The following is a 115,343-nucleotide window of genomic DNA, read 5'->3' as shown; positions in this document are numbered from 1 at the left end:
GGGTTGCGGGTTAACGCGCCCCATCCGTTACGATGACCATGAATCGGCAGCTGCGAGTGCTTGCGGATATGTTCAACGGCCGAATGGCCTACCCAGTTAAGATTCAGCATGATACAGGTGCCGCCTGCCTCTGCGAGAGCATCATGCCTGCGCAGCATCTCATCCACACTGCCGGAGATATTGATGGCATACATCGGCATACGGCCCAGGCGATCGGCATGTTTTTTTATGACAGGCATCACCGCATTCAGGCGGGCATCGAAGGTCGCGTAGTCAGGGCTGGCGGTTAACTCATCATCTTTAATGAAGTCGATACCGCCTGCGCAAAGCTCATCCACGACCTGAGCGGTCTGCTCCGGCATCAGGCCAATGCTGGGCTTAATGATGGTGCCGATAATCGGCCGGTCATGAATATTGCAAAGCGTCCGTGTTCCTTCAATGCCAAACTGCGGCCCGGCAAACTTCGTCGCAAACTGCTCAGGCAGCGTGATATCCAGCAAACGCAGCCCGGTCACTTCACCGATTTCAAACAGGTTTCCCGCCACGGTTGTCAGTAAAGCAGGGATATTGACGCCAATGTTTTCGATGGGAAACGCAATTTCTACCTGTCCGCGGAAATAGTGTTCTGAGGCGTGTTTTCGCTTCAGAAACGCGCTGTGCAGCGAAGCCGCATTGGCCGGCGCCTGTTCGGTAATTGACACCACCCTGGCACGCGATCTCTCTTTAAGCTCAGCGGATTCCCCAGGCAGAGAGATAAACGTTCCGCTGGATTGTTCGCCGGCGATAATTTCACTGACTTTCTCAAGAGGGTAACTGCTTTCCACGAAAAACAGTGCGGTAAACTCTTCTCTTGCGGGTGAAGATGAAAGCATATTAATTCCTTATTTATTAATAATGTGCACAGGGTCTTAATACTGAAAATCAATTTTCAATATACATTGACGGCCTTTTTTGCCTATCGATATGATTTCCGCGGAAGAGGAGAAAAAGTCACAGCCAACCGGATCGGCGGTCATCAGCCTGTGCTGAAATATGGAGGAAAATCAGTATGTCCAGACCACTCAGGCCCTCGCTTAATGCACTCCGGGCGTTTGAAATGACCGCGAGAAAAGGGGGATTCACGGAAGCAGCAAATGCGCTTTCTGTGACGCATGGCGCAATCAGCCGGCATATCAGGGCGCTGGAAGAATTACTGGGCGTCACGCTGCTTATCCGCACGCCGCAGGGCACCACACTGACGGCGGAAGGGGCCAAACTGGCGGCCGGGCTGAGTAAAGCCTTCGGCATGATTCAGGAAAGCATTGATGACGTCCGGCCGCGGCCGCTTGAGTTGTCCTGTTCCGCGTCAATCATGATGTACTGGCTGTTGCCGAGAATGGGGCGGCTTCACAGCAGCTTCCCGGCTATGGAAGTCGGCTTACGCACCGGGCATGGCCCCATCGATTTCGCACTTGACGGCGTCAGCGTGGCCATCCGCCTGGCAAGCATTCCTGTGCCGTTCGGGATAACACCTGTGCCGTTAATCGATGAATGGGTCGGCGTCGTCTGTGCCCCGGATTACCTGGCGTCTTCCGGGGTGAAAGAGATTGCCGATCTTAAACATGCCCGTCTGCTGGCGACCCGGACACGGCCGGATGCCTGGGAAAGCTGGTATCGCGCGAACGATGCGGAATTCCCCGCCGGGAGTGAGCTGGAGTTTTATGAGCATTTTTATCTGATGATAAAAGCCGCCAACGTCGGCCTGGGGTTTGCCAACACCCCAAGGATGCTGGTGCGTGAAGAGCTCGAAAAAGGCAGCCTGATCGCGCCTTTCGGCTTCGTCAAAGGCCCTGAGAAGTTAGTGCTCTGGATCTCACCGAATGCTGAATCGCGGGAAGACACCACCCATCTGGTTGAATGGATCAGTGCAGAGATGGCAGGAAATTAAGGCTGGCTCCAGGGGTTAACGACGCGCCTGCCCTGGCAGACAGGCGCGGGATACCTTAAATATCGCCGGCCCCCCAGGCCAGGAAGCCCCCGTCAACCGGCAGGACAATCCCATTGACATAGGCGGCGGAATCGGAGGCCAGATAGCTGACGGCACCGGCAATCTCGGATGTCAGGCCATAGCGCCCGAGCGGGATGGCTTTGCTGTATGCCTGACGGAATGTGTCGCTATGCAGCTCTTTCGTCATCGGGGTGTCAACCGGGCCGGGAGCCACCGCATTCGCCGTAATCCCGTATTCACACAGCTCTACGGCCATCTGGCGGGTCAGGGCGATAACCGCCCCTTTGGATGTGCCATACGCAGTCCGCCCTTTTCCCACTGCCCTCAGCCCGGCGACAGAGGCAATATTAATAATCCGGCCTGCGTTATTTTTTTTCATCAGTCTGGCTGCTGACTGGCAGCAGAGGAAGGTGCCGGTGACGTTGATAGTCATTGTTTTAGTGAACACGTCAGCATCGAACTCCAGGAACGGCATCGTTTTGGCGATACCGGCTGAGTTCACCAGTACGTCGCAGCGGCCAAACTCTTTATCTATCCACGTAAAGGCCGCATCAATACTTTGTGGTGAGCTGACATCCATATGACAGGTTGAGGCTGCCAACCCTTTGGCGGTGAGTTCTTCGCAAAACGCGTTCGCGGCATCGGCGTTAATGTCACAGATAATGACGTGGAAATGTTCCGCAGCCAGTTTTGTTACTACTTCTGCGCCAATGCCCATCGCACCACCTGTTACAACGGCAACTTTCTTATGTGTAGTAGTCATAATGTCCTTGAGCGTAGTTGAGGTAAGCATGATCTTCTTTTGCACTCTATGAAGAGCCACTTCAGAGCGCAATGGATAAAAAATCACTGGCCGCTGACAAAAAATCACCCGGCCACCCTCGCTCTGTTTAAAAAAAACCGTTGGGACAGCCAGGCAGAAACAGGGGGAGTGCGCGCCCTGGATGTGAAAAAATGTTTACAGCGCGGATCGGTGCCGATTAACATTTACTCATACTAATCAGCGAAAACTATCGCAGTGATACGTAACGTGGGCGGGCGGGCTGCCGATAACTAGAGCTACCCTTACTTTATCCGGTGTATCTGATGCGATTGAGTTTCCTGAAAAAGTTCCCTTTCCTGAGCAGTTTGCGTTCAGCCGCGTCGTTCAACGCGCTTGGGCAAACCATGCCCGTTATCGAATTCAGCCCTGCTGGGATCATTCAGAAGGCCAGCCCGCTTTTTCTGGCAACGATGGGATACACGGCTGATGAAGTCCTGGGCCGCCACCATAGTCTGTTCTGCCCCCCTTCCCTGGTCAGTTCACCGGCATACCGCCGCTTCTGGCAACGCCTGGCGGCCGGGGAGACCTTCAGCGATAAATATCTGCGGCTGGCGAAGGGCGCGCGCCCGGTATGGCTGGAGGCGAGTTACATTCCGGTCACTGACTGGCGCGGCAGGGTATGCAAAATCATTAAAATCGCCGCTGACATCTCCGACCGTATGCAGTCAGTGCTTGAGCAGGAATCCGTCATCACCGCCATCAACCGCTCGATGGCGGTCATTTCCTTCGACCCGGCCGGCATCGTGCGCGATGTGAACGAAAACTTCCTGAAAACGACCGGATATCAGCGGGATGAGGTATTGGGGCAGCACCACAGGATGTTCTGTTCAGAAACGCTGCGCAACAGCGCGGAATACCGGCAGTTCTGGGAAAGGCTGAACCAGGGGGAGTTTTTCTCCGGCCAGTTCCCTCGCCTGAACCGCCGCGGTGAACCGCTCTGGCTGCGTGCGACCTATAACCCTGTTTTTAACAACGAAGGTCAGTTGTACAAAATTGTGAAGTTTGCGTCGGATGTCACGGAGCAGGTTCTGCGTAATCAGCGGGAACAAGAGGCGGCCGTTCATGCCTGGGATATGGCGGTGCAGACCCGCGGCAGTGCGCAGGCCGGAACCGAGGTGATTGAGAACAGCATCCGGATGGTGGAGAAAATTATGCAGGGGATGAACGTTGTCTCCGCTGATATAACGCGCCTCAACAGCCAGTCTGACAGCATTGACGGCATGGTGGAAACCATCCGCAGCTTTGCCACGCAGACACGGCTCATCGCCCTTAATGCCGCTATTGAGGCCGCCAGGGCGGGCACCTCCGGCAGAAGTTTTGCGGTTGTCGCGGCGGAAGTGCGTAACCTGGCAGCGAGTGTCAGTGATGCCACCGAAAAAATCGAACGGGTGGTGGCCAGCAATAACCAGCTGGCGAAAGACGTGCTTAAAGGCATTGAAAGCAGCCTTAAGAATACCTGTGAAGGCGGCACGCTCATGCGCGAAGCCGGTGAAGTCATCGCCAGCATCCAGAAAAATTCAGAAGGTCTGGAGAGTGCGGTTAAGGATGTGGCCCGCTCAGTGAAGGCGGGCTGACAGGGGGAAAGGCAGCGCGTGGGCACCCTGCCCCACGCGCCGTGGGTGATCAGTGCCGGGCACCCATTGGCTGCCCGGAATGTGGCCGGGCGTCAGGGCGGATCCGGAACCAGATCGCATACATCGCAGGCAGGAAAACGAGGGTAATGATCGTGCCCCCCAACGTGCCGCCAATCAGCGTATAGGCCAGCGTCCCCCAAAATACCGAATGTGTCAGGGGAATAAAGGCCAGAATCGCAGCCATTGCCGTCAGCAATACCGGCCTGGCCCGCTGTACCGTCGCCTCGACCACCGCATGGAACGGCGCGAGGCCCTCTTTCTCGTTATGATGGATTTGCCCAATCAGAATCAGCGTGTTGCGCATCAGGATGCCCGACAGCGCAATCAACCCGACCAGCGCATTGATGCCAAACGGCTGATTGAAAAGCAGCAGCGTCGGCACCACACCGATCAACCCCAGCGGTGCCGTAAGGAAGACCATCATCATCGCCGACATGGAGCGCACCTGAAGGATGATGATCAGCAACGTCATGGCCAGCATGATGGGGAACAGCGGTGCCATCGCCTTGGTGGCTTTGCCTGATTCTTCAATTGCGCCGGCCATTTCAATGCGGTACCCGGCCGGAAGCGCGTCAATAACCGGCTGCAACTGTTTCATCAGTGCGGTGGAGACGTCCGGTGGTTGCAGGTTTTCGGCAATATCCCCCCGCACGGTAATGGTGGGCGTACGGTCACGACGACGCAGCACCGGATCTTCCATCCTGACCTCGACATCCCCAATTTGTGACAGAGGAATACGCTGGCCCGCACTGCCGACTAACGTGAAGCCGGCAATTTTAGCCGGATCGAGACGGATATCGCCTGCGGCACGGCCGGTCACCTGTACCTGGCGTATATCTTCACGCACCGTGGTAATCGGCACGCCCGAGAGCAGGAACTGGAGCTGCTGGGCGACACCGGCGGACGTCAAGCCGCTCGCCTGGAGGCGATCCTGATTCAGGGTGAAGTGCAGCGCCGGCACCCGCGGCCCCCAGTCGGTGTTGACGGTTCTCATCATCGGGCTTGCCTGTAACACGGTTTTCACCTTGTCAGCAATGCCGCGCAATGTGGCGGGGTCCGGCCCCATCACGCGCCAGGCGACCGGGAACGGTGAATACGGGCCAAACACCAACTGGGTCACCCGCACACGTGCTTCAGGTACCAGCCCATCGGCAGCCGCTTCCCGGAGCCGGAACTTGAGCGCCTCGCGAGACGTCTGGCTGTCTGTCAGTACCACAATTTTGGCGAAGGAGGGATCGGGCAATTCAGGCGCCATCGCCAGATAAAAACGGGGCGACCCCTGCCCGATGTAGGCCGTGACGATCTTTGCCTCCGGCTGCTTTTTCAGCCAGCCTTCGATTTTCGCCGCGGCGGCGCTGGTCTGCTCTATCGAGGTGCCGTAAGGCATCTGGACTTCCACCAGCACTTCCGGCCGGTCAGAGGTGGGGAAAAATTGTTTTTTCACCAGCCCCATTCCCAGCACCGCCAGCATGAAGAGGACGACAACGGTTCCGGCCACGGCCCATTTCCGCGCGATAACGCGGGCCAGCACCCGGCGAAAGCGCTGATAGCGCGGGGTGTTATAGAGGGCGTCATGCCCGCCTTCCACCCTGGCAATCTCCGGCAGCATCCTGACGCCCAGATACGGCGTGAAAGCGACGGCCACCACCCAGGAGGCAATCAGGGCGATGCCCACAATCCAGAACATATTGCTGGTGTATTCACCCGCCGTGGACTGGGCAAAGCCATTGGGCATAAAGCCTACGGCCGTCACCAGCGTACCGGCCAGCATCGGCGCGGCGGTATGGCTCCAGGCATAAGCCGAGGCCTTGATTCTGTCGTAGCCCTCCTCCATTTTTACCACCATCATTTCGATGGCGATAATGGCATCATCAACCAGTAACCCCAGCGCCAGGATCAGCGAGCCGAGGGTAATCCGGTCAAAGTTTTTGCCCGTCGCCGCCATGACCACAAAAACCACCGCCAGCGTCAACGGCACTGCCGCCGCGACCACCACCCCGACGCGCCACCCCATGCTGACAAAGCACACCACCATCACGACGAGCAGGGCGACAAAGAATTTCACCATGAACTCATCCACCGCAGAGCGGATGTTCACGGACTGGTCGGTCACTTTCGTCAGGGTCATGCCCAGCGGCATGTTTTCATTGATTTTAGCCGTGGCGGCATCCAGCGCGTGACCCAAATCCAGGCCGTTCCAGCCTTCACGCATCACCACGCCCAGCAGCAGCGCCGGTTCATTCTGGTTGCGGATCAGGAAGGTGGCGGGATCCTCATAACCGCGTTCGACCGTGGCCACATCGGAGAGCTTGAGCGTTTTGCCCTGTGCGACAAGCGGCGTTTCGCGGATCTTCTGCAACTCATCAAAGGCCCCGTCAAGGCGGATAAAAATCTGCGCGCCGTGGGTCTCAATGGCCCCCGCCGGCGTCAGCGCGTTCTGGCTGTTTAACGCAGAGAAAATATCCTGTGGAGAGAGGCCCACCGTCGCCAGGCGATCATGCGAAAAGGCGACGTAAATCCGCTCGGCCTGTTCCCCGATAATATTCACTTTCTTCACACCGGGGACATGCAGCAACTGCTGGCGCAATGCTTCTGCATCACGCACCAGCCGCCGCTGGGGCTCTCCTTTCGCTTTCAGTGCAAACAGCGCAAAAGTGACATCGGCAAACTCGTCATTCATCATCGGCCCGCTCACACCGGCAGGGAGATTTCTGGCCTCATCGCCCAGTTTCTTGCGTGCCTGATAGAACGCCTCCTGAACCTGTGACGGCGGCGTTTTGTCTTGCAGGGAAAGCGTGGTAAATGCCATCCCCGGCCGGGTATACGTCTCCGCCCGGTCATACCATGTGAGTTCTTGCAGCCGTTTTTCCAGCGGCTCGGCCACCTGATCCTGCATTTCCTGCGCGGTCGCGCCGGGCCAGGCGGTGATGATGGTCATCTGCTTGACTGTAAAAGGGGGATCCTCAGCCCGCCCAAGCCCGAAGAACGATATGATGCCGGCGAGCGTGATGAGAAGAATCAGGAACAGCGTGATTGAACGCTCGCGTACCGCAAGCGCGGATAGATTGAACCCTCCGGCGCTCATGGCAGGCTCCCCACTGCGCCGGCGGCCTGTTCGCCCAGGCGCACCGCCTCCCCTTCATGCAGAAGGTGCGCGCCCAGCGCAACCACCTTTTCCCCCGGCATCACGCCGCCGGTGACACGCGCAGCCTCATCGCTCAGGCTGAGCACCCTGACGGGCTGCCACGACACCTTCGCCGGCTGGCCTGAAATCCGCCAGACACCAGACCCGTTGCCCGGATCGTAAAGCGACGCCAGGGGCACCTGCATAACCTGGCTGTCGCCCCGGTTTGTCGTGAGGTGAAGCGTGACGGTTGCCCCCAGCGGCGCGTTCGCCAGCGCCCCCGTCAGCACATACCGCGCCTCAAAAGTGCGGGTCACCGGGTCGGCGGCATCGGAGAGCAGCCGCAGATGGGCAGCCACAGGCTGCGTTTCGCTGCCGTAGAGGGCGGCCTGCGCCTCGCTTCCGACAGCGGGGCGCAGCGTCTCCGGCAAGTGCACCAGCGCCTCACGCTGCCCGGCCCTGGCCAGCCGGATGACCGCCTGCCCGGCGCTCACCACCTGGCCGGGTTCTGCCAGCGTCTCCATCACCACGCCGTCTGCATCGGCCGGCAGCACCGCATAACCCATTGCGTTTTGCGCCACCCCGGCCTGCGCCTGCGCGGCGCTGAGTTCAGCCCTGGCCGCATCAGCCGCCGCCTTGATCTGATCGAACTCAGACGCCGACACGGCCCCGGCAGCGACAAGCCCACGGTAACGCGCCTCATCATTACCGGCTTTTTTCGCCCGCGCCCTGGCGGCATCCACCGCCTGTTGCTGCGCCTGGGCCTGTAACCTGAGGTCAACCGGATCCAACTGCATCAGCGGCTGGCCGCGTTTAACGGTCTGGCCGGTATCCACAAGGCGTTCAAGAATTTTACCCTGCACCCGGAAGCCGAGGTCACTTTGCGTACGGGCGACCACCACGCCGGTGAAGGCGCGTGACGTATCGGCCGCACGCTCCACAGTCGCTGAGCGTACCCGCGGGGGCTGTGTGCGCGGATCGTGCGCGGGGGTGTTATCACCGCAGCCCACCAGGGCAAGCGGCAGGAGGCAAACCACCAGACGGGCTGAATAAAGCCTGAGCATGGGAACCCTGATTGGTTAATAGGAAGGTATCCGCATTCTCAGACCAGTGACCAATAAAGTCAATAGTCACTAATCAGGGTGACAGGCTTCTCAGGATGAGGGAGGAAAGCAGCACAGCCGCCGTCGGGGCGGTATCCAGGTTGTACTGTAACTGGACAGGACTGATGAAAGGACGCATCACGAGGTAAATCGCCTGGGTGGCTTCATCCAGCGGGGTTTTCCGCTCGAACTCCCCGGCCTGCCTGCCTTCGGCAATGATGCTTTCAATCAGCGACCGCAGACGCGCCTCATATTTCTCCGTTGAGGGCCACTTGTCGCGCGCTGCCACGGCGGCAATGTCATAGAGCTTACGATCGTGGAAAAACAGGTCGCTGCCGGCCTCGGTAAGCGCCCTGAACAGGCGGCGCAGCTTCTCACAGGCTGACGGGGCATCCGCGATGGCGGCGTGCACCACCGACATCATCATGTCGAGCCGGTTGGCGCAAATCACCTCGCCGATAGCCTGCTTGGACTCAAAAAACTTGTAGATATAGGCTTTTGAAAAACCTATCGATTTTGCCAGTTCTGAGACAGTGGTTTTTTCATAGCCATAGTGACCAAAATGCGCCGTGGCGGCGTCCACTATCTGATCCCGGACGTTGTGGTCAAGCGGACCACGTGATGAGGGTACGTTCACATGTTTCGTCATTTTTTTAGCTTAGCCCGAAGGCTCTGATTGACAATAAGTAACCATTTAGTAATTTAGTCACTCTTTAAGGCTGATTCAAGGTGCTGCCTGTTCCCCTGACGGACGCAGAGGCCTGGCTCGTCATCCGAACGCGGAGTATAACCGCTGCGGCAACAGCGACGAAACGGATCTCAACACCCGTGCAGCAGTCGCCCGGCAGGTGCTTGCACCTTCGCAGAACTGGCCTCAGTCACTCATCACTGTGCCGGCGGTTTTGGAGAGGAAAATGAAAAGAGTGGGAATTCTGGGGGTTGATCTACGGGCTGAAGGCGTCATCAAGGCACTGTTTAAGGCAGCCCCGGACGCGCAAGTGTTTCTTTCGCCCGGAAACAGCGAAGCGGCCCAAAGTGCGGCAAGGGAGTACCCCTGCTGGACACTGGATAATCATCAGGCGGTTGTTGATGAAGCAGACATCATTTTTATTAATACCGCCCCTGCCGCCTTGCACGCACTCGCCGGCAGTATTGCGCTGCGGCCTTCACACACACTGATTTCACTGGTGCCGGGGGTTCAAATAAGCGAACTCCGGCAGAGGTTTACGCATTTTGATTGCGCCAGGGCGTTGCTCGCCCCGGTCAATGATGCGGGCCATTCAGTGGTGATTTTGACGGCGGGCCGTCAGGACATAACGCCTCTGTCTGCGTTGTTCGGCTCAGTCAACCTGCTGAGCCGGGAGTCGGAGTTCAATGTGGCAGAAACGGCGCTGCGTTAAACCCACCGCTGTTTTCACTCGTCCCCAAAGGCCGGTTAGGGTATGCATCCGGCATGACGGCGAAACGCAACGGCCTGGTCAGGCAGGCAGGCGGAGGCCAAAAATCGTGTTCCCGCGCTCATGCCGGTAATACGCGCTGCCGCCGTGCAAGGTGGCTATCGCGCTGACCAGCGACAGCCCCAGCCCGCTTCCCGCCGTATGGCGGACATTATCGCCCCGCCAGAACCGTTCGAATACTTTATCCGGTTCGGCAAGCGCGTCACCGGCATTCGACACCTCAATCTCAATGACGTCACCGCGATCAACCGTGCTGACAGAGATCGTTCCTTTGCCGGGCGAATAACGGATGGCATTGGTCAGCAGGTTGGTCATCGCCCGCTGGAAAAGCATTTTGTCCGCGGTGAGGTCTCCTTCGGCATGAAGCTCAATGAACATCTCCCGCTCTTCCGCCAGGGGTTCAAGGAAATCGATCAGCATTTCCAGCGCATCATGGAGTGAGAATGTCTCTTTATTGAGTTTGATGTTGTGGTGCGTGGCGCGGGCAAGAAAGAGAATGTTCTCCGTCAGGCGCGACAGCCCCTCCAGTTCTTCAATGTTCCCTTCCAGCAGGGCCTGGTATTCCGCGGCTGAACGCTCATGGCCAAGCGCAACCTGATTCTGGCCGAGTAACACATTGATGGGGGTGCGTATCTCATGGGCCAGATCGTCGGCAAACTGGGTCAGCCGGATAAAGTCCGTTGATAAGCGCTGGCGCATATCATGCAGCGCCTCACCGAGCGGCAGCAGCTCCTTCGGTATCGCCTGGAGCGACACCGGGTGAGTGAGCCTGTCACTGCCGGTTTCTGCCATGATCTGGCTTAACCGGCCGATCGCGCGAAGCCCCCGGCGGATAAGGAGCGGGCTTACCGCGGCACACAGCAAAATGGCCGCCAGTGACACCAGAATGCTTTGCCGGCGATAACGTTCCAGCACCAGCGCCCGCTCCCGCGCGACGCGTGCCAGGGTAATCGTGACCGGCCCGGCCTGTGAGTTTGCCTGCAGGCTGAGCGCCGAGGCTTCCGTGTCGTCAGCATTGACCCAGCGGTGCAACTGTTTCTCATTGGGTGGGCTGCTGACCGGCGTCGGGGAGAGCGCGGGCAACGCAACACCGGTATGGTTGATACTGACGTTTTGCTCATGCGGCGACCGGATGCTGAGAATATCCTGGCGGATGTCGACCATACGGTTGAAATAGAGCGGCAGCGAGCCGGGCTGGGCACCATCTTCAAGCAACTGCCTTAATTGTGCAGCCCGGTTGATCAGCGTTTGATCGTCGCGCCACACCAGTTCGCTGCGTAATGCGTTATACAGTATCAGGCTGATGCCGCCGCAGGCCATCGCCATGATCAGCGTGAAAATCGCCGTCAGCCGGAGCGTGAGAGAGGGGCTATACACCGCCCGGCTCCTTTTCAGACAGGCAATAGCCCATGCCCCTCACCGTGGTAATGAGTTTTTTGGGAAAAGGATCATCCACTTTTCGGCGCAGGCGGCGGATGGCGACATCCACAATGTTGGTTTCACTGTCAAAATTCACCCCCCAGATTTCGCTGGCAAGCAGCGTCCGCGGCAGGATTTCTCCGTGACGGCTGGCGAGCAGCCACAAAAGCATAAACTCTTTGCGGGTGAGCGCCACAGGTATGCCGTCACGCGTGACCTGAAAACGAGCCGAATCCATCACCAGATCGGCCACGCGAAGCACCGAGCTGTGCGGCTGGTGCTGCCGGAGCTGATTCTTTACCCTGGCCAGAAGCTCAGCAAAGGAGAACGGTTTTACCAGATAATCATTCGCGCCAAGCTCCAGCCCCTTGACCCGGTCCTCCACGGAATCCCGGGCGGTGAGGCAAATAACGGGGGTGTTGCCGGCGGTACGCAGGGTTTTCAGCACCTGCCACCCATCCATACCCGGCAGCATAATATCCAGTATCACCAGGCTGTAGGGGTGCGACAGCGCCAGATGCAGGCCGTCCCGCCCGTCCGCTGCGTAATCCACAATATAGCCTGCCTCTTCAAGCCCTTTACGCACCCAGGCGCTGGCTTTCAGGTTATCTTCGATCAGTAACAGTTTCATCCGGGCAGTTTGCCACGAATTCTATGGCCGCCCCAGCGTTTCAGCGCCAGATGACAATATGGTCATCTTTCTGACAGGCAATGTGGAGACCCGCACGGGTATAACAGCACGGTGATTAACCCAGGGGAGTCAAACACAACGCGTTTCTGACATCCCGCTGCCATTCCAGTCAACGAACACGCCCTGTTGCGTCCCATTGTGGCTGAACCGGTACGGAGAGACCCCGTACCGGGGAAGCGCATTCAGAAGGAGAAGAAATGAAACGTTTTATGATTGCCATGATGCTTGCTGCGGCACCAGGCCTGGCCCTTTCTGCCGAACCGGCTGCCGTCTATGACATGACGCAGGAACTGAGCAGTAAACTGGCAACAGAGGCATTGGCTGTCTGCCACGGTATGAACCGTCAGGGCGTGGTGGCGGTGGTGGATCGGGGCGGGAACCTGGTGTCACTGATGAGGGATGACAACGTCGGGCCGCATAATACGCAGGCCGCCTGGCGTAAGGCTTTCACGGCACTCTCGACGAAGACGCCGACCAGACAGTTTGCCCGGCAGGCGCAGTCCTCCCCGGACACCGTTAACCTGAATACCGTGAATGAGTTACTGCTGCTTGGCGGCGGCGTACCGGTGAAATATCACGGCCAGGTGATTGGTGCCGTCGGCCTCGCCGGTACCGGCGGCGCAGAGTCTGATGACCACTGTGGGAGCGAAGCGATTAAGCGGGTACTCGGGGAGAGCGGGCAACAGAAATAACAGGGAAAGCGCGGGCAGTGTGTTTTCCCCTCTCGCCAGGGCGGGAAAGAAGCCTCTTCCCCGCCCTGGTTTGTTGCCGTTTTTTATTCACGCCTTACGCCCCAAATACCCGGCGCAGGTTATTGCGCCGGTGGGGTGTTTCCGGCGTTAAGGCTAAATTCCCTGAAGTAGTGCTCCATCATATTCCGCAGGGCTTTACCTATGGCGGCATATTCATATTCGTTAAGGTTGGCCAGAGAAATACGGCCGGCAGGTTGCTGGGTGCCGAAGCCTGAACCAGGCAACATCACAATGCCGGTTTCATCAGCAATCCGGAACAACAAGTCGGTGGGGTTAAGCGTTTGCTGCACCCAGCGGGCAAAATCGTCGCCATAAACCTGACGTGAGATCGCCTCCAGATCCAGCAGGGTATAATAATCGACTGCGTTATCATCTTCCTTGTGCGTAATCCCCAACTCCCGGTACAGCACCGCCTGACGGCGGCGGATAATTTCTGAGACTGCCGCCTTATAGCCGTTGTCACCATCCATGAGTGCAAACAGGCTGAACAGCACCATTTGTACCTGCTGCGGTGTGGAGAGCCCGGCGGTATGGTTAAGGGCCACGCTACGGCTGTCTGCAACGACGCGATCAAGGAAACGCAGGGCCGCGACGTCGGGGGTCAGCGAGGTATAACGCTCATGCAGACGGTTTTTTTCTTCCGCGCTGAGGTTGGCTATTTTGTCGTCCAGAATATTATTTTGATGCGTGGCAATAACGCCAAGCCGCCAGCCGGTGGCACCAAAATATTTCGAGAACGAGTACACCAGAATGGTATTTTGCGGGCAGGTGGCAAACAGAGATTTAAAATCTTTGGCAAAGGTGCCGTACACATCATCGGTGAGAATAATCAGGTCTGGCCGCTGTTCGACTATTTTGGCCATTTTTTCGAGGCTGCGATTATCCATCTTGACTGAGGCCGGATTACTCGGGTTGACGCAAAAGAAAATTTTCACCTCTGGGTCCAGCAGCTTGTCGAGTTCCTCATCCGGGTATTGCCAGTTCTGTTCAGGAGAGGCATTAATCATCACGCTCTCAAGCCGATAATCTTCCAGCTTAGGAATTTCAATATAAGGGGTAAAAATAGGCGCACCCATCGCGACCTTATCCCCGGCTTTCACCAGCCCGTTTGTACGCAAGGTATTAAAGAGATACGTCATGGCTGCGGTGCCGCCCTCAACGGCAAATAAATCGACATCCTCTGCCGAGATCAACCCGCCTATCATCTCTTTAACGATATATTCCCGGGTAATCTTCTCGCTGATTCTGAGCATCCGGGGCGGGACGGGATAATTAGCCCCCAGGATACCCTCGACCATTTCATGCAAAAAAGCCGACGCAGAAAGCCCAAGCTGGTCACGGACATAGCTGACCGCCCTGGAGAGGAACGCGACCCCCGGCTGCTGATGCTCACGTGACAGGAACGCATCGAAGCGGGCTTCAATCCCATCCAGGCGGGGCAACCCACCAATACCGTGCGGCAAATAAGAGTAGGAAAGCTCAGCCTCTTCCGTCGCAAACAAGCCAAGCCGCCAGAACCCACGCCGGGGAAGTGTGGCGAGGAAATTCGGATTGCCGCGGCCGGCGTTAAGCATCATCCGGTCGGTTTTACTGGACGCCAGATCAATCAGCGCATCTTTCAATTCAAACGGGCTGAGCGACGCATATTTCTCGTAAGGATTCGTCATGGTAAGCATCTCCTGATGACAACATGGTTAGGTAACGGGTTGTTCAGACAAGGGCGACAATCAACGGACCCAACAGGGTCAAAAACACATTGGCCAGTCCGTAGGTCACCGCAAAGGGTGCGGTAGGAATGGCATTGCCCGCTTTATCAAGAATTTCACCAAAGGCAGGATTTGCGCTGCGTGTTCCCGCCAACGCCCCGGCAAAAACAGCGGTGTTGTCATAGCGCAGGATGTAACGACCAATAAACAGGGTGATCATCAGAGGCACCACCGTCACGACGATGCCGATGAGAAATATGGAAATGCCGTTATGGCGTACGGTGTCGACGGCCTGCAAACCAGACTGTAACCCCACCACCGCAACGAAACCGGCCAGGCCCAGATCACGCAGCAAGCCGGACGCAGGCAGCGGCATATTGCCGGTCAGCGGTTTGCGGGCCTGGTACCAGCCAAACAGCAGCCCGGATAACAGCGCACCGCCGCCGCTGCCGAGTGTCAGAGGCACAGCGCCGATATGCACCACCAGCAGGCCGAATATCAGCCCCACAGAAAGGCCGAACCCATGGAACATCAAATCCGTTTTCGGGCTTTTAATCAGCGGCGGCCCGGCTAATGCCACCGCCCGTTGGATATCCTGCTCGCTGCCGTACAGGGTGACGACATCGTTATGCTGGATGACAGTATCGTCCCTGAACGGGAGCAGGGTATCACCACGCCGCAGTGTGGTGACAAACACCCCGTGGCGCGCTTCACGTGAAATCTGATGGCGCAACTGGCCAATCGATTTGCCGGTCAGCGCCGGATTCGTCAGCAGCACCTCAGAGGATTGCATAATCATTTCCGGCCCTTCATCGGCATCCAGTTCCCGGCCGAGCGAAGGTGCCAGCGAAATAATGCCTTTCCGGCGTCCGACTAACAGCAACACATCACTGTCGGTGAGCTGCATATCCGGTGTGACGGAAATGACTTTATCTTTGCGTTTAAGGCGCTCCAGCGTGACGGGAAAGAGAGGGTCAGCGGTGGCTTCAATTTGTGCCACCGTTTTGCCGCTGGCGGGGCCGGCAAGAAAGACGCGCCCCACCAGCCCCGGCAGCGCAGGCTGCTGGCCGGCGGCAAGCACCGGTGCGCCCTGCATCATCTCCAGTTCCGCTTTTATGGCATCTTCACGGATAGTGCGGCCCATGATTTTAGGCAGGATATTGACGCAAATGATAATGGCGCCAAGAGAGCCAAAGATGTACGTCACGGCATAGCCTACCGCCACGTTTCCCTGCATCTGTTGCAACTGCGCCGGATCAAGGCCCAGCTTGGAGATGGCTGCACTGGCAGTGCCGATAATGGCTGACTGGGTAAGCGCCCCGGCAGCAATGCCGGCGGCAATGCCTTTATCCAGCGCAAACATTTTGGCCATGACGACCACCGTGCCCAGCGACGTGATAACCAGGACCAACGCCAGGGCAATTTCACGCAGCGTGCGTCGCCCTAATGATGAGAAAAATTTAGGTCCGCTTTCAAAACCGACGGCATAAATAAAGACCGCAAACAAAACGTTCTTTATTCCGCTGTCAATGGTTACTCCAACCTGGCTAATCAATACGGCAATCAGCAACGCCCCTGCCACCCCACCGAGCTGGAATGCACCCAGTTTCAGCTTTCCAATCCATGTGCCTACAGCAAGTGAGAGAAATAAGGCAAGTTCCGGAGACAGACGAAAAACTTCATGAAGCAAGTTCATAGAAGAGTATCCTGCTATTCGGTTTGTAAGGCTCTGCCCGGGCAGTTTATCGCCGCGGAATAAGATGAATAAGAGAAATGAATGTTTTCCAACACTTGATAAAAGGTAGCTACGAATTTTCGCATGGCAACGTGAAGCCAGGGAAATTATCCCTAAAAAACATTAAACCCTGCACAGCCGCCACTTTTTGAGCTTTAGTCCCGCGTTAATTATTTAAATCAGCATAATAAACTTATAAAACCGTTTTAATTTGTTATTTAACGCGATTCGCTTTATTTTTAGCCACGCTGAATTAAAAATAAAAAAATACATTGAAGCAGACTGCGTTTTCTTTTTAAGGATAATTTTTTATTGTGGGGTTCCGATATTCCCAATTAAACGCAGCCGCCCCTTCCCGCTAAATTATGATAATGGCGTTATTTAAATAAAATAACCCCAGCCGTTTCACGTCTGGGTTATTCGCGTAATTAACTGGGCTGCTCAGCCGGTATTCTGTTGGCAAGGAAAAACCATCGCTGACTTTCAGGGCTGCAACCGCAGCCCTGTGCCGGGACAGGGTAAGCGTCAATCAGCCTCGCGGGCAGACAATACTTCCCCCACCACCGGCGCTGCAGAAAACGCATTGGGCCATCCTGCATAGAACGCTGCCTGCGCCACCACTTCCCCGGCCTCTTCCGCGGTTAAGCCATTATCCATCGCCCGGTTAAGATGATAACCAATTTGCGCACTCTGCCCTGATGCGATTAACGCGCTGACCGTCACCAGGCTTCTGTCGCGGGGCTTGAGCGCAGGCCGCTGCCAGAGGTCAAGAAAGAGCGGATCGGCGGTGAATTTCACCAGGCCGGGGGAAACAGGGCCGACATTTTTTTCTACCGTCTCTGAACGCTGCTTTTCTGCTTGCTGATTGAGCGGTAAAAGCGCCGGTGAGGCATCCGGGAGATCCGCCGCCGTGACGCCCCGCTGCTGAAAAATAGCGTGGGTGACGGTGACAGCCGACATAGCATTGGGCCAGCCCGAGTAAAAGGCCAGATGCGTGATGATCTCCGACACTTCGGCCGGGGTGACGCCTGCGTCAAGCGCGACCTCAACATAATGCTTCAGCTCGGCGGGCTGGTTTCTGGCAATCAGGATAGCCACCGTCACGATGCTGCGGTCACGCACAGACAGCTCACGGCGCTTCCAGAGATCCTCCGCGATGGCTTCGCGGCCAAACCGGGCCAGTGCCGGGGAGACAGCCTGGATATCGGCCTCAGAAAGGCTTGATGGTTCTGTTTTCAACATGACTTCACCTCTTTTTTCATCAGCATTCACGAAATCTGTAAGCACCAGCGACAGTGCCGCCGCCGCAATCACCCTTTTCATGTTCACTCCTCTTCCCTTATCTGCACGGCTACGCTGACCCGCTATTCCACCGGCCCTATCCCGCCTTTGTTTCGCAGGTATACCGGGGCGACCGGGATGGATTCTTTACTGACCGCCATCTGTGCCGTCTGCGCGATATAGTCCCGGAAATGCGGCGTCTGCCTGTGTTGCTGATAAGCAGCCTCACTGGCGTAAATTTCATAGAAATACCAGCGATGGGTATTGTCCACCCCGGTAGCGGCATACATGGCAAGCACCCCTTCCTCAACCTTGATGGACTCAGCCATTTCAGGGAGGACAACGTGTTTAAATGCCTCCTGGAATTCAGGCTTCACATCGACAATCACCAGGTTATTGATGGTTTGCGCATTTTGGACAATGTGCTTATCGCTGAGGAATTGCGGGGTCAGCTGTATTTGGTGCTTCCGGTTAATAAGCTCAGGCGCACGTGCGATGAATGCTTGGTAATGCGCGGACTGTAAATGCCGGTGGTAAGCCTCTTTATCTTCATAAATCTCCACCATGTAAGTTTGATGCGATGCATCTTTACGCTGGAGGGAATACATGGCAAGCGTACCTGTTTCCTGATCAATTGACGTGGAAATGGTCTGCCTGGCGAGCTCATCATATTGAGGGCGTTTATCAGGGTTGACGCTGATTTCAAAAATATTTATCACGGGCATATCCGGGGAGTTCGGGGCTTGCGCCAGGGTGGAGTGGCTCATCATCAGACTCAATAACATGACGATAATATTTTTCACGGCGAACCTACAGACAGCGGGAAACGAGTCACCAGTATAGGCAGGCTATGTTGATAAGATTAGGGCACGCTTGACTCAAAGATATTTAGCCTGTAGTTAATAATCGATGGTCGTTGATAATCACCCATAGTTAATAATACATATAGTGAATAGCCGGCTGTCGTGAATCGCCGGCAGGCAATTGCTTAGGGATGGCGCTATGAATAACGTGATGTATAACCAGCTACGCATTTTCCAGAGCATTGCCCGCGAGGGCAGTATTTCTGCCGCCGCCAGAAAGCTTGAAATCACCCCGCCGTCGGTCAGCAAGGCGCTGAGGGTGCTTGAGCAACACATCGGCCACCCCCTTTTTGTGCGTACTACACGGCGTATCGAACTCACTGACGTCGGGCAACAGTTGCTGGAGCAAACGTCAGCGGCAGTGGACTCCCTCGAGCAATCACTTGAAAGTATCCGCGATCAGCATCAGGAGCCGTCTGGCCTGATCCGGATAACGCTCTCCCGCTTCGCTTACCTGCTGGTGCTAAAACCGGTGATGGCAGCTTTTTGTCGGCACTATCCGGGCATCCAGCTTGAAGTGTCGGTGTACGACGGCACAGTAAATATTATTGATGAACGCTTCGATCTGGGGATCCGCTTTGGCGATGTGCTTGAAGGCGGTGTAGTGGCCCGCCAGTTGTTAAAGCCGTTCCGGGAAGGGTTGTATGCGTCATCCACCTATCTTAAAGAGTTCGGCACGCCCACGACGCCCGCCGATCTTTATCACCATAAGCTGATCGGTTATCGCTTTATCACCCATAACCGTATTCTCCCGCTGATCCTGGATGACAACGGCGAGCAATTAACCCTCGACATGCACAACCCATTAATCAGCAACGACATTGACGTGATGGCGGACGGAATAAGAAACGGGCTGGGTATCGGAAGGTTATTCGAGCCTGTTTACCGGCTTCAGCCAGACCGTGAGGCATTTATTCCCGTCATGGCGCGTTTCTGGAAAACCTATCCGCCGGTTTACCTCTACTACCTCAAAAGCGCCGGCAAGACCAACAGGGTGAAGGCACTGATTGATTTTCTTATCACACACACCCAGGGATAACCGCTTTTCGCGCAGGCAGCCGCTGCACCGGGGGGTCAGAGGCTGTCTGTCAGTTCTGCCTTATGCTCGTTCATCAGCCTGAGCAGTTCCCTCAGGTATTCATCCTCATTGCCTTTGCGCCAGGCCACACTGAGCTGGAGGCCTGCCAGCTGATCCGGAAACCTGAGCGGGATAAAGTGAATCCGGTCACTTTTCATCAGCCGGTAAGACGCAGGAACCACCGCCACGCCCAGACCGGCCGCGACCAGGCTGAGTATCGTTTGCTTCTCTTCCGCATACTGTGCGACATGGGGGCGCAGGCCGGCACTTTTGAACAGGCTCATCGTCAGGTCATGGCTGTGGGGGCGGGTACGGCGGTCAGGGATAATGATCGGTTCTGATTGAAAGTCGGTGATGGAGGCCTCTTTGATTCCGGATAAACGGTGATTGGCCGGTACGGCCAGAATAGATTTTTCCCGGGTGATAAAGCGCGTTGCCAATGCATCATCCATAACGTGAGGTTTACGGAAAAAGATAATATCCAGCCAGCCGGATTTTAATTTTGGGATAAGATTAACGGTTTTTTCTTCGATAATATGAATATCGGTTTCCGGGTGCAGGGGAACAAATAAATTCAGCAGGGCAGGAACGATGCCCTGCGCTGCGCTGTCAATCGCCCCAATCCGCAAGGTTTTACGTTTATCTTTTATTCCATTTTTGAAACGCAGTTCCAGTGCATCAAATTGCTCCATCAGCCTGCTCGCCTCTTCAAAGAATTTTATCCCCTCCAACGTTAAAGAGACATTACGGGTAGAGCGGTTCAAAAGGCGCACGCCCAGGTCATCCTCGAGCAACCGGATAAAGCGGGAAAGTGACGCAGGCATCATTTCCAGCTTTTGCGCCGCGCGGCCAAAGTGCAGTTCTTTTCCAACGGCAATGAAGCAACGTAATTGATTTATATCCATAATCTGCACCCCAACCCATTATTCAAATAATTTATATAATCCAACCCTGATGATTCGGCAAGTCAAAACTGCATACTGCAACTGATTACAAAAAAATAACATTCCCTACATTACATTAACCGGAGTACGTTCATATGCACTCTCACCTCGAAAAAACGGTGATGCGTAAAGTCACCTTGCGCATTATCCCCTTTATCATGCTGCTCTATTTCATTGCCTTTCTCGACCGCGTCAATATCGGGTTTGCAGCACTGACAATGAATCAGGATTTAGGTTTTTCACCCACCGTATTCGGGCTGGGGGCGGGTATTTTCTTTCTCGGTTATTTTTTATTTGAAGTCCCCTCCAACCTGATATTGCACAAAGTCGGCGCCCGCATCTGGATAGCGCGCGTCATGATCACCTGGGGGCTGGTCTCCGGCTGTATGGCCTTTGTCGAAGGCACCACCAGCTTTTACGTGCTGCGCTTTATGCTCGGTGTGGCTGAAGCCGGCTTCTTCCCCGGCATTATCCTCTACCTGAGCTATTGGTTCCCGGCCGCGAAACGGGCACAGGTGACGGCGATTTTTATGGCGGCCGCCCCGCTGTCAACCGCACTTGGCTCCCCCATATCGGCCGCGCTGCTTGAGATGCATGGCCTGCTGGGTTATGCCGGCTGGCAGTGGATGTTTATGCTCGAAGCCGTCCCGGCCGTGATTTTGGGGGTTGTGGTGCTGTTTTATCTGACCGACCGCCCTGAAAAAGCCAAATGGCTGACCGCGGAAGAGCGTACCTGGCTGCAAAATAGCCTGCGGACAGAAGAACAGGCGCGTGCCTCCGGCAACAGCCACACCAGCGCATGGCGTGGCCTGGCGGACAAACGGGTACTGGCCCTGGCACTGGTCTATTTCGGCACCTCTGCCGGGCTGTACACCCTGGGCATCTGGTCACCGCAAATTATCCACAGCTTTGGTGCCTCATCGCTGGAGATTGGCTTCCTGAATGCGTTCCCGGCGGTGATGGGGGTTATCGGCATGATCCTCTGGGCCCGCCATTCCGATCGTAAGAACGAGCGGAGCTGGCACGTCATTGGCGCCTGCCTGCTGGCAGCGGCCGGGCTGATTTATGCCGGTAATGTCAGCACCCTGCTGGCGGTCATCTTCGCCCTGACACTGGTTACGGTCGGCATCAGCGCCTCCAAACCGCCGCTGTGGAGTATGCCCACGCTGTTCCTGAGCGGCCCGGCCGCGGCGGCGGGCATCGCCACCATCAACTCTATCGGCAACCTGGGCGGCTTCGTCGGCCCGATGATGATTGGCGTCATTCGCCAGCAAACCGGCAGCTACACCTGGGGCCTCTATTTTGTTGCCGGGCTGCTGTGCATCTCAGCGCTCGTTGTTCTTATCCTGTCTGCCAGGGGCAATAAACCCCAGCCGGCCGGACTGACCCATCCTGACACTCACTGACATGAACCGGAGAAAAGAAATGCGTACTTATTCTATTGCTGCAATCCCTGCTGACGGCATCGGCCCGGAAGTGATTTCCGCCGGTATTGAGGTACTTCACGCACTGGAACGCCAGGATCCTCAGCTTAAATTTGACGTGGAAACCTTTGACTGGGGGTCAGACTATTACAAACAGCATGGCGTGATGATGCCGGAAGACGGGCTGCAGACACTGAAGAAGTTTGACGCCATCTATTTCGGGGCGGTAGGCGCGCCGGATGTGCCCGACCACATCACCCTCTGGGGCTTGCGGCTGCCTATCTGCCAGGGGTTTGACCAGTATGCCAATGTCCGCCCGACCAAAATTTTGCCGGGCGTCACCTCGCCGCTGCGTAACCGCGGGCCGGGCGATCTGGACTGGGTGATCGTGCGGGAAAACTCCGAGGGTGAATACTCCGGCAACGGCGGCCGCGCGCACCGGGGGCTGCCGGAAGAAGTAGGCACCGAAGTGGCCATCTTTACGCGGGTTGGGGTAACACGCATCATGCGCTACGCCTTTAAACTTGCCCAGTCCCGGCCGCGCAAACTGCTGACGGTAGTGACAAAATCCAACGCCCAGCGTCATGGCATGGTGATGTGGGATGAGATTGCTGCGGAAGTGGCGCAGGAATTCCCGGATGTGACCTGGGATAAAATGCTGGTGGATGCCATGACCCACCGCATGACCCTGCACCCGCAAAGCCTCGATACCATTGTCGCCACCAACCTGCATGCCGATATCCTGTCCGACCTGGCCGGGGCGCTGGCGGGAAGCCTGGGTGTTGCGCCTACCGCCAATATCGATCCGGAGCAGCGTTTCCCTTCCATGTTTGAACCTATCCACGGTTCAGCCTTTGATATCACCGGCAAAGGGATCGCCAACCCAATCGCCACGTTCTGGACGGCAGTGCAGATGCTGGAGCACCTGGGTGAGCGTGAGGCTGCGGCGCTGATCATGGACGCTATCGAATACGTGTGCGCCAATGGGATCCTGACGCCTGATGTGGGAGGCACGGCCAAAACGACGGAAGTGACGCGTGCGGTGGTGCAGTTTATTACGTCAAAATCGGCCATTGCTGAGACGGCCTGACGATGAACAATAAACAAGCCGCAAAGATATTGCAGGAGATCTTTCAGCAGGCAATTAACAGCGCCCGGCCAGGGCCTGTTATCCTTTCCGCCCTGCCGCCCAGGCCGGCAGGACGCTGCGTGGTTGTCGGGGCCGGTAAAGCCTCCGCCGCGATGGCTGCGGCAGTGGATGCAGCATGGCCGGACGTGGACGTCAGCGGTGTGGTGGTAACGCGTTATGGCCACGCCGTGCCGGCAGGCCGGATCCGCATCCTGGAGGCGGCCCACCCGGTGTCCGATGCCATGAGTGAAACAGCCGCGATGCTTATCGTCGAATCGCTGCGCGGGCTGACGCAGGATGATCTGGTGCTGGCCCTGATCTCCGGCGGCGGCTCGGCGCTGATGGCATTGCCTGTTGAAGGGCTGACCCTGGCGGATAAACAGGCCATCACCCGTGCCTTACTGCACAGCGGGGCGAACATCAAAGAGATGAACCTGGTTCGCCGCCATTTATCCGCCGTCAAAGGCGGAAAGCTGGCTGCACTGGCGCAACCCGCCAGGGTGGTATCTTTGATCATAAGCGATGTCCCCGGTGATAACCCGGCTGACGTGGCCTCCGGGCCTACCGTGGCGGATGACAGCTCACCTGCTGATGCCCTGAACGTCCTTGCGCGTTACGGCATTCAGGTGCCGGAACATGTGCGTTGTGTGCTGGAGCGGGCAATCCCCACCCCCAATAACGGGGCAGAAAGTGACGTCAGGATGATCGCCACACCGGCGATGATGCTGCAATCAGCCGCGGCGGCGGCGCGCCGTCTGGGGATTACACCGCTGATCCTGGGGGATGCCATAGAAGGGGAAAGCCGCGAAGTGGCAAAAGTCATGGCAGCGATGGCGAAATCCGTCAGGCAGTATGGTCAGCCGGTTGCTTCGCCCTCGCTATTGTTGTCGGGTGGTGAGACGACCGTCACAGTGAGCGGAGGAAAGGCAGGAAAAGGAGGCCGGAATACCGAGTTCCTGTTGGGCCTTGCCTGTGCCCTGGCTGGAGAACGTGGGATCTGGGCAGCAGCAGGTGACACCGACGGCATTGACGGCACCGAAGATGCCGCCGGGGCGCTGGTTTACCCGGATACACTGACGCGAGGCAGGGTAAAGGGGTTAAACGCTCAGGATTACCTGGAGGCGCATGACAGTTACAGCTACTTTCAGGCCACCGGTGATCTGATATTGACCGGCCCCACGCTGACGAATGTGAATGACTTCAGGGCCATCCTGGTTGCCTGAACCTGTGCTCTCCGGGTCAGGAGAGCATGTTACCCGAATGCCGCAGATTTTCCTGAGCAGAACGCCATCGCCTGATGGCGTCCTGCTCGCTCAGCAAGGTGGCCGCACACCTGCATTTATTGATGGAAAATGACACTTTCTTCGAGCGGGGCTTTCTCAATTCTGTACTGGTTGGCAGGATGCTCCCTGTCAGGGTAGCCCAGTGATATCCCAAACAGTAATTTCATCGCCGGAGAGATGCCCAGCATTTCCCGGATGGTGTCGGCATAAAAGCCAAGCATGGTTTGTGGAATGCCGCCCAGGCCGTGGGCAGTGAGGGAAAGCAGAAGGGTCTGCGCATACATACCGATGTCACCGGCAACACGCACGTTGTCCCCGGCTTCAGGCATAAAAAGCAGGGCGACATGGGGCGCGCCAAAAAATTCCAGGTTGCGCCGTGATGCATCGCGGCGCTGCTCATACGCCTCTCTTTTTACGCCGATGGCCTGATAATAAGCCGCCCCCTGAGCTTTGGCGCGATCATGGTAAATGCCTTGAAAATCATGGGTGTCAAAGCTGAAATCAGGGGTCAGCTGGCCTGCGTCATCGGCCGCGAGGATGGCCTTGCTCAGTGCGTCGCGCGTTGCGCCCGAGACAATATGGGTCTGCCAGGGCTGCGTATTACAGTTAGAGGGTGAGCGCTGCGCATCCTCTAATACCGAACGAAGAAGTGCTTCAGGAACCGGTTGAGGAAGGAAACTCCGGACAGAATGACGCTCACGCACCACGTCCCGGAACAGCATTGGCTCAGACATTTTGCACCTCTTTTCTCTGTTCTTGTCATCGTGCCGCGGCCCATCAGCCGCCGGCGTCTTTTCTTATAAGATACGGATTGAAAAATGGAATGGAACAGCCAAAAATAGGAAGATGTTTTCCAGATATGGAAAGAGCAATGGATTTTAACGCGACGAAATTGTTTATCGCTGTGGTAAAAGCAGGCAGTTTTTCTGCCGCCAGTGAGAAAATTGGCGTGCCGGTTTCAACCTTAAGCCGAAAAATAAATGAGCTTGAGCAGGCGTTGAGCGTACAGCTGCTGGAACGCTCCCGGCTGGGGGTGAAGCCAACGCATAAAGGACAACAGTTTTTTGAACAGGCCCGGCTGGGGTTGGAATTACTGGAAGAGGCGCAAAAAAACGTGCAGTCGATTCATAAACTGCAAGGAAAATTGCGTATCTCTGTGCCGCCCAATTTCCCCTTATGGTGGGATTTACTGGCTGACTTTCAGCAACACTATCCCGATATTAAAATATTCAGCCATTCAAGCGACAGGGTGGTTGATTTATTTGAGGATGGTATTGATGTTGCGCTGAGAATGGGTGATTTACATACTGAAGATGTGATTGCCAAACCTGTGATGACCGTCAACGGGGTATTTGTGGCAAGCCCTGAATTATTAGCACGCTGCGGCGCACCCAAGACGCTGGCTGACCTGGCGCGGTTTCCGGTTGTCGGCTGGGAAAATCTGAACCAGGGCTTTTTTGAATGGGTGTCCGGCGCAGAAAAGGTAAAATTCGAACCTTTCTTTTCAACCAATAATGTTCAGGGGCTATGTCATTATGCCGTAAAAGGCATGGGGGTCACCTTGTTGCTGGATTTTTTAGCGAAACCTTACCTCGAAAGCGGAGTACTGGTTGAGCTTTTACCTGACCTGCCTAAACACCCTGTGCCATTGCATCTGGTCTATGCCCGCCGTAAACACCCTTCAGCCATTATGATGGCTTATCTGGATTTTTGTTCTGCGTGGCTGGCAAAGCACGCATCGTGACGGGCGTATGAGGGATAAAGATTTTTACACTCAGTGCGCCGGCCGGCAGAGGCGAAACCGGATATCACGCCTGATTTCAATGGGTTAAACTCAACGTACCCTGAAGCCTCTGTCGCTTCATGCGCTTTTTATCTGCCGGGCAAGCCAGTTGGCTAAATTTTTCCTAAAATAATCGGTGTAATCATGCAATACGCAGATAACCGGGAAAACAACGGTTACTGATTTTAGTGACTTGTCTGACAACCTAAGGTTGTTGGTTGAATATAAGGGAAAATGATGCCATTGATATTTAGTGAGTTATCTGGCGCGCCATCATGGTTGGGTGCGGTATTGCTCGTCACGCTCTCCTTCGCAGTGGGTTTTCTGGCCCGGTATATCCTTCTCAGGTTTATCTGTTATTGGCAGGGGCGTGACAGAAAATTATTCAAATCACTTGAAAAGCACCTTCGTGGGTCGATATTTCTTTTCTTCCCCTTATTGTTAATCAATGTAGGGATTAATTATATCAATATTAATCCTGACGCCCTGAGCTTTATTACCACCACCCTCAATATATTTATTATAATATCATTTTGCTCCGTATTAATCCGGTTGATTAATGTGGCGCAGGATATGCTGTTCATACGCTACGACATTAATCTTTCAAATAACCTTCGCGCCCGTAAAATCCGCACGCAAATCATCTATGTTAAAAAGGTCGCTATCGTCCTCCTGGTGGCGTTGTGTGTTTCTCTGATCCTGCTCAATTTCCCCGGTGTCCGGAAATTCGGCACGACCATTCTGGCCGGTGCCGGGGTGGCAGGTATCATCATTGGGTTTGCCCTTCAGAAGTCATTGGTCAACTTGTTTGCCGGTATTCAGATCGCCTTTACGCAACCGATAAAAATTGACGATGCCGTGGTCGTGGAAAATGAATGGGGCTGGATTGAGGAGATCAACCTGACGTACGTGGTGGTGCGCATCTGGGACCTCCGCCGGCTGGTGCTGCCCATTACCTACTTTACAGAAAAGCCCTTCCAGAACTGGACGCGTAATAACGCGCAAATATTAGGGTCTGTTTTTCTTTACCTTGATTATTCCATGCCGTTAGAGCCGCTGCGTCAGCAATTTGAAAAAATCCTCAGCGAAACAAAACTCTGGGACCAACAAACCCAGGTGCTCCAGGTCAGCGATACCACGGATAAAACCATGACAATCCGGTTATTGATGACGGCACAGAACTCCCCCACCGCCTGGGATTTACGCTGCCACGTGCGGGAAAAAATGATTGAGTTTATTCAGCAAAATTATCCGCAGAGCCTCCCTCAGGTGAGGGCCACACTGACGGATTCCGGCGCCCGGGAGACTCACGGGTGACGGGTCAACCGCGCACTTTTTTCTGGAAAGAGAAGGGAATGTACAGAAGTAAACCGGCAGGCGCAGGGCGCGCTTGCCGGTTGTTGCACAGCCGGGAGACTCAGAGCAGCGGCACGTCCCGCAGTTCACCGCCCTCTTTTGCCAGACGCGCTAAGTAGTGTGACGCGTCCAGAATCTGGTAGGGGAAGTAGAGGCCAGGCGCGACCGGCGGCTTTCCATCCAGCCCGACCAACCGTTCAAGCAATAAGGCGATCCCCATCCCTGTCAGCGGGGCCGCGCCCCCCGGATGCACGACCGCATGCCGGGTGTGGTGGGGCATTCCCGCGACGTCCAGACCAGACATCTCCAGGATGATTTCCGTCGAGAACGCCCCGCCTTTGCGCCGGCTTGAACTGATGCCCATGCCCAGGTCAAACTGCACGCTGTGCGCCCCCGTGGCGGAGGCCAGCCCCACCACATCAATTGACGAAAAGCCCGTGGCGTCTATATGGGTGCCGTCCAGAGCGGGAAACACCGATTTTGCCTCCTCGCCCTCACGCCAGAGATAGACGCCATCCCGCCGCGTGAGCGCCGCGGGCAGCAGGTGATTCAGGTGTTCAAAATCCGCGGCAACTGCCGGGCCGCCGACATCTTCCTCATCCACCAGCGCCCCGATGCGGATTTCATGCACCTGGCTGAATGCGCGGGCCAGATGGAGCGCAGGCACGGTCGTGGCCCCGACCAGCCACTCATAGCCGAGCACAATCGCTGATGCCCCCGGTGCCTGCATGAAGTTTGCGATTTCCGGGGCGATTTCAAACACCCCCGAAGAGATGCTCAGATGCGGCACGCGGCGTGATTGCGCGAAGCGGAGGGCAGCGAGCGAATGGTCTTTGTAGAGCACCACCACGGCACTGATTTCCCGCTCGCGGAGGCCCAGATCGGCGGAGGTGGGGTCGATTTGCACGCCCTCCGCCCCCCCGATGTCAGCCGCTGCACGCTGCGCTTTGGTCACATCGCGGCCTCCTATCAACAGGGGCAGATCAGGGTACGTCGCGTGTAATGCACGGGCTGCCTGGTGACCAATCGCACCGGATCCGCCCAGTAGTAGTACGGGAGCAAAGGACATAGCTAAGGTTCCTTATTTGCGTGATAAGCTACTATTAGTAGGAAATGTAGCACCGACACCCACAGAAAGCTACTTTTAGTAGGTTAAATTGAGAGAGACATGGAAAGAGAAAACACAACGGTTTCTGGCTCCGCTGCGCGCAGGTTAAAAAAGGCGGAGCGACGTAAGCAGCTTCTTAACACGGCGCTCCAGATTGTGCAGGAGGAAAACGCCGATCAGCTGACGCTGGGGCACCTCGCCGTGCGCGCCGGCGTCTCCAAGCCTGTGGTCTATGATCACTTCCCTACCCGCTCGGCGTTGCTGATAGCCCTCTACCGGTGGATTGATATGGAACGGGTGAGGACTTTCACAGAGGCGATGACCACCACCCGCAGGGATACGCAGGAAACGATACAGATGCTGGCGAGCGCATATATCCATTGCGCAGCAGATAAAACAGACGCGTTTCACGCGGTAGGGGCGGCACTGGCAGGCAGCGAAGAGAAATCCGCGGTGTTTCAGGCGCTGCTGGAAAACTGCGTCGGGATGTTCGTCTCCGTCCTGACGCCGCATGTGACTAAGTCACCCAGGGCGTTGTTGCAGTGCTGCATTGGTCTGGTGGGGGCAGGAGAGGCACTTTCCGCTGCACTCGCCCGCGGGCAACTGAATCAGGATGAAGCCGTGGCGTCTTTCGCCTCGCTGATAAAAGGGGCGGTACAGGTGAACGAAAGCTGAAGGCAGGGGGCAGAATATGGGCCACTTCCCCCTGACCTGACGCGCCGGGCGCTGCCGGCCTTAAAGCGCTTTCGTCAGATAGTAGCGCTCATGGTGGCGCGGGTAGGCGTCCAGGGTCATCCGGCATTCATAGCCCAGCTTTTCGTAGAACGGGCGGGCCTGAAAGCTCAGGGTGTCTACCTGCGCAAAGCGGCAGCCGCGGCGGCGGGCTTCCTGTTCGGCGGCCAGCATCAGCCGCCGCCCTTCGCCCCGGCCGCGCAGCGCCTCACTGACCCACAGCACATCAATCCGCAACCAGTTTCCGGCGGTAGAACCGGATAGCCCGCCCAGTTTGTTCTCCTCGTCATCCAGGATAAACAGCGCCAGTGCCTCAATTTCAGAGGTGTCTGCAAACTGGGAAGAGTAATGCAGCACGCCCTGTTTCAGCTCATCAATATCGGCATAGCTGGGCTGGCTGGTGAGGTGTATTTTCATGAATGCTCCTTGAGTGAGTCGGCTGATGGCGTGTCAAATGTGACGTTACCACGGCAATGCGGTGCTGAAAAAGCAGCCGGAGGTTAACGCATCGCATTATCAGGATTCTGTCATCCCAGAATCCTGTAATCCTGTAATCCTGTAATCCTGTAATCCTGGGATTATGGGTCTGCGTTTTCGTCGGCGGCGTCCTGACGCAGGTATTTCACCAGCGTCAGGGTATTGCGGCCATCCTGGCTGTCGTAGCGCATCTCATCCACACTGGCGCGGATAAACATCAGCCCCATGCCGTTCTCCGGCCAGCTGTCCATGTCATCCGGGTTAATGTTCAGGCACTTATCCTGCTCAAGCAGCACCGGCGGGATCGGGCTGCCGCTGTCTGTCAGCACCACCTCCAGCGTGCGCTGGTCATGTTGGTAGCGGAATAACAGCTGTATCTGTTGTGAGGCGTCATAGCCGTAACCGTGCTTGATTACGTTGGTGAACGCCTCGCTAAGCGCCAGATCCAGCGGGAACAGCCCTTCTTCCCCCAGCGGCAATGGTTGGGCGAACGCCTCCAGGGCGCGGCTGGCAATGGCCAGACTGTCCGGGACAGCCGGCAGCGTAAGATCAACATCCTCGGGAACCCAGTCATGCATGGCTGCATACCTATCGGTTGTTCAGCTTGGTCAGCGCCTCATCCTGAGTCGGGAACGTCATGAAGATCCGGTCCATGCGCGTGAGTTTAAACAAGTTTTGCAGGTTGGCATTCATGCCGCTCAGTGCCAGCGTGCCTTTGCCGTTCAGCATTTTCAGCAGGGAAACCAGTGCGCCCAGGCTGCTGCTGTCGATGAAATCGACGCGGCTGAAATCGATCAGCAGTTCCGTTTCACCGCCGCGGATAATCTCCTGCACGCTCTCTTTGAATTTTTGTGACACCGACGCATCCAGCCGCCGGACCACCGGCGTGACGATGGTGATGTTGTTGTTTTTTGTGGTCTCAACATTCATGGTTGTTCCTCTTGACGCGTAAAGGGGGATGTCCGCTCAATCACCAGCAGCGAGACATCGTCATGCAGGTTGCTGTTGCCATATTTGACGCCGTTTTGTGGGTCAACCACCTCCAGCTGCACATTGCGCCACGCCAGCAAAGAGAGCTCGACCTGGAGAAAACGCTCCGCGCGCGGCAGCCGGTGGTGCTCCGCCAGCACGTTTTTCAGCCGGGATTCCCCATACTGTTCGCTCTCCTGGTTTTCGCACTCGCTGATGCCGTCGCTGTAGAGGTAGAGGCATTCGCCCTCCTCCAGCCTGAAGGTGCATTCGTCCCAGGTCAGCATCTCAAACAGCCCCACCGGCCCGCCCCCTTCGCCCACCGAGGTGGTGCTGCCGTCCGGGTGCACAATAAATGGCGTCGGGTGGCCCGCCTGGCAGAGGCTGCCTTCACCGGTCTGGGTATTGATCACGCCGTAAATCATGGTGAAGTAGCTGTGCACGTCGTCATTTTCATAACAGAAGCGCTGGTTCAGCAGGCTCACCACCTGGTGCGGCGGGGTAATGATCACCCCGCCATCCGGGCCGCTGCGGGCGAGGAAGTTCTCAACGGTGCGGCCATGCAGGAACTGGCGCGCCACCGCCAGCGAATGCATGGCCGCCGTCACCCCGTGCCCGGCCACGTCGATGCAGTAAAAGCCGATGTGGTGATCGGACAGGGCAAAGAAGTTAAACATATCGCCGGAGACATACGCGGACGGCACAAACAGCCAGTCGATGCTGAACCCCTGCAACGCGAAATTACGCGCCGGTAACAGCGAGTGCTGGAGGCGCGCCGCCGCCTGTAAATCTGCTTCCATCTGCTGCCAGGCCTGCGCCAGTTTGGCATTGCGCAGCGCCAGGTTGGCTTCGAGGTCAAGGATCCGCCGCCCGGCGTAGAGGCGCGCCTGTAACTCCGCCGCGTTCACCGGCTTGCTGAGGAAATCATCCGCGCCCGCCTCAATGCCGGTAGTGAGGTCTTCTACCGTGTGGCGCGCCGTGACCAGGATCAGGTAGATATAACGGGTGCTGGTGTTGCTGCGGATGGCCCGGCAGAGCGTCGGCCCGTCCATCACCGGCATTTCCCAGTCGCTGATCACCATGTTGATCGGCTGCTGTGCCATCAGCGCCAGTGCCGCTTCACCCTGTTCAGCCTCAAACACCCGGTAGCCCCATTTTTTTAACAGGCTGGAGAGCAAAAGCCGGTAACTGGAGGAGTCATCCACCACCAGAATGGTGGCTGGCTCGCGCTCCACGCTCAATGATTGCATAGCACGCTCCTCAAAACGTTCACGCCTTAAAACGGGATGTAATAGATCAGGCTGACGGTGCCTTCTCTGAAATTGGCATTGGAATCTTTACGTCCGGGATAACGGGTACCGCTGTAGTTGTTGTATTGAATCGAAAATGTGCCGGGTTTGTAGGTGGAATAGCCGAAACTGTAGGTATAGTCCGCATCCCACGGCTGTTGCTGGCTGCTGTCAGGATAGTAGAAGGCGGTAAAACGGATGAAGTAGTGCTGCACAAAACTGTAACCGCAGCCGCCCAGCACCACATGTTTATTGGTGAGGCGATCGTTCGCGTCCAGCGAGTAGAACCGCGGCACCCAGGTAGTGCCGACCTGGCAGGTCATCGCATCCCCTTTCTGGATCAGCAGGTGTTTCTCCAATGCTTTCGGCAAACTGAATTTGTAGGCAAACGTCCAGGAGCCTTGCTCCGGGTAGGTGCGCCGGTTATTGGACGTCGGGAAGAAGCGGTTATCCCCGTAGTTGCCGTACACCAGGCTGAAGGTATTGGGGTGCCAGTCGTCATAGCCGAAGCTGTAGCGGAAATCGGGGCTGTATTTGTTGACGTGGCGCACCGGCATCCGGAACGTGACGTTGGCGAACCAGTAACTGAACGGCGAATATTGCAGGCTGAGCAGCATCATCTGGCTCACGCGGTTTGACTGGTCCACCGAATCCTCGCCGGTCGGGATACTCACCCGCTGGTCTTTCAGCCCGCTGTTAAAGGTCAGCGCGCCGGAGAATTTGGCATCATCGCCGTAAAACAGCCGCCCCCAGAGGCCGGTGGAGACCCGTGCCGGGGTCGTTTCCTGCGCCCCGGCGGGTTTATCACCGGCCGCCTTGGGTGCCGGCCTGGCGGCGGCCGGTGCGGCTTTTTTCTGCCCCTGGCTGAACGGGTTTTTACCCACCGGCGCAGCGGATGCCGCCCCGGCGCAACAGAGCATCACTGACACGCAGCCCATTTTGCCCGCCGTTAACCACGCCTGGCTGCCTTTCCGTAAACGAATAATCACCCCCATGTTTTGCCTCGTCCCCTGTGCCTGCCGGCTAATTTGGAATAAATTTGCCGCCCACCTCATATTTCGCCATCAGCCATAACGCCATCAGCACCGCGACATGCACCACGGTGTTGGTCACCCAGGCCTGATGCCACAGGTCAAAATGCACAAACTGGCTGGCAATCAGCACGAAATAGACGTGAATGATGAAGGTATAGAGTGAGTGCTGACCCAAAGGGATCAGGAACCAGCCCACCAGCCGGTTAATCGGCGTCCAGAAGCGGCTGAGGACCAGGTAAACGGTGATGATCAGGCAGAAGTCATCCAGCACCCGCATCGGGCCAAGGCCGTTTTTGGCCGCCAGCGTCCGGTAGAACCAGTTGAAATCCGCCGGCGGGATAACATCCATCATCAGCGCGCGCGGCATAAAGGGGTTGGTGTGGTTCTGGGCAATAAACATCATGACCAGCGCGAACACCACCATCGCGCCAATCACCACATGGCCGAACGGCAGGCGTGCCAGCGAGGTCAGCTCATCTTTGTACCAGCCGCAGCTCATGCCCAGCACATAAATAAATTGCCAGGCCAGCAAGGGGAAAGCGAATTCAAATTGCGACACCGTCAGCCGGGCATGGGTGAGCTGGTAGCAGACATAAAGCCCCAGTGAGATAAGCAGCAGCCAAATAACATGGCCGCGCGACAACATCCATAACATCAGCGGGCTGGCCAGCAGCAGAAATACATATAACCCGAGGATTTGGGTCTGGTGCGGCCCTATTTGCAGGTAAAGGATAATATTGAACCAGGTTTCGCGGATCTGCGCCGTCACCGGCAGCAGGGAATAGGAGATGCCGGCATAACGGTCGGTAAAATGGGTTACCTCAAAAGTATTAATAAACGGGATTTTGGCCAGCAACAGCATGGAGAGAATAATAATGATATTGACCTGGTATATTTTCCAGGCGCGCCTTACCAGGGTATAGGAAACGGTCAGTAAATACTCTTTTTGCAGGCGGGCGCGGTTCAGCATACCGAGCATAAAGCCGGCCATAATAACGAACCCTTCGGCACCGGTGGTTAATCCCAGCCGCTCCCAGGTGAAGATATTAAATACCGACATCACCTCAGTGTGGGCCACCACCATCATCACCAGCGCAATACCGCGCAGCATATCCACACGCAGGTCGCGCCGCCCCGGCACCGCGTAGCGCCAGGAGACCGCAGCCGGGGCTTCAGTTAATACCGTATCCTGTACCGCCATAATTTCTCCGCCTGATCAACGTGCTTCTCACGATCGCCATTTTTCCGTGTGCCGGGGAGACTCACGTTAGGGAGGTTACTGTTTTAATGAGTGTAGACGACTTCATCCCGCCAATCGGCAGGAAACCGATTCACCCGGTGTAACGTGCGTCGTCTCACAGAATAATAGGTGATAATTCCGCTATGTCGCGGTAGTTTCGATGAAAAATGGCCTTGAAACCTTTTTTTGCTGCACTAGACTCAAATGACATTACGCGGTGACCGGTTGACGGCACTGAACGTAAACCAAATAAATAAGCATTTATAATTCAGCAGCATTTCTGTTTTTTGCACCGGGAAACGTAGCGCTTGCGCGCATTTGTTCTTGTGAATTGATGAACAGGAATGCTCATGGCTTTTTATTTTTCCCATTTTGAACACCGGAAACCACCGGAACCGTTAAATACCCCCTGGTTTATTCAGGTGCTGTGGCAATGCCTGGCCGTGGCCGCCCTTATTCTGGGCGCAAACTATATCCGCTGGCGCTGGATGTCGTCCCTGAATTACGACGCGCTCTGGTATGCCGTCCCGCTGGTGGTTGCTGAAACGCTGGCCTATATCGGCACGGTATTTTTTACGATTAACCTGTGGAAAGAGTGGGATATTCCCCAGCGCCCGGCACCGACCGATGTGAATGAATGCCTTGGGCCGGATGAGCAGACAGAATCCCGGCCGCTGCGCGTTGACCTGTTTATCGCGACCTATTCGGAAGACGTGGAGCTGGTGCGGATTTCGATCCAGGATGCGCTGAAAGTCACCTACCCCGCGCCGATTGAATACAAAATTCATGTGCTCGACGATGGCCGCCGGCCGGAGATGCGCGCCGTGGCGGAGCAGGAAGGGGTGAACTACATCACCCGCGACACCAATATCGGTTACAAGGCCGGTAACCTGCGCAACGGCATGGAACAGACCGACGGCGATTTTCTGGTGATTTGCGACGCCGATACGCGGGTCTTCCCCACGCTGCTGACCCACACACTGGGCTACTTCCGTGACCCGGATGTCGCCTGGGTGCAAACGCCCCAATGGTTTTACGATCTGCCTGAAGGCAACCGCCTGCCGGAGCTGATGCGCCGCAAACTTGGGCGCATCGGCTATGGCCTCGGCAAGGCCACAGAAGCGCTGGTCGGCCCGATTGTGCTGGGGCGCGACCCGTTCTTCAACGATGCCCGCATGTTTTATGAAGTGATCCTGCGCCGCCGCAACTGGGCGAACGCCTCATTCTGTTGCGGCGCGGCCTCGATCCACCGGCGTGAGGCGGTGATGCAGGCGGCGCTGCGCAGTTACGTCTGGGCGGTGGATGAGGAAGTCGCGCGTTTTACCAAAGACATCCCGGACGCCGACACCCGCGAGGCGCTGGAAGAGGCGATGCGGCCGCAGGTGATCATGGACACCGAACTGACACCGTATAAATTCCACGTCTCCGAAGACATCTACACCTCGATCGTGCTGCATGGCGACACCGAACGGCGCTGGAAATCGGTGATGCACCCGCGGATTGAATCCAAAATGCTCTCCCCGCAGGATTTGCTGACCTGGATGATCCAGCGTTTCAAATACGCTGCCGGGTCAATGGACATCCTGCTGCATGACCCGATTTTCAGCCGTAAACGCTTCCGGCTCAGCCTGCCGCAAACGCTGATGTACGGCACCACCTTCTGGTCTTATCTGGCCTGCCTGTGGAATACCGTGTTTTTAATCTCGCCGCTTATCTACCTGTTTACCAATATTCCGCCGGTGTCCGCTTATTCACAGCCGTTTTACCTGCATTTCCTGCCGTTCTTCCTCGCCTCCGAGCTGGCCTTTATGTTCGGCACCTGGGGGTTGTCGGCGTGGGATGGGCGCAGTTCCTATTTGTCGCTCTATTCGATGAACCTGCGCGCGCTGGACACGGTGCTGCGCGGCGAAAAAATCAAATTCCACGTGACGCCGAAGGAGCGTCAGCAGGGGCGGTTCCTCTACCTGGTCAAACCGCAGATCGCCATTGTGGTGCTGACCCTGCTCGGGCTTCTCTGGGGCGGCATCAAAGTGTTTAACGGTGACATTGAAGACCCCTCCGGTTACATCATCAACATCTTTTGGGGCGGGGTGAACATTGCCGCCATGATGCCGATGATCCTGGCCGCCATGTGGAAGCCTGACCCCGCCCTGTCTGACGAAGAGGTGGCCTGACATGTCCTGGAAAGCGAGCCTGCTGGCCACCCGCAGTTACATCACCATTCTCCTCGGGTTCCTGATCGGTTTCAGCATCGTGCTGTATGTGGAAAAACATATGCCGCCGGTGGTGGAGGAGAAAGCCGGGTATACCCTGAGCCGGGATTTCCCGCCGCTGCCGCAGCGGCGCGACCTGACGTTTGATGAGGCCGTCTGGGCGCGCGTCGCCTGGCAATATTTCGTCAATAACACCCAACTGACCGGCCTGGCGAATGCGCAGGACCAGCGCCCCTATACTTCCCTGTGGGACACCGGCAGCTATTTGATGGCGCTGATTGCCGCGCGCCAACTCGACATTGTGCCGGTGGATGAGTTTGACCAGCGGATTTCCAAAACCCTGACCGCCCTCAGCCTGTTGCCACTGCTGCCGAACGGCGTGCCCGGCAGTTGGTACAACACCCAGACGCTGTCAATGATGGTTGACCCGGAGCAACAGGAGCCGCCCACCGGCTCCGCGGTGGACATGGGGCGTCTGCTGGTGCCGCTGACGCTGCTGGTCTGGCGCTACCCGACGCACGCGGCCCAGGTGCAGGAGGTGCTGGATCAGTGGAACCTTAATGCCCTGTTTGAGAGCAGCAGCCCGGCGACCGCCACCAGCATTGAGGTGTCACACTGGGATCTCAGCGCCAGCCAGACCCGCAGCGGCTATGGTTTCCGGCTCTATACCGCCGGGACGCTGCGCATGGTCAGCCCCTCGGCCGGGATCGCCGTCACCCAGCCGCCCGAGGGGGTCAAGCTGGTGCAAATCGACGGCTATGCGATCCCCAGTGACGGCTTCCGCAAAGGGGTCGATCAGGACGCGCCGACCATCATCACCCTGCCTTATGTGCTGACCGGGCTGGAGCTGGGCTTTGACAGCCGCAGCGCGGAGTTTGCCTGGCGCATCGTGCGCATCCAGCAGAGCCTGCACAAAGCCACCGGCAACTACACCTCCGTCAATACGGATTACGCCGAACAGGCCCCGGACTTTATCGCCGCCCTGCCCGGCCAGCAGCCGGTGCAGGATGCAACCGTCTCACGCAGCGATCAGGAACCTGTACGCCTGCTCTCCACCCGCTCCGCCTTTGGCTGGTATGCCCTGTTCCGCAACGCCTGGAGCGAAAGCCTGCGGGCGCAGGCGGCCGCGCTGCTGGAGCCGGGCAAAGGCTGGTATGAGGGCACCAGCGGCAACCAGAACGTTAACCAGACCCTCAGCGCGGACACCAACGCCGTGGTGCTGGAAAGCTTAAGTTATATCGCGCATGGGCAAATGTTATGCCTCGCCTGCGTCTCCCCTTCACCCATGCCGATGACCGATCGGAATAAAGGAGTACTCCCATGAGACCGTCGCTCGTTATCGTCTCTTTTTCTGCCCGGCGCTGGCTGGCCTGGTTGCCGCTGGTGCTGGGGTTATGGCTGGTGGCCGGCAGCGTGCAGGCGGCGGTTGAACTGCCGGCGCAGCACTACCCGGTGCGCCACGGGGCGCTTACGCCACGGGAGCAGGCGATGGCCGTGAACGCCTGGCAATATTTTATCGTCAACTACCAGCCCACCACCGGGCTGGTCAACGCGGTAAACAAATACCCCTCCACCACCATGTGGGACACCGGGTCTTATATCGCCGCAATGGTGGCGGCGCGTGAGCTGGGCATTATCAACAAGGCAGAATTTGACCAGCGGATGATCAAACTCCTGAAGACGCTGAACACTTTGGTGCTGTTCCAGAATGAGATGCCCAACAAGGTGTACAACACCATCACCGCGCAAAAGGTGAACTACCTGAACAAACCGGGCGAGATCGGGTTTTCCGCCATCGACATCGGGCGGATGCTGTTGTGGCTGAAGATCGTCAAAGAGCGCTACCCGGAATACGGTAACAGCGTCGATAACATCGTGCTCGGCTGGGATTTCACCCACACGGTGGATGACTGCGGCACGCTGTTCGGGGCGTATGTCGACGGCAACAAAAAAACCGTGTATGCGCAGGAGGGGCGGCTTGGCTACGAAGAGTACGCCTCTGCGGGCTTCCAGCTCTGGGGCTTCTCGACCTGCCAGGGGTCACGGCCGGAGCCCTATTCGCTCGCCAACATCTACTGCGTGCTGGTGCCGTATGACAGCCGCGATCCGCGCCTGACCAACCAGCACAACTATGTGGTCACGGAATCCTACCTGCTGCACGGGCTGGAAATGGGCTGGGACAAAGCCGATGACCGTGAGGACAACCTCAATAACTACTCCCACCCGTGGATGAAAAACTTTGCTGACCGCGTCTATCAGGCGCAGGAGAACCGCTACCTGATCACCGGCACCATGACGGCGCGATCGGAACACCAGCTCGATAAAGCGCCGTACTTTGTGTATGACACAGTGTTCTCTGACGGGTTTAACTGGAACACCATCACCGACAAAGGCAAGTACGTGCCTGAAACGGCAGCCATTTCACTGAAAGCCGCGCTGGGGATGTGGGTGCTGTGGGATTCGCCCTACACCGACCGGCTGCTGGACACCATTGAAAACGCCAACGAGAAAGCCAGCGGCTACTACGAGGGGATTTACGAAAACGGCGACGGCCCGATTAAAGAGTTCACCGGCAACAACAACGGCATCATGCTCGAGGCCCTGCTCTACAAAAAAGAGGGACGCCTGCTGAAATTCAACACCGACAAACCGAAATCCCGCGATTTCGCGCCGTCACTGTGGGAAAAACGGCTGGTGGATGCGTTTGAGGACAACAACACCAGGCGCAACCGCCCGTTTATGAGCCCAACGCCGGGCATCAAAAACTGGTGTGAACAGACCGGCGTGGCGATGCGTACTGCACCGGCCTGTAAAGCCTGTAAATGTGCCGCATGTGAAAATGAAGATGCGCCGATCAAACTGCCTCCGGTGGCGATGTCATGCTTAAAACCGTGAGAATCTTCAGGCTGGCTCTGTTGCTGCTTATCGCGGCGGCGCTGGCGTTCGGGTTCTCATGGCTGAACCGGACGCCGGGCGTGCGCTACGTCAGCAGCGGGGCCTGGCACTATCCGGGGCGGATGGGGGCGCTGACGGACGAGGAGCGCCAGTGGGCCGAGGTGGCGTGGCGCTATTTCAAAAATAATACCCAGGCAGGCACCGGGCTGATTAACGCCAGTGACAACCGCCCGGTCACCAACCTGTGGCAAATCGGCGATTCCCTGATCGCCCTGACGGCGGCGCGCCAGCTCGGGCTGGTGGATGAGGTGGAGTTTGATGACCGGCTGACGCGGATGCTCTCCACGCTTAACCAGTTACCGCTCACCAGCCTGAAAACGCCCAACCTGCTCTACAACACCACCAATGCCGCGATGGTGGACTACAGCAACAAACCGGCCACCCTGGGCTGGTCAGCGCAGGACATGGCCCGGCTGATGACCGGTTTACGGGTGGTGGCGCTGTGGCACCCGATCTACAGCGAATACCTGGATCGCATCATCCTGCGCTGGAACTTCTGTAACGTGGTGGACAACAGCGGCCAGTTGCTGCGCGGCGGTATGCGTGACGGCAAACTGACGCCGCAGCCGGAGGGGCGGCTCGGCTACAGCGAATATGGCGCAGCCGCGCTGGCGTTGTGGGGGTTTCCGTCTGAAAAATCTGTGACGCCGCCTTACCAGTCAGTGATTGTTGACGGCATCGCGATTGATGTGGATTCCCGCGATCCGCGCACCACCTACACGCCCGCCGTGGTCACCAATACGCCTTACGTGCTGGGCGGGCTGGAGTATGGCTGGCAGACGCCGGGCAACGACACCACCCTGCTGAGCGCCCAACGCCAACGGGCGCAGAACATCTACCGCGTACAGGAGCAGCGCTGGCAGAAGCTGAAAATCCTGACCGCGCGCGATGAATACAACCTCAATGCCGCCCCGTGGCACGTGTATGACACCATTTTCGGTAACGGCTACGCCTGGAACACACTGGGGGATGACAGCAAGTTTTACCCGACGCGGGCACTGGTGTCGACGCGGGCGGTGTTCGGCCTCTGGACACTGTGGGACACCGACTTCACCGACGCGCTGATGGCGATGACACGCCTGACGCGGGACAACCAGCGCGGCTGGTATGAGGGGCGCTTTGAGGCCACCGGCGGCTATAACCGGATGATCACCCTCACCACCAATGCGATGGTCCTGGAGGCGCTGATGTACAAAAGCAATTACGGCCCGCTGATCCGGTCACTCCCGCAAGAGAGTTATTTCAATACCCGCCTGAGCGATGTCTTTAACCTACCCCGCTTGTGCATGCCGCAGGAGCGAAAACCCGGAGGGCCCCAGCCATGACCTTCTCCTATGACACGGTTTTTAACGACAGCTATGCACGGATCACCGACAGCGACGGCGGGGACCGCTTTTTCAACCACTTCTACCAGCTTTTCGTCCACAGCACGGCGGAGATCGAGGCGACCTTCCTGGAGCAGGACGAGGCGCAGCTTCGTAAAATCGTCTACAAGACCTTTTTCTTTATGCTCTCTGTCTCCAGCACCCACAACGTCTCCAACTACCTGATGACCATTTCCCGTACCCAGGACGCCGAGGGGATCAAACTGCCGCCCGCGTTTTACGCCCACTGGCGGCGGGCGGTGCTGCAAACGGTACGGCAGCTCGACCCGCAGTGTGACGAAGATATCATCACCGCCTGGGCGATGGTGATCGCCCCCGGCCTGGAGTATATGCGCCGGCAGGCGGAGCTGTTCCACGCCACGCCGCCGACAGGGGTCTCACCATGAAAAACGCCATTTTCGCGGCGCTGGATTACATCAATGCCGCGCTGCTTATCTACGACGCCGAGGAAAACCTGGTGGCCTTTAACCAGCAGGCGTTCGATTACTACCCGGCAGTGCGTGATTATCTGGTGCGCGGCACGCCGCTGACGGTGCTGATTGAGGCCTTTATCACCTCCGGCTATATCTCCGAAAGCACCGATCGCCGCGCGCTGGCCACCACTCTCGCCGAACGCTGCCGCGTGGACAACCATTACGAAATCCGCAAATTGCAGGGCCGCACGGTGTTTGTGCAGCATAACCGCACCCCGGAAGGCGGCATCGTCAGCCTGCATACCGATGTCACGCACTTTGCCGATATCCTGGCGTCGCGCCGCCAGTTGCATGATGACTTTATCCTGGCCGCCGAGGCGACCCACATCGGCATCTGGGACTGGGATTACCTCAACGACCTGGTGCAGGTGAATGATGCGCTGCTGACGCTGCTCGGCTACCCGCGCCGGAGCTGGAAATACACGGCGGACATGTGGCGGCAGTTGATTCACCCGGATGACCTGCCGACCGCCGCCCGGCTGTTGCAGGAGGCGGGCAATGACCGGCTGGCCGTGTTTGAGTGTGAACTGCGGATTATGCACCACGACCAGAACTACCGCTGGTGCCTGCTGCTGGGCCAGGTGGTAAGCCTCACCACCGAGGGCAAAATCGCCCGCGTGATCGGCACCATGCAGGACATCACCCAGCGTAAAAAAGCGGAGGAAGCCTCACGGCAGGCGGTCGAGATGGCGAAAGCCGCCAGCCAGGCCAAGAGTGCGTTTCTGGCTAACATGAGCCACGAAATCCGCACGCCGATGAACGGCATCCTCGGCATGACGCAGCTCTGCCTCGACACCGACCTCACACCGGAGCAGCGGGATTACATCACGATGGCGCACAGCTCCGCCCAGGTGCTGCTGAAGGTAATTGATGACATCCTCGACTTCTCCAAAATCGAGGCGGGCAAAATCACCCTCGACATGGAAGAGTTTGCGCTGCGGCCGTTCCTGCAAGGGATCATGCGGCCGCTGATGCCCAAGGCCACCGAGAAAGGCATTGAGCTGCTGGTGGATGTCGCCCCTGATGTGCCCGAGTACATCCATTGTGACTCCGTGCGCCTGCGGCAGGTGCTGACCAACCTGGTCAGCAATGCGGTGAAGTTCACCCATGAGGGCGAAGTGGTGATGAGCCTCTCCCACGGCATCGCCGCCCAGCATCTGGCCTTTGAGGTGAAAGATACCGGCATCGGCATCCCGGAAGACAAACAGCGTGTGATTTTCGAATCCTTCAGCCAGGCGGACACCTCCACCACCCGCAAATATGGCGGCACCGGCCTCGGCCTCACTATCTCCGCCCGGCTGGTGGAGATGCTCGGCGGTGAATTGCAGGTCGCCAGTACACCCGGCAGCGGCAGCACCTTCTTCTTCTCCCTGCCGGTATTGAAAAAAACGCCGGTGTTAAGCGGCCCGGTGCATGTGCCCGCCAGCCTCCAGGGCGTGCGCGTCGCGGTGGTGGATGACAACCAGACCAACCTGCGGCTGATGCAGGAGATGCTGCGCCATATGGGGTTACAGGCCGTAACCTTCAGCAGCGGGCAGGCGGCACTGGATGCGCTGGACGACTCGCCCGATTTTCCGCTGATCCTGCTGGATGCGCAGATGCCGGACATGGACGGCATGACGCTGGCGCTTGAGATCACCTCCAACCCTGCCCTGCGCAACACCAAGCTGATCATGCTCAGTTCAATGGGGCGCTATATGGACACAGCCATCCTGAAAAAGATCGGCATCCTGCATTTCCTCAACAAGCCGGTTGACCAGAATGAGCTGTTCAGCGTGATTATCCAGACCCTCGCGCCCGGTGCGCAGGCCCCGGTGCCGGTGGCCGCCACCCCGCTGGTCACGCCCGACATGGCAGGCACGCAGTACCGCATCCTGCTGGCGGAGGACAATATGGTAAACCAGAAACTGGCGATCCACTTCCTCACCAAACTGGGCCACCAGGCGGATATCGCCAATAACGGGCTGGAGGCGCTGGAACACATTGCGCAAACCCGCTACGACCTGATCCTGATGGATTTGCAGATGCCGGAAATGGACGGCCAGAAAGCCACGCAGATCCTGCGCGAGCAGGAAGCGCTCAGCACGCCGCCCCAGCACCTGCCGATTATCGCCATGACGGCCCACGCGATGCAGGGTGACCGTGAATATTGCCTGGAGCACGGTTTTGACGGCTACATCGCCAAGCCGGTGATGATTGATGCCCTCGCGGCGGAGATCGCCAGGGTGATGGCGGTCATGACCCAGCCGCTGGAAGAGGAGATGCCGCCGCCGGACATTCCCCCAACGGATGCGGTGAACTACCCGCTGATGATGGAGCGCGTCGGCCATGACCATGAATTGCTGACCATTGTTATCGGCATGTTCCTTGAGGAGCTGCCGGGGCTGCTCGCCAGTTTGCGCAGCGCGGTGGCCCGGCAGGACATCAAGGGCGTGAAACGTGACGCCCACAAAATGAAAGGCGAAGCCGCCACCTTTGCCTGTGAGACGTTGGTCCAGGTGTTGAGCCAATTGGAAGATGCCGCAGAACGCGGGGATTTCGCCACCATGAACGTACTGGACAGCCAGCTCGACGGGATGTGCCAACGCGTCACTGTTGCCCTGACGCAAATCAAGGAGAATTTATGAACAATGCCCTGGCCGCCCTGGCTGCCGCCCTGCTGCTGAGCGGCTGCGCTGCCGGCACACACTCCGCCGGTGAGCCGGTGACCCGATCGCTTGCCGGACAATGGCGGGTGCACGACGCCAATCAACAGGAAACGGAAGGCTGGCACAGCGACGACAGCCAATGGCAGACGCTGCGGGTGCCCGCCAACTGGTACGCTGCCGGGCTGGATCACCAGGGCGCGCTCTGGTACCGCACCCAGTTCGACCTGCCGCCGCTGCGGCCGGACAACATGGCGACGCTGGTGTTTGACGGCGTGGATTATCAGGCTGATGCCTGGCTGAACCAGCGGCGCATCGGCAGCCACACCGGCTATTTCCAGCGTTTCGCGCTGGACATCAGCCGGGATGCGCAGCGCACCAACCAACTGGCGGTGCGGGTCGACAGCCCGTTTGAATCCCCGGACAGCATCTGGCCGCTGCACAAAAACCTGATCAAAGGCGTCTTCTCCCAGCATGATGCGCGCCCCGGCGGGGCCTGGAGCAAGCAAGGCCAGGATGCCAACTCCGGCGGCATCTGGGCACCGGTGAATGTGCACATCAGCCGCGGCGCAGTGATTGATAACGTGCTGACCACGCCGGACTGGAAAAACGGGCTGGAAAACCCGGCCCTGAAAATAGCGATTGATTACCGGGCCAACCGCAGCCGCGAGGCGACGCTGCATGTCCGGGTGAAACCCGCGAATTTCTCCGGCAAAAGTTATGAGATTGACCAGCCGGTGACACTCACCTATGCCGGCCACACCGCGCAGGCGCTCAACGTCACGCTGCCGATGGACGCCGCCCGGCTGTGGTGGCCGAAAGGCTACGGCGACCCGAACCTGTATGACGTGGAGGTCAGCCTGACCGATAACCTCGGCACGCTGGACCGCAGCACCACACGCACCGGGCTGCGGCAAATCGTCAAACCCGATCAGGGCGGCTGGGAGATTAACGGCAAGCGCATCTTCCTGCGCGGCACCAACTACATCGGCACCTCGTGGCTGAGCACCATGTCGCCTGAAGACTGGGAAAAAGATCTGGTGCTGCTGGAGGAGATGAATGCCAACACCATCCGCGTTCACGGCCACCTGGCCAGCCACCCGCTGTATGCGCTGGCGGACGCGCGCGGTATGTTGATCTGGCAGGATATGCCGCTGCAATGGGGCTATAACGACAGCCCGGAATTTGCTCAGGAAGCCGCACGCCAGGTCACTGACGCCATCCGCCAGTACGGCAATTACCCGTCGATCATTGTCTGGGGCGGGCAGAATGAGCCGCCGTTTGATTCTTTGTGGATGCAGAAACGTTTCCCGGACTGGCACCCGGATATGAACAAGCCGCTGGCACAGGCGGTGGCGGATGCGCTGGCGGCGGATACCTCCCGCATTACCCACCCGTGGTCTTCGGTGACTGAGCATTTCTGGCAGGGCTGGTATTTCGGTACCCTGAACGATTTCCTGCAACCGTCGAAAAGCGCCATCATTACCGAGTTTGGCTCAGAGGCATTGCCGAACCTGGAGACGCTGAAAACCATTATCCCGGAAAAAGATCTCTGGCCGGCCACCACTCAGCCGGGCGATCCGGGCTGGGTGGTGTGGAAATACCATAACTTCCAGCCGATCCAGACCTTCCAGTTCGCCAAAATTGAACGCGGGCCGAACATCGAAACGTTCATCGCCAATACCCAACGTTATCAGGCAGAGTCCGTCAGCCTGGCGGCAGAGAGTTACCGGCGTCAGCGTTACCAGCCGGTCACGGTGCTGTTGCAGTTCATGTTTGTCGAGAACTGGCCGTCGATTAACTGGGGCGTGATGGATTACCGCCGCCAGCCTAAACTCGGCTATTACGCGCTGAAAAAAGCCTACCAGCCGGTGCTGCCGTCGATTGAGCCGGTCACGCTGAACTGGAAAACCGGCACGCCGGGGCGGGTCAATTTCTGGGCGATCAACGATACCCTGACTGCCTATCCCGATGCCCGGCTGGTCTGGCGCATCACGCAGGATAACCGTACGCTGAGCGAAGGCGAAAAACGGCTCGATATGGGTGCAGACAGCGGCAGCAAACAGGTGGAAGCCGGCGCGACGCCGCTCAGCGACAGCCCGGTGATGATCTCCAGCGTGCTGTATGACCGCAACGGCCACCAATTGGGTGCCAATGACCATTACTTTACGCTGAACGAACCGGGGGCAAAATGATGCGCCCTTCCCGCCTTCTCTGGCTCGGTGCCGGGCTGGTGCTGCTGACGTTGCGCAGCACCGCCGCCCCCTTGACCAAGCCCACGGATTTTGATGAAAACCTGCCCCTGAGCCAGGCGGTGACGCAGGTCAACCCTGACCGCAGCATCACCTTCCGCCTGATTGCGCCCGAAGCACGGCAGGTGGCGGTGGTGCTCGGCGCGTTGCCGCGTACCCGCGTCGCCTACCCGATGACAAAGGATGAACAGGGCGTCTGGCACTACCGGCTGGCACCGCAAGCGCCGAACCTGTACGAATATTTTTTCAACGTCGATGGTTTCCGCAGCATTGATACCGGCAGCGCCATGCCGAAACCCCAGCGGCAAGTGAATACCAGCCTGGTGCTGGTGCCCGGCAGCCTGCTGGATGAACGCAAGGTGCCGCACGGCGAGGTGCACGGCCTGACTTATTCGTCAGCCGCGCTGAACAAGGAGCGGCACCTGTACGTGTGGCTGCCGCCGGGCTATGAAAGCGGCACTACGCCGCTGCCGGTGCTCTATCTCTACCACGGCTTTGGCGATACGGAGAGTTCATCGATTGTGCAGGGGCGGTTCCCGCAGATCATGGATAACCTGCTGGCGGAGAAGAAAATGCAGCCGATGGTGGTGGTGTTCCCGGATACCGAAACGGACGCCACCGGCGCTGTCCCGGAGAATTTCCCGCGTCAGGAGCGGCGTAAAATCTTCTACCCGCTGAACGCGGCCGCCGCCGACCAGGAGCTGATGCAGGATATTATTCCGTTGATCGAGCATCGTTACCGGGTGCGCACCGATGCGGAAGGGCGCGGCATCGCCGGGATTTCCCAGGGCGGCTATCAGGCGCTGGTTTCCGGCATGAACCACCTCGACCGCTTCCGCTGGCTGGCGAGTTTCAGCGGCGTCACCACCGTGACCGTGCCCAACAGCGGCGTGGCGCAGGCGCTGGAGAACCCGGAGATGATTAACCAGCAGTTGAAAAACTTTACGCTGGTAGTGGGCAGTGAGGATGACGTCACCGGCAAAGACATCAACGACCTGAAACAGCAGCTTGATGAGAAAAAGATCCGCGTCAATTTCCACAGCTACCCGAAACTCGGGCATGAAATGGATGTCTGGCGTCCGGCATACAGTGAGTTTGTGCAACAGGTGTTTAAGTAATTCCCCTCTCCCCGGCGCGGCAGCCGGAAAAAGCCGCTGACCGGGCCTGATCACGCACGCCGGGCATGATATGCCCGGCTGCAGCTGCCCTTTTCCCACAGCGTCACGCGCCCTTTTCGCTGCACATGACCGGCGCACGTCGGGTGGGCAGACTATTTCTCATCAACACATTGTGGAAAATTCAACAAAACGTTGATCAGCTCAGGGCGCAGCGGTATATTTTTAAGAAAGCCTGCGCAAGGGCGACATCCTGAGATGAATTGATGAACGTTGAACATAAGCAGCAATCAGATGAGCTGATACGGACACTTGAAGCCGCCATGGATGCGCTGGCAAGCACAATCGCCGGGAACCATGAGATCGTTCTGCACGATCTGACCAAACCGGCCGCCTCCGTCCATAAAATTATCAATGGCCATGTCAGCGGAAGGAAGAAAGGTGACAGCCTGTTATCCGGCCCGGATAAAGATACCGGTTTTGCCGGGTTGCTTTCCGGCTCAACAGGAAACAACCGGCCCGTCGTAATAAAAAATTATAAAACAGTCACGTTTTCCGGGAAGGTGCTGAACAGCGCGTCGACGATTTATTACAGTGACGCGGGCGAGCCGCTGGTGGCATTTTGCAATAACATCGACGCCACGCCTTATGAAATGATTCGCCAGGGGGTTGATTTACTGCTCAATCATCAAGAACCCTATCCTGATGATAACGCGTTGGCCGTGGACACTCTTCTTGCCCAGACCCTCAACGAGATAATCAGTAAACATACCCTGCCCGGCAAAAAAACCCAGAAAGCCCAGCGCCTGAAAATCGTTAACGATATGCGTGCCAAAGGCATTTTTAAAATGAAAGGCGGGGTTCAACATGCCGCCGCCGCGCTGGGGGTATCACGTTATACCATCTATAACGATTTGGAGGCGTTAAGTGAAGAATAACCATCAGGCTCAATCAATGCGGGTGCCTTTCTTTCAGGTCGATGCATTCAGCCGCCATCCTTTTTCCGGTAATCCTGCGGCTGTCTGTATGCTGGAAAAATGGCTGGATGACACCACGCTGCAACGCATTGCACAGGAAAATAACCTTTCAGAGACGGCCTTTGTTGTCAAAACAGGTGACAGCTATGGGCTTCGCTGGTTTACGCCTGCCGTAGAAGTGGATCTCTGCGGCCATGCCACACTTGCCGCCGCCTGTGTGCTGTTTACCCGGTATGTTCCCCATGCAGAAGAGATCCGTTTCCACACCCGCAGCGGCGAACTGACGGTGAGAGGCAGCGACGAGGGGTATATTTTAAATTTCCCCCTGGTTCATCCCGTGCGGATTGATACGCCACCTGGCCTGCTGGCTGCGCTGGGGCTGGGCTCCGGGCCGGCTGAAATATGGCAGGCGTCAGATATCGTGGTCATCATAAATGATGAAAACGTGCTGGATTCCCTGTCACCTGATTTCTCCGCGTTAGCACAATTCGATACGCGCGGCGTTGTCGTGTGCACGCCGGCTAAAGCGTTTGATTTCCGCTCACGCTGGTTCGGCCCGCAGGTTGGGGTAAATGAAGATCCTGTTACCGGCTCTGCGCATACTTTCCTGGCCCCGCTATGGGGGGAAAAACTAGGCAAAAAAGTGCTGTCTGCCCAGCAAGGCGGTAAACGGAAAGGGGAAATAACCTGCCGGATAAAAGAAAATAATCGTGTGGAATTATGCGGTGAAGCCTGCATAGTGATTGAAGGCGAATTGTTCGTATCATTGCCCCACGGCGATAACGCTTCACGCTGAATTCACAGGCCCCCGGCACTAAGTCATAAAAAACCCGCCATAAAAAAACCCGGCAATGCCGGGTTTTTCAGTTCTGATATCAGGATCAGATATTAACGCCGAAGCCTTTTGCCAGCGCCGACAGGCCGCCTTCATAACCCTGGCCGACCGCTTTGAATTTCCACTCGCCGTTGTGGCGGTAGAGTTCACCGAAGATCATCGCGGTTTCGGTCGCGGCATCTTCAGAGAGGTCATAACGTGCCAGCTCGGTCTGGTCGTCATTGTTCACTGCACGGATAAACGCGTTGGTGACCATGCCGAAGTTCTGTTTACGATCTTCTGCTTCGTAGATCGTCACGGCAAACACCACTTTCTTGGCGGAGGCGTCAACTTTGTCCAGGTGGATCAGCAGTTGCTCGTCATCACCCGCGCCTTCACCGGTACGGTTATCACCCTGGTGCACTACGCCGCCGCAGGCACTGGTTTTGTTGTTGAAGAAGATGAAGCTCGCGTCAGAGAGCACTTTGTCATCTTCGCCAACGATAAAGGCGGAGGCGTCCAGGTCAAAGGCGCTGCCGTCGGTTTTACGTGAGTCCCAGCCGAGGCCGAACAGCACGGTTTTCATGGACGGGGCTTCTTTGGTTAAGGAGACGTTGCCGCCTTTTTTCAGTGAAACTGCCATAATCTCTTCCTTATCGTGAAGTTGAATACGTGCCGCCGCATCGGCGGCACGGAGAAAGCGTTACTCAACGCATTACGCGGCGTTGATGCCAAAGTTGCCGCACAGGGCGGACAAGCCGCCCGCAAAGCCCTGCCCAACGGCGCGGAATTTCCACTCACCGTTGTGGCGATACAGCTCACCGAAAATCATCGCAATTTCCGTGGAGCTGTCTTCCTGCAAATCATAACGTGTGACTTCGTTTTTACTTTCGGCATTGACCAGGCGGATAAAGGCGTTGCTGACCTGGCCAAAGTTCTGGCGACGGGTATTGGCGTCATGGATGGTGACGGTAAACACGATCTTATCCACGTTCGCCGGCACCAGGCCGAGGTCCACCAGCAGCGTTTCGTCATCGCCATCGCCCGCGCCGGTGCGGTTATCCCCCTGATGCACGACAGAACCACAGCTTGAACGCAGGTTGTTGTAAAAAATAAAGTCGTTGTCCTGCGCCACTTTGCCGTTGGCCTGCAACAGGAACGCTGAGGCATCAAGGTCAAAATCCTGGCCATCCGTTGACCGGGCATCCCAACCCAACCCCACCTGGACTTTTTTCAGGCTCGGATCGGTTTTACTTAAAGAAACGTTGCCGCCTTTGGAAAGTGATACACCCATGTGGTTCTCCTTTTACTGAGGTGATGGGGAGGCTCCCCCCATCGGATAATGCATTTATCGGCCCAATCAGCCCTGGCGATCGTCTGCCGGCGACTCTTTGCCGGGGAACAGTACGCTGGCCAGAATACCCAGCGCCAGCACACCCAATACCACATACAGGCTGGTGGTGGCGCTGATGCCGTAACCGTGGTGCCAGAGGTGATCGCTGGCGTTCAGGCCGAGTTTGAAGGCGATGAAGAATAGCAGCACGATGACCGCTTTTTCCAGATGCACCAGATATTTGCGCAGCGCTTCCAGCACGAAATAGAGGGTACGCAAGCCGAGGATAGCAAACATCATCGCTGAATAGACAATTAACGGTTCACGGCTCACCGCAATGACTGCCGGTACGCTGTCGAACGCGAACATCACGTCAGACAACTCCACCACGGCCACACACAGCAGCAGCGGCGTGGCATAGCGCGCGCCCTTCTTCACGGTGAACGCAAAACCTTTGTTCTCCGGTTTTGCCAGCTCAGCGCTGACTTCCTGCGAGCTCAGCAGGAAGCGGTTGCCGGCCAGTTTCGGCCAGACCGGGAAGAAACGGCGTACCAGGCGGTTGGCCAGGTGATCGGAGTAGTCTTCGATCTCTTCGTCATCATCACCGGAACGCAGCATCATCACCGCTGTCCAGGCGACAATCACCGCAAACAGCATCTCGACCCACGGGCCGAGCATCAGCAGGCCGGAGCCAATCGCCACAAAAATCGCGCGGAAAATGATGGCCCCGATGATGCCCCAGTAGAGCACGCGGTGGCGGTAGCCATCCGGTACTTTGAACCAGGCAAAGATGGCCATCATCACAAACAGGTTATCGACAGAGAGCACTTTCTCCAGCGCATACCCGGTCACAAACAGGCTGGCCACTTCCTGACCGTGGTGGAAATAGAGGAAAGCGGCAAAGCCCAAGGCTGTTGCCACCCAAAATACCGACCAAAGCGCTGCGCTTTTCAGGCTGATGGCCTTATCGCCGCGGTGGGCCAGCAGGTCAATCAGCAGTGCGGCAACCGCCAGCACCACAAAGACGATGACCGTCTCGGCGGGGAAACCAATCAGGGTAGATTCCATCATTTACTCTCTGTTAAAAGAATTCGTCAGGCTTAAGGCCCAACTCGTTGCAAATCTCAATCAGCGCCCGTTTTTCGGCGTCGTCGAAATTGGCATCACTCTTGGCGATCATCACCCCGAGCCGTACCGCTGCGCGTGCTTCGTCCGGTTTGCTGCGCAATTTGCCGATAATTTTCAGGCACTCAGAGCGGCCGATGTCCAGGTCAAAATCAAATTTCTCTGACAGTTTCTGGAATTCGCGGATCACTTCCTCAGTGCTGAACACTTTCAGCGCATCGCTAATCTCGAAATATTTGACCAGTTTCTGCTTTTCCTGCGGCGTCACCACGCCGTCAGCAAAGGCCATGTAAGTCCCGGCCGCCACACACCCCTGCATGAAGTCTTTGCCTTTATAACGGCTGACTTCAGTCATGAAGGTGTCACGGCCCTGATTGAATTTATTCTTTGCCCAATCAAACATGGTTCTTTCCTCTTTGTTGTTATTTGCTGCTTGTGTGTTATTTACTGCCGGCCCGCCAGTTGAATCCCCAACCGTAGGCTTTATCCATTGGCTCATGGCCGGCAAAGTAGTCGTTCAGACGCTCCACCTTCAGGGTGCCGTTGACGTTTTCCAGGCGGGCAATCGCACACATGTTATGGCGGTTGCCGCCTTCGGTGAGGCGTGTTTCTACCGGCGGCTGCTCCGGCAGTTGCAGGGTAACGACACCGTCGGTTTTCGCCCAGTTCGGCGCGCCTTTGTAGATAAAGGCGAACACCACCACTTCGGCGATCTCATCCCACTGGGCGCCGTTGATGTTCAGCCACTCTCCTTCAGACACCGAACCGGTGCGATCATCCCCTTCCAGATGCACATAAGGGAACTGGTCATAACGGCCGAACCGGTTGCCGAGCGCCTGGATCAGATCTTTCTCGCCGTTCTTCAACCGCACATAAGCCCCGAGGTCGAGGTCAATGGCACCCAGTTTGCTGAAGAAGCCGCCGCCGGTGCCGCGGTTCCAGTTGAGGTTTACGCGGATACGGCCGAAGCCCTGGCTTTTGCTCAGGTTGACCGATTTGGTCAGATTGATGGTGGGCTGTTCTTTGGTCAGCGTGACTTTGCTGAGATTGACCGGCTGCGGTTTGGCGGCCGGGGCCGGAGCGGGTGCAGGCGCGGCCTCTTCCGGCGTGTCATCAATGGTGACGCCATAATGCTCTGCCAGCGGTTGCAGCCCGCCGTTGAACCCCTGGGCAACAAAGCGGAATTTCCATTCGCCGTTACGGCGGTAGAGTTCCCCAAGGATCAGGGCCGCTTCACTGCGCCCGGCCAGGTCAACATCCCCGTTGAGCTGCGGCTGGCCGTTATACTCCACGCCTACCGCCAGTGAACGCAGCGCCTGCACCGACTGGCTGCCTTCCGGCGTAATGGTAAAGGCAACTTTCTGCACATCCGCCGGCAGTGCCGCCAGATTCACGGAAAACGCGCTGACCGCCCCTTCTGTCAGCAGGATCAACGCGCGATCCTGGCTCTGTTTCTGCCCATAAAATACGAAGTCGTCATCCACACGGGTTTTGCCCTGATCGTTCAGGCGAAAAGCAGCCACATCGGCGGCCACGCCACTTTTGATGCGGACAATCACGGTGGTTTCAGGCAGGGCAGCATTGCCGCCGGCGATAAGCTGGGTTGTCATGGTTAGCCCACCAATTCACGGACGATCATCGGGATCATGCTTTCAACGGTGCGGCCGTTGGCAGGCGTACCGTGCGCTTTGAATTGCCAGTCATCCCCATTGCGGGACAGGGACGCAATAAACAGCGCGGTGTGTTCGCCCTTTTGCGCCAGGTTATAGTTCGCCAGCTCTTTTTTCGCCTGATCAAGAATACGCACACCGGCGTTTTCAACTTTGGTGAAGTTCTGGCCGGTAAAGCTGTTTACGGTGAACGCCAGGTGATGGACGTTAGCCGGAACGCGGCGCAGGTTGATGGTGATCACCTCGTCGTCGCCGTCACCGGCGCCGGTGCGGTTGTCCCCGCTGTGGATCACGGAGCCGCAGCTTGATTCGAGTTTGCGGAACCAGACGGTGTCAACCTCACGGCCTGCGTTATCAAGCATCAGGCAGGAAGCGTCGAGGTCAATATCCCCGCCGCCCCCGCCAAACATGCCGAAGATGCCTTTGCTTTTTACCGCGTCCCAGCCTAACCCCACGTGGACAGCAGTAACGGCCGCCCCGGATTCCTTGGTCAATGACACGGATTGATTTTTACTCAGTGAGATAGCCATAGCGAGACTCCTTGCTGTAAAGGTAAGCGGGCTGATTAACCGCCGGCATGGCCATATTATGAATTTTTTATTTCGTGCAACGTCATCGCAGAAATGGGCAAAAATCCGACAATGGCCAGGTAAATAACATGATGCTGGCGACAGTATTACAAGATTTACGTTAACTTGTTTAGGTATGGCCGATTGATTTACATATTAAATGATTATCCTATAAAAACTGACCATCTTTGTAATAGTAATCCTGGAAACTGTCACTGAAGTTACGAATAAACATAGATAAACGTGATGTCATTGTAAATCTATGTAATCCAATCAGTTACTCTTAAAATATTAAGACGAAAACGTTTTAGATCATCTAATTAATTACGAATGTATTCACATGAAAAATGATTTATTCGGCCCTTTCCTATCGCTTTTTCGCCTAAAAATGGAATTTATATTCCAAAAAATAGAATTATCTCTACATTTCTTGACATAATTTGCAAAGAAAAGTAAATAGCGTTGCGCAAGCTGCTAACTATCCCGCCAACTATAAAGATGGACACCACTTCTTAGCGCATTTTTCAGCGGAAAGAAATCATTGTTACAGCTGAGTATAATCCCTGGTACACCCGCCCGAAGGATTTATTTGGTTGGCAGATTATTTTCCTGTTATTGCAGGCAGGGACAACAATGCTAAAAGCCAACAGATACAATATCTTTGACATAAAAATGCAGCTGATTTTTGCCTTTGATTCGCCTGATAGTGTACAGGACGATGAGCGGCAGATTTTGCAGGAAATTCTCCCCCATTGTACCCGCAATTTACCCTTTACCGTCGAGCAGGTTGGCCTGCTGGAAGAGGGGGTTGAGTTGCTGCTCACTATGTCGCCGGGTACGGAAATTTCCATGCTGGTAAATGCGCTGAAAACACACAGTGCCAAACAACTCGGCGAGCTGACCGGCCGCCGCAAATCAGGCTTATGGTTACGGGGTTACGGTGCGCATTCTTTAGGCGAATTGCCGGCCACCGCGGCGACCCTGGCCGCGTTAATCGCCAAAAACCGGCGGGAGAAATAACATCATGATATGGCTGATGGAAGGATTTTCATCACAGCGCACCATTGCAGAAGGACTGCGGCGTGCCATCCGGGAAAATGCCTGGTGCGGCGCACAAGGCCAGCCGCTACAGGTGCTGGCGTCGCATCGCCAGTTCCGCCCGGAAATCACGGCGGCGGCAGACATCGCCCTGCGCGAACCTACGGATCTCACAGAAAAATTGACTTTTATCCTTACTACGGCCAGGCAGTATGGCGTCAGCGTGATCCATACAGGCAAACCCTCGGCCTGGTTTGAACAACACCGGCAGCCTATTGAGGCGGCCGGGATCACCCTGATCACTGGTGTGCGTGACGCCCGCTTCCTGACGCTGGCCGAAGATAAAGCCGCCTTTACTGAGGTGTTGGCGGCACACAACATCCCCCACACCCCGGCGGTGCGGGTGAATACCCTCGGTGAGTTGCAGGATGCGCTGAACACGCTGAAAAGCAGCTGGCCGCGGCTCTGTATCAAACCCAATACCGGTATTTATGGGCTGGGTTACTGGCGGCTGGATGACGATGCCCCCGCCAGCCTGATGCTGAGCGCGCCTGACCAGCGCCGTATCCGCACCTCCACGTATCTCACTGCGCTGGAAGAGAGCGGCGGGCTGAAAGAACCGATGATCGTGATGCCTTACCTGCCGGGGCCGGAGTGCAGTATTGATCTGGTTGTCGATCGCGGCCGGGTCATTGCCGCTTTGGGGCGGCGTAAAAACGGCGCGATGCAAACGCTGTTTGACCGCGGCGAAGAGATTGAGCTGGCCTGCCGTGTGGCCGGGCAACTGGAGGCGGACGGGCTGATTAATGTGCAGACCAGGGCAGACGATCAGGGCAACCCGCGGGTGCTGGAGTGCAACCTGCGCCCGAGCGGCGGGGTCGGCTATGGCCTGCACAGCGGCATTAACCTGCCGGCCATGATGATCGCCCAGCGCCTCGGCCTGCCCCTGCCGTCCCAACAACTGCGCCATACCACGGTGCGTATTGTTGACGAAGCCATCCCGGTTACTGCCAGTGAGTCACACCATGCATAATCCTTACGGCCATGAAGAACATTTTCAGGCACAGTTGCCGTCCGGCACCATGTCACTCGACCTGTTCTGCCGGCCGGGCTGGAGCGCCGATACGCTGTTTTCGATGGCGCAACGGCGTAACCCGCGCCGCGCGTTCCTGTTCGTCAGCAAAGTGCTGGGCCGGCACATCCCCTGCCCGCCCAGCCTGATGCGTAAAGCGTTCAGCGACCTGGCGGATCGCATTCCCGCCGGGCTGCCCGGCCCGATCCTGGTCACCGGCATGGCGGAGACGGCCGTAGGCCTCGCCGCAGGTGTCCATGCCGTATTGCGCGCCCGTGGGGAAGACGCAGTGTTGCTGACCACGACCCGCCACCCGCTGGGCGGTGAGCTGCTCTGCCGCTTTGAAGAGGAGCACAGCCACGCCACCGCCCATCTGGTGCACCAGCCTGCTTCTGCGCCCCTGCGCGACAGCGTGCGCCATGCCCGTACGCTGGTGATGGTGGACGATGAAGCCACCACCGGCAAAACGTTCCTCAATCTCTATCAGGCGCTGCACGAGGCGGGGCTGGATCAGCTTGAGCATATCGTGACCGCGACCCTCACCGACTGGTCTGCCGGGGCGCTGGCTGAAAAGGTGGCGCTGCCGGTCACGGCCGTCTCGCTGGCGGCCGGCCAGTGGCGCTGGACAGTGGCGGAGCAGCCGCCGTTGCTGGATATGCCGCAGGTCAATATTACCGCCCGCGGCAGCCAGCCGCTGAACCACCTGGCGGCCAGTTGGGGGCGGATGGGCGTGCGTGATGTGTCACGCCTGCTGCATACGCCCGCGCCCCGGCCGGGAGAGCGTATTCTGGTACTCGGCACCGGGGAGTATGTCTGGCAGCCCTTTATGCTGGCAGAATGGCTGGAGAGCCAGGGTGCCCGCGTGCGGTTCGGCTCTACCACCCGCTCACCGGTGGCGCTGGGGCTGGCGATGCGCAGTGCCTTCAGTTTCCAGGATAACTACGGGCTGGGCGTGCCGATGTATCTCTACAATGTCGATCCTGCTGACTATGACCGGGTGATCCTCTGTTCAGAAACCCCGGCCTCCGCCTGGGATCCCGCCTTCCTGGCGCACTTCCCGCAACTTGAATTCCATGAGGGTTGACATGCCGCACGACCATTTGACGCGCCCGATCATCTTTACCGATCTGGATGACACCCTGTTCCAGACGATGCGCAAAATCCCTGACCCGGATGAGCAGGCCAAATCACAACCCGGCGCGCTGGATCGGGAACTGGCACCGCGCAGCTTTATGATGGCGCGGCAGGCTAATCTGGTGCAGTGGATGCTGGCGCAAGCGGAAACCATCCCGGTGACCGCCCGCGGCACGGATGAACTGGCCAGGGTCTGCATTCCGTTCGACTCTTATGCCGTCACCACCCACGGCGCGGTGATTTTAACCCCGCAGGGTGAGCCGGATGCCGCCTGGCAACACCACATCACCACGTCGCTGGCCCCTTACCAGCCGCGCCTTGCTGCGCTGGCGCAACACCTTGACACCATGCTGGCCGATCCGCAGGCGGTGGATGCGGCGTTGCCGGTGGAACCGGGCTGGTGCCGGATGAATGAAGAGTACGGCATTCCTATCTATCTGGTGATGAAAGTAAGAAACAGCGTGCACCTTGAGGCGCTGAACCGCTATGCGGATTGGGTGGCAGAGACGTTTGATCTGGATGGCTTTTATGTCCACCGGAACGGGAATAATGTTGCCTGGCTGCCGGAGTGCATCGACAAGGGCCATGCCGTGCGCTTTTTGCTGGCGCAGTTGCGCGCCACGGCGCCGGATCGCCCGGTGCTGGGGTTTGGCGACAGCCTGACCGATTACAGCTTTATGCAGCAATGTGATTTTCTGGCGCTGCCCCAACGCAGCCAGTTACTTGCCGCCCTGCAAAATGGATTGCCCCACCCCACAGCGTAAGGAGAGAGTATGCACGCATCCCATCCCCCTTTTTCCGGTGCCTATGCGCCGGGTGATGTGCAGTTTTTGCTGTCGCCGGTGACGGTGGACTACACCCCGGTGGCGGAGAAAGAGCGCCTGATCCAGCGCGGTGAGAAGCACTATTCTGACATGCTCTCGGAAGAACCGGCCCCGTCGGCGGCGCATCAGGCGATTTACCGGCAGGCGATGGCCCAGTTTGGCCCGCGCCTGGCCGGTGAAGTCGCTGCGTTGGCGCTGGGGCTGGCAACCCAGATCAGCGCCCGGCCGCTGGTGCTGGTGTCACTGGTGCGGGCCGGGGTGCCGTTGGGCGTCTGCCTGCTGCATGCCCTGCGTGAACAGGGCATCGAGGCGGTGCATTACGGCGTCAGTATTATCCGCGACCGCGGCATCGATCAGGCGGCGCTGGACTACATCACCACCCGGCACGGCAGTGAGGGCGTGGTGTTTGTGGATGGCTGGACCGGCAAAGGGGCCATTTCACGCGAGCTGACCCGTTCGCTGGCCAACTACCCGGCATTCCGCCGCGCTGCGCGTCTGGCCGTGCTGGCCGACCCCGGCGGCTGCGCCTGGTTATCTGCCTCCGGTGAAGACTGGCTTATGCCGTTCGGCATCCTGGGCGCGCCGGTCTCCGGGCTGGTCAGCCGCTCACTCTGGCGCGATAACGGCTTTCACGGCTCAATGTATTGTGAACATCTGCATGAGCATGACGTCAGCCAGGCGTTCGTGGCAGAGATTGACGCATTACGCGCCGCGCAGACTCAGCCGGTGATTGCGGCCCGGCCCGATCCGGAGCAGCGCACCATGCTGCGCCACCTCAGCCAGCGTGTGATCACCATGCTGGCTGAAACCTATCAGGTGGATTCCCTTAACCGTATTAAACCGGGCATTGCTGAAGCGACCCGCGCAGTGATGCGCCGGGTGCCGGAGCATGTGCTGGTGAGCAACCGGAACGATGTGGATGTGGCGCTACTGGTGCATCTGGCAGAGAGTGCCGGCATCCGGGTGGAAGAGGCAGGTGACGCGCTGGGGGTTTACCGGGCCGTCACCATCATCAGGAAAGTGGCCTGACAGGAGAAGACGATGAAACTGATTACGCCAAACGATCTGGGCGCCACCATGTATGTGCCCGCCACCCACCCGGAACTGACGGCCATTGCGCAGGGTAAAAAATACCCGGAGCTGCTGTCGATGGTGATCTGCCTGGAAGATGCGGTGCTGGATCGTGATATCCCGCAGGCATTGGACAACCTGCGCCGGACACTGGCTGTGCTGGCCAACGGCCAAACCGGCGGCGACGGCCCGTTGCTGTTTATCCGCCCACGCCATGCGCTGATGGCGTCAGCGTTAATTCGCGATGAGAGCCTGAGCCTGGCGGCTGTCGACGGGCTGGTGTTGCCAAAATTTACCCTGGATTCGCTGGACACCTGGCTTTCACTGACGGCTGGTACGCATCTGCGCTGGATGCCGACCCTGGAAGATGCGCAGGTGTATGACGTCAGCCGGATGCAGGCACTGGCGGATGCCCTGCAGGCGCGGGCTGCGGATCGGGTGCTGGCATTGCGGATCGGCGGCAACGATCTGATGAGTGTGCTGGGGCTGCGCCGCAGCCGGGAGCATACGCTGTATGAGGGGCCGCTCGGTTATGTGATCAAAATGCTGGTCAGTGTATTTGGTTCGCGCGGCTTCTCCCTGACGTCGCCGGTATGTGAACTGATTGATTCACCGGAGATGCTGCGCCGCGAACTGAAACAGGACATGCTGCACGGCATGGTGGGTAAAACAGCGATTCACCCCAGCCAGATCGCGATTATCCACGGTGCGTTGAAAGTGGCCCCACGGGATTATCAGGAAGCGCTACGCATCCTGAATGCGGACAGCGCGGTCTTTAAGTCTGACGGCGCGATGTGTGAACCGGCCACCCACGTTAACTGGGCGCACCGCATCATTCAGCTGGGGCAGAAATATGGCTATGCTGACCCGTCCGCCCCGGATGCGGAGCGCATTAACCACGTCGGCTAGCCGCGGCTTTCAACGGGCAAAATGATCCAGCAGCGCATCCTGCAACGCCAGCGGCATCACCGTCTGGTGTGACTGGCCGGGATAGAGCATAAAACTGACATGCTCGCCCCCCGGTGCCTGTTGCAGGTGCCGGGCCAGTTCCCTTACGCCGTCCACCATCGCCCGTTGCTGCCGGTGTTTCGCCAGCACTTCACGCTGTTTCTCCGGCAACGCCATTTCGCGTTGCTGAAGCGATTGCTCAAACTCCCCGACCGTTAGCCGCATCTTTTCCGGCCAGACCGGGGACGCCTGTTTCAGGGTCTCTGCCGCCAGTTTGCTCAGGTAACGATCATTCCACCACACCGACGGGCTGGCCGCATAAATATGCTGGAACGCCTGCGGATGGGTCAGTCCGGTATAGACCGCAAACAAACCGCCATAGGAATGCCCGAACAGCGCCTGCTGATGATTGTTAATCGGCCACTGCGCGGCAATGTGTGGTTTCAGCACCGTCTCAACAAAGTGATAAAACGCCTGGGCATTGCCCGGCGCACCCGGTGGGTAAGTGCCGCCTGCGGGGTTGCCCTCCAGCGCGACCTGTTCCGTCGCCGGGCGATAATCCACGTCCCGCCGCGATGCGCCCGGATACCCGACTGCCACAATCACGCCCGGCTGCATTGGGCAGCGTGCGCAGCTGTAAGCCGACATCATGCCGGCCGCCAGCGGGAATGTCGCGTTGCCGTCCAGCAGGTAGATGACCGGCCAACCGTCCGCCGGGGGCTTTTCTTGCGGCACATAAGTCATGATCTGGTAGTCGCCGCTCTGGGTGGGCAAGGTTTCAACCTGTGAACCGGGCAAGGTATAGCCCTTCCCGGCCGCCAGTGCGGTAGTCGTCAGGCAGAGGCCGAGCAGAAGGAAAAGTGCGCGCATGGTGTTGTTCCCTGTGGGTGGGCGGCGGGGGGCAATACAGGGTTAAGGCCGCCCCCTTCCGCGCCACGCGAAAAATGGCCGCCGTAGCAGGGGCGGCGCATCACTGTTTTTTATGCGGCAAAACAGTAGCACAGCGCGCAACCATATTGCTAATAATTATCATTTAGATTGAGCGGGCGACATGCTGAAAATCAAGAACCCTATGATTTCAGGATTCTATAATCCCATAATCACAGGATTACAGGATTACAGGATTACAGGATTACAGGATTACAGGATTACAGGATTACAGGATTATCAATCGCTGGGGTATTGCCGGTCAAGCAGCCCGATTAACGCATCCAGGTTCGTATTGCGCGTGCCCTTGCGCCAGATCAGCCAGATATCGGCCACCGTATTTTCCCCGGTCAACGCATGTGCCGTGACCCGCGCCGCGCCCGGCAGCGTCTGCAAGACGGATTCCTGAATCAAGGCAATACCGGCCCCCGTGCTCACACACGCCAGCATACTGTGGTAAGACTCAATTTCGACAATCCGCTTCGGCTGCACATGGCCCTCATCAAACCATTTCCCTAACCGACGCCGGTAAGAACAGGTGTTACGGAACGCAAAGACCGCATCTTCCGTGACATCCTGCGGGCCATGAATAGGGGCATGATCGCGCGATGAGATCAGTACCATTTTCTCTTTATAGAGCGGAATACCTTCCAGCTCCGGCGGCAGGCTCATCACATCCGTGAACGCGGCAGCATAGCGCCAGTTAATCACACTCTCTGTTACCTCATCCGATAAGCCGGTAAACAGCTCCAGCGTTACTTTCGGGTAGCGGTTGTGGTAGGCGGCCATCACATCCGGCAGGCGAATGGCCGCCGTGCTCTCGACCGCGCCCAGGGTAAACAACCCGCCCGGCTCTTGTCGCTGGATGGAGCGCCTGCCCTCCTCCGCCAGCTCCAGCAACCGGGTGGCGTAGCCCAGGAAATTTTTGCCCTCTGCTGATAAATGGATACGCTGTTTCTCACGGATAAACAGCTGACACCCTAACTCTTCTTCCAGTTGGCGGATGCGGGTCGTGATATTCGAGGGCACTTTATGCAGTTGCCGGGCCGCCCCGGTAATAGAACCCAGCATCGCTGCGGTCCGGAAATACTCCAGCTGTGTGAAGTCCATATTCTTCTCCAGAGAACAACTTTTTAATTATTATTCATTATACAAGAATTACTGCGCCGGATAGGCTGCTGCAGTCATATTTTTTGGAGAAGAGTTGTGTCACCTATCCGTGTTGCCTTGACCGGGTTCTTTACCCTTATTGCTGTGATGGGCATGGGGCGTTTTTCCCTGACGCCACAGTTGCCCCTGATGTTGCAGGAGCACAGTGTTTCACTGTCTTCTGCCGGGCTGTTGGCCTCAATGAACTACATTGGTTATCTGGCCGGTGCCATTTATGCCATGCGGCTGCGCAAACAGTATGCGCTGCATTTGCGCGCCGGGTTGTGGGCAACCATCGCCGCGACGCTGCTGTCAGCGTTTACCCATGACTTTACCGCACAGGCGGTTCTGCGCTTTATTGCCGGATTAGGCGGGGCCTGGGCACTGATCCTGATCACCGCCTGGACGCAAGACCGGCTGGCCGCCGCGCAGACACCGCGCCTGTCGGCAGCAGTATTCACCGGGCCGGGTGCCGGCATCATGCTGACCGGGATTTTGGCGCTGGTGCTGACCCATGACCACGCCTCTTCCGCCCAGGGCTGGATGGTTTACGGGGGCGTTGCGTTGCTGATTGGGCTTTGCCTTCGTCGCGCCTTGCCGGATGAGATCCACCGGACGCAAGCCGCGAGCGACGCGCCCTTCTCCTGGTCACCTGCGCTGAGAAAGCTGCTGATCACTTATACGCTGGCCGGTTTCGGCTACATTTTGCCCGCAACCTTTTTATCCCAGCTGGCGAATGTGATGTTCCCCCACAGTACGCTCGCCGCCCTGTTCTGGCCGCTGTTTGGCCTGGCGGCCATTGCCGGTGTGATGGCGGTGATCTTTTTGGGCACCCGTCTGCCGACCCGGCTGCGCCTGACTCTGACGCTGGTATTACAAGCGCTGGGTGTGGCGTCCGTCGTCGCCCTTCCCGGCACGGGCGGGCTGATTGTAGGGACGCTGCTGACCGGTGGCGGCTTCCTCGCCATCATGCAGCTTGCAATGCGGATGGGGCGTGAAATTGCCCCCAGCCAGACGGCGCAGGTGGTTGGGATATTGACGACCGGTTATGCGACCGGGCAGCTGGTCGGCCCGCTGGTCTCCTCCGCCAGTGTACACCTGTTTGGCTCGCTTTCCCCGGCACTGGGGGTCGCGGCGGCCGGTCTGCTGATCGCAGCGATCGTGACGGCATGGAACCGCCCGGCGGCAGAAAGCGAACCCGCTATCCGCTGCGAACAGCCCGGTAACTAACCATAAATCCTTTCAGGCCGCCGTTGCGGCCTTTTTTATCGCGTATTTTTCTGCGTTATCTCAAAGCGGTTGTGTACCACGCTCAGAATATCTTTAACTATTCCTTTCACAAGGAGATAAACAGATGATTGAGATGACACAACTTTTACCGTTTGCGGCGATTGCGCTGGGCATGGTGCTGACGCCCGGCCCCAATATGATCTATTTAATCTCGCGTTCGATTTGTCAGGGACGAAAAGCGGGGCTGATCTCACTGGCCGGGGTCGCGCTGGGGTTTGTGTTTTACATGTTGTGTGCTGCGTTGGGGATCACCGCCCTGGTGATGGCCGTTCCCTTTGCTTACGACACATTACGTATCGCCGGCGCACTCTATCTGCTTTATCTCGCCTGGCAAGCGGTAAAGCCCGGCGGCCGTTCCCCCTTTCAGCTGAAAACCCTGACGCCGGACAGCCCGCGTAAGTTATTTACGATGGGGCTCGTCACCAACCTGCTGAACCCGAAAGCCGCGGTGCTTTACCTCTCCTTATTACCGCAATTTATTGTGCCGGCCCACGGCCATGTACTGACGCAGTCAGTCACGCTGGGGATGACGCAAATTGCCATCAGCGTTACGGTGAATGCGTTGATTGCGATATCTGCCGGGACACTGGCGGCATTTCTGGCCGGGCGGCCGGTATGGTTACGTGTACAACGCTGGCTGATGGGCACAGTTCTGGCAACCCTGGCTCTGCGGATGCTGGCAGACAACCGGACATAACACGAAAAAGCGGGCACCCAGCATAGAATACTGATGTGCCCGCTTTCTGATATTTTTCCTTGAAGTTTCTGAGATTCTGCGGTTCGGCAAAAGTTATTCACAGAAACGGGGGATAACTCTGTGCGTTACTTGGGTGAGACCTTGCATGGATTTTTGCAGCTCACCCGGTAACAGCCGGTCAGCTCTTGGCGGATGTACGTTTAGAGCGGGCGTTCACTTCAGCCATAATCGCCTTCTGGCTCACCTTATCGCCAATGGTTTTATACCATCCGGCCAGCTTGCGCAGGTCCGGCAAAGCCACCTTTTCCGCCTCATCATACGCCAGCAACTTGACGCGGTACTCCTCAAAAATCTCAATACAGCTGCGCGCCCATTCCCCTTCCAGATCAGACCCAACGGAGGCCCGTGGCCGCCGCGGCAACCGCGGGCGCAAAGGCTTGGTGGCTTCCGGACAGGACTCATCCATATAAGCAAATTTTACGGCAATCACCGTGCGGCCGCTTTTAATCGGCTCCCAGACCACCGAGATATCCGTATTGGCATTGATGCGGTTGATGGTCGGTTCCAGCAATTTCTGCCGGAAGTCGCGGTAGTCCTCATATTTGCCTGCCAGCCCCGCTTTTTCCCGCATCCAGGCGAGATCCAGCGTAACCTCGATGGCTTTTGTGCTGCGGCGCCCATACAGATTTTTAGCCTTGATCAACCAGCCATACAGCCTGACGGAGAAGGGCGTATCCAGTTTGGCAATATTGGTGAAGTTGAGTTTGGTGAAAGACTCTTTGAGCTCGTAAAGGTAAGGGGCCACATCTTGGCCAAAGCGCAGCACCACCGCGCTGTGATCGTCGCTGCTGACATATTCCAGCCGCGAAAACCAGGAAAGTTGTACCGTGCGGATTTTGCCGGTTTTGCCGTCCGGCTTGTAGATGGTCACCGGCTTTTTCATCAGGCTTTCCGCCGCTTCCCGCAGCTGCCGGTGGCTGCTGGAGGGGTTGACCCCATAGATGCGCTGATAATCCTGCGGAAAAAGCCGGTAAAGGGTATCCGGTTGAGGTTTCCTGCTGTCAATTTGCGCCAGTGCCAGGTTGAGCAACCGCATCTCATCCAGCGTGACGCTGTAGGCGCCTTCCAGGAGATCGTTACCCTGAACCACAGTCAGTTTGTTGAGTTCCATGAAGCAGGATCCTAAGTGGAATGTCTTTAAATTATTCCACATAAAAAATAGCCGCGTAAAGTAAAAACAACCCTTTCAATTTATTGAATATAAAGGATTTTATGGAAGGATCTTTTTTTGGCAACAGGAAATTATTCCACATAAGGTTTTTTGGGATGTTTCAGCAATGTTACCCGGCAGGGCATTTTTCCCCTTCTGTATAACAGGAAATTTCTCCACCTTTCGCGTTTACCCCGGTCAGGCCGGCCGTGCTTTTGATGGCATTCACATTCCCATACTGGCTGCAGAGAACATGAAATCTCTCCACCTTTGCGCCCTTAGCCGCAGCAGACCCGGCCGTTAACATGAAATGTCTCCACATAACGCAGCGGATAGCCAGAGCGCCCTGCCCTGCCCTGCCCCAAGCCTGGCGACACGTTTTATCGGCAGGCGCAGGCAACATGAAATCATTCCACCTATCGCATTGACCTGGAGGGGCGGCTTTGGAAAGGCCTTTTTGTCCCGCTCAGGAACATGAAATCTTTCCACATAACGTGCCCGTGCGTGGGCCGTATAACGCATAAAAACGGCCTGCTAACTAACAGGAAATTTCTCCACGTATCGCCGGGGCGCCATCATATTGAGGGCAGGCAGGCAGCACACGGCAATGAACAGGAAATCTCTCCACCTATTCAGGGATAAAATGAGACATGAAATTATTCCACATTACCCATTCCTGCAGATCCTGCGGCGGCATCGCTTAGTGTACAGCTAAAAAAGATCCTTTTTACGTTTTGCCTTTGCTTAAAAAACAAGCAACATGAAATCTTTCCACATAAGAACTGTCTGAGCGTTTTAAGAAAGTTCCCTGATTTATTCTTCCTGAAATCTTATTGAATTTTAAGTTTTTATTACGAAAACAAGTAAGCAGAAACCGTAAGTTATTTAGGGGGGAAAGCAGGAGTTACATGGGGAAGGAACATGAAATTCTTCCACCTTTGAAAATATCTGCCAATCGTGGAAAAATTAAAAATATGCTAATGCAGTGTAAAATTGATCCGCATCAGCCAAAAGTTATCAACAGGAAAAAACTCCACATATAAAAAATTAGCAGGATCAGTAAGTTATCCACAGGAAATCTTTCCACATTAAGCATGAAATCCTTCCACATTAAACATGAAATCTCTCCACATGTGGCATGAAATCTCTCCACATATAGGCGTTTAACCTGTTGATCCTTAATACGAAAAAGGGGCCTTAAAGAGAAAGATCTAAACTAAAAAAGAAACAAACCATTATGTTGATCCTGGATCTAACAGCGATCTTTTAAGGCGGGATCGGGGTATGGCAGGACAGACCCGATGTTTTAGAACATCAGGGCCGGAGCGGCCCTGAGAGAGGATCATTGTTCGTTATGCGCCAGCCAGCCCTGGATCAATTCGGTCAGGACATCACGCATTTCACGATCCTTCATGAAACAAGTTGTTTTGAAACGACGGTGAAGATCCTCGTCAATGTTCGTTTGCAGCTTCTTCTGCGCGGCAGAAGGCTTGGCAACAGCGTCCAGTGCAGTGGCCAGCTGTTTGTGTTGGCCCAGTTTCATTTTCAATTGAGCAGCTCCAGAATCTCTTTCGTCATGATTTCAATTTCACCTTTGGCATTGCCGTCAGTGGTATCGAACACCGTTCCACCATCGAGCATGGTACGGATATAGACCTGGCGTTGGGTCGTGCCGGTTTTCAGCGCCGGGACACCGGTATCCGCAATCGACTCTTTCAACACGTCCAGCATCTTGGCGGAAGCCACTTTTTTGGTGATTAGGAACCGGGCGATGATAGGTTGCAGGTTTTCACGCGCTTCAACCACCGCCAGAATCGCACCACAGGCCGCAAAGTCCAACGGTGAGGGGGTAACAGGGATCAGCACCAAATCGCTCACCATGACCGCTGCAGACGAAATGGCAGAGATCGCCGCCGCGCCGTCGATGATGACATAGTCATAATCTTTGAGCTGCTTACGGACGGTGTAGACCTCTTTCTCAGAGGCGGCCTCTGCCAAATCAAACAGGCATTTCTCTTCTTCGTACCAGTTACTGATACTGCCCTGAGGGTCGGTGTCTACCATCACGACTCTGTGCCCTTGTCTGGCCAGGCAGGTCGCAATGTTGATGGACGTTGTGGTTTTCCCTACCCCACCCTTCCCGTTGAGGAAAGCGATGATTTTTGCTGCCATGAACTCACCTTATAATCTCAGGATTCCAGGATTCTAGGATTCCAGAATCCTATGATTACAGGATGCCGGATCAGTGTGTTTACTATAATGAAAGTTAACGGCTTCTTCAAACATATGATTCTGGAATCCCAGGATTACAGGATTCCAGAATCCTGAACGAAAGCCCCGTGTGGCCTGCATTTCGAGAAAGAAAAGCGTGGCGATAATCCTGGGATTCCAGAATCCTGGAATCCTGAACGGAGGGAATTGAGGTCTGTGCACTATGCCGCCTCTGTAGGTACGTGCCAGAGAAAAGCAGGCAGCACCCGCACCGTTTGCCGGACAGGTTGCGCCTCTTTTTTCTGTCAGCGTCAGCCCCTTCAGGGGGGCAGGCATACACGGCCTGCTGACCTGAATTAGTGAGTAAAGTGAAAAAGATATGTAACAACGGCCCCTAGTGAGAATCCTGGGATTCCAGGATGGCAGAATCCCAGGATTCTCCTTTTTTGCCTTGTACCCTCATTGTGCAGCAGGGCGGATATCAGGCGGATGAGGGACATTTCCCGAGGGCATCATAAAGCGCCTGACTGAAGTAAAAGCGTCACGGGGCAACACGATGGCCAGGTGTTAAAAAATACCTTAGCAGTGTCATTATTCACGTTGGTACGGACGGGCGAAAGAGGGTTAGTGTACAGCGCTGGGGGCGTACATTAACCCCGGACATCGGCAAAAAAAATCATTGATGGTCTCTATAGGTTCCATATACAAAGGCCGTCTGAGAAATAAAAGGTTTTGCAGCCAGGACGCCTTCAACGTGCACGTTCAGGCGGATACCCGGCACATTTTCGGTTGATCACTAAGGTTTTCACCCTCCGCCGGACAGGGGTAAAAATCAGGCGAAAAAGCCGCATGTTTTCCCAGCCGACAGGTCATCAGGGATATGTGGAGTAATTTCCTGTTGCAGGAGAGAGGCAGCACTTGTCAGACGGCAAACAGGCGGTATGCTGTTTGAAGAATCCCAGAATCCCAGAATCCCAGAATCCCAGAATCCCAGAATCCCAGAATCCTAAGATGGTAGGATCCCAGGATTTTAAAAAGAAGCGTAATAACCCATTGCATCGGCATGAGTTCCTGGGATCATGCTGCTCAGCATCTCAGCATCTCAGCATCTCAGCATCTCAGCATCTCAGCATCTCAGCATCTCAGGATACTAAGATGCCAGGATTCCAGAATCCTCAGGAGGCAATGCAACAGGAAATCTCTCCACCTAGGGTAGAGATGATAATGGCCGCTCACATCGGCAGGGAGGCTGTGCGTTTATCCGCTCAGCCTGACAGAATGCGGAATTACGCTTATGTGGAAAGATTTCATGTGAGGTGCCGGTGCGAGGATAAAAAGCACTGGACATGCCGGAGCCGGACATAAAATCCTGAGATTACAGGATTACAGGATTACAGGATTACAGGATTACAGGATTACAGGATTACAGGATTACAGGATTACAGGATTACAGGATTCTTGCGTGCCGGTTGCCGTTACGCTTTTACCGGCATCAACTGTTCAGCCAGGGTTGTCCACAGCGTGACCCCGGTTTCGATGATGGCGTCATTAAAATCATAGTGGGCGCTGTGCAGGGAAGGGGAGGGGCAAGCTCCATCCGTGCCAAGCCAGAAATAGGCACCGGGGCACGCCTGTAACATAAAGGCGAAATCTTCTGAGGCCATGGAAGGGTTAATACCGAATGTCACGTTTGATTCACCCAACGCCCGTTTGGCTGCCCGGCAAACCTGTTCGGCCCAGGGGGCGTGGTTCACCGTTACCGGATAGCCCCGGTGATAATCCATGGTACCGCGCACCCCAAAAGATTGCGGCAGATAAGTAACAAACTCTCCGATCAATTTTTCAACCCGATCGCGCACCGGGGTCTGTAAACAGCGAACCGTCCCTTTAAGCACTGCGCGTTCCGGGATCACGTTAATCGCTTCTCCGGCACTCAGCTGCGTCACGCTGATGACGGCAGAATCGAGCGGAGAGAGCCGGCGCGCAGGAATGGTTTGCAGCGCCAGAATCAATTCAGCGGCAGCCACGAGGGGGTCTGCCCCTTCATCCGGCATCGCGGCATGACAGCCCTTGCCGGTCAGGGTGACTTCGAAAGTATCCAGTGATGCCATCATCGCGCCGCTATTCAACGCAACCTGCCCTTGCGGCAGTCCCGGCCAGTTATGCAGGCCAAAAATGGCATCCATCGGGAATAAGCGGAATAGGCCATCCTCAATCATCCGGCGCGCCCCTGCCAGGTTCTCTTCGGCAGGTTGGAAAACCAGGTGCAGTGTCCCGTTAAACTGCCGTGTCTGGCTTAAATGGCGGGCAGCGGCCAACAACATGGCGGTATGGCCGTCATGGCCGCAGGCATGCATCTGGCCGGGGATTTGCGAGGCATAGGGCAGGTTCGTGCCCTCAGTGACCGGCAGGGCGTCCATATCGGCCCGGAAACCGATAACCGGGCCGGAGCCCTGGCGGAGCGTGCCGACCACGCCGGTGCCGCCCAGGCCGCTGTAAACCTCAAACCCAAAGGTTTCCAGCAGGGCTGCAACTTGCTGAGCCGTCTTGTGCTCCTGAAAACCAAGCTCAGGCCAGGCATGAAACTGGTGGCGCCAGGCAATCGCTTCATCAATCAGCGCACGAGAAAGTGTCATGGCAAGGCTCCTGTCAGCAAATCATCAGGCCCGGAAAAGGGCAGGGGGTATATCGCGCGGCAAGGGTGAGGGCTGCGGTAAACTCACGTCATTGCAATGCATCAAGCATAGAGTACGTGAAAACCGCCGGGAAAAGAATTTATGTAAAAGAGTCACGTGGCGAATTTTCATCCATCTGATAAGCACATTGCTTATATGCCATTCTCTGCTTATATCAAATGACACAGACAGCATTTTCCCTGTTGTCTGTTTCCCTCACTGCGAAGCATAAAAGCCCATAACCGGGAGGATATTGCAAAATTTACCCGCGGCCTTGCCGCAGGCGAAGAACTGCAGGCGAGGCATTAACAGATTTAGCAAGATGATTTTCAGGAGAAATTTATAAAAGTGTGACGGCGCTGCAAAATGGCGTAAAGCCATCACGCCACGCTTTCTGATATAGCCCGGCCTGTACCCCCGGTAATTATTGAGGTGTAAATGATTAGGGCTGGGGCATCGCGCTATGATCGGGTATCACTTCCCGCTGGGGGGATTATCACGCGGTAATGAATGGGGAACGGCACAGAATCATCAGACGGTAGTAATGGATCCTGTTAGTAGGGAAAATTAAGATTAACCCTAAATGCTATAGGGCTGCAGACTATAAACCTGACAAGCTTGCACACGGGTGTCACTGAATTTTGTGAACTGCTGCTGGGAAAAAAGCTGTTTTTTAATGCGATTGCCGTAACATGGCAAGATTAACACTGCGCAAGGTAATAGCAGCCACGCATCGGCATGATGGGCCTATTTACCTGCAAATTTAGCTTATTGCAGAACATAAAAAAACGGCCTGAGATCATCAGGCCGTTTAATTTGTTCAGGGCTGCAAAAAATGCCGCCGGCTGAACACGGATATGAGGCAAGCGCGCTTCGGAAAGCCGCCGTTCATCTCAAAAAAATTACTGCTGAATCAGGAAGCTTTCTAAGGTTTTGCCGGCATCCAGCGCTTCTTTGATCGCTGCCGGGGTGCGGCCCTGGCCGGTCCAGGTTTTCAGCTCGCCTTTCTCATCTTTGTATTCATATTTAGCCGGGCGCGGAGCACGTTTTGCTTTGCCGGTTTTGCTTTTGCTGGCTTCTGCCGCCATCAGGTCGCTTGGGTCAATACCATCGGCCAGCAGCATTTCGCGGTATTTTGCTAATTTGTCTTCACGCTCTTTTTGCTCTGCGATCATGGATTGTTCTTCATCACGACGTTCAGAGACCACGGACTCCAATTTGGAGAGCATCTCTTCCAGATCTTGCAAAGAAACTTCACGGGCTTGCGCACGCAGAGTACGAATGTTGTTCAGAACCTTCAAAGTATCGCTCATATCATATCCATTAGTTTAGTTAAACCAGCTATAACGCGCATACTATTGGGTGACCGATGCCGCGTTGTTTCTTTGATTATAATTGTAAACATAACTCCGCCTATTAGGCAAAGGATGTTTGTAAAAAAAAACGTAAAAAATTCTATTTCTTCCCGCCGCATTATATAGCGCCGGTGACATCACTTAATCGCGGGAATTTATAGAAACATGATCCCCATCGCCGGGCGCACCTATATTGCACCACGCCGCCGTTTTGCCAATGCAGGCGTGAATTTTTAAGCCATAACCTCTTTTAGCAATGTGTGCGTATTAGTGCAGTTAACCTGGAAAATGTTCCCCATTGTTGACCGGGCATTGAGTGGATTTACTTATTGATGGCGTTTTCTTAACGCAATACCGCCTGTGCAGGCCAGGGTGTGGGTGCCGATACACGCTAATTTCCCGGTGGTGACAGGAATAGAAAATCAGGGCAGCCCGGCAAAAGGGGAATCACTATTTCCCACCTGTTTTTGTCAGGCAAACGCAGAATAATCTGAGAACGGGATTCTGTTTTAACACAAATTACCTGACGCGTTGCCGCTTATTCCCCCTGTAAATAAGCGGCGCGATTTTTTCAATGCGCAGAGAATTCAGAAAAAATTGCCGGGTTAACTGATGAATCGTAAAGGTTTTCACCAGCAGCAGGGCAGGGCAGGCCGTTTCCCGGCCTGCCGCTTATGTCGCCTGATCAGCCATATTGTTGCTGATGGGCTTTCTTGCGGCGCTGATAGTCTTCATCTTCGCGCAGCCGGTCCCAATAGGCTTTAAAGACGGCCGCGGCGGCCGCTTTCTCTTCATTGACGCTGTAAGGCAGCACGTTACCGGCCTCATCATATTTGCGGCCGCCTTTATGGTTGGCGTAACGGCGCGCCCGCGTATACCCCATCTGAATAAACTTACGGGCCATATCCATCCCGACAAAGTCATCCTGTTGGCGGTACTGCTCAAACAGCTGGTAGATCGCCTCAGCGGACTCTTTGGCGACAGGCACCGTCCGGAAACGCCAGTAAGGCAGAATTTCGCTTTTATAGGGCTCTACCAGCAATACCCCCTGTTCCCCGCGGCCGACCTGGTAGCATTCAGGGTGAAGGCGGAAATCGAGGGTGGTGAAGTCCTGCTGGTAATTGAAAGGGGGCATCGGCATAAGAGATCAACGGCTCCTGTGTGGAAAGACGTAACCTAAGCGTAGCAAATCGGGGCTGCGGCAAAAAAAAACGGGAGCCGTTAAGGCTCCCGTTACAGGTACAGCGAATGCGGCGGTTATCAGCCTGCGCTTGGCTCGGTCGCCGTTGGCTGGCTCTCTGCCGGGGCGGCAGGCTCACTGTTCACCGGCTGGATAACCGGCGGCTGCGGGACAACTTCCGGCTGAGGTTGTGCCTGCGGCTGATCGGTCTCACCCGGCTGCACCTGCGGCTGGGCCTCCTGCAAACCGTTTACCTTCACCGGCATCCCGGTGCGGGCCTGAATCGCCTGATCCACATCGCTGGTGTTGACGCTGGCATCACCCAGCACCTTGCTGACCACCGGGGTCAGGGTAATCGGCACCGGCTGAGTCGATTTCCACTGCTCTTCAGTCTGGGAGAGCGGATTGTGTACTTCAACGTAGCGGGAGCCATCCGGTTCTACGGTGGCTTTTACCGGCTCATCGATGAACTGTACGCGGGTGCCGACCGGCACATTCTCAAACAGCCATTTGATGTCATCAGCACGCAAGCGCACACAGCCGTGGCTGACGCGCAAACCGATGCCGAAGTTGGCATTGGTGCCGTGGATAGCATACAGGCGGCCCACATAGAGCGCGTACAGGCCCATCGGGTTGTCCGGGCCGGCCGGGAAGACTTCCGGCAGGGTTTCACCGCGTGCCTGATACTCCGCATGCATCGCTTTGGTCGGCGTCCAGGTCGGGCCGTCTTTCTTACGTTGTACGGACGTCACCCAGTTAACCGGCGTGTCTTTGCCCAGCTCACCGATACCGATAGGCAGTACCACCACGGTATTGGTGCCTTTCGGGTAGTAGTACAGGCGCATCTCGGCGCTGTTGATGATGATGCCTTCACGCGGGGTGTCCGGCAGGATCAGCTGATGCGGGATCACCAGTTTGCCGGGTTGCGGCAACAACGGATCGACGCCGGGGTTGGCTTCCATCATGTTGCTCAGGCCCATCTGGAACTGTGCGGCGAAGTGCTCCAGCGGATCGGTGCTGCCTTTCGGCACATCAATGACGATGTTTTCACCCACCAGACGGCTGTTCTTGGCCGGCAGCGGATACACGACCGCAAAGGCAGCCTGGCTATAGGCGGCCACTGCGAAAATTACTGTGAATAATGCACGTATTCTCATATTGTCGTTTCGTTGAGTGTTATGCCAATTGGCAGAGGGTTAACGTCATGGCCGGGCGCTGGGCGCCAGCTGTATAGTGTAGTTTTACAAGGTACCGATAAAAATAAAGATGTGTAACCAATCACATTTTTGGGCTGTGATTATAAAGATTTATTGCCCGGCCGCCACTGTTTGTTAAACAAACAGACCATGCCATTTTTCTTATCATTTTTCGACTGCCGCAATTTGCCTTAGTGCGCGGGCAACATTGCGCTAAGGCCCCGTTCTGTCTGGATATTTCCGGCGAAAGTTGTTCCCGGTCACAAACTCCGGACAAAGTAAGATTACGTAAATAGTCTGTTAATTTTCTCAATTTCACCTTTTCCCGCGTCCCACCATACTCATTCCGGCAGCAACGCCGCGCCACCTCTCCGGCGTTTTGCTGTGACGTTGCGCCTTCTATTACCAACGCGTCGCCGGATACCCGGTATGCCGTCAAAAAATAACGCAGTGGCCGGGCGGCCGTTATCTTTTTGACCTTACATGAGAAGATACACATGACCCGTTTCCCCGCACTCTCCGTCACTGACAAAATAGGCTATGGCCTGGGCGATATGGCCAGCGCGCTGGTCTGGCAAACTGCCACCCTGTTTCTGGCCTATTTCTATACCGATGTGTTTGGCCTGCCGGCCGCCATCATGGGCACCCTGTTCCTGGTGGTGCGCGCAGTCGATGCGCTGATCGACCCCTGCATCGGCACGCTGGTAGACCGCACCCAGACCCGCCACGGCAAATTCCGCCCCTGGCTGCTCTGGATGGCGATCCCGTTCGGTGTCTGCTGCCTGATCACCTTCTATGTGCCGCCGGTCTCCGCCACGCTGAAAATTGTTTACGCCTGCGTAACGTACAGCCTGCTGAGCCTGGTCTACTCCGCCATTAATGTGCCCTATTGCGCCATGCCCGGCTCCCTGACGCTTGACCCGCGCGAACGGCATTCGCTGCAATCGTGGCGGTTTGCGCTCTCCTTTATTGGCGGGCTGGTGGTCACCGTCGTGGCGCTGCCGCTGGTGGACTGGCTGGGCAGCGGCAACCCGCAGCGCGGTTATTTCTTTGCGATGGGCTTAATGGGATTGCTCGGCGTGGTGCTGTTTCTTGCCTGCTTTATGTTGACCAAAGAGCGCTACCACTCGCCTCACGATAAACGCCACAGCCTGCTGGGCGACTTGCGGGTGCTGTCGCAGAACCGCCAGTGGCGTCTGGTGTTTGTTTTTAACATCCTGTTACTGGTGGCCGTGGTCACCCGCGGCTCGGCGACTATCTATTACGTGAAATATGTCATGCTGCGGCCTGAGCTGGTGTTCGCCTTTATTGTCTCCGGCATGTTGGCTGCCCTGTTCGGCGCGCTGCTGTCTGAAACGCTGCTCGGCAAATTCGACCGGGTACGCGCCTACCAGTGGACCATTGCCGCTTACGTCATCATCGGCGGCCTGATCTTCTTTATCCCACCGTCTGCCGTCTGGCTGATTTTCACCATCAACATCGTGTTCAGCTTTGTGCAGAACCTCTCCACCCCCCTGCAATGGGCCATGTTCTCCGACGTGGTGGACTACGAGGAGCACCGCAGCGGCCGCCGCCTGGATGGGCTGGTGTTCTCCACCGCGCTGTTTGCCATCAAATTTGGTCTGGCGCTGGGTGGGGCGGTTGTGGGTTGGGTGCTGGGGTTTGTGGACTATTTGCCGAATACCGCCCAGCAGCCTGCCGGGGTGGTCACCACCATCAATGCCCTGTTTACCCTGGTGCCGTCCGTGCTGTTTATCGCGATGGCGCTGCTGCTGTTTGCCTACAAGCTCAACAGCCGGTATGTGCGGGAAATCGCCGCCCAGCTGGCAAAAAAACGTGATAACGCCCGGCCGGACGATCTGCCGGCCCCCGGTTCCGCCCACGCTTTATAAGGAGCATTTTGATGTCTTTTCTCTATAAGGATGCCACGCAGCCGATCGCGGCGCGCGTACAGGATTTGTTGTCCCGCATGACGGATGAAGAGAAATATGCCCAGATGCACGCTTTCTGGCTGATCCTCTCGCCGGACGGCCAACACCGCAACCGCCGCGACCTCAGCGACGATTTCGCCGGTGCCGCCGCAGAAGATGATCTGGCGACCCGCCTGTTTGCCGGGATCGGCCAGATAACCCGCCCGCTCGGCACGCATATCGTCGGGCCGAAAGAGGGCGTGCGGGCGCTCAACCGGCTGCAAAAAACGCTGATGGAAGAGACGCGGCTCGGCATCCCGGCGATGTTTCATGAGGAGTGTCTGGTCGGGCTGCTGTGCAAAGACGCGACGCTGTTCCCCTCGTCGCTCAGTTACGGCGCGACCTGGGACCCGGATCTGATTGAACAGGTGGCGGCGGCCATCCGCACCGAGGCGCAAGGCGTCGGCTGCCATCAGGGGCTGGCCCCGGTACTGGATGTCTCGCGGGATGTGCGCTGGGGCCGCACTGAAGAGACATTCGGCGAAGACCCGTATCTGGTCGGCAAAATGGCAACCGCCTACGTGCGCGGGTTACAGGGGCCAAACCGCGATCTGCTGGCGACGCTGAAACACTATGTGGGCCATTCGTTCAGTGAGGGGGCGCGGAACCATGCGCCGGTGCATCTGGGCTTCCGCGAACTCAATGACACCTTCCTGCTGCCGTTTGAGATGGCTGTCAAACTGGCAAATGCCGGATCGGTGATGCCCGCTTACCATGATATCGATAACCAACCCTGCCACAGCGACGCATTTTTGCTGACGGACGTGCTGCGCAATCGCTGGGGCTTCGACGGCCTGATTGTGGCGGACTACGGCGGCGTCAGCCTGCTGCACCAGCACCACGGCATCAGTGCGGACGGCGCGGAGTCCGCCGCGCTGGCGTTTAACGCCGGGCTGGACATCGAACTGCCGAAGGATGATTGCGCCCGCCACCTGGCAGAGGCGCGGCAGCGCGGGCTGATTTCCGCTGAAAAGATCGATGAAATCGTGGGCCGTATCCTGCATGAGAAATTCCGGCTGGGGCTGTTTGAACACCCCTATGCCGATGAAAACGCCGTGGTGCTGCAAGAGGAGAGTACCCGGCAGCTGGCGTGGCGGGCGGCGGTGCGCTCGGTCACGATGCTGGAAAACAACGGCATCCTGCCGCTGAAGCCGCAGGCGGGGCAGACGATCGCGGTGATCGGCCCGACCGCTGACGATCCGCTGGCGTTATTGAGCGGGTACAGTTTCCCGGTGCATCTGATCATCAGTGACATGACGGCGCAAACCGGGCAGATCACCACGCCGTTACAGGCACTGCGAAACTGTTATGGTGAGGCCGCGATCCGTTACGCCAAAGGGTGCCACATTCTGGAACAGCGCACGGCGGGCGCACCGGTGTTCCCCGGTGACAGCGGCAAACCGCTGCAACATTCGCCGGTGTCGCAGGACACCCACCTGATTGCGGCGGCGGTGGAGCAGGCGCGGCAGAGTGAGGTGGCGCTGGTGTTCGTCGGCGATCTGGCCGGGCTGTTCCAGAGCGGCACCGTGGGCGAAGGGTCAGACACCGACAGCCTGCAACTGCCGGGTGTGCAGCAGCAGTTGCTGGAAGCCGTCGTCGCGACCGGCACGCCGACCATCGCCATCCTCACCGGCGGCCGCCCCTATTTCCTGAACGGGGTGGAAGAGAAGCTGGCGGGTTACCTGGTGGCGTTTGCGCCGGGGCAGGAGGGCGGCCGCGCCATTGCCGACGTTCTCAGCGGGCGCGAGCCGCCGTCAGGCCGCTTGGTGCTGTCGGTGCCGAAAAGCGCCGGGGCGATGCCCTACTACTACAACCATAAACTGAAAAGCGGCGGCACGCCGATCGCCTTCCCGTTCGGCGCGCGCTATCCCTTTGGCTATGGCCTGAGCGGCACCACTTTCCGCTATGACGATCTGCAGCTGGAAGAACCGGCGGTGCCCGGCGAGAACGGCACGCTGAAGGTGCACGTCCGCGTGACCAACAGCGGCGAGCGGGCCGGCAGTGAAGTGGTGCAGGTGTATGTCAAAGACCGGCTGGCTTCGCTGGTGCGGCCTGTCCATGAGCTGAAAGCGTTCCAGCGTGTGGCGTTGCAACCCGGCGAAACGGCCCGGCTATGCTTCTCACTGCCCACAGACATGCTGAACTTCACCGACGCGCAGGGCCGCCGGGTGGTGGAGCCGGGTGAATTTGAGATTCAGGTGGGGGCGTCAAGCGCGGACATCCGCGCCAGGGTGGTGGCGAACGTTACCGGCCCGCTTTGGGTGCTGCCGAAATACTGGCGGATGGAGAGCCAGTGTGACGTAACGATTGGGCGTGACTGACACGCATAAAAAAGCCCGGCATCTGCCGGGCTTTTTGTGGGTTGCTTGCCGCTGAAATCAGAAATCGTAACCCACGGTCGCGACCACGGTGCGCTCCTGGCCCCAGTAGCAGTAGCCGGTGCCGTAGCAGGCGGCGACGTACTTCTTGTCGGTCAGGTTGTTGACGTTAAGCTGCACGAAGGCACCTTTCAGCTCCGGGCTGAACTGGGCCAGATTCATCCGTACCGAGGCGTCAAACAGCGTGGCGGACGGCATACGCAGGGTATTTTCGTTGTCTGCCCACTGGGTGCCGATGTAACGCACACCTGCGCCCAGATCCACCCCGATCGCGGAGTTGTACTGGCCCCACAGGGATGCCATCTGCTTCGGCGTGACGTACGGGGTATTGCCGTCGTTGCCGTCAACCGCATCTTTGAAGCGCACTTTGTTATAGGTGTACCCGGCGATCACGTTGAAACGATCGGTGATCGGCGTGCGCGCTTCCAGCTCCAGCCCCTGGGAATGGACTTTCCCGGCCGGGACATAATAGCTGCCCTGTACGATGCGGTTCGCCACATCTTTTTGGGTCAGGTCATACAGCGCGGCGGAGTACAGTGAGGCACTGCCCACCGGCTGGTATTTCACGCCCACTTCATACTGCTCGCTGGTGGTCGGCTTCAGCAGATTGCCGTTAATGTCGGACAACGTCGCCGGGGTGACGGCGGTGCTGTAGCTCATGTACGGCGAAATGCCGTTATCGAACGCGTACAACAGGGAGGCGCGGCCGGTCACATGATCGTCGCTGCGCTCATCGGTCACGTCGGTTTCATAGGTGGTGGCCTTGGACTTCAGGTTGTCATAGCGGCCGGACAGGGTCAGGTGCCACTTGTCGAGCTTCATGTCATCCTGCAAATACCCGCCGGTCTGGGTGTATTTGCGTTTAACGTGGCTGCCGAACACGCCGGGGGTAGTGAAGGCGCCGTCCTGGTAGAGCGTGTCGCCGCCGGTTGTGCCGGTATACGGATTAAGGTTGGTGGCGTAGCCGCTCTCAGACGAGGTGTCATTGGTGAAGTGCTGGAAGTCAAAGCCCACCACCACTTTATGCTCCAGCATCCCGGTGGCGAAATCCGCTTCGAGCTGGTTATCAATCGCAAAGGCATCCAGCGAAGAGTCTTCACCGGAGTAGTAGCGGCTCATCTCCGTGCGGTCAGCATTCCAGCCAATACCATAGACCTGCTCCAGTTTGGTGTTGGAGTGGGTATAGCTGGCGTTCTGGCGGAATGACCAGGTTTCGTTGAACGCGTGCTGGAATTCGTAGCTGTAGATCTGCTCCCAGCGCTTGAAGACGTTGTGGCTGCTTTCACCGTCGAAGAAGCCGCGGCTCAGGCGATCACCATACAGGCTGCCGTCAGCCGGGACGGCGGAGTGGTAGCCGCCGGACGGATCTTTTTGCAGGTACGCGCGCAGCAGCAGGGAGGTGTTCTCATCCGGCTGCCACAGCAATTGCGGGGAGATGGCGTAACGCTCTTCGCGCTGGTGGTCGTATTGGGTGTCACTGCTGCGGGTCATACCGGTGATGCGGTAGGCCCACTGTTCGTTGATCGCGTCGGTGTAGTCAAACGCGCCGCCTTTGGTATTGAAGTTACCGCCGGAGAGGCGCACATGGCCTTCAGGGGCGAACTGCGGGCGCTTGGTGCTCTCGATCACCACGCCGCCGGGAATGCCCTGGCCGTACAGTGCGGAGGAGGGGCCTTTCAGCACATCAATGCGCTCCAGGAACCACGGGTCAACCTGCAGGGCGTTATAGCTGCTGCCGTCGCTTAACAGGCGCAGGCCATCCAGGAAGGTGTTGTTCACGTCGCCGCCGTGGAAACCACGCAGCGAAACGGTGTCATAACGGGTTGCGCCACCGGCAAAGTTGGTGAATACGCCCGGCGTGTAGTTCAGCGCGGCGTTAACGGTGGTGGCGTTCTGGTCATCCATTTGCTGGCGGGTGACCACAGACACCGCCTGGCCGGTGGTAATCAGGGGCTGGTCGGTTTTGGTGGCACTCCGGCTGGTTTTTGCACTGTAGCCCTGGGTGGGGGTATCGGCCGTTTCGGCCGGTTGGGCGGTGACGACCACCGTATCTTCCGCCAGGGAGGCGAGGGGAACAAACAGCGCAAGGGAACACAGCAGGCTGGAGCGCTTCAGGTTAAAAGCCGACAACATATTCATCATCCCTATAAAAATCTTTTGCAGTTAAGAGAAAGAGCAACGCGTGTGAGTCATACAAAAATCTCATCTGCCTGCCCTTTTCCGGCCCGCGAGATGAGATAAAGTCATATAGTGTAAATCTAATGATAATTATTATCATTATTGTTGGTTGGATTCAAGAGGATGTATCAAGATATTGCTGTGGAAAACCGTGGTTTATCCGCATGATGGGAAAGGAATAATCCGGCAATGTTAAACTAAAGTTAAGGAAAAGTGTCAGTGAATTCTGCCCCGGCAAGGCGCGGGCTGAACAACGCCTCACGTTTAATAAAAGGTGTTAAACCATTTTTTTGCTTCAGCAGAAAATAAAAAACTCCCCGCCTGTCCGTTTCCCCCGCTTTTGGCAATCACCGCCGTTGCCCTGCCAAATGTTATGTCAGTGATAAATCTTTAGAGGAAAAAAGTATCTTTTTTCACCTGTAACGCGCAGGCTATCCCTTCACTCGCTGAAATTATCAGAGTGATGTTTTTCTGAATGGGAAATTTATGACGCTTTATACCAATGATACCCTGTGCGCGATGACCGGCATCCTCCCTGCAACCTTGCGCAGCTGGCGGCGCGCGGGGTTGGTGCCGCACACCGGCAATTGCCGCGGCATCTATAGCAGCCAGACGTTCGCCCGTGTGCGTTATGTGCTGGATCTCACCAATACGGGCGATACCCTGGCCGAAATCCACCGGTTACTCAATGCCCCCCACCGTTATCGCCGCAGCGGCTGGCAGTGCCGTACCGAAGAGGTGCTGACCCAACTGAGCCACAGCGCCACCGATGAGCTGAACCGGCTGCTGCGTACCCTCGGCACCCATTACAGCGGCGAAGCGTTCGTCAACAGCCTGCTCAGGCCGCTGAACCTGTGGTTAAGGCATGATGACCGCCCCGGCGCGGCGCTCCGGCTGGCCCGCTTCCATACGGCAGTGCTGCACCATGCCGGGCGGGTGATGGCGTTATCAGAACGGCAGAAAAGTGTGCCGATCTTTCTGGAAACGGCCAGCACCACAGATGAGACAGAAATCTGGCTGGAAGCGATCAGGTTGACCGGGCAAGGGTGCCGGGTAGAACTCTCCCCCAACGTCACCCATGTGCCCGCAGTGCCGACGCGCAACTATGAGCATCACCTGGTCTGGTGCGGCGCAGGCATCAGCCGTGACATGAAACAACACTTTATCCGCAAGCGTGAGCAGGATTACCCGGTCATGCTGTGCGGCACCAATACGCAGGAATGCGTTTTCCCCCTCACCTGAGCCTGAACCAGGCTTTGCCTTCTGCCTTCCTTTTCCCCTGACCCCTGACCGGCAGGCGGCCGTATGGTGCGCCTGCATGGCTTTTTCCCCTACACTGACGTCATACCCTTTCGACACACGACCCTTTTCAGAACGGGAGCAACACGGTTGAACGCAGGCATTTTATTGATGGCGGCCGGGCTGAGCCGTCGCTATCGCGCCGCATCCGGCGGGCAGCATAAATTATCCGGCCGGCTGCCGGGCGGCGGAACGGTTTTCGGGCAGAGTGTGCACCATGCGCAGCAGAGCGGCCTGCCGGTGACGGTGATCCTGCGGCCGGAAGATACCGGGCTACAGGCACTTGCCGCCCGCGCCGGGGTGCCGTTTCACTGCGTCGCAAGTGGGGGGCTGGGTGAGTCAATTGCGGCAGGGGTGGCGGCCACGCCCACCTGGCCGGGTTGGCTGGTGGCGCTGGCGGATATGCCGTTGCTGGCCCCGGAGACTTACCTGCAGGTCAATGCGGCACTGGCGCACGCGGTGTGTGCACGGGCGGTATACGGGGAAGAGGCCGGGCATCCGGTGGGGTTCCGGGCGGAGATGAGAACGGCGCTCTGTGCGCTGACCGGCGACCAGGGGGCGCGTGCGCTGTTGAAAAGCACACCGCCGCACCGGGTGCCGGTGGACGATCCCGGCTGTGTCTGGGACATCGACCTGCCGGATCAGCTGCCGCGCGCCGCTCAGTAATAGGTGGTCTGGTAAGTCTGGGTATAATTCAGGGTGGCGCTGCCGTAATCCCCTTCGGCGACCATCGCTGCGGCGCACTGCACCGGGTTGAAGTGGTCATCATAATGGCAACGGATTTTGGTGATCCCGGCCAGCCTGCCGTCTACCCTGGCTTCCAGGGTGGCGTCCATTCGTTTGCTGTCCGGCGCGTCCTCTTTGACGTCAATCTCGGTTTTGCCCTGCGCGCTCTGGAACAGGGTATGGCGCGGGTAGCCGAGCGCGTCGTAACGGTAGCTGGCAAAGGCGTCATCGTTCTCGGTTTTCACCACTTCGGTAATAAAACCGCGCGCATCCTTTTTATAAAGCAGGCTGCCGTCAACCGTGCGTTCAAGGCGGCAGTGCGCATCCAACTGGTACATCTTTTTCCGGCTGGTGCGATCGACAAAATAATCGCCCTCTTTCACCAGATCGACATCCACCTTCATGGCGGGCTGGAACGAGCGCAATTGCTGCACGCAGCCCTGTGCATCCAGTGAGGCAGTGACCCTGGCAGACACTTTCCCGCCGTCATCCTTCTGGATCTGGGTGAAGTGTTTAACCTGGCCGCGCAATGCATCAAAACCAAAAATATTGGCCAGGCTTGCCAGCGAAGGGTTGACCGGCTCCGGCCCGCGATCATCGCAGGCTGCCAGCGCACTCGCGGCAGCGATCAGAAGTACGGCCTTATTCACTTTCCTGTCCTTTTCAAAAGAGAGCGTGGCGCATCATAACATGCGAAATTTCAGGCACGTAGTGTATCTTTTGAGCGGATTTTTATTTTTCAACCAGAAAAAATCATGACAGGAAAATTGCTGTTAAGGCTCGTATTTATCTGCTGTTAAGCAAAATTTTCAGCCCGGATTATCCGGCAGGGCATCGGCCGGGCCGTCCCCCATGCCGGGCGGGTTAACCTGCGAATAGGTTATCTGCTCATCACTCTCCCCCCAGCGCGCCAGCACCCGTGCATACTCCCCGCTGCCTATTGTTCCGTTGATCGCCTCGCTCAGCGCCGCCGCCAGCCCGTTTCCTTTGCGGGTGGTGGCCGCCACCCAGGCCGTGCGCGGGCCGTTGCCCACGACCCGCGTGGTGCCGGTGAGGGCGGCTTTATAGACGGCAGTAGAGTGGGGGCCGAAAAAGGCATCCACCCGGCCGGATTGCAGCGCCAGGCTGGCCGCTGCGTCATCCGTGACGTACACCGGCAGCGCCGCCGGCAGGCCCTGCGCGCGGTTTTGCTTGTCCCAGGTCAGCAGGATGTTCTCCTGATTGGTGCCGGAGCCGACAATCACTTTCAACCCGGCGACATCGGCGGGTTTGTTAATCGTCTGAATCGGGCTGTGGCTGCGTACCGAAAAACTCAGCGTATCGGTGCGGTAAGTGGCGAAATCAAAGCGGGTTTTGCGCTCCCGCGTCACGGCGATATTAAACAGCGCCACATCATATTTACCGGAGGCGATGCCCAGCGGCCACTGCTCCCAGGAAGCCGGCACCAGGTTCAGCTCCAGCCCCAGGCTGTCCGCCAGCAGGTGCGCGATGTCAATGTCACTGCCGATGCGGGTGCGGTTATCCTCCGCCAGCACCGACAGCGGCGGTGAATTCAGCGCGCTGACCACCACCGTGAGCTTGCCCGGCACGGCAAAGGTAAAACCGGGCGGCAGCAGGGCCACGGCGGCGCTGTTTTTGGCGGTATGGATAACCTGCTGGTTGGCCGCCAGATCGATACGCGCCGCTTCTGCCTGGGCGGCACCAAACGGCAGCGCCAGCAGCAGCGTCAGCAGGGGGAAGGTTTTCATAAGGTGATGTCCTGTCAGAGTATTTTTCCCACTATGGCAAAGCGGACGTGCCTGATGGAAATAACAATCTTGCATGTGCTTTTGAGGAAATCGGCAGGCCGAATAAACGCATGACAATTAATAAACATTTTGCTAACTTTTACGGACAATTCTTTTACAGGCTGAACAGATGATGATGACCCCTATGCAGGCTGACGTAGATACCGGTTCTCCGGTAGGCTGCGTTGCGTCGTCATTGCATCATGTTTACGCCATCACCTGTCCGCCACCGCCTCCTCCCGGAACTGTGCCCGTTAAGGGCTGATATTTTTCCTGATTAACCGGCCTTCGCCCGGCGCATTTTTTGCGCGGTGCCTCCTTGTGCCGGTTATACATACATTCTGGAATTCCGGAGAGAGTAATGACGTTTACCCGTTCCACGCTTGCGTCTCAGGGCGCGACGTCCGGCTTTGTGCTGCTCTGGGGCAGTGCCGCCATTTTTACCCGACTGGGGCTGGATAACGCCTCCCCCTTTATGCTGCTGGTATGCCGTTTTGCGCTGGCGCTGGCGACGCTGCTGATCGTGGGCTGTTTCCGTCGCCGCTGGCTGCCGAAACAGGGCACCCGCAAACAGGTGGCGCTGACCGGCCTGCTGCTGATTGGCGGCTATTCGGTCTGCTATTTTCAGGCGATGGCGCACGGCGTCACGCCGGGCCTGATCGCGACGATCATGGGCATCCAGCCGATCCTGACGCTCTGTCTGGTGGAGCGAAGGATGCAGGGCACCCGGCTGCTGGGCCTGCTGGTGGCGCTTTCCGGCTTGATCCTGCTGGTCTGGCGCAGCCTGGCAGCGTCACATTTGCCCGCGTCCGGCATCCTCTTTGCATTGGCGGCCCTGCTGTTTATGACTTTCGGGGCCATCATGCAGAAGAGAACCCCGCAGGCCCCGGCGGATGTGCTGCCGCTGCAATATGGCGTCAGTTTGCTGCTCTGTCTGCTGATGCTTCCCGTCGGCAGTCTGCACGTCACGCTGAACCGCGAGTTCCTGCTCTCGGTGCTGTTTCTGGGGGTGTTGATCTCGGTGGTGGCCCAATTGCTGCTCTACCGTCTGCTCAATGCCGGCAGTATCGTGAATGTCACCAGCCTGTTTTATCTGGTGCCGGTGATCACCGCCGCGCTGGATTACCTGTTGCTGGGGAATGCGCTGCCGTGGTCAGGCATGGCCGGGATGGCGGCGATCCTGCTGGGGATTATGATGGTATTCCGCACGCCACAGCCGGCCACAGCGTAGCCAGGCAGTAAAAAGTGATGACCAGACCGGCTGCTTACGCAGCCGGTTTTTTTATGCCCGTCACAGCACATTCGCCAGAAAACGGCGGGTACGCGGATGCTGCGGGGCGTTAATCACCTGCCGTGCTGCGCCCTGTTCCACAATTTTGCCGTCCACCATAAACACAATCTGATCCGCCACTTCGCGGGCGAACCCGATTTCGTGCGTCACCACCACCAGCGTCACGCCCGACTGCGCCAGCGTGCGGATCACGTCCAGCACTTCGCCCACCAGTTCCGGGTCGAGCGCGGAGGTCGGCTCATCAAACAGCATCACCCTGGGGTTCAGCGCCAGCGCGCGCGCAATCGCAATGCGTTGTTGCTGCCCGCCCGAAAGCTGGCGCGGCCAGGCGTCGGCTTTATGGCGCAGCCCGACGGTGTCGAGCAATTCCAGCGCCCGTGCCACTGCCTGCGGCCGGGTCAGTTTTTTATGCACGATCGGCGCTTCGATGATGTTCTCCAGTACCGTCAGGTGCGGGAACAGGTTGAAATTCTGGAACACGTAGCCCACTTCCGTGCGCTGGCGCAGAATGGCGCTCTCCTTCAATTCATACAGCCGGTCGCCGTGCTGCCGGTAGCCGATGTAGTCACCGTCAATCTGGATAAACCCCTCGTCCACCCGCTCGAGATGGTTAATGGCGCGCAACAGCGTGGACTTGCCGGAGCCGGACGGGCCGAGGATCACCGTGACCGAGCCGGGGGCCAGCTCCAGCGACACCTCATCCAGCGCTTTGTGTTTGCCGAAATACTTGGTGACGCCGGTAATGCTGATATGGCCGCGGGCAGTGGCCGCACGTGTGTAATCGATCGCTTCTGACATGGTCAGCTCCTTACTGCGCCCAGCGGGGCGCGGCGGGTTTTCAGGCGGAAACGGTGCCACAGGGCAGGGCGCTGCTCACGGCGGGCGCTGCGTGCCAGCCAGCGTTCAACATAATGCTGCACCACCGACAGCAACGTGGTGATCACCAGGTACCAGACCGCGCCCACCATCAGCAGCGGGATCACCTGTTGGGTGCGGTTGTAGATCATCTGGATGGTGTAAAACAGCTCCGGCATCGCCAGCACATACACAATCGAGGTGCCTTTCGCCAGGCTGATGATCTCATTGAAGGCGGTCGGGATAATCGCCCGCAGCGCCTGCGGTAAAATGATGCGGAACGTGCGGTGGCGGCTGGGCAGCCCCAGCGCGGCGGCTGCCTCAAACTGGCCATGGTCCACCCCCAGGATGCCGCCGCGGATAATCTCCGCGGTATAGGCAGACTGCACCAGCGTCAGGCCGATCACCGCCGTAGGGAACTGGCCGAGCACATCAATCGTGGCGTAATGCCCCCAGGCGAGGCCGGTAAACGGAATCCCGAGCGACAGCGTGTCGTACAGGTAGGAGAAGTTGTAGAGAATGATCAGCACCACCACCAGCGGCAACGAGCGGAACAGCCAGATGTAACTCCAGGCCAGCCCGGAGAGCAGCCAGGAGGGCGAGAGCCGCGCCAGCGCCAGTGCGGTGCCGAGCACAATACTGAACAGGGAACCGAGCAGCGTCAGCAATAATGTCTGCTGAAGCCCTTCCAGGATCACCGGATCGAAGAACCAGCGGGCAAACACATCCCACTCCCAGCGGGGGTTAAAGGCGATGGACTGCACCACCGCCGCCAGGATAAACAGGGTAAACACCGCGCCGAGCAGGCGCAGCGGGTAACGCGCGGGCACCACGCGCAGGGTGGCATGTTGTTTCATGCGGTTCTCCTTACCCGGCACGGGCGTCAGCGGGGGTTGCCGTGGCCGGTACGGGGCTGCCCAGCACTTTTAGAAAGCGCAGGCGGCCGTCATAGGGGGGGCGGCTGTACTCTTCCGGGTCGCGGTGGATATCAAATTGCGGCTGATACCCCTGCGCAAGGTAAAGGCGCACCGCCTCCGGCTGGCGGAAGCCGGTGGTCAGGTAGACCTTGCGGTAACCGGCGAGCTGGGCGCGGCGCTCCAGCTCCGCCACCACCAGCAACCCCAGCCCTTTGCGCCGCTGGTCACGGCGCGTCCAGATGCGCTTCAGCTCAGCGGTGTCGGCATCAAAGGGTTTATACGCCCCCATCGCCAGGGTTTCGCCGTCGCGCTCCATCACGATAAACAGCCCCTGCGGCGGCAGATACCATTCGGTCAGCTCCTCTTCCGCCGTACGTGAGAAGAAATCGCCGTAACGCGCCTCATATTCGCCGAACAACCCGGTAATGATCGGTTGCAGCTCAGCATCCTCCGGGGAGACATCGCGGAAAGTGAATGTGCTCATGCTGCCTCCTTCAGTCGCCCAGGCCCGGCGGGTTGATCTCAGACCGGTCAAGGCGCTCGACACCTTCCCCCCAGCGGTTCAGCACCTGGTCATACGCGCCGCCCTGGATCACGCCGTTCAGCGCGGTATTCACCGGTTGCACCAGGCCGCTGCCTTTCTTCAGGGTGACGGCAATGTGCGCCGCATTGGGCCAGCCGCCGTCCACTGAGCCGACCAGCCGGGTTTTGCCGTTCAGCGCCGCTTTCCAGGCACCGATCACGTTCGGGCCGAAATAGGCATCCGCCCGGCCGGACTGCAACGCCAGCGTCTGCGCGGCGTCGTCAGTGCTGTAGACCGGGATAAACGGCTTCAGCCCTTTTTTGCGGTTCGCCTGATCCCAGCTGAGCAGGATCGACTCCTGATTGGTGCCGGAGCCGACGATGATCCGTAACCCGGCGATATCCTCGGCTTTCTCAATGCGGGTGATCGGGCCGTCGGCTTTCACATAAAAGCCCAGCGAGTCCTTGCGGTAGGTGGCGAAATCAAATTTCGCCTTGCGGTCTTTGGTCACGGTGATGTTGCTGATGGCGGCATCATACTTGCCGGAGGCCACGCCCAGCGGCCAGTCTTCCCAGGAGGTGCGCACCAGGTTCAGCGGCAACCCGAGGCTGTCTGCCACCAGCCGGGCGATATCCGCCTCGCTGCCGAGCATGGTTTTGTTGTCATCGGCCAGCAGTGTCAGCGGCGGGGAGTTCAGCCCGGCAATCGCCACGGTAAATTTTCCCGGCACGGCGAAGCGGTAACCCGCGGGGATCTGCGCCACGGCCGCCGGGTTAGCGGCCACGTGGATGGGGGTGGCATTGGCTTTGAGGTCAATCCCATTGCCTGCGGCCTGTGTCATTCCGGAAAACAGCAGGGCGGCGGTCAATAAAGCGGTTTTCTGCATAGCGCGGCTCTCTCTTATTATTGTCGGGAAGCAGGGGATCAGGCGGTAAACTGGTTGGCCGGTTGCGCCAGCCCAAAACTGTCACGCAGCGTGTTTCCGGGGTATTCCGTGCGGAACAGCCCGCGCGCCTGCAACAGCGGCACCACCTGATCCACAAAATGCGTAAACGTCACCGGCGTGCCGCCGTTGATGATGAAGCCGTCAGCCGCGCCGTGTTCAAACCAGTGCTGGAGGCCGTCCGCCACCTGCTCCGGTGTGCCGTGGAACAGCGGGCGCGGCGTGGCCGCTTCCAGCGCCGCCTGGCGCAGCGTCAGCCCCTTTTCGCGGGCATGGCGTTTGATCTCATCCGTGGTGCTGCGGAAACTGTTCTGGCCAATCTCACCCAGCGCCGGGAACGGGGCATCCAGCGGGTATTGGCTGAAGTCGTGGTGGTCAAAGAAGCGGCCGAGGTAATTCAGCGCATCCTCAACTGACACCAGCGCCGCCGTCTGCTGGTATTGCCGCTCCACATCTTCTGCACTGCTGCCGACAATCACGCTGACGCCCTGGAAAATGTGCAGCTCATCCGGCTGGCGGCCATTTGCCGTGACCTGCCGTTTCACATCCTGATAAAACGCCTGCGCCTCTTCCAGCGTCGGGTGGTGGGTGAAAATGGCGTCGGCATGGCGCGCCGCCAGCTTTTTACCGTCTTCCGATGCCCCGGCCTGGAACAGCACCGGGCGGCCCTGCGGCGTACGGCCGATATTCAGCGGCCCCTGTACCTGGAAAAAATCGCCGTGGTGGTTCAGCGTGTGCAGTTTGCCGGCATCGAAAAACTGCCCGGAGGCTTTGTCGCGCACAAACGCGCCTTCTTCCCAGGAATCCCACAGCCCTTTGGTGACCGTCAGATATTCGTCGGCAATGCGGTAACGCAGCGCGTGGTCCGGGTGCTGCTGCCGGGAAAAGTTTTTTGCCGAGCCTTCCAGCGGCGAGGTCACCACGTTCCAGCCCGCCCGCCCGCCGCTGAGGTGGTCGAGGCTGGCAAACTGGCGGGCCACGGTAAACGGCTCGCTGTAGGAGGTAGAGAGGGTGCCGACCAGCCCGAGGTGCTCCGTCACCGTTGCCAGCGCAGAGAGCAGGGTGATCGGTTCGAACCGGTTAAGGAAATGCGGAATCGACTTCTCATTAATAAACAGCCCATCGGCCACAAAAATAAAATCGAGCTTTCCCTGTTCGGCTTTTTTCGCCACGCTTTTGGCAAACTCAAAATTAATACTGGCATCGGCCTGGGCATCCGGGTGACGCCAGGCGGACATATTGCCGGAAGCACCGTGTAATATTGTGCCGAGGCGTAATTGGCGGCGGGTAGACATTATTTCACCTGCATGGTCAGAGTGGGGTTGAATTGACTATTCCCGAGCAGAGGCGGGAAGTAAAATAACAATTCCCGCAATTCAAATATAAAATTGGGCATAGCGCAGCATCATTACGCCAGATGGGTTAACGCCTGTTCTGCCAGCCGGGCAAAATAGCAGGCAGCCGGGTAGATCAGTCGCTCATCAGGGTTAAAACCGGGGTGGTGCAACCCCTCCGTGCTGGCGCTGCCGATGCTGACAAACGTACCAGGCACATGGTGCAGGTAGAGCGCAAAATCCTCGCCGCCCATCTGCGGCTCTGACGTCAGCACCTGGTAGCCATTTTCGGCCGCCACCTGAGAGGCGAAATCGGCCCAGTGCGGCGTATTCACCAGCGCAGGCGGGCCGGGCTGCCACACCAGTTCCGCCGACGCGCCCGACGCGGCGGCAATGCCGTGGATAATCTGGCGGATATTGTCCGGCAGGGTTTCACGAATGGCGCTGTCATGAGTGCGCACCGTGCCTTCCAGCTCCACCTGCTGCGGCAGCACGTTCCAGGTATTGCCGCCGGCGATGCGCGTCACGCTCACCACCACCGACGCCAGCGGGCTGTAGCGGCGGCTCGCCAGGGTTTGCAGGGCGCCAATCATCTGCCCGGCCACCACAATCGCATCAATGCCCTCTTGCGGGCGGGCGGCATGTGCCCCTTTGCCGGTAATACGGATAATAAAGCGGTCAACGTTGGCGTAGAAGGCACCGCCGCGGGTGGCAAAGGTGCCGACCGGCAATTCCGGCGCGTTATGCATCCCGAAAATTGCCTGTACCCCTTCCAGCACCCCGGCGTTAATCAACGCCTTCGCCCCAACAAATGTCTCTTCAGCGGGCTGGAACAGAATGCGCACCCGGCCGGGCAGCTCTGCTTCCCGCGCTTTCAGCAACCGCGCCGCCCCCAGCATCACGCTGGTATGGATATCGTGGCCGCAGGCGTGCATCACGCCCGGCTGTTGGGAGGCAAACGCCACCGGCGTACTTTCCTCAATCGGCAGGGCATCAATATCCGCCCGCAAGGCAATTAACGGGCCGCCGTGGCCTATTTCCACCACCAGCCCGGTTTTTAAAGGATAAGGCAGCGGCGTAATGCCGTGTTTATTCAGCCAGCCGGTAATCCGTTGGGTGGTGGCTATTTCCTTGCCCGAGAGTTCCGGGTGTTGGTGTAATTCACGTCGCCATGAAATAAGCTGTTCTTCTATCGGGAGTGTCATGGAAAACCTTTTATTTTTTCAAGGGGCGGGAAATAAATCAGGCAGTGACAGCCAGGTGCGCGGCTAATAATTCCAGCGATGCCATCCGGGCATCGGCATCACTGATCGGCGTATCAATAATAAATTCGTCGATGCCGTAACGGTGTTGCAGGCTGCTGAGCTGGGCATGTACCTGCGCGGCAGTGCCTTTCAGCGTGGCGCTCTGGCGCGGTTCGATCTGGTAATCGGTGAGGCCCGCCTGCCGGACAAAGGCCTCGGCCTGCTCAACACTGCCGACGGTGACGCTCTGCCCCTGTGGGCTGGTGACCCGGTAATGCTGCAAATCCGCGGCCAGCAGGGCGGCTTCCGCCGGGGAGGCCGCCGCGATCGCCTGCACCGCCACCAGCGCCCGCCCGCCGCCGCTGTTAACGTGGTAAGCATCCAGCGCCTGCGCCAGATCGCTTTCACTGCCGTTCAGGTGCGCGGCAAACACAAACTGCCAGCCCAGCCGGGCGGCCAGCCGCGCGCTGCCTTCACTGGCCCCCAACAGGAAACGCTGGGCGGGCTGTGCGGGCAGCGGTGTGGCGAGGAGTTCATCACGGCCATCGCCGCTGGGCGTGGCGTCCAGCCAGTGGTTCAGCTGCTCAAGTTGCTGGGGAAACTCCCCTTTTTCTGCGGCATTGATCCCCTGTTGCAGGGCGCGGGTGGAGAGCGGCAGCCCGCCGGGCGCTTTACCGATGCCGATATCCACCCGGCCGGGGGCCAGCGACGCCAGCAGGTTAAAATTCTCCGCCACTTTATAGGGGCTGTAGTGTTGCAGCATCACGCCGCCCGCCCCGACACGCAGCGTGCGCGTCTGCGCCAGAATCCAGGCAATCAGCACCTCCGGCGACGGGCCGGCCAGCGCCGCGGTGTTGTGGTGTTCTGCCACCCAGAAGCGGTGGAACCCCCACGCTTCGGCCCGCGTGGCCAGCGCCAGGGTGCGTGCCAGCGCCTGCGTGGCGGTTTCACCCGCGGCAATCGGGCTTTTGTCCAGCAAGCTGAGTCGGTATGCCATGCGTGTCTCTTCCTTTTTGTGCCTTCATGGCGGCAATTATTGAAAGCCCCCGCCACAGATGTAAAAGAAGAAATATCGCTTAAGGCAGACAGGAAGTGGGATTGCGCGGCAGGCAGTTCGCGCCCGGCGGCATTAGCGACTATCACTAAAGGAAAGAGATGGGGTATGCTCGTTCCCTTTTCCGTGACAATGTCACGTTATGTACAGGCAGATTGATATGACTTCCAGAACATGCAAACAACAGCACCCGGCCACCCGCGATGACATCGGCGATCTGGTGACCCGTCGGCCGCTGCCCGGTGCCGGGCTGCCGCAGCTTGACCCGTTTTTGTTCCTTAACCACCACGGGCCGCAGACCTACCCGGCCAACAACCACGGCCTGCCGTTCGGCCCGCACCCGCACCGCGGTTTTGAGACCGTAACCTTTATCCTTGAAGGGGAGCTGGCGCACCTCGACAGCGGCGGCCATGAGAGCGTCATCACCCAGGGCGGCATCCAGTGGATGACCGCCGGTGCCGGGCTGGTACACGCGGAGATTTCGCCTGCCTCGTTCAAACGCCACGGCGGCCCGCTGGAGATCCTGCAACTCTGGGTAAACCTGCCGTCACGCCTGAAAATGAGCAACCCGGCTTACACCGGCCTCCAGCAGGATCAGATCCCAGTGATTGAAGCCGCAGGCGGCAAGGCCACGGTGAACCTGATTTCCGGTGAATTCGGGCATCAGCACGGGCCGTTTATCTCGCTGACCGGCGTCACTATGATGACGGTACAGTGCCGCGCCGGGGCGGAGATCACCTTACCGGCCCCGGCCGGGCGCACGGTATTTTGCTATGTGGTCAACGGCGCACTGACGCTGGGGGGCGAGGCACTGAAAGCCCATCACCTGATTGAGATGAACGAGGATGGCGACTGCGTGGCGCTCACCGCCCACAGTGATGCGGTGATCCTTTATGGCCATGCTGACCCGATTGGCGAACCGGTGGTCTCTTACGGCCCGTTTGTGATGAACAGCCGTGACGAGATTAACCAGGCGATTGCCGATTATCAGTCCGGCCAGTTCGGTAACGTGGAAGTGGACAGCCACCACTGAGGGGAGGGATAAGTGGCTGAGGGCGTGGCGCGTTTTACCTGGCTGCTGCCGGGTTAAACCAGGCAAACGCCCCTGTAGCTTATCTGCATCTGCGCACCGGCCAAGCCGGACCTGTGGCAAAGATTTTAAACTTCATCAAGGCTGGCTAAAGCGCGCTCGTGAAGAAAATGCCAACATCTTACGAGCGCTTCCCCTTCTTATTGAGGGGCCTTTGCTGAAGCGATGAGTAGACTTTTATTTTCAGTCAAAAATTCCCGAAGTGTTTTCGCCGGCCTTCCGAGGATATAGGGAATATCGTTCTGAACCATCGACATATAGGACATGCGGCCGTCAAGCATCTGGGTAACAAAATCAATATTCGCACCGGCATACCAGCTCTCAAACCCCTGAGAGATGAGCGAGTCAATCAGTTGACGGAACCCCTCAAGTCCTTTGTCTTCACACCGAATCTCAAGTTCTGTTATCTCGCTTAAAAGCGCGGCAATCTCTTCCCCGTTAAAACTTTCCACGCTCAACCAGTAATGCTGACCGGCGTGACGTACAGGTCCATCAAGGAGCACTTTTGCTGCTACGGCGGCAATGTCCTCCGGCGCAACATAGCCGACTCGCCGGTCACCCCAGTAAGTCGTGTAGGTGAAATTTTTGGGGGTATAAAGGCCGGTGAAGACATTCATGAACATATTCGGATGAAGATGTGTCCACGCAATACCACTCGCCTCGATATATTTTTCAATCATCTGGTGCCATACAAAGTGGGCATCGGTGGTATCCCATTCAGCGAACACACCCACATGAACGATATGGCTCACACCCGCCTTTTTGGCTGCATCCACCAGGGTTTTACTCTGCGTGAGCATGGCAACGCTGTAGCCGGTTAAAAGGAAGATCCGATCAACACCCGCCAGCGCGAGCGCGAAGGTCTCAGGTTTATCAAGATCGAGATATACGCCATCTTTTCCTTCCCGGCGCAGCTGGTCTACTTTGCCTTGCTTACGCGAAGCGATACGAAGATGAACATCTTTGCCGTCAAGTTCTTTGACGATATGGCTACCGATGGTTCCACTGGCTCCCAGAACCAGTACGACGGGTCGCTGAATGGGTGTCATCATTACAGTACCTTATTCAGTTTGATGATATAGCCTGCAGGAAGCGTTGAGGCACCGTCACTTAAACACTTAACGGGCTGGATATTCTCAACTCGTTTTGCCGGTCACATAAAGAGCGCGCGGGTCAGACGCACGGCATAGTCCGAGTCGGGGTTAGTGGTGCTGTCACCAACCCTTTCCATGATCGCCTCGATCGCGAGGTCGCGGCGCTTCGGCAGGCGCGCCCGTTCGGTTGCGGCCAGGGCATCGGGCAGTTCATCGCGCGTCAGATCCGTACAGTAAACCGGCGCGCCGGGCTGCTGACGCCATGACTCGCTGAGCGGTCCCGAATAAACCGCGTCAAGCCCGGTCTCGTCGACCAGTTTCATCGCCACATCGCGTTCCCGCTCGCCGTCGGCCGCCACGGGAATGGCGATCCGCCCGGCGGTTCCGGCAGGGACGCCTTTCTGCGCGAAGGACGCGGAGGTAATGGCGTTCCATGCTTTGGCGATGGGGCGGCCAAGCTGCCCGGCAACCCACTCACTCTCGGTTTGTCCGGCTTCGATGTCAGCGATTTCGCCGTCACGTTTGGGATAGTAGTTAGATGTGTCGATGACAACGGTGTTGGCAGGCACGCTCGCGAACAGCGGGGCGATCTTCGTAATGGCGCTGAGCGGCGTCGACAGGATCACCACGTCGACATCCTTCATCGCTTCACTGGACGTGACGGCCTGAGCACCGTGGGCCAGGATGTCGCCTTCGATCGTGTCAGGGCCGCGCGAATTGGCGACCTTTACGTCATGGCCTGCCGCGCTGAGTTTCATCACCAGCGTTTTACCGATGTTGCCTGTGCCCAGTATGCCAATTTTCATGATGTCGTCCTCGTTGTGATTAATGACCGCCGCGTGATTGATGCGGTGGAGGTCGGGGCGGCAAAAACGATGCCGCTCCCGTGGAGTTTCAGTCGTGGAAAGTCACACTCGTGTCGACCGGCACGCGATCCATATGGATCCGGTTGCCGGGTGCCGCTTCGTCCGGGTAGCCGAAAGAGATGCCAAAGAGCAATTTCAACTCATCGGGAATGCCGAGGAATTCACGGATTGTCTGGGCAAAAAAACCAAGCGCGGTTTGGGGAATACCACCGAGACCGCGCGCCGCGAGCGACAGCAGGAAGGTCTGGCCATACATACCGATGTCACCTGCAACACGGACATTGTCACCAAATGAGGGCATAAACAGGAATGCGACCTGGGGAGCATTAAAGAACGAGTAGTTCATCGCGCCTACGCGACGCCGCCCCTCCTTGTCCTCGCGCATCACGTTCATGGCTTCGTAATAGGCCTTGCCCAGCGCATCGTTACGCTTCCGGTATTCGCCGTAGTAGTCGTTCTGGTCGAAAGAGAAGTCCGGCGTGAATTCTCCGGCGTCGTTTTTGGCATGCAGGATTTTGGATAGCTGCTTAAGCTTCTCGCCGCGGACAATGTGGGTATTCCAGGGCTGCGTGTTGCAGTTGGAGGGTGCGCACTGGGCATCCTCCAACACCTCACGGATAATGCTTAACGGCACGGGCTTGTCGAGAAAGCCACGGATAGAGCGACGCGTGCGGGCTGCCTCGCTGAATGCCAGTGTCTCATCTGATGATGTTTCGGTTCGGGGATGGACTGGAGTCATCGTCATAACGGCTTCCTTTGTCTGGGGGTTAGTGGTTATCACCCTTTCGCACAAACATCTCTTGCTTACAAGACTGTAGTGCACTAGATAAAATGGCGCAAAAAGGTTGTGTACGGTCTCTTTAATCCTGACGTGGCCTACTGAGATCGCGCAAGGTGTCGCGAAGCTCGATCAGTCCCGCTTCGTCCAGTTTACAGGCGCTCTTGATCTTCTGACTAATGCTCAGGATTTCTTCCCGGATGCTCTCGACGCGAGGGGTCAGATCGACCAGCACACGTCGTTCATCGTTTGGGTCACGGGTACGACTAACAAATCCCGCATTCTCAAGGCGTTTGACAAGAGGCGTGATAGTCCCCGTGTCCATGTCGAGACAGGCACCCAGCGTGCCCACAGATAAGGGCGAGTTGTTCAGCAGTTCGAGCATCACCAGGTACTGCGGGAACGTCAGGCCTAACGGCTCCAGGAAGGGCTTGTGCATCCTGGCCATACGGTTAGCCGCTCCATAGAGAGCAAAAGAGAGTTCCATACCAACGCTGCGGGATTGTGTCATCATTAATTCGCCTGATATCTTCTAGTGCACTAGATTAAACCAGCTTAAAATAATTTCAAGTACTGTCGTCGGCTGTGTAGGTAATAAAGCGTCACCGTGCCGCGTTTTATAAGCCTTGAACGCATTCTGGATGAGCTGGTAAAAGAAGCCAGGACTGTTCGGCAATTAACGTAACATGAAAGTTGCAACGCCCGCCTCTGGCACAGGGCTGCTGTTGCAGCCTTTACACGTCAGGCTTTTATCGACTCTGATATCTCCAGGGTATCAACTGCTTCAATGTCAAGGTAACGCACTGTAATACGGTAACAAGGTTGCGCCCTGGCAGACGCAACCGAGTCACTCAGGGCTTCCAGCGACGCAGAGACGTCTGATCTTCATACGGAAGCTTCGAGGGCAGAGAAATCAGTTCAATGACACTGCCCCATGGGGTGCGGCCATAGCAGAAAAAGTTATTTTCTCCGACCTCGGTCGGGAACATCAGGGGCTGAGGGGGCGTAAACATTTTCCCGCCGGCCCGTTCAAACAGGCTGACAGCCTCACTGATATCATCAACGTAAACGGCAAAATGCTGGATACCGTAATCGCTGGGCCGCACGGGCTGGCTTTGCTCCGGCCCCTTCATTTCAAAAAGCTCCAGCCCTGGACCGTGCTTGAGCTTCATCATTCTTACCGTGGTGATTTTCGTTCCCGGAAACAGGTTCAGAATGCTTTCTGTTTCTTCGCCTTTTACATCGTCATCAGAGGGGGCGACGGAGTCATAGATAACTTCCGCACCAAAAGCCGCAGTAAAAAAGCGGGTAGCTTCATCAATATCGGAAACGGTAATGCCGACGTGGTCCATACCGCGAATAATGTCGGTAGACATAGTTTTCTCCCTGTGGTTTTACAGATATGTGTGATTTTGAAAATCAGCCCTCCGGCGCGCCATTTCCGCAAGCGCGCTGACTTCCACGCCTTCCAGCGCCGGCAGGCCCAGATTGCGGGCCACCACGGCGTTAAAAGAACCCGCGCGAAGGCTGCCCAGCAGTGAGACAAATTTCAGAGGTTGTGCCTGTGACATGACTGCTCCCTGTGTTTTTAAAACGGATACGCCAACTCATGTCGGCGCGTTGTTTACGAACTCACTCAAGCCTGGTATAGAATTACACATCAATAAACACACCATGAGTCGCCAGAGAGTCAACTTTATGTCTACCGTGTTAACCGCCGAATCTCTGCGGGGAATTACAAATTTTGTCACGACGGCCAGGTCGAGCAGCTTTACTGAGGCCGCAGAGCAGTTGGGCATCACAAAATCTGCCGTTGGAAAAAGCGTGGCACGACTTGAGGAGAGGCTGGGAACGCGGCTGTTTCACCGATCAACCCGTAAGCTGAGCCTGACCAGTGACGGAGAGGCTTATCTGGCCAGCTGCCTTTCGGCGCTGGAGATTCTGGACTCGGCGGAAAATACGCTGAGCAGGCGTCAGGACAACCCGGCCGGAACGGTCCGGATAGATATGCCGGCCTCATTCGGGCGCAACCTGATGATGCCGGTGTTGCTTGAACTGATGACCCGTTATCCGGCTCTGCGCCTGGCGCTGACCTTTAACGATCGGCTGATTGACCCGGTAGAGGAAGGCGTCGACCTGGTACTTCGTCTGGGCGAACTGCAGAGCACCGATGAGCTGATTGCGCGTCGTCTTAGCCGACAGCGTCTCATGCTGTGCGCGTCTCCCGCTTATATTGAGCGGCACGGTCAGCCCTCTGATATTGATGCGCTGAAAAAACACTGCTGCATTATGGGTTACCGACGGGGGGCGCCTCTTGCCTGGCGTCTGCGGCCAGCCGGGGAGCGGGAGATAAAGTTTATCTCTGGCTCGGCGCATCAGATAAGCGACGGCGATGCCATGCTTCAGGCCTGTCTGGCGGGAGCCGGGATTGCTCAGTTTCCGGAATCGATGGTGAACGACCTTATTGATGATGGCAGGCTTGTTGCCGTTATGCCCGATCATATGCCCGTACCGGTCGAGCTGAACGTCGTCTGGCCCCGTACCAGGCACCTGATCCCCAAAGTCAGGTTTATTGTCGATGAGCTGCTCAGGAAGGCCGGCGAAGGATATTTCGGCGCTCTGAAGTAGAGTTTTTGTCACCACTCAGGCGATTTCAGGGTTATTTATCAACTTTCGGCAAACTTATATTCTGCACGTCTCAGTGCTGCCAATGGCTACCGCTCTGGTTTTTTAACGGTGTCATGCGCAGCTCAGACACAATTATTGTTAACTGACAGGATATTTGTTATGCCATTTGCTCTCTGGGCGCTGGCGATGGGTGCATTCGGTATAGGAACCACTGAATTCATCATTGCCGGCCTGCTTCCCGTTATTGCCGCTGACTTCAACGTCAGTATTCCCGTGGCCGGAAACCTGGCGACGGCTTACGCCCTGGGCGTTTTTGTCGGCGCGCCGGCCTTGATTATTCTGGGCTCAAAAGTACCCCGTAAAGCCATGCTGGTTTTCCTGATGCTGCTGTTTATGGCGGGTAACCTTGTAACAGCATTTGCGCCGACGCTGGGCGTTGCCATTCTGGGCCGGATCATCACGTCCATGACTCACGGGGCCTTCTTTGGTATCGGCTCGATTATTGCCGCAGATATGGTCGCGCCGTCTAAGCGCGTAAGGGCGATTGCCTCCATGTTTATGGGGCTGACGGTAGCGAACCTTATCGGGGTTCCCGTCGGCACGTGGATTGGACAGCATCTCTCATGGCGGGAAGCCTTTATGGCCATTGCCGTAATCGGCGCCATTACGGTTGTCAGCGTTGGCATGCTCATCCCGCATCAGCCCCGCCCGGAAAACCATAATTTTGCGCATGAGTTTAATGCCTTCCGGAACAGCAACGTACTGCTGGCGATGGGCATAACGGTCTTTGGACCGGGCGCATTTTTTACCTCAATTACCTATATCGCACCCATGATGACAGAGCTTGCCGGATATCACGAAAGCAGTCTGGTATGGCTGATGCTATTGTTCGGCCTGGGATTATTTGTTGGCAACCAGCTGGGGGGTAAATATGCCGATCGCGCGCTGATGCCGATGCTGTACATGACGCTGGCCGCTCAGGCCATGATTTTGGTAATTTTCAACTTTACTGCCCACAGTCAGGTTATGTCGGCGCTTTGTATTTTCCTGATGGCTGCTTTCGGGTTTGCTACCGTATCTCCCATCCAGAAACTGGTAATGGACAAAGCACGGGCAGCAGGTGCGCCGACGCTGGCAGCAGCCGTTAACATAGGTCTTTTCAATCTCGGCAATGCAGTCGGTGCATGGCTGGGTGGTGCGGTTATAGCCGCCGGCTTTGGTCTACAGTCGCCTAACTGGGCCGGAGCTGTACTTTCTGTTATAGCGCTGATTCTGGCAGTTTTATCCGGACTGACTGACAAAACAGGGCATGCAGCAGAAGCACTGCCAACCCGCAACGCTTAAGCGCAGTAACTCCGAGCCTAATCACAAAGCTGCTAAGCATTCTGCTTTTCACAATGATCACCGCTTCTGGCATAAAGCAGAGAAAAGGTGACTTTCTCTTTCTGCTATACGCGAAAAGCGGGCTTTTTGGTCAATAAACACAGCCTGTGCATAATGGGACAAAGCCAGCGTCAGGGGGCAGGAAAATGGCTTAGCATGAGTTTTCGTTTCATTGCGCGTCAGGCCCCTTGTCTATCGCGCCGGTATGCAGCGGCAACCGCGCCCAACCTGCCCGCTGGCGGGAGAGTTCTTCAGGCAAATGCTGTGAAACCGTTGCTTATGAGCGCACAGGAAAGATGCGACAGACAAGCCAGATAAAAAAACGGCTCCCATCAGGGAGCCGTTTTTATTCTCAGTACAGAAGCTTACGCGTAACGCTTACTTGTCCAGCGCGTAGGCAATCACGTAGTCACCGCGATCCGGGGGCTGGCGTGCGCCGCCGGCGGAGATCAGGATGTACTGTTTGCCGGTGGTCGGGGCGGGTGGCAGATTGGCAGTGCACTTGCCCGGCAGCCTGAAAAAGCCCGGCAGGCTTCTGGTTAAGCAGTAGGGCGCTCATCCCATGCATCATGCGCTGACAGATTGCCGTCTTTGTACAGAACGGTGACCTTCTCGTAATTCAGTGCAACCTCTTCCATGTGGCCTGTACCCTCACAGCTCCGCGTATCGTACATAACCGGGCCGACCAAAATGACTTTTACGTTTTCCAGGACGATCCGGTAATACTCCACTTCCTGTCCGGCATCGTTGATATGGTAGAACCTGAACTCAGCAGATTTCAGCGTCTGCCCTGTTGCCGACGCTTTAAAGAGATATGGCGATGCGCTATCAAGCTCTTTAGTAAAGTGGAACGGAGAGTGCTGACGCGTGCTGGTCACCTTTCCTGTCATGGGATCGGTAGGGAGGCTTAAGCTGTGGTGCAAGGCCCGAACCTCCATGCTTCCTTCCCGACCTTGCACATCGGAAGAACCACGGATCAGCGCGCCGCCATCATCGGTCAAAAATAAGTGAACAGGTATAGCCATTTAAATGCTCCTTGCTTGTGTTTAGTCGTATAACCAGCGCCCCGCTTTTGCTGATTCGATCAACATACCGATAGTGAAATCAGGGACATCTATTATTTGTTTCTTTAATGGATTCCATGAAAGCGGCACATCAGGGTAGTAATGTTCAAGTTTGAAGTTTCCTCGCTCCGTATTGAATACTTTAAAAAACTCATCCATTAGCTCTTCGGCGTCGTCAACATCAAGCTGTACATCAAAGTGAATATTGGATTCGGCTGTATAGGTGTCGTACTTCTTTTTCCTGAACATGTATACGCCGCTATAACGGGTGACTAACGCGATCACACGTTGTTCGATGTCACCAAAAACTTCCTCTACCATAACTTATCCGTATCCCGTGCTATGGCGTTGTAGTCATGTACAGAGCGGTAGGTGATCTGTGATACATCAGCAACAAGAATAACTTCGCCAATGAGGGGAATAGTTCGGCCAATAAACGTGCTTACTTTACGCACCATCTTTAGTTTAACCGTCCACGGGGTGTAACCACCGACCCATGTTGGCATTTTGATACCAAAGGGAAACATTGTATTTTTAAGTACCCCCCTGACAGTTTTAGAAACTCGGGATGTGCCGGGGATGGCGTCTATTGGTTTAGCTCGCGTACTTTGGTTATTAACACCACTGTAGAGAGCAGCTACTGCCGCAATGTCTTTTATCCCGAAATGATCCGCTGTATTCATCACAAATACCATGAAGAATAATTCACTGGCAGTAAGATTCGAGTGTCCCGCATAGAAGTATGTCCCGTTAAGCTCTTCCACCGTATCCATCGACCTGCTACTCCTTTAGAGGTGCATTTTTCCCGCATAATAACTATGTGTATTGAGTTTGGGCAATAAAAACAGCCTGTGCATAATGGGACAATGCCAGCGTCAGGCCCCTGGTTTAAGAAGCAGTAACCATAAAAAAACGGCCCCTTTTCAGGAGCCGTTTTCATTAACGGTATAACCGGTTAAGCGTAACGCTTACTTGTCCAGCGCGTAGGCAATCACGTAGTCACCGCGATCCGGGGACTGGCGTGCGCCGCCGGCGGAGATCAGGATGTACTGTTTGCCGGTGGTCGGGGAGACATAGCTCATCGGGCCGCCCTGGCTGCCGACCGGCAGGCGTGCTTTCCACACCTCTTTACCGGTAGAGGAGTCAAACGCGCGCAGGTAGTAGTCCTGCGTACCGGCGATGAACACCAGGCCGCCCTGGGTGGCGAGTGTGCCGCCCAGCGTCGGCATACCGACCGGCATCTGCACACGCATTTTCACGCCGAACGGGCCGGTGTCCTGCACGGTACCGACCGGCACCTGCCAGACGATTTTCTGGGTTTTCAGGTCAATGGCGGACAGCGTACCAAATGGCGGTTTCTGGCACGGGATGCCCAGTGGGGACATAAAGCGGTTTTTATTGACCGCATACGGAGTGCCTTTCAGCGGCACCGCGCCCATACCGGTATTGATCGCCTCACCGCCGTTGCTGCCGCGGTCGATCTTACTGGTGTCAGCCGGAATCATCTGCACCCACAGGCCAAGACGCATGTCATTGACGAAGATGTAGTGATTGTTCGGGTCGGTCGAGAGGCTGCCCCAGTTCATGCCGCCCAGGGAACCTGGGAAGCTGAGCGCTTTGTCCGTGCCCGGCACGGTGAACAGGCCGTCATAACGCATCGATTTGAAACCAATGCGGCAGGCGAGCTGGTCAAACGGCGTCGCGCCCCACATGTCGGACTCTTTCAGGGTTTCCGCGCCAATCTGCGGCATCCCGGTGGAGAACGGCTGGGTATCGGAATACTGCTCGTCTTTGATGTTGCTTTTCTTAACCGGCTTCTCTTCCACTTTGGTCAGCGGCTGGCCGGTCATACGGTCCAGCACAAAGATCTGGCCCGCTTTGGTGCCGAACACCACGGCCGGTTTGCTGCTGCCGTCTTTTTCCGGGAAGTTGATCAGGCTCGGCTGCATCGGTACGTCAAAGTCCCACAGATCGTTGTGCACGGTCTGGTAAACCCACTTCTCTTTACCGGTGGTGGCGTCCAGCGCCAGGATTGAGGTCGCGTATTTGTGGTCCAGCGGGGTGCGGTTGCCGCCCCACAGGTCAACCGAGGAGCTGCCCATCGGGATAAATACGGTATTCATCGCCGGATCGTAAGACATCGGCGCCCAGGAGTTCGGGGTGCTGCGGGCGTAAGTCTGGCCCGGTTGCAGCTTCATGTTCGGGTCCTGGTTGCCTGGGTCAAACGCCCAGCGCATTTCACCGGTGATCACGTCAAAGCCACGCAATACGCCGCCCGGCATGTCGGTCTGCACGTTATCCGCGATACGGCCGCCTACCACCACGGTTGTCCCGGCCAGGGTCGGGGCAGAGGTCAGCTGGTATTTCGGATCCTGCGCGTCGCCAAGGCCCGCTTTCAGGTCAACCACGCCGTTGGTGCCGAAGTTCTGGCAGAGCTGGCCGTTGTCAGCGTTGATCTCAATCAGGCGCGCGTCGATGGTGTTCATGATCAGGCGACGCTGGCAGGTGTCACCGGCGGCCAGCGCCGGGGCCGGTACCGGGGTTGAACCCGGCGCGGACGGCTGGGTCAGCGGTTTGGTGGCGTCAAAGTAGGCCAGGCCGCGGCAGCGGTTCCAGACTTCCGCCTGCGCGTTCACTTCGTGACGCCAGATCTCTTTGCCGTTGTCGGCATTCACGGCAATCACGTTGTTATGCGGCGTACACAGGAAGATGCGGTCACCCACCTGCAGCGGGGTCTGCTGATCTTCCGCGCCGTTACCGGTCGGGCTGTCAGGGATGTCGCCGGTGCGGAACGTCCAGGCGACTTTCAGATCTTTCACGTTGTCACGGGTGATCTGGTCAAGCGCCACGAAGCGGCTGCCTTCCGGCGTATTGCCGTAGTTTGCCCAGTCTTTCTGCGCGTGCGCCTTATCAACCGGCACCAATGGAAGCGGTTTACCTTCAAACGCAACAGTCGGGTGCGGCTGGAACATTTGCACCAGCGTCGCCACCATGCCGACGGCCAGCACCACGGCCAGGCCATAGGAGGCCCCGGCCAGCGGCGCTTTGCCTTCCCGCTTACGCAGGGCAGGCCAGGTGGCGAAGGCCACCAGCATGACCCCAGCCGGCACCATCAGGCGGGAAACCAGCGGCCAGAAGTCGATCCCGACTTCGCTCACGGCCCAAATCACTGTGCCGATAAAGAACAGCAGCAACAGCGCCACCGCCGACGATTTACGGCGGAAGAACTGGATGGCAGACAGCACCACCACAATACCCGCAATCAGGAAGTACCAGCTCCCGCCGAGTGAAACCAGTTGGCCTCCCCCAATTGCGAAGAACAGGCCGATGGCAAGCAGCACCAGCCCAAACAGTACAGACCATATGCCCAGCGCGCGGGAGGCGCGGGCGTTTGTTTCAGCCATAACACAAACTCCTGGAGAAATAGTGTGCCAGTGACAAGAGGGGGTGCTCAGGGAAACCCGCGTTGGCATAACGGCAGGCAGGCCGGGCAAAAACACTCTTTATCAATCGGGCTATTTCTGGATAGAAAAACGGAACTGACTCCGTAACAGACCCATTACAGTTCGCCATAGGGTTAATAAATAGCCTGTGAACCATAAAGCGCGCGTAGTGTACCATCTGGTACATAGGGAGTGAATAACCCATAACAATGAGACTACTAGCTAATAGCATTTTTGCTACAAAAAGGCGGGAATATGATAAGCCGCCTGTCACAATGAAGTCTGGGTTTTCATTTTTTATCGTGCAATGAGATCCGGTTCTATCCCGTTCTTGCAGGGCTTACAGCGAATTTAATCACGAGAACGCGGCTTTTTCATCCTCACACGTCTGCCATTTTTCTTTTTATTAATATTAACAATTAATTAATAACTGCACTGACGCATTTCTCAGCAAAACAACAGGATAACGTTCCGAATGATACGCAATAGACCTCTGTCTGGCGTCAATCCGGTTTTTGCGGTTTCTGCGTGAAATGTGATTCAGCAATAATTTCAGCATGTAATTATTGTGTGTGAATCGATAAGAGTGTGAGTAAAACATCTTCAAAACGTAACAAAAATTAAACATGCGCTGACTATATTGGCTGCTTTCTTAACGAGGGAGCGCTATGCGTAACTGGAACGAACCGAAAAAGAATAAGGCGCACATCGAGTTAATCCCGATGATCGACGTCATGATGTTTCTGCTGGTGTTCTTTGTGCTGATTAGCCTGAATGTCATTCCGTCACAGGGGTTAAAAACCCAGTTACCGGGGGCCGCCACCGCACAGCAACTGAAGCCGCAAAAACGCGCCATTGTCACGCTCGGCAATAACGATCAGCTCCAGCTTGATGGCCAGCCGGTCGCGCTGGACGCACTGGTCACCACGCTGAAACAGCAGCAACCCGCCGGCCAGACCACCACCATCATCCTCAACAGCGACAAAGGCGTGGCGGTGGAGCGGCTGGTGGCGGTGATGGACAACCTGCGCAAAGGCGGCTTTACCGCTGTCTCCCTCGCGACGCGGAAGCTGTGACATGTATCTCCTCTACCGTTCACGACACCTGATCAGCTGGCTGCCGGTACTGGCAGTGGCGGGCTGGGCGCTGGTGGTCAGCCAGCAGCCGCCGCTGAAGATCCAGCCCCGATACGATGAATCCACGATGGAGCTGGCGCTGGTGGAGCCGCCCGCGCCGGAACCCGAACCCCAGCCGGAACCCGAACCGCAGCCCGAGCCGCAACCCGAACCTGAGCCGCTGCCGTTACCGGAACCCTTGCCGCCGCCGGTGCCAGTTATCGAAACACCGGCTCCGGTGGTGCCGCCACCGCCGAAACCCAAGCCGGTGCCAAAACCAAAAGAAAAGCGCCCGGAGCCGAAGCCGGTAAAAACCAAACCGGCCGAGAAACCGCGTGCCTTTGTGGCACCGAAAGCCGTCACCGCACCCGCCGCCCCGGCAAAACCCGCTGCGTCCGCGCCGGCGACAGCCAGACCGGCGACTAATGCACCGGCGCTGGAAGGCGCCTGGCAACAGGCACTGCGCCGCGATCTGGATGCGCGCAAGCGTTACCCGACCGGGCGACAGGCGTCACTGGAGCGCCCGGAAGGCAACGTGGAGGTCTGGCTGGAGGTTGATCGCAGTGGCCGCGTGCTGGCCTCCGGCATCAGCACCAAAGCCCGCAGCATGTTACTGAACCGCGCCGCGCTGAGCAGTTTGCAAGGGATAAGCCAGGTGAAGCCGTTCCCGCCCGAGGCGTTCGCCGGGCAGAGCAGCCGCCGCTTTACCGCCACCTTTACTTACCGGGCACCCTGACGCCCGGAACACCATAACGATGCACAGGAACACGCTATGAAAACCTTTAAACGCTCTGGGATCTGTCTGGCGGTGATTTCCGCGCTGTTGCCTTATGCAACACACGCGGCAGAAAGCACCGATGTGGGGAACATCACGGTCGAAGGCCAGTCATTGGGCGGCGGCATGATGGTGCAGGAGGAGACGCCGAAAGCGCGATCCACCGTCACCAAAGAGGCGATGGATAAACAGCCCGGCGCGGGCAACGCCATCGACAAACTGAAATTCACCCCCGGCCTGAACGTCAACAGCACCGACTCCACCGGGCTGAGCGGCTTTGACTACACCATGCGCGGGCTGAAATCCGATCAGATCGGCATGTCCATCGACGGCATCCCGATGAACGACTCCGGCAACTACGAGGTGTACGCCAACCAGGTAGGCGACGAGGAGAACATCGAGCAGATCTTTGTCACCCAAGGCTCGTCCGAGGCGGACGGCCCGCACATCGGCTCCAGCGGCGGCAACATCGGCATGGTGACGCACCGCCCGTCGAAAGAGTTCGGCGGTTTCGTCAAGCAGATCCTCGGCAGCAATAACCTCAGCAAAACCTTTGCGCGGCTCGAGACCGGCGAGGTCAACGGCTTCAGCAACTGGATCTCCTACTCCCACACCGAGGCGAAAAAGTGGCGCGGCGAGGGGCGGCTCTACTCCAACAAATTCGAGATGAGCTCGCTTTTTGAGGCGGAGAACGGCAACAGCAGCAACCTGATCGTGAAATATAACCGGCAGGAAAATAACAACTACAACACCCTGAGCAAGGCGCAGTTTGAGCAGGGCGGGCGTGACCAGGATTACCCGACCACCCCGCAGTACAATAGCCGCGGCCAGCTCACCAGCTACTACAAACTCAACCGCAACCCGTTTGAGACGCTGAACCTGAGCTTTACCCAGAAACTGCAACTGCGTGATGACCTGACGCTCACCGTGCAGCCTTACTATTACTGGGGTAATGGCGGCAGCTTTACCGGGCAGTCGGCCAACTCACTCTCTTCCACCTCAGATCGCTTCGGGCAGTATGACCTCAGCAACCTGAGTTCCGACACCTATTACCGCCCGTCGTGGACGGAGACGTGGCGGCCGGGTGTGACCACCAAACTGAAGTGGGACATCAACGAGCAGCACAGCATGGATGTCGGCTACTGGTATGAGCGCACGCGCCAGTCGCAGACCCAGCCGTTCATCGCCATCAAAGGCGACGGCAACCCGGCGGACGTCTGGGGCGAGTCCGGCGGCAGCGGGCAGGTCAGGGATGCCGACGGCAATGTGGTGCAGGGGCGTGACCAGTACACCGTGACCCCGGCGCAAAAAGTCTGGGTGCAGGACACCTGGTACGTCACGCCGGACTGGACGCTGATCGGCGGGCTGGCGTACCAGCACGTTTCACGCGAGGGCAAAAACCGCGGCAGCCTGAACAGCGCGCCGGAGAACCGCAGCACCAGCTACCATGAGTTCCTGCCGAACTTCAGCGCCAGCTACCGCGTGAACCCGGAAAACCAGGTGTTCTATAACCTGTCGCGCAACATGCGTACCCCGCCGAACTACGTGCTGTATAACGTCGGCGACTCGGTGAACACCAAGCCGGAGCTGAGCTGGAACCATGAGCTGGGCTGGCGTTTCCAGCGTGAGGATATGCTGGTGGCCGCCACCCTGTTCTACCTGCGCTATACCGACCGCCAGATTTCCACCACCAACCCGGATGGCGACTATGAGTTCCTGAACGTCGGCAAAGTGGAGAACAGCGGGCTGGAGCTGGAGTGGAGCGGCCAGTTACCGCACCACTTCAACTACTACACCTCTTATACCTACACCAATTCTGAACAACAGGATGACGTGACCAACCGCGGCGGCCTGTTGCCGACCAGCGGCAAGCAGATCCCGAACGCGCCGAAAAACCTGTTCAACATGACGCTGGGCTATGACGACAGCCGCTACTACGGCAGCGTCAGCGGCAAGTATGTCGGCTCCTTCTATGGCGACATGACCAATGATGAGGAGATCGGCGGCCGCACGGTGTTTGATTTAGCGGCGGGCGTCTACCTGCCGGTGGATAAAGTGATGGTGAAAAGCGCCGTGCTGCGCTTCGGCATCAACAACCTGTTTGACAAAGAGTACCTGACCTCGGCGCGGACCACGGTGTTTAACGCCGCTGCCTATAATGGTGTGAGTGCCGCCACACCGTATTACAACGTTGGCGAGGAGCGCACCTTCAGCGTCTCGCTGGAAGCCACCTTCTGATTAAGAGCCAAACCATGAACGCCACTCTGTTACACGACATTATTTTTTACGTGATGTACGCCGCGCTGGCGGTGTCGCTGGTGATTATTATCGAACGTGCGATCAGCTTCGCCTGGACGCAGAAACAGGCCGCCCGGCTGGCGCAGATCCTGACGCCGGACGTCGAGAACGCCGCCGCGCTGCCGGATGAACTGACCCGCCGCAACAGCCTGCCGCTGCGGGTGATCCAGCCGGTGCTGGCGCAGAAAAACCGCACTACGCCGGACGCGATGGGGGATTTGATCGACACGCAATACCTGATGAGCAAACCGCACCTGACGCGCGGCATCTGGCTGCTGGAGACGGTGGTCACCGCCGCGCCGCTGCTGGGGCTGCTCGGCACGGTGATGGGGATCATCGACACCTTCAAGGCGCTTTCGGCGTCCGGCATCTCGGATGCCAGCCAGGTCTCCGCCGGGATGGGCACCGCGCTGTACGCCACCGGCCTCGGCATCGCCATTGCGCTGATTTGCCTGGTCGGCAACAACTACCTGCAAAGCCGCATGGAGCGCATCAGCGAGCTGCTGAAAGTGCTGCTGATCCGTGCCGGCAGCCACACGGCGGTAGAGCAGGCGGAGACGCCCTGGGTGAAGGGCGGGGCGCAGCGTTATGCCTGACGGCCGAATTTTCAGGTGGCTGCGACGCCACCTGCATCGCCTGATCTACGGCAGTTGCCTGTTGACGCTGGCGCACCCGGCGGCGGCCGGTTTCGGGATCTCCGGCTATGAGCTGGTCTACAACGCCCCGGCGGAGACGCCGCTCCAGGCGGATGACCTGCGCACCGGCGACGCGGTGTGGCGCGAGATGTTTGCCGCGGCGCGTGAGCGCATCGACATCGCCCAGTTTTACGTGGCGGGCCAGCCCGGCTCCCGGCTGGAGACGGTATTGGCTGCCCTGCGTGAGGCGGCGGGGCGCGGGGTGAAAATCCGCGTCCTGCTGGAGGACAAAGGGCTGCGCATCAGCACGCCGGAGACGCTGGCACAGCTTCAGGCGATCCCGGGCATGGAACTGCGGATCATCCCGTTCGGCAAACTCTCCGGCGGCATTATCCACGCCAAATACCTGGTGGTGGACGGCAACACGGCGTTTGTCGGCAGCCAGAATTTTGACTGGCGCGCGCTGGAGCATATCCAGGAAACCGGGTTGCGCATCACGGACGCGCCGGTGGTGGCGCAGATCGCGGCAGTGTTTGAGCAGGACTGGCAGGCACAGCCGCGGCTGGTGACCGGCCAGCCGGTGCCGAAGGTGGCGCAACAGACACCGGCGGGGGATCTATTCCACGGCAACTATCTGGTGGCCAGCCCGCGGGATTGGAACCCGCCGGGCGTGCGCGATGCACAGGCGGTGCTGCCGCGCCTGCTGGATTCCGCCACGCAACGCATCCGCGTGCAGGTGATGGAGTATGCGCCGCTCTCTTACGGGCCGGGCAAAACGCGCCCTTTCTACCCGGTGATCGACAACGCCTTGCGCCGCGCCGCAGCGCGCGGGGTGAAGGTTGAGCTGATGGTCGCAGACTGGAACACCGGTATGCCCGCGATTGCCTGGCTGAAAAGCCTGGCGCTGGTGCCGAATGTACAGATCAAAATCGTGACCATTCCCCCGGCATCGGGCGGCTTTATCCCGTATGCGCGGGTGGTGCACAGTAAAATCATGACCATTGACGGTCGGCTCGGCTGGGTCGGCACCAGTAACTGGAGCGGCGGTTATTTTGACAACTCCCGCAATCTGGAACTGGTGATGAATAATGAGGCAATGGCTGCGCGGCTGGATGGACTTTACCAGCAACTCTGGGAAAGTGCGTTTGCTGCGCCGCTGCGTATTGAATATGACTACCCGACGCCGAAACCGGGCGGTGAAAAGGGGCCGTGAAGGAGAAGGCGGCAAGATAATGTCTGCCCCGGATCGGCAGGCAGCCAATCCGGGGCATCAAAAACGGGGCGCGATAATAAAGTAATTATATGGAAATAATTTCGTCATAAGAAAAATGTATAAAGAAGCGGGCGGCATCGCTGCCTGGCCGGTGCAGCTATTCCCAGGCTAAAAGGCGATGCCCTTTCCTGATTTGATTTATTTCCGGGTTTGATAAAACGCTTTTCCCGCAGCTACTTTTTTGATAATTAATGGTTTTACTCAGCCGCATGTTTGTCAGTGGGTATCAACGGCGTAAATTCCCGGCAGCATACGCATCAGGCCATTGACAAAGCCGGCGGGGGATTTTAGTTTTTACAGGTATTTTCATCTCAATATTCTCTTTTATTGCAGTTATCCTTAACGTTTTATTTCTGGGCTGTGGTTATCAACGGAATGTAAATAGCCTGAGTATTCATCGTGCGGTATATCGGCATGACGCCGGTTTCCCCTGCGGTGCGTTATTCATAATGTCAGGAGAGATAATGCTAAACGATCTTGCCCGCCTTGCTGAACGCAGTGTGATGGATATGCATGACACTATTCAGCAGATATACAGCTTACCCACCGAGGATGCCCAGGCCAGGGTGTTGGATCTGATGTCGCAATTCCAGCCGGATTTCCGGATGCTGACGCCGCAGGGAACCTGGCTCAGTTATGGTCAGGTTAAACGGCTTTTCAAAAGCCAGGCGGGCATCCAACCGGCGCTGCGTATTGAAGTCAGCCAATGTGAAACCCTGGCGATTGAAGGCTCGCTGGTCGCCGTGCGTTACCGTAAAACGCACTCTGTGCCAGGGGAAACCTTCCAGCGCGTCTCTGTGGCGATGATTGATGTCTCGACCCGCCCGGCGCGCTGGCGCTACCTGCAAGAGCGCAGCCTCAGCGCCTGACCATGCCCCGGCCCTGCCAATGGCCCGCCTGCCGTTCTGACGCCACAAAAAAGCCCCTCACAAGGAGGGGCTGGTTTTTTCAGCGGGCAACTCAGGTTGCCGGGGTTTGTGAAGGCGGTGGGGTGTCGTCGGAGAAGTGCTTCTTGAAGTGCTTCTCCAGTTGCTCCAGCGTTTTGCCCTGCGTCTCCGGGGCGAACAGCACCACGAAGATCCCGCCGGCGACGCCGATGGCGGCAAACACAAAGAAGCTCATCGACAGGCCAATCGCCTGCAACAGCATTGGGAACGACAGCGTAATGGTGAAGTTGGTCATCTGCATCGCAAAGACAGAAATCCCATTCGCGCGGCCACGGATGCGCTGCGGGAACATCTCAGACAGCAGCAGCCAGGTCACCGGTGACAGCGCCGCCTGCTGGAAGCAGAGGAACAGCAGCATACCGGCCAGGATCATGTAACTGCGTACCATGTTCGGCTCGCCGTTAAGGGTTTCCGGCATAAAGTAGCTCAGCGCACCGATGAACAGCAGCATGGACGTACACCCCATCTGGCCAATCATCAGCAGCGGACGGCGGCCGATTTTGCTCAGCATCATAATCCCGACGAAGGTCATGATCACCGAGATGGCCCCGTTACCAATGGTGGCAAACAGCGCGGCATTGGTGCCCATCCCGGTCGACTGCAACATGGTCGGCGCATAGAACATGATGGTGTTGACGCCGGAAAGTTGTTGCAACATCGCCACCCCGATCCCCAACAGCACCAGCCGTTTCATCCAGGTGGAAATGGTTTTTTTGCGGCGGGAATGGCGCTCATCTTTCTGGGTGGCGGCTTTGCGGATCTCCGCCATCTCACGCTCGACAAAGCGGGAATGACGGGTACGCTCCAGCACGTCACGCGCTTCGCTGAAGCGGCCATGCATCGCATACCAGCGCGGTGTATCCGGCAGGAACAGCATCCCGACCCACATCACCACCGCCGGCACACACGCGATACCGAGCATCCAGCGCCAGGTGGCCTCACCGCCCCAGACTTCGTTGATCGCGGCATTACTGGTGTACGCCAGCAACTGGCCGGAAACCAGCATCAGCTCCTGAAGCGTCACGAACTGCCAGCGGCGGTTCGCTGGGACAATCTCCGCGATATAGACCGGCACAATCGCCGCGGCGGCACCGACGGCCAGGCCGAGGATAAAGCGGCACAGGATCATGATGTAGGCCGTGGGCGCGGTGGCGCAACCCAATGAACCGGCCATAAAGATCAGCGCCATGACCAGGATGACTTTTTTGCGCCCGAAGCGGTCAGCAACACGCCCCGCCACAATGGCCCCAAATGCTGACCCCAGGATCAGGGAACTGGTTACCAGCCCGGTGGTCAGTGGGGTCAGATGCAGGTCATGTTTCATAAACAACAAGGCACCGGCGATAACCCCGGTGTCGTAGCCAAACAGCAGGCCCCCCAATGTCGCGATAACCGCGATGACTTTTACCAGCGGTTCTACCGGCGTTTTGGCGGTCATCTTCGCGCCCGCTTGCTCATTAATCGTACTGTTCGTCACACACACTCTCCCTATAATTATTGTCGTGATGACATCCGGTGACGTTCACGCGTCACTCTTCAATTGGTGCAACAAGAATTAAGACTAGGCAGAGATGTGACGCAGCGCTAATTTTTGGCATTCAATCGCTATAAAAAGCAGCAGGCGTCACAATTTGTACAGAAATAGTTTCGCTATGGAACGAATTTTTCCGGCACGCCGTAAGCCCCCTCATTAACGGCCGGGAGAGAGGTGCCCGATACGGAAATAGTGCGCGCCCGGCTCAGGTGCGGCGGGTATCTCCGGCATAAAGCGCATCTGCAAACGCTCCCAGCGGGCGGTGTCCCACGCCAGCAGCTCTCCCGGTGCCTGCGTGGCGGCAGTGACGGAGGTGAGATCACTGAAAGGCGCAATCGGCGTCAGCTGGCGGCACGCCACCCGGCACTGGGCCAGCCAGGCGACGTCCGGGGCGTGCAGCACCGGCCAGCAGAGGATGTGCGGCCAGCCGAAATCGCGGCTTAGCGCGGCAAAACCGGGGCTGCACAGGAAACGCTGCATGGCGCGGCTCTCGCGCCACAGGTAAAACGGCGCGTAACTGTTCTCCTGTGTGCCGGGTAGGGCGTCTTGCCGGTCAGCATAGAGGTATGCCTTAAACACCAGGCCGGGGAAACCGTCCAGCTTCGCGCCGTTGTCACGGATGCGGCGGGTGATGATGCCCATGTCATAGTCTGCGGGCAGCACGAAACGGTATTGCATCGCAATCATAGGGCCTCCGGGCTGAACATTTCACCGCGGCTGAAACTCCACTCATCGGCCTGATTAAACGTTATCACCACCATCACATCTTCCGGCGGGATGCCCAGCTCACGGTGCAGCGCCTCTGCCAGATGGTAATAAAGCGCTTCTTTCTGCGCCCGGCTGCGCGGCTTACCGGCGGTAATCGAAAACAGGATAAACCGGTCACTGCGCGGGCCGCCGAGATAATCCCGGTCGGCGATCAGCCGGTGGGCCGGGTAGCAATCAATCACCTGAAAGCAGTCAGCGGGCGGGACGGCGAAATGCGCCACCAGCTGCTGGTGGAACAGGGTGGAAAGCTGTTGCAGCCACGCCGCAGAGCGGCCTTCGCGCAAGGCAATACGGGTAACAGGCATAGTGAATCCCCAACGGTTTATGGTTCAAGACGGGTAAGGGCGCTGGCCGCGGCCGGCCAACCGGCATAAAACGCCAGATGGGTCACGACTTCCGCCAGCTCCTCCTCACGCACGCCATGTTCTTTGGCGAGAGCGAGGTGGAAAGGCAATTGTTCAAGACGGCTCTGCGCAATCAGGGCGGCCACGGTGATCAGGCTGCGGTCGCGTGGGGAAAGATGAGGGCGCTGCCAGAGATCGCCAAACAGGATGCGGTCAGTCAGCTCAGCCAGTTTTGGCGTTTTCGTTTTCATCACTGCCGGGGCAGAAAGGGAAGGGCGCATCGTGTTCTCCATGACAGGGTAGATGTCCCAAAGCATAAGTGTCTAAAATGGTACTGAATATCGAATTCATCAGGACTCACCGTCCCGAAAAACAGGATTGATGATGAGTAAGCGGCCGTGGTGTTTTGATCTGGATGCATTGCAGAGTTTTGTGACCGGCATTGAGCTGGGCAGTTTCGCCCAGGCAGCCGACCGCCTGGGGCGCTCGACCTCCGCGGTGAGCGCGCAACTGAAAAAGCTTGAGCAACAGTGTGGCGTGGCGCTGGTGGAGAAATCGGGCCGGCATCTGGTGCCGAGCCGTCAGGGCGAGGTGCTGCTGGGGTATGCGCGCCGTTTGCTGGCGCTCAACAGCGAGGCTGCGCTGGCGGTATGCGGCGAAACGCTCTCCGGGCCGTTGCGCGTCGGGATGCAGGAAGATTTCGGTGAGCGGCTGTTACCGGCGGTGCTGGGTGCCTTTTCCCGCGCGCACCCGGAGGTACAACTCACGGCGCGTATTGGCCGCAATGCGGAGCTCCTGCGCGGCATCACCGCCGGGGAGCTGGATTTGGCACTCTGTTGGCAGTGGCAGCAGAGCACACCGTGGATGGCGTCACTCGGGTCGGTG

101 protein-coding genes and 1 pseudogene (2 of these 102 cut by a window edge) are annotated in these 115,343 nt (G+C 57.4%); 44 read left to right on the top strand and 58 right to left on the bottom strand.

The window, feature by feature from the left end:
• Positions 1 to 872 carry the 5' portion of a ribulose-bisphosphate carboxylase large subunit family protein gene (locus JK232_RS06860; RefSeq protein ID WP_212588970.1) on the bottom strand. 406 nt of this gene lie to the left of the window's left edge, so only the first 872 of its 1,278 coding nucleotides appear in the window; it begins with the start codon at positions 870 to 872; its stop codon lies off the left edge, out of view.
• 176 nt (positions 873 to 1,048) lie between these two features.
• Here JK232_RS06860 and JK232_RS06855 point away from each other — a divergent pair, with 176 nt between their 5' ends.
• The gene (locus JK232_RS06855) at positions 1,049 to 1,927 is read left to right on the top strand and encodes a LysR substrate-binding domain-containing protein (protein WP_101828237.1); all 879 of its coding nucleotides are present in this window, start codon (positions 1,049 to 1,051) and stop codon (positions 1,925 to 1,927) included.
• 55 nt (positions 1,928 to 1,982) lie between these two features.
• On the opposite strand, the gene JK232_RS06850 is transcribed toward JK232_RS06855, so the two are convergent.
• Entirely contained in the window at positions 1,983 to 2,750 is a 768-nt protein-coding gene (locus tag JK232_RS06850) for an SDR family NAD(P)-dependent oxidoreductase (protein ID WP_072928205.1), read from the bottom strand.
• Positions 2,751 to 3,073: 323 nt separating this feature from the next.
• On the opposite strand from JK232_RS06850, the gene JK232_RS06845 reads away from it, so the two are divergent.
• Positions 3,074 to 4,384: a methyl-accepting chemotaxis protein gene (locus JK232_RS06845; RefSeq protein WP_072928206.1), complete on the top strand. Its 1,311-nt coding sequence runs from the start codon at positions 3,074 to 3,076 to the stop codon at positions 4,382 to 4,384.
• A gap of 49 nt (positions 4,385 to 4,433) precedes the next feature.
• Here the strand turns inward: JK232_RS06845 and JK232_RS06840 are convergent, their stop codons facing one another.
• From JK232_RS06840 to JK232_RS06830, 3 genes are all read right to left on the bottom strand, one after another.
• Positions 4,434 to 7,529: an efflux RND transporter permease subunit gene (locus JK232_RS06840; protein ID WP_212588969.1), complete on the bottom strand. Its 3,096-nt coding sequence runs from the start codon at positions 7,527 to 7,529 to the stop codon at positions 4,434 to 4,436.
• Positions 7,526 to 8,632 (bottom strand): efflux RND transporter periplasmic adaptor subunit, encoded by a 1,107-nt coding sequence (locus JK232_RS06835; protein WP_212588968.1) that lies wholly within the window; start codon positions 8,630 to 8,632, stop codon positions 7,526 to 7,528. The genes JK232_RS06840 and JK232_RS06835 overlap by 4 nt, the downstream gene beginning before the upstream one ends.
• A gap of 73 nt (positions 8,633 to 8,705) precedes the next feature.
• Positions 8,706 to 9,320: a TetR/AcrR family transcriptional regulator gene (locus JK232_RS06830; RefSeq protein WP_072928209.1), complete on the bottom strand. Its 615-nt coding sequence runs from the start codon at positions 9,318 to 9,320 to the stop codon at positions 8,706 to 8,708.
• 199 nt (positions 9,321 to 9,519) lie between these two features.
• On the opposite strand from JK232_RS06830, the gene JK232_RS06825 reads away from it, so the two are divergent.
• Positions 9,520 to 10,071, top strand: coding sequence for an NAD(P)-binding domain-containing protein (locus tag JK232_RS06825; RefSeq protein ID WP_246814605.1), 552 nt, complete (start codon positions 9,520 to 9,522; stop codon positions 10,069 to 10,071).
• Positions 10,072 to 10,149: 78 nt separating this feature from the next.
• On the opposite strand, the gene JK232_RS06820 is transcribed toward JK232_RS06825, so the two are convergent.
• Positions 10,150 to 11,505, bottom strand: a complete 1,356-nt coding sequence (locus JK232_RS06820; RefSeq protein WP_101828232.1) for a heavy metal sensor histidine kinase — start codon at positions 11,503 to 11,505, stop codon at positions 10,150 to 10,152.
• Positions 11,498 to 12,178: a response regulator transcription factor HprR gene (hprR, locus tag JK232_RS06815; RefSeq protein ID WP_212588967.1), complete on the bottom strand. Its 681-nt coding sequence runs from the start codon at positions 12,176 to 12,178 to the stop codon at positions 11,498 to 11,500. The genes JK232_RS06820 and hprR overlap by 8 nt, the downstream gene beginning before the upstream one ends.
• A gap of 257 nt (positions 12,179 to 12,435) precedes the next feature.
• On the opposite strand from hprR, the gene JK232_RS06810 reads away from it, so the two are divergent.
• Entirely contained in the window at positions 12,436 to 12,930 is a 495-nt protein-coding gene (locus JK232_RS06810) for a GlcG/HbpS family heme-binding protein (protein WP_101834974.1), read from the top strand.
• 119 nt (positions 12,931 to 13,049) lie between these two features.
• Here JK232_RS06810 and JK232_RS06805 read toward each other — a convergent pair whose 3' ends face one another.
• From JK232_RS06805 to JK232_RS06790, 4 genes are all read right to left on the bottom strand, one after another.
• Positions 13,050 to 14,657: a bifunctional aspartate transaminase/aspartate 4-decarboxylase gene (locus JK232_RS06805; protein WP_072928214.1), complete on the bottom strand. Its 1,608-nt coding sequence runs from the start codon at positions 14,655 to 14,657 to the stop codon at positions 13,050 to 13,052.
• 43 nt (positions 14,658 to 14,700) lie between these two features.
• Positions 14,701 to 16,392: an aspartate-alanine antiporter gene (gene aspT / locus JK232_RS06800; protein WP_072928215.1), complete on the bottom strand. Its 1,692-nt coding sequence runs from the start codon at positions 16,390 to 16,392 to the stop codon at positions 14,701 to 14,703.
• 564 nt (positions 16,393 to 16,956) lie between these two features.
• The gene (locus tag JK232_RS06795) at positions 16,957 to 17,754 is read right to left on the bottom strand and encodes a carboxymuconolactone decarboxylase family protein (protein WP_072928216.1); all 798 of its coding nucleotides are present in this window, start codon (positions 17,752 to 17,754) and stop codon (positions 16,957 to 16,959) included.
• A 41-nt stretch (positions 17,755 to 17,795) separates the two neighbouring features.
• Positions 17,796 to 18,515, bottom strand: coding sequence for a putative quinol monooxygenase (locus JK232_RS06790; protein ID WP_241522393.1), 720 nt, complete (start codon positions 18,513 to 18,515; stop codon positions 17,796 to 17,798).
• Positions 18,516 to 18,714: 199 nt separating this feature from the next.
• Here JK232_RS06790 and JK232_RS06785 point away from each other — a divergent pair, with 199 nt between their 5' ends.
• The gene (locus JK232_RS06785; RefSeq protein WP_101828231.1) at positions 18,715 to 19,614 is read left to right on the top strand and encodes a LysR family transcriptional regulator; all 900 of its coding nucleotides are present in this window, start codon (positions 18,715 to 18,717) and stop codon (positions 19,612 to 19,614) included.
• Between the two features lie 35 nt (positions 19,615 to 19,649).
• Here JK232_RS06785 and JK232_RS06780 read toward each other — a convergent pair whose 3' ends face one another.
• Positions 19,650 to 20,558 carry a LysR family transcriptional regulator gene (locus tag JK232_RS06780; RefSeq protein ID WP_072928327.1) on the bottom strand — a complete coding sequence of 303 codons (909 nt, stop codon included), beginning with the start codon at positions 20,556 to 20,558 and terminating at the stop codon, positions 19,650 to 19,652.
• Between the two features lie 134 nt (positions 20,559 to 20,692).
• Between JK232_RS06780 and JK232_RS06775 the strand changes: the two genes are divergently transcribed.
• Genes JK232_RS06775 through JK232_RS06765 form a run of 3 tightly spaced genes read left to right on the top strand, consistent with a single transcriptional unit; the run spans position 20,693 to position 24,373 of the window.
• Entirely contained in the window at positions 20,693 to 22,003 is a 1,311-nt protein-coding gene (locus JK232_RS06775; RefSeq protein WP_101828230.1) for an MFS transporter, read from the top strand.
• A gap of 19 nt (positions 22,004 to 22,022) precedes the next feature.
• Positions 22,023 to 23,111, top strand: coding sequence for a tartrate dehydrogenase (locus JK232_RS06770; protein ID WP_072928220.1), 1,089 nt, complete (start codon positions 22,023 to 22,025; stop codon positions 23,109 to 23,111).
• A gap of 2 nt (positions 23,112 to 23,113) precedes the next feature.
• Positions 23,114 to 24,373, top strand: a complete 1,260-nt coding sequence (locus JK232_RS06765; RefSeq protein ID WP_212588966.1) for a glycerate kinase type-2 family protein — start codon at positions 23,114 to 23,116, stop codon at positions 24,371 to 24,373.
• Between the two features lie 116 nt (positions 24,374 to 24,489).
• Here JK232_RS06765 and JK232_RS06760 read toward each other — a convergent pair whose 3' ends face one another.
• On the bottom strand, positions 24,490 to 25,155 hold the full coding sequence (locus tag JK232_RS06760) for a nitroreductase (RefSeq protein WP_246538382.1): 666 nt from the start codon (positions 25,153 to 25,155) through the stop codon (positions 24,490 to 24,492).
• 101 nt (positions 25,156 to 25,256) lie between these two features.
• Between JK232_RS06760 and JK232_RS06755 the strand changes: the two genes are divergently transcribed.
• The gene (locus JK232_RS06755; RefSeq protein WP_241506116.1) at positions 25,257 to 26,177 is read left to right on the top strand and encodes a LysR family transcriptional regulator; all 921 of its coding nucleotides are present in this window, start codon (positions 25,257 to 25,259) and stop codon (positions 26,175 to 26,177) included.
• Positions 26,178 to 26,453: 276 nt separating this feature from the next.
• A complete protein-coding gene (locus JK232_RS06750; RefSeq protein ID WP_175558143.1) occupies positions 26,454 to 27,533 on the top strand; it encodes a mechanosensitive ion channel family protein in 1,080 nt (359 codons plus the stop codon).
• Positions 27,534 to 27,633: 100 nt separating this feature from the next.
• Here the strand turns inward: JK232_RS06750 and JK232_RS06745 are convergent, their stop codons facing one another.
• Complete coding sequence (locus tag JK232_RS06745) at positions 27,634 to 28,527, bottom strand: NAD(P)-dependent oxidoreductase (protein ID WP_338086300.1); 894 nt, start codon at positions 28,525 to 28,527, stop codon at positions 27,634 to 27,636.
• Between the two features lie 213 nt (positions 28,528 to 28,740).
• Here JK232_RS06745 and JK232_RS06740 point away from each other — a divergent pair, with 213 nt between their 5' ends.
• Positions 28,741 to 29,355 (top strand): TetR/AcrR family transcriptional regulator, encoded by a 615-nt coding sequence (locus JK232_RS06740; RefSeq protein ID WP_072928226.1) that lies wholly within the window; start codon positions 28,741 to 28,743, stop codon positions 29,353 to 29,355.
• Positions 29,356 to 29,415: 60 nt separating this feature from the next.
• Here JK232_RS06740 and JK232_RS06735 read toward each other — a convergent pair whose 3' ends face one another.
• The 6 genes from JK232_RS06735 to opgC all read right to left on the bottom strand — a co-directional run bounded on the left by JK232_RS06735 (position 29,416) and on the right by opgC (position 34,382).
• A complete protein-coding gene (locus JK232_RS06735) occupies positions 29,416 to 29,829 on the bottom strand; it encodes a GNAT family N-acetyltransferase (protein WP_101828226.1) in 414 nt (137 codons plus the stop codon).
• 161 nt (positions 29,830 to 29,990) lie between these two features.
• Entirely contained in the window at positions 29,991 to 30,467 is a 477-nt protein-coding gene (locus tag JK232_RS06730; protein WP_101834982.1) for an ATP-binding protein, read from the bottom strand.
• Between the two features lie 10 nt (positions 30,468 to 30,477).
• Positions 30,478 to 30,819 (bottom strand): STAS domain-containing protein, encoded by a 342-nt coding sequence (locus JK232_RS06725; RefSeq protein ID WP_072928229.1) that lies wholly within the window; start codon positions 30,817 to 30,819, stop codon positions 30,478 to 30,480.
• Positions 30,816 to 32,108, bottom strand: coding sequence for a PP2C family protein-serine/threonine phosphatase (locus tag JK232_RS06720; RefSeq protein WP_101834984.1), 1,293 nt, complete (start codon positions 32,106 to 32,108; stop codon positions 30,816 to 30,818). Before JK232_RS06720 ends, JK232_RS06725 begins: the two co-directional genes overlap by 4 nt.
• Before the next feature lie 26 nt (positions 32,109 to 32,134).
• A complete protein-coding gene (locus JK232_RS06715) occupies positions 32,135 to 33,142 on the bottom strand; it encodes a hypothetical protein (protein WP_420845513.1) in 1,008 nt (335 codons plus the stop codon).
• A 28-nt stretch (positions 33,143 to 33,170) separates the two neighbouring features.
• Positions 33,171 to 34,382, bottom strand: a complete 1,212-nt coding sequence (gene opgC / locus JK232_RS06710) for an OpgC domain-containing protein (protein WP_101828224.1) — start codon at positions 34,380 to 34,382, stop codon at positions 33,171 to 33,173.
• 389 nt (positions 34,383 to 34,771) lie between these two features.
• On the opposite strand from opgC, the gene JK232_RS06705 reads away from it, so the two are divergent.
• From JK232_RS06705 to JK232_RS06660, 10 genes are all read left to right on the top strand, one after another.
• Positions 34,772 to 36,595: a glycosyltransferase gene (locus JK232_RS06705; protein WP_072928231.1), complete on the top strand. Its 1,824-nt coding sequence runs from the start codon at positions 34,772 to 34,774 to the stop codon at positions 36,593 to 36,595.
• Between the two features lies 1 nt (position 36,596).
• Positions 36,597 to 37,958: a DUF3131 domain-containing protein gene (locus JK232_RS06700; protein WP_072928232.1), complete on the top strand. Its 1,362-nt coding sequence runs from the start codon at positions 36,597 to 36,599 to the stop codon at positions 37,956 to 37,958.
• Positions 37,955 to 39,529: a DUF3131 domain-containing protein gene (locus tag JK232_RS06695; RefSeq protein ID WP_072928233.1), complete on the top strand. Its 1,575-nt coding sequence runs from the start codon at positions 37,955 to 37,957 to the stop codon at positions 39,527 to 39,529. Before JK232_RS06700 ends, JK232_RS06695 begins: the two co-directional genes overlap by 4 nt.
• Positions 39,514 to 40,914 (top strand): DUF3131 domain-containing protein, encoded by a 1,401-nt coding sequence (locus JK232_RS06690; protein WP_072928329.1) that lies wholly within the window; start codon positions 39,514 to 39,516, stop codon positions 40,912 to 40,914. Before JK232_RS06695 ends, JK232_RS06690 begins: the two co-directional genes overlap by 16 nt.
• A complete protein-coding gene (locus JK232_RS06685; RefSeq protein WP_101834988.1) occupies positions 40,911 to 41,360 on the top strand; it encodes a Globin in 450 nt (149 codons plus the stop codon). The genes JK232_RS06690 and JK232_RS06685 overlap by 4 nt, the downstream gene beginning before the upstream one ends.
• Positions 41,357 to 44,074, top strand: a complete 2,718-nt coding sequence (locus JK232_RS06680; protein ID WP_212588963.1) for a hybrid sensor histidine kinase/response regulator — start codon at positions 41,357 to 41,359, stop codon at positions 44,072 to 44,074. Before JK232_RS06685 ends, JK232_RS06680 begins: the two co-directional genes overlap by 4 nt.
• Positions 44,071 to 46,287, top strand: a complete 2,217-nt coding sequence (locus JK232_RS06675; RefSeq protein WP_212588962.1) for a glycoside hydrolase family 2 protein — start codon at positions 44,071 to 44,073, stop codon at positions 46,285 to 46,287. Before JK232_RS06680 ends, JK232_RS06675 begins: the two co-directional genes overlap by 4 nt.
• The gene (locus JK232_RS06670) at positions 46,284 to 47,462 is read left to right on the top strand and encodes an alpha/beta hydrolase (protein WP_101854690.1); all 1,179 of its coding nucleotides are present in this window, start codon (positions 46,284 to 46,286) and stop codon (positions 47,460 to 47,462) included. Before JK232_RS06675 ends, JK232_RS06670 begins: the two co-directional genes overlap by 4 nt.
• 263 nt (positions 47,463 to 47,725) lie before the next feature.
• Entirely contained in the window at positions 47,726 to 48,397 is a 672-nt protein-coding gene (locus tag JK232_RS06665; protein ID WP_101828219.1) for a helix-turn-helix transcriptional regulator, read from the top strand.
• Positions 48,387 to 49,232, top strand: a complete 846-nt coding sequence (locus JK232_RS06660; protein ID WP_206605013.1) for a PhzF family phenazine biosynthesis protein — start codon at positions 48,387 to 48,389, stop codon at positions 49,230 to 49,232. Before JK232_RS06665 ends, JK232_RS06660 begins: the two co-directional genes overlap by 11 nt.
• Positions 49,233 to 49,317: 85 nt before the next feature.
• Here JK232_RS06660 and JK232_RS06655 read toward each other — a convergent pair whose 3' ends face one another.
• From JK232_RS06655 to JK232_RS06630, 6 genes are all read right to left on the bottom strand, one after another.
• Positions 49,318 to 49,893: a TerD family protein gene (locus JK232_RS06655; RefSeq protein ID WP_072928239.1), complete on the bottom strand. Its 576-nt coding sequence runs from the start codon at positions 49,891 to 49,893 to the stop codon at positions 49,318 to 49,320.
• A 72-nt stretch (positions 49,894 to 49,965) separates the two neighbouring features.
• Positions 49,966 to 50,544, bottom strand: coding sequence for a TerD family protein (locus JK232_RS06650; RefSeq protein WP_072928240.1), 579 nt, complete (start codon positions 50,542 to 50,544; stop codon positions 49,966 to 49,968).
• 66 nt (positions 50,545 to 50,610) lie between these two features.
• Positions 50,611 to 51,651, bottom strand: coding sequence for a TerC/Alx family metal homeostasis membrane protein (locus JK232_RS06645; protein ID WP_072928241.1), 1,041 nt, complete (start codon positions 51,649 to 51,651; stop codon positions 50,611 to 50,613).
• A gap of 13 nt (positions 51,652 to 51,664) precedes the next feature.
• Positions 51,665 to 52,111: a tellurite resistance TerB family protein gene (locus tag JK232_RS06640; RefSeq protein ID WP_072928242.1), complete on the bottom strand. Its 447-nt coding sequence runs from the start codon at positions 52,109 to 52,111 to the stop codon at positions 51,665 to 51,667.
• 37 nt (positions 52,112 to 52,148) lie between these two features.
• Positions 52,149 to 53,318 (bottom strand): TerD family protein, encoded by a 1,170-nt coding sequence (locus JK232_RS06635; protein ID WP_101854688.1) that lies wholly within the window; start codon positions 53,316 to 53,318, stop codon positions 52,149 to 52,151.
• A gap of 2 nt (positions 53,319 to 53,320) precedes the next feature.
• Positions 53,321 to 53,908, bottom strand: a complete 588-nt coding sequence (locus tag JK232_RS06630) for a TerD family protein (RefSeq protein WP_072928244.1) — start codon at positions 53,906 to 53,908, stop codon at positions 53,321 to 53,323.
• 711 nt (positions 53,909 to 54,619) lie between these two features.
• Here JK232_RS06630 and JK232_RS06625 point away from each other — a divergent pair.
• The 6 genes from JK232_RS06625 to JK232_RS06600 are packed head-to-tail and all read left to right on the top strand — an operon-like array spanning position 54,620 to position 59,995.
• Positions 54,620 to 54,967, top strand: coding sequence for a transposase (locus tag JK232_RS06625; RefSeq protein WP_165698472.1), 348 nt, complete (start codon positions 54,620 to 54,622; stop codon positions 54,965 to 54,967).
• Between the two features lie 16 nt (positions 54,968 to 54,983).
• Positions 54,984 to 56,018: an ATP-grasp domain-containing protein gene (locus JK232_RS06620; protein WP_212588961.1), complete on the top strand. Its 1,035-nt coding sequence runs from the start codon at positions 54,984 to 54,986 to the stop codon at positions 56,016 to 56,018.
• Entirely contained in the window at positions 56,011 to 57,141 is a 1,131-nt protein-coding gene (locus JK232_RS06615; protein WP_101854686.1) for a phosphoribosyltransferase domain-containing protein, read from the top strand. The genes JK232_RS06620 and JK232_RS06615 overlap by 8 nt, the downstream gene beginning before the upstream one ends.
• 16 nt (positions 57,142 to 57,157) lie before the next feature.
• Positions 57,158 to 57,955: an HAD family hydrolase gene (locus JK232_RS06610; protein WP_212589010.1), complete on the top strand. Its 798-nt coding sequence runs from the start codon at positions 57,158 to 57,160 to the stop codon at positions 57,953 to 57,955.
• A gap of 9 nt (positions 57,956 to 57,964) precedes the next feature.
• Positions 57,965 to 59,044, top strand: coding sequence for a cysteine protease StiP domain-containing protein (locus JK232_RS06605; protein WP_072928248.1), 1,080 nt, complete (start codon positions 57,965 to 57,967; stop codon positions 59,042 to 59,044).
• A 12-nt stretch (positions 59,045 to 59,056) separates the two neighbouring features.
• Positions 59,057 to 59,995 (top strand): HpcH/HpaI aldolase/citrate lyase family protein, encoded by a 939-nt coding sequence (locus tag JK232_RS06600; RefSeq protein ID WP_072928249.1) that lies wholly within the window; start codon positions 59,057 to 59,059, stop codon positions 59,993 to 59,995.
• A gap of 9 nt (positions 59,996 to 60,004) precedes the next feature.
• Here the strand turns inward: JK232_RS06600 and JK232_RS06595 are convergent, their stop codons facing one another.
• Complete coding sequence (locus JK232_RS06595) at positions 60,005 to 60,904, bottom strand: alpha/beta hydrolase (RefSeq protein WP_072928250.1); 900 nt, start codon at positions 60,902 to 60,904, stop codon at positions 60,005 to 60,007.
• A 297-nt stretch (positions 60,905 to 61,201) separates the two neighbouring features.
• Entirely contained in the window at positions 61,202 to 62,071 is an 870-nt protein-coding gene (locus JK232_RS06590; protein WP_072928251.1) for a LysR family transcriptional regulator, read from the bottom strand.
• A gap of 96 nt (positions 62,072 to 62,167) precedes the next feature.
• Between JK232_RS06590 and JK232_RS06585 the strand changes: the two genes are divergently transcribed.
• Both JK232_RS06585 and JK232_RS06580 read left to right on the top strand, forming a co-directional pair.
• Positions 62,168 to 63,340: a YbfB/YjiJ family MFS transporter gene (locus JK232_RS06585; RefSeq protein WP_241506120.1), complete on the top strand. Its 1,173-nt coding sequence runs from the start codon at positions 62,168 to 62,170 to the stop codon at positions 63,338 to 63,340.
• A 124-nt stretch (positions 63,341 to 63,464) separates the two neighbouring features.
• A complete protein-coding gene (locus JK232_RS06580; protein WP_212588960.1) occupies positions 63,465 to 64,097 on the top strand; it encodes a LysE family translocator in 633 nt (210 codons plus the stop codon).
• Positions 64,098 to 64,275: 178 nt separating this feature from the next.
• On the opposite strand, the gene JK232_RS06575 is transcribed toward JK232_RS06580, so the two are convergent.
• From JK232_RS06575 to JK232_RS06545, 7 genes are all read right to left on the bottom strand, one after another.
• Positions 64,276 to 65,268 carry a replication initiation protein gene (locus JK232_RS06575; RefSeq protein ID WP_072928254.1) on the bottom strand — a complete coding sequence of 331 codons (993 nt, stop codon included), beginning with the start codon at positions 65,266 to 65,268 and terminating at the stop codon, positions 64,276 to 64,278.
• A 1,381-nt stretch (positions 65,269 to 66,649) separates the two neighbouring features.
• Positions 66,650 to 66,850 (bottom strand): plasmid partition protein ParG, encoded by a 201-nt coding sequence (locus JK232_RS06570; RefSeq protein ID WP_241506125.1) that lies wholly within the window; start codon positions 66,848 to 66,850, stop codon positions 66,650 to 66,652.
• 2 nt (positions 66,851 to 66,852) lie between these two features.
• Positions 66,853 to 67,479 carry a ParA family partition ATPase gene (gene parA, locus JK232_RS06565; RefSeq protein WP_072928257.1) on the bottom strand — a complete coding sequence of 209 codons (627 nt, stop codon included), beginning with the start codon at positions 67,477 to 67,479 and terminating at the stop codon, positions 66,853 to 66,855.
• Between the two features lie 1,514 nt (positions 67,480 to 68,993).
• Positions 68,994 to 70,154: a M20 aminoacylase family protein gene (locus tag JK232_RS06560; RefSeq protein ID WP_072928259.1), complete on the bottom strand. Its 1,161-nt coding sequence runs from the start codon at positions 70,152 to 70,154 to the stop codon at positions 68,994 to 68,996.
• Between the two features lie 941 nt (positions 70,155 to 71,095).
• Complete coding sequence (locus JK232_RS06555) at positions 71,096 to 71,506, bottom strand: H-NS family histone-like protein (RefSeq protein WP_072928260.1); 411 nt, start codon at positions 71,504 to 71,506, stop codon at positions 71,096 to 71,098.
• Positions 71,507 to 72,233: 727 nt separating this feature from the next.
• Positions 72,234 to 72,683: a DUF4385 domain-containing protein gene (locus JK232_RS06550; protein ID WP_072928332.1), complete on the bottom strand. Its 450-nt coding sequence runs from the start codon at positions 72,681 to 72,683 to the stop codon at positions 72,234 to 72,236.
• Positions 72,684 to 72,808: 125 nt separating this feature from the next.
• On the bottom strand, positions 72,809 to 73,885 hold the full coding sequence (locus JK232_RS06545) for a L,D-transpeptidase family protein (RefSeq protein ID WP_072928261.1): 1,077 nt from the start codon (positions 73,883 to 73,885) through the stop codon (positions 72,809 to 72,811).
• A 536-nt stretch (positions 73,886 to 74,421) separates the two neighbouring features.
• Between JK232_RS06545 and JK232_RS06540 the strand changes: the two genes are divergently transcribed.
• Both JK232_RS06540 and JK232_RS06535 read left to right on the top strand, forming a co-directional pair.
• Complete coding sequence (locus JK232_RS06540; protein ID WP_101854627.1) at positions 74,422 to 75,816, top strand: MFS transporter; 1,395 nt, start codon at positions 74,422 to 74,424, stop codon at positions 75,814 to 75,816.
• 11 nt (positions 75,817 to 75,827) lie between these two features.
• Complete coding sequence (locus JK232_RS06535) at positions 75,828 to 78,215, top strand: glycoside hydrolase family 3 N-terminal domain-containing protein (protein WP_212588959.1); 2,388 nt, start codon at positions 75,828 to 75,830, stop codon at positions 78,213 to 78,215.
• A 57-nt stretch (positions 78,216 to 78,272) separates the two neighbouring features.
• Here the strand turns inward: JK232_RS06535 and JK232_RS06530 are convergent, their stop codons facing one another.
• Positions 78,273 to 80,405, bottom strand: coding sequence for a TonB-dependent siderophore receptor (locus JK232_RS06530; RefSeq protein WP_072928333.1), 2,133 nt, complete (start codon positions 80,403 to 80,405; stop codon positions 78,273 to 78,275).
• Between the two features lie 531 nt (positions 80,406 to 80,936).
• On the opposite strand from JK232_RS06530, the gene JK232_RS06525 reads away from it, so the two are divergent.
• Both JK232_RS06525 and JK232_RS06520 read left to right on the top strand, forming a co-directional pair.
• Positions 80,937 to 81,692, top strand: coding sequence for a MerR family transcriptional regulator (locus JK232_RS06525; RefSeq protein ID WP_212588958.1), 756 nt, complete (start codon positions 80,937 to 80,939; stop codon positions 81,690 to 81,692).
• A 147-nt stretch (positions 81,693 to 81,839) separates the two neighbouring features.
• The gene (locus tag JK232_RS06520; protein WP_165698488.1) at positions 81,840 to 82,415 is read left to right on the top strand and encodes a nucleotidyltransferase family protein; all 576 of its coding nucleotides are present in this window, start codon (positions 81,840 to 81,842) and stop codon (positions 82,413 to 82,415) included.
• On the opposite strand, the gene JK232_RS06515 is transcribed toward JK232_RS06520, so the two are convergent.
• Together JK232_RS06515 and JK232_RS06510 are read right to left on the bottom strand one after the other, a co-directional pair.
• Positions 82,409 to 83,125, bottom strand: coding sequence for a YnfC family lipoprotein (locus JK232_RS06515; RefSeq protein WP_072928266.1), 717 nt, complete (start codon positions 83,123 to 83,125; stop codon positions 82,409 to 82,411). The two genes, JK232_RS06520 and JK232_RS06515, sit on opposite strands and share 7 nt — an antisense overlap.
• A gap of 159 nt (positions 83,126 to 83,284) precedes the next feature.
• The gene (locus JK232_RS06510; protein WP_101835510.1) at positions 83,285 to 84,223 is read right to left on the bottom strand and encodes an ABC transporter substrate-binding protein; all 939 of its coding nucleotides are present in this window, start codon (positions 84,221 to 84,223) and stop codon (positions 83,285 to 83,287) included.
• A gap of 400 nt (positions 84,224 to 84,623) precedes the next feature.
• On the opposite strand from JK232_RS06510, the gene JK232_RS06505 reads away from it, so the two are divergent.
• Complete coding sequence (locus tag JK232_RS06505; protein WP_072928268.1) at positions 84,624 to 85,493, top strand: DMT family transporter; 870 nt, start codon at positions 84,624 to 84,626, stop codon at positions 85,491 to 85,493.
• Positions 85,494 to 85,553: 60 nt separating this feature from the next.
• Here the strand turns inward: JK232_RS06505 and JK232_RS06500 are convergent, their stop codons facing one another.
• The 6 genes and pseudogenes from JK232_RS06500 to JK232_RS06470 all read right to left on the bottom strand — a co-directional run bounded on the left by JK232_RS06500 (position 85,554) and on the right by JK232_RS06470 (position 92,366).
• A complete protein-coding gene (locus JK232_RS06500) occupies positions 85,554 to 86,351 on the bottom strand; it encodes an amino acid ABC transporter ATP-binding protein (protein ID WP_101828025.1) in 798 nt (265 codons plus the stop codon).
• Positions 86,352 to 86,353: 2 nt separating this feature from the next.
• Positions 86,354 to 87,265 carry an amino acid ABC transporter permease gene (locus JK232_RS06495; protein ID WP_212588957.1) on the bottom strand — a complete coding sequence of 304 codons (912 nt, stop codon included), beginning with the start codon at positions 87,263 to 87,265 and terminating at the stop codon, positions 86,354 to 86,356.
• Positions 87,266 to 87,275: 10 nt separating this feature from the next.
• Positions 87,276 to 87,809, bottom strand: coding sequence for a GNAT family N-acetyltransferase (locus tag JK232_RS06490; RefSeq protein WP_072928271.1), 534 nt, complete (start codon positions 87,807 to 87,809; stop codon positions 87,276 to 87,278).
• Positions 87,810 to 87,819: 10 nt separating this feature from the next.
• Positions 87,820 to 90,086: pseudogene (locus JK232_RS22825) on the bottom strand (NtaA/DmoA family FMN-dependent monooxygenase).
• A 113-nt stretch (positions 90,087 to 90,199) separates the two neighbouring features.
• A complete protein-coding gene (locus JK232_RS06475) occupies positions 90,200 to 91,330 on the bottom strand; it encodes an amidohydrolase (protein WP_212588956.1) in 1,131 nt (376 codons plus the stop codon).
• Positions 91,331 to 91,367: 37 nt separating this feature from the next.
• On the bottom strand, positions 91,368 to 92,366 hold the full coding sequence (locus JK232_RS06470; protein ID WP_101835496.1) for an MsnO8 family LLM class oxidoreductase: 999 nt from the start codon (positions 92,364 to 92,366) through the stop codon (positions 91,368 to 91,370).
• 217 nt (positions 92,367 to 92,583) lie between these two features.
• Between JK232_RS06470 and JK232_RS06465 the strand changes: the two genes are divergently transcribed.
• Positions 92,584 to 93,456: a pirin family protein gene (locus JK232_RS06465; protein ID WP_072928276.1), complete on the top strand. Its 873-nt coding sequence runs from the start codon at positions 92,584 to 92,586 to the stop codon at positions 93,454 to 93,456.
• Positions 93,457 to 93,653: 197 nt separating this feature from the next.
• On the opposite strand, the gene JK232_RS06460 is transcribed toward JK232_RS06465, so the two are convergent.
• The 6 genes from JK232_RS06460 to JK232_RS06435 all read right to left on the bottom strand — a co-directional run bounded on the left by JK232_RS06460 (position 93,654) and on the right by JK232_RS06435 (position 97,822).
• Positions 93,654 to 94,565, bottom strand: a complete 912-nt coding sequence (locus JK232_RS06460) for an NmrA family NAD(P)-binding protein (protein WP_079205206.1) — start codon at positions 94,563 to 94,565, stop codon at positions 93,654 to 93,656.
• 101 nt (positions 94,566 to 94,666) lie between these two features.
• Positions 94,667 to 95,413, bottom strand: a complete 747-nt coding sequence (locus JK232_RS06455; protein WP_072928277.1) for an NADPH-dependent F420 reductase — start codon at positions 95,411 to 95,413, stop codon at positions 94,667 to 94,669.
• Between the two features lie 88 nt (positions 95,414 to 95,501).
• Positions 95,502 to 96,218 carry a nitroreductase gene (locus JK232_RS06450; protein ID WP_101828033.1) on the bottom strand — a complete coding sequence of 239 codons (717 nt, stop codon included), beginning with the start codon at positions 96,216 to 96,218 and terminating at the stop codon, positions 95,502 to 95,504.
• Between the two features lie 115 nt (positions 96,219 to 96,333).
• A complete protein-coding gene (locus tag JK232_RS06445) occupies positions 96,334 to 96,765 on the bottom strand; it encodes a MarR family winged helix-turn-helix transcriptional regulator (protein WP_246538378.1) in 432 nt (143 codons plus the stop codon).
• 337 nt (positions 96,766 to 97,102) lie between these two features.
• Entirely contained in the window at positions 97,103 to 97,627 is a 525-nt protein-coding gene (locus tag JK232_RS06440; RefSeq protein ID WP_212588955.1) for a VOC family protein, read from the bottom strand.
• A gap of 18 nt (positions 97,628 to 97,645) precedes the next feature.
• On the bottom strand, positions 97,646 to 97,822 hold the full coding sequence (locus tag JK232_RS06435) for a hypothetical protein (protein ID WP_165698487.1): 177 nt from the start codon (positions 97,820 to 97,822) through the stop codon (positions 97,646 to 97,648).
• 127 nt (positions 97,823 to 97,949) lie between these two features.
• Here JK232_RS06435 and JK232_RS06430 point away from each other — a divergent pair, with 127 nt between their 5' ends.
• Positions 97,950 to 98,879 (top strand): LysR family transcriptional regulator, encoded by a 930-nt coding sequence (locus tag JK232_RS06430; protein ID WP_212588954.1) that lies wholly within the window; start codon positions 97,950 to 97,952, stop codon positions 98,877 to 98,879.
• Between the two features lie 159 nt (positions 98,880 to 99,038).
• On the top strand, positions 99,039 to 100,223 hold the full coding sequence (locus JK232_RS06425; RefSeq protein WP_212588953.1) for an MFS transporter: 1,185 nt from the start codon (positions 99,039 to 99,041) through the stop codon (positions 100,221 to 100,223).
• Positions 100,224 to 100,801: 578 nt separating this feature from the next.
• Here the strand turns inward: JK232_RS06425 and JK232_RS06420 are convergent.
• The 4 genes from JK232_RS06420 to JK232_RS06405 all read right to left on the bottom strand — a co-directional run bounded on the left by JK232_RS06420 (position 100,802) and on the right by JK232_RS06405 (position 104,730).
• Positions 100,802 to 101,287, bottom strand: coding sequence for an Hcp family type VI secretion system effector (locus JK232_RS06420; RefSeq protein ID WP_101854635.1), 486 nt, complete (start codon positions 101,285 to 101,287; stop codon positions 100,802 to 100,804).
• A gap of 21 nt (positions 101,288 to 101,308) precedes the next feature.
• The gene (locus JK232_RS06415) at positions 101,309 to 101,647 is read right to left on the bottom strand and encodes a DUF1493 family protein (protein WP_212588952.1); all 339 of its coding nucleotides are present in this window, start codon (positions 101,645 to 101,647) and stop codon (positions 101,309 to 101,311) included.
• Entirely contained in the window at positions 101,641 to 102,099 is a 459-nt protein-coding gene (locus JK232_RS06410; RefSeq protein WP_212588951.1) for an STM2901 family protein, read from the bottom strand. Before JK232_RS06410 ends, JK232_RS06415 begins: the two co-directional genes overlap by 7 nt.
• 195 nt (positions 102,100 to 102,294) lie before the next feature.
• Positions 102,295 to 104,730 carry a glucose/quinate/shikimate family membrane-bound PQQ-dependent dehydrogenase gene (locus JK232_RS06405; RefSeq protein ID WP_101854638.1) on the bottom strand — a complete coding sequence of 812 codons (2,436 nt, stop codon included), beginning with the start codon at positions 104,728 to 104,730 and terminating at the stop codon, positions 102,295 to 102,297.
• Between the two features lie 707 nt (positions 104,731 to 105,437).
• On the opposite strand from JK232_RS06405, the gene JK232_RS06400 reads away from it, so the two are divergent.
• From JK232_RS06400 to JK232_RS06375, 6 genes are all read left to right on the top strand, one after another.
• Positions 105,438 to 105,845: an ExbD/TolR family protein gene (locus tag JK232_RS06400; RefSeq protein WP_072928287.1), complete on the top strand. Its 408-nt coding sequence runs from the start codon at positions 105,438 to 105,440 to the stop codon at positions 105,843 to 105,845.
• A gap of 1 nt (position 105,846) precedes the next feature.
• Positions 105,847 to 106,620 carry an energy transducer TonB family protein gene (locus JK232_RS06395; protein WP_072928288.1) on the top strand — a complete coding sequence of 258 codons (774 nt, stop codon included), beginning with the start codon at positions 105,847 to 105,849 and terminating at the stop codon, positions 106,618 to 106,620.
• Positions 106,621 to 106,656: 36 nt separating this feature from the next.
• On the top strand, positions 106,657 to 108,897 hold the full coding sequence (locus JK232_RS06390; RefSeq protein WP_212588950.1) for a TonB-dependent receptor family protein: 2,241 nt from the start codon (positions 106,657 to 106,659) through the stop codon (positions 108,895 to 108,897).
• Positions 108,898 to 108,911: 14 nt separating this feature from the next.
• Positions 108,912 to 109,553, top strand: coding sequence for a MotA/TolQ/ExbB proton channel family protein (locus JK232_RS06385; RefSeq protein ID WP_072928290.1), 642 nt, complete (start codon positions 108,912 to 108,914; stop codon positions 109,551 to 109,553).
• Positions 109,546 to 110,805, top strand: a complete 1,260-nt coding sequence (locus JK232_RS06380) for a phospholipase D-like domain-containing protein (protein WP_212588949.1) — start codon at positions 109,546 to 109,548, stop codon at positions 110,803 to 110,805. The genes JK232_RS06385 and JK232_RS06380 overlap by 8 nt, the downstream gene beginning before the upstream one ends.
• A 524-nt stretch (positions 110,806 to 111,329) precedes the next feature.
• Positions 111,330 to 111,734, top strand: coding sequence for a hypothetical protein (locus JK232_RS06375; RefSeq protein WP_072928292.1), 405 nt, complete (start codon positions 111,330 to 111,332; stop codon positions 111,732 to 111,734).
• A 91-nt stretch (positions 111,735 to 111,825) separates the two neighbouring features.
• Here JK232_RS06375 and JK232_RS06370 read toward each other — a convergent pair whose 3' ends face one another.
• From JK232_RS06370 to JK232_RS06355, 4 genes are all read right to left on the bottom strand, one after another.
• Entirely contained in the window at positions 111,826 to 113,250 is a 1,425-nt protein-coding gene (locus JK232_RS06370) for a sugar porter family MFS transporter (RefSeq protein ID WP_072928293.1), read from the bottom strand.
• Between the two features lie 252 nt (positions 113,251 to 113,502).
• Positions 113,503 to 114,033, bottom strand: a complete 531-nt coding sequence (locus tag JK232_RS06365; protein ID WP_072928294.1) for a DUF4865 family protein — start codon at positions 114,031 to 114,033, stop codon at positions 113,503 to 113,505.
• A complete protein-coding gene (locus tag JK232_RS06360) occupies positions 114,030 to 114,419 on the bottom strand; it encodes a tautomerase family protein (RefSeq protein WP_101835475.1) in 390 nt (129 codons plus the stop codon). Before JK232_RS06360 ends, JK232_RS06365 begins: the two co-directional genes overlap by 4 nt.
• A gap of 17 nt (positions 114,420 to 114,436) precedes the next feature.
• A complete protein-coding gene (locus JK232_RS06355; protein WP_072928296.1) occupies positions 114,437 to 114,739 on the bottom strand; it encodes a carboxymuconolactone decarboxylase family protein in 303 nt (100 codons plus the stop codon).
• Positions 114,740 to 114,842: 103 nt separating this feature from the next.
• Here JK232_RS06355 and JK232_RS06350 point away from each other — a divergent pair, with 103 nt between their 5' ends.
• Positions 114,843 to 115,343: the 5' portion of a LysR substrate-binding domain-containing protein gene (locus JK232_RS06350; protein ID WP_101835473.1), read on the top strand. The gene runs 393 nt beyond the window's last position; the window shows 501 of its 894 coding nt (coding positions 1-501); it begins with the start codon at positions 114,843 to 114,845; the stop codon falls past the right edge of the window.

Origin of the sequence: Nissabacter archeti, assembly GCF_018257325.1 — a bacterium.
GTDB lineage: Bacteria > Pseudomonadota > Gammaproteobacteria > Enterobacterales > Enterobacteriaceae > Chimaeribacter > Chimaeribacter arupi.
The sequence above is the reverse complement of the archived record's forward strand: the minus strand, read 5'-3'. Positions and strand labels throughout refer to the sequence as shown.

Excerpts from the sequence above, each read along its gene's own strand:
- JK232_RS06390 (WP_212588950.1), top strand. The coding sequence starts at position 106,657 with ATGAAAACCTTTAAACGCTCTGGGATCTGTCTGGCGGTGATTTCCGCG.
- JK232_RS06650 (WP_072928240.1), bottom strand. The coding sequence starts at position 50,544 with ATGGGTGTATCACTTTCCAAAGGCGGCAACGTTTCTTTAAGTAAAACC.
- JK232_RS06595 (WP_072928250.1), bottom strand. The coding sequence starts at position 60,904 with ATGCGCGCACTTTTCCTTCTGCTCGGCCTCTGCCTGACGACTACCGCA.
- JK232_RS06840 (WP_212588969.1), bottom strand. The coding sequence starts at position 7,529 with ATGAGCGCCGGAGGGTTCAATCTATCCGCGCTTGCGGTACGCGAGCGT.
- JK232_RS06835 (WP_212588968.1), bottom strand. The coding sequence starts at position 8,632 with ATGCTCAGGCTTTATTCAGCCCGTCTGGTGGTTTGCCTCCTGCCGCTT.
- JK232_RS06475 (WP_212588956.1), bottom strand. The coding sequence starts at position 91,330 with ATGACACTCCCGATAGAAGAACAGCTTATTTCATGGCGACGTGAATTA.
- JK232_RS06420 (WP_101854635.1), bottom strand. The coding sequence starts at position 101,287 with ATGGCTATACCTGTTCACTTATTTTTGACCGATGATGGCGGCGCGCTG.
- JK232_RS06400 (WP_072928287.1), top strand. The coding sequence starts at position 105,438 with ATGCGTAACTGGAACGAACCGAAAAAGAATAAGGCGCACATCGAGTTA.
- JK232_RS06770 (WP_072928220.1), top strand. The coding sequence starts at position 22,023 with ATGCGTACTTATTCTATTGCTGCAATCCCTGCTGACGGCATCGGCCCG.
- JK232_RS06635 (WP_101854688.1), bottom strand. The coding sequence starts at position 53,318 with ATGACAACCCAGCTTATCGCCGGCGGCAATGCTGCCCTGCCTGAAACC.
- JK232_RS06545 (WP_072928261.1), bottom strand. The coding sequence starts at position 73,885 with ATGAGAATACGTGCATTATTCACAGTAATTTTCGCAGTGGCCGCCTAT.
- JK232_RS06540 (WP_101854627.1), top strand. The coding sequence starts at position 74,422 with ATGACCCGTTTCCCCGCACTCTCCGTCACTGACAAAATAGGCTATGGC.
- JK232_RS06500 (WP_101828025.1), bottom strand. The coding sequence starts at position 86,351 with ATGTCAGAAGCGATCGATTACACACGTGCGGCCACTGCCCGCGGCCAT.
- JK232_RS06580 (WP_212588960.1), top strand. The coding sequence starts at position 63,465 with ATGATTGAGATGACACAACTTTTACCGTTTGCGGCGATTGCGCTGGGC.
- JK232_RS06505 (WP_072928268.1), top strand. The coding sequence starts at position 84,624 with ATGACGTTTACCCGTTCCACGCTTGCGTCTCAGGGCGCGACGTCCGGC.
- JK232_RS06435 (WP_165698487.1), bottom strand. The coding sequence starts at position 97,822 with ATGTCACAGGCACAACCTCTGAAATTTGTCTCACTGCTGGGCAGCCTT.
- JK232_RS06760 (WP_246538382.1), bottom strand. The coding sequence starts at position 25,155 with ATGCTGTTCCGGGACGTGGTGCGTGAGCGTCATTCTGTCCGGAGTTTC.
- JK232_RS06735 (WP_101828226.1), bottom strand. The coding sequence starts at position 29,829 with ATGAAAATACACCTCACCAGCCAGCCCAGCTATGCCGATATTGATGAG.
- JK232_RS06355 (WP_072928296.1), bottom strand. The coding sequence starts at position 114,739 with ATGCGCCCTTCCCTTTCTGCCCCGGCAGTGATGAAAACGAAAACGCCA.
- JK232_RS06740 (WP_072928226.1), top strand. The coding sequence starts at position 28,741 with ATGGAAAGAGAAAACACAACGGTTTCTGGCTCCGCTGCGCGCAGGTTA.
- JK232_RS06755 (WP_241506116.1), top strand. The coding sequence starts at position 25,257 with ATGGAACAGCCAAAAATAGGAAGATGTTTTCCAGATATGGAAAGAGCA.
- JK232_RS06550 (WP_072928332.1), bottom strand. The coding sequence starts at position 72,683 with ATGCCCCCTTTCAATTACCAGCAGGACTTCACCACCCTCGATTTCCGC.
- JK232_RS06600 (WP_072928249.1), top strand. The coding sequence starts at position 59,057 with ATGAAACTGATTACGCCAAACGATCTGGGCGCCACCATGTATGTGCCC.
- JK232_RS06805 (WP_072928214.1), bottom strand. The coding sequence starts at position 14,657 with ATGACGAATCCTTACGAGAAATATGCGTCGCTCAGCCCGTTTGAATTG.
- JK232_RS06845 (WP_072928206.1), top strand. The coding sequence starts at position 3,074 with ATGCGATTGAGTTTCCTGAAAAAGTTCCCTTTCCTGAGCAGTTTGCGT.
- JK232_RS06430 (WP_212588954.1), top strand. The coding sequence starts at position 97,950 with ATGTCTACCGTGTTAACCGCCGAATCTCTGCGGGGAATTACAAATTTT.
- aspT (WP_072928215.1), bottom strand. The coding sequence starts at position 16,392 with ATGAACTTGCTTCATGAAGTTTTTCGTCTGTCTCCGGAACTTGCCTTA.
- JK232_RS06470 (WP_101835496.1), bottom strand. The coding sequence starts at position 92,366 with ATGGCATACCGACTCAGCTTGCTGGACAAAAGCCCGATTGCCGCGGGT.
- JK232_RS06655 (WP_072928239.1), bottom strand. The coding sequence starts at position 49,893 with ATGGCAGTTTCACTGAAAAAAGGCGGCAACGTCTCCTTAACCAAAGAA.
- JK232_RS06850 (WP_072928205.1), bottom strand. The coding sequence starts at position 2,750 with ATGACTACTACACATAAGAAAGTTGCCGTTGTAACAGGTGGTGCGATG.
- JK232_RS06375 (WP_072928292.1), top strand. The coding sequence starts at position 111,330 with ATGCTAAACGATCTTGCCCGCCTTGCTGAACGCAGTGTGATGGATATG.
- JK232_RS06730 (WP_101834982.1), bottom strand. The coding sequence starts at position 30,467 with ATGCATGACTGGGTTCCCGAGGATGTTGATCTTACGCTGCCGGCTGTC.
- JK232_RS06450 (WP_101828033.1), bottom strand. The coding sequence starts at position 96,218 with ATGACGATGACTCCAGTCCATCCCCGAACCGAAACATCATCAGATGAG.
- JK232_RS06605 (WP_072928248.1), top strand. The coding sequence starts at position 57,965 with ATGCACGCATCCCATCCCCCTTTTTCCGGTGCCTATGCGCCGGGTGAT.
- JK232_RS06560 (WP_072928259.1), bottom strand. The coding sequence starts at position 70,154 with ATGACACTTTCTCGTGCGCTGATTGATGAAGCGATTGCCTGGCGCCAC.
- JK232_RS06780 (WP_072928327.1), bottom strand. The coding sequence starts at position 20,558 with ATGGATATAAATCAATTACGTTGCTTCATTGCCGTTGGAAAAGAACTG.
- JK232_RS06625 (WP_165698472.1), top strand. The coding sequence starts at position 54,620 with ATGCAGCTGATTTTTGCCTTTGATTCGCCTGATAGTGTACAGGACGAT.
- JK232_RS06620 (WP_212588961.1), top strand. The coding sequence starts at position 54,984 with ATGGAAGGATTTTCATCACAGCGCACCATTGCAGAAGGACTGCGGCGT.
- JK232_RS06630 (WP_072928244.1), bottom strand. The coding sequence starts at position 53,908 with ATGGCTATCTCACTGAGTAAAAATCAATCCGTGTCATTGACCAAGGAA.
- JK232_RS06670 (WP_101854690.1), top strand. The coding sequence starts at position 46,284 with ATGATGCGCCCTTCCCGCCTTCTCTGGCTCGGTGCCGGGCTGGTGCTG.
- JK232_RS06570 (WP_241506125.1), bottom strand. The coding sequence starts at position 66,850 with ATGAAACTGGGCCAACACAAACAGCTGGCCACTGCACTGGACGCTGTT.
- JK232_RS06690 (WP_072928329.1), top strand. The coding sequence starts at position 39,514 with ATGCTTAAAACCGTGAGAATCTTCAGGCTGGCTCTGTTGCTGCTTATC.
- JK232_RS06525 (WP_212588958.1), top strand. The coding sequence starts at position 80,937 with ATGACGCTTTATACCAATGATACCCTGTGCGCGATGACCGGCATCCTC.
- JK232_RS06530 (WP_072928333.1), bottom strand. The coding sequence starts at position 80,405 with ATGTTGTCGGCTTTTAACCTGAAGCGCTCCAGCCTGCTGTGTTCCCTT.
- JK232_RS06775 (WP_101828230.1), top strand. The coding sequence starts at position 20,693 with ATGCACTCTCACCTCGAAAAAACGGTGATGCGTAAAGTCACCTTGCGC.
- parA (WP_072928257.1), bottom strand. The coding sequence starts at position 67,479 with ATGGCAGCAAAAATCATCGCTTTCCTCAACGGGAAGGGTGGGGTAGGG.
- JK232_RS06535 (WP_212588959.1), top strand. The coding sequence starts at position 75,828 with ATGTCTTTTCTCTATAAGGATGCCACGCAGCCGATCGCGGCGCGCGTA.
- JK232_RS06575 (WP_072928254.1), bottom strand. The coding sequence starts at position 65,268 with ATGGAACTCAACAAACTGACTGTGGTTCAGGGTAACGATCTCCTGGAA.
- JK232_RS06455 (WP_072928277.1), bottom strand. The coding sequence starts at position 95,413 with ATGAAAATTGGCATACTGGGCACAGGCAACATCGGTAAAACGCTGGTG.
- JK232_RS06705 (WP_072928231.1), top strand. The coding sequence starts at position 34,772 with ATGGCTTTTTATTTTTCCCATTTTGAACACCGGAAACCACCGGAACCG.
- JK232_RS06665 (WP_101828219.1), top strand. The coding sequence starts at position 47,726 with ATGAACGTTGAACATAAGCAGCAATCAGATGAGCTGATACGGACACTT.
- JK232_RS06685 (WP_101834988.1), top strand. The coding sequence starts at position 40,911 with ATGACCTTCTCCTATGACACGGTTTTTAACGACAGCTATGCACGGATC.
- JK232_RS06385 (WP_072928290.1), top strand. The coding sequence starts at position 108,912 with ATGAACGCCACTCTGTTACACGACATTATTTTTTACGTGATGTACGCC.
- JK232_RS06510 (WP_101835510.1), bottom strand. The coding sequence starts at position 84,223 with ATGAAAACCTTCCCCCTGCTGACGCTGCTGCTGGCGCTGCCGTTTGGT.
- JK232_RS06555 (WP_072928260.1), bottom strand. The coding sequence starts at position 71,506 with ATGAGCGATACTTTGAAGGTTCTGAACAACATTCGTACTCTGCGTGCG.
- JK232_RS06425 (WP_212588953.1), top strand. The coding sequence starts at position 99,039 with ATGCCATTTGCTCTCTGGGCGCTGGCGATGGGTGCATTCGGTATAGGA.
- JK232_RS06750 (WP_175558143.1), top strand. The coding sequence starts at position 26,454 with ATGCCATTGATATTTAGTGAGTTATCTGGCGCGCCATCATGGTTGGGT.
- JK232_RS06680 (WP_212588963.1), top strand. The coding sequence starts at position 41,357 with ATGAAAAACGCCATTTTCGCGGCGCTGGATTACATCAATGCCGCGCTG.
- JK232_RS06395 (WP_072928288.1), top strand. The coding sequence starts at position 105,847 with ATGTATCTCCTCTACCGTTCACGACACCTGATCAGCTGGCTGCCGGTA.
- JK232_RS06590 (WP_072928251.1), bottom strand. The coding sequence starts at position 62,071 with ATGGACTTCACACAGCTGGAGTATTTCCGGACCGCAGCGATGCTGGGT.
- JK232_RS06795 (WP_072928216.1), bottom strand. The coding sequence starts at position 17,754 with ATGAAAAGGGTGATTGCGGCGGCGGCACTGTCGCTGGTGCTTACAGAT.
- JK232_RS06695 (WP_072928233.1), top strand. The coding sequence starts at position 37,955 with ATGAGACCGTCGCTCGTTATCGTCTCTTTTTCTGCCCGGCGCTGGCTG.
- JK232_RS06360 (WP_101835475.1), bottom strand. The coding sequence starts at position 114,419 with ATGCCTGTTACCCGTATTGCCTTGCGCGAAGGCCGCTCTGCGGCGTGG.
- JK232_RS06785 (WP_101828231.1), top strand. The coding sequence starts at position 18,715 with ATGAATAACGTGATGTATAACCAGCTACGCATTTTCCAGAGCATTGCC.
- JK232_RS06465 (WP_072928276.1), top strand. The coding sequence starts at position 92,584 with ATGACTTCCAGAACATGCAAACAACAGCACCCGGCCACCCGCGATGAC.
- JK232_RS06720 (WP_101834984.1), bottom strand. The coding sequence starts at position 32,108 with ATGCAATCATTGAGCGTGGAGCGCGAGCCAGCCACCATTCTGGTGGTG.
- JK232_RS06365 (WP_072928294.1), bottom strand. The coding sequence starts at position 114,033 with ATGATTGCGATGCAATACCGTTTCGTGCTGCCCGCAGACTATGACATG.
- JK232_RS06445 (WP_246538378.1), bottom strand. The coding sequence starts at position 96,765 with ATGATGACACAATCCCGCAGCGTTGGTATGGAACTCTCTTTTGCTCTC.
- JK232_RS06830 (WP_072928209.1), bottom strand. The coding sequence starts at position 9,320 with ATGACGAAACATGTGAACGTACCCTCATCACGTGGTCCGCTTGACCAC.
- opgC (WP_101828224.1), bottom strand. The coding sequence starts at position 34,382 with ATGGCGGTACAGGATACGGTATTAACTGAAGCCCCGGCTGCGGTCTCC.
- JK232_RS06715 (WP_420845513.1), bottom strand. The coding sequence starts at position 33,142 with ATGGGGGTGATTATTCGTTTACGGAAAGGCAGCCAGGCGTGGTTAACG.
- JK232_RS06410 (WP_212588951.1), bottom strand. The coding sequence starts at position 102,099 with ATGGATACGGTGGAAGAGCTTAACGGGACATACTTCTATGCGGGACAC.
- hprR (WP_212588967.1), bottom strand. The coding sequence starts at position 12,178 with ATGAAACTGTTACTGATCGAAGATAACCTGAAAGCCAGCGCCTGGGTG.
- JK232_RS06765 (WP_212588966.1), top strand. The coding sequence starts at position 23,114 with ATGAACAATAAACAAGCCGCAAAGATATTGCAGGAGATCTTTCAGCAG.
- JK232_RS06855 (WP_101828237.1), top strand. The coding sequence starts at position 1,049 with ATGTCCAGACCACTCAGGCCCTCGCTTAATGCACTCCGGGCGTTTGAA.
- JK232_RS06615 (WP_101854686.1), top strand. The coding sequence starts at position 56,011 with ATGCATAATCCTTACGGCCATGAAGAACATTTTCAGGCACAGTTGCCG.
- JK232_RS06810 (WP_101834974.1), top strand. The coding sequence starts at position 12,436 with ATGAAACGTTTTATGATTGCCATGATGCTTGCTGCGGCACCAGGCCTG.
- JK232_RS06700 (WP_072928232.1), top strand. The coding sequence starts at position 36,597 with ATGTCCTGGAAAGCGAGCCTGCTGGCCACCCGCAGTTACATCACCATT.
- JK232_RS06405 (WP_101854638.1), bottom strand. The coding sequence starts at position 104,730 with ATGGCTGAAACAAACGCCCGCGCCTCCCGCGCGCTGGGCATATGGTCT.
- JK232_RS06725 (WP_072928229.1), bottom strand. The coding sequence starts at position 30,819 with ATGAATGTTGAGACCACAAAAAACAACAACATCACCATCGTCACGCCG.
- JK232_RS06370 (WP_072928293.1), bottom strand. The coding sequence starts at position 113,250 with ATGACCGCCAAAACGCCGGTAGAACCGCTGGTAAAAGTCATCGCGGTT.
- JK232_RS06380 (WP_212588949.1), top strand. The coding sequence starts at position 109,546 with ATGCCTGACGGCCGAATTTTCAGGTGGCTGCGACGCCACCTGCATCGC.
- JK232_RS06415 (WP_212588952.1), bottom strand. The coding sequence starts at position 101,647 with ATGGTAGAGGAAGTTTTTGGTGACATCGAACAACGTGTGATCGCGTTA.
- JK232_RS06675 (WP_212588962.1), top strand. The coding sequence starts at position 44,071 with ATGAACAATGCCCTGGCCGCCCTGGCTGCCGCCCTGCTGCTGAGCGGC.
- JK232_RS06460 (WP_079205206.1), bottom strand. The coding sequence starts at position 94,565 with ATGATGACACCCATTCAGCGACCCGTCGTACTGGTTCTGGGAGCCAGT.
- JK232_RS06490 (WP_072928271.1), bottom strand. The coding sequence starts at position 87,809 with ATGAGCACATTCACTTTCCGCGATGTCTCCCCGGAGGATGCTGAGCTG.
- JK232_RS06645 (WP_072928241.1), bottom strand. The coding sequence starts at position 51,651 with ATGGAATCTACCCTGATTGGTTTCCCCGCCGAGACGGTCATCGTCTTT.
- JK232_RS06495 (WP_212588957.1), bottom strand. The coding sequence starts at position 87,265 with ATGAAACAACATGCCACCCTGCGCGTGGTGCCCGCGCGTTACCCGCTG.
- JK232_RS06640 (WP_072928242.1), bottom strand. The coding sequence starts at position 52,111 with ATGTTTGATTGGGCAAAGAATAAATTCAATCAGGGCCGTGACACCTTC.
- JK232_RS06440 (WP_212588955.1), bottom strand. The coding sequence starts at position 97,627 with ATGTCTACCGACATTATTCGCGGTATGGACCACGTCGGCATTACCGTT.